At 67.0% G+C, this 112,890-nt stretch carries 107 protein-coding genes and 1 pseudogene (2 of these 108 only partly in view); 61 read left to right on the forward strand and 47 right to left on the reverse strand.

Annotation, left to right across the window (positions count from 1 at the left end):
* The 7 genes from F9K07_RS18210 to F9K07_RS18240 all read left to right on the forward strand — a co-directional run.
* On the forward strand, positions 1-586 hold the 3' portion of the coding sequence (locus F9K07_RS18210) for an N-acetylmuramoyl-L-alanine amidase (RefSeq protein WP_159594771.1). 362 nt of this gene lie to the left of the window's left edge; the window shows 586 of its 948 coding nt (coding positions 363-948); its start codon lies off the left edge, out of view; the stop codon is at positions 584-586.
* A gap of 36 nt (positions 587-622) precedes the next feature.
* On the forward strand, positions 623-6,235 hold the full coding sequence (locus F9K07_RS18215) for a CHAT domain-containing protein (RefSeq protein WP_159594772.1): 5,613 nt from the start codon (positions 623-625) through the stop codon (positions 6,233-6,235).
* A gap of 16 nt (positions 6,236-6,251) precedes the next feature.
* Positions 6,252-7,325, forward strand: coding sequence for a toll/interleukin-1 receptor domain-containing protein (locus F9K07_RS18220; protein WP_159594773.1), 1,074 nt, complete (start codon positions 6,252-6,254; stop codon positions 7,323-7,325).
* A gap of 20 nt (positions 7,326-7,345) precedes the next feature.
* Positions 7,346-8,371 carry a M12 family metallopeptidase gene (locus F9K07_RS18225; RefSeq protein WP_159594774.1) on the forward strand — a complete coding sequence of 342 codons (1,026 nt, stop codon included), beginning with the start codon at positions 7,346-7,348 and terminating at the stop codon, positions 8,369-8,371.
* Positions 8,372-8,511: 140 nt separating this feature from the next.
* Complete coding sequence (locus tag F9K07_RS18230) at positions 8,512-9,501, forward strand: Bug family tripartite tricarboxylate transporter substrate binding protein (protein WP_159594775.1); 990 nt, start codon at positions 8,512-8,514, stop codon at positions 9,499-9,501.
* Positions 9,502-9,514: 13 nt separating this feature from the next.
* Positions 9,515-10,480 (forward strand): aldo/keto reductase, encoded by a 966-nt coding sequence (locus tag F9K07_RS18235; protein WP_159596992.1) that lies wholly within the window; start codon positions 9,515-9,517, stop codon positions 10,478-10,480.
* Positions 10,481-10,512: 32 nt separating this feature from the next.
* Positions 10,513-11,955: an aldehyde dehydrogenase family protein gene (locus F9K07_RS18240; RefSeq protein ID WP_159594776.1), complete on the forward strand. Its 1,443-nt coding sequence runs from the start codon at positions 10,513-10,515 to the stop codon at positions 11,953-11,955.
* A 324-nt stretch (positions 11,956-12,279) separates the two neighbouring features.
* Here the strand turns inward: F9K07_RS18240 and ahpF are convergent, their stop codons facing one another.
* A complete protein-coding gene (gene ahpF, locus F9K07_RS18245) occupies positions 12,280-13,869 on the reverse strand; it encodes an alkyl hydroperoxide reductase subunit F (protein WP_159594777.1) in 1,590 nt (529 codons plus the stop codon).
* A 149-nt stretch (positions 13,870-14,018) separates the two neighbouring features.
* Positions 14,019-14,582 carry an alkyl hydroperoxide reductase subunit C gene (ahpC, locus tag F9K07_RS18250; RefSeq protein WP_159594778.1) on the reverse strand — a complete coding sequence of 188 codons (564 nt, stop codon included), beginning with the start codon at positions 14,580-14,582 and terminating at the stop codon, positions 14,019-14,021.
* A 439-nt stretch (positions 14,583-15,021) separates the two neighbouring features.
* Between ahpC and F9K07_RS18255 the strand changes: the two genes are divergently transcribed.
* The 3 genes from F9K07_RS18255 to F9K07_RS18265 all read left to right on the forward strand — a co-directional run bounded on the left by F9K07_RS18255 (position 15,022) and on the right by F9K07_RS18265 (position 20,909).
* Complete coding sequence (locus F9K07_RS18255) at positions 15,022-17,496, forward strand: TonB-dependent receptor domain-containing protein (RefSeq protein WP_159594779.1); 2,475 nt, start codon at positions 15,022-15,024, stop codon at positions 17,494-17,496.
* A 246-nt stretch (positions 17,497-17,742) separates the two neighbouring features.
* Positions 17,743-19,956, forward strand: coding sequence for a catecholate siderophore receptor Fiu (locus F9K07_RS18260; protein ID WP_159594780.1), 2,214 nt, complete (start codon positions 17,743-17,745; stop codon positions 19,954-19,956).
* Positions 19,957-20,228: 272 nt separating this feature from the next.
* A complete protein-coding gene (locus F9K07_RS18265) occupies positions 20,229-20,909 on the forward strand; it encodes a Fe2+-dependent dioxygenase (protein ID WP_159594781.1) in 681 nt (226 codons plus the stop codon).
* Here the strand turns inward: F9K07_RS18265 and F9K07_RS18270 are convergent, their stop codons facing one another.
* The 8 genes from F9K07_RS18270 to F9K07_RS18305 all read right to left on the reverse strand — a co-directional run bounded on the left by F9K07_RS18270 (position 20,910) and on the right by F9K07_RS18305 (position 30,942).
* Positions 20,910-22,286: a sulfite reductase subunit alpha gene (locus F9K07_RS18270; protein ID WP_159594782.1), complete on the reverse strand. Its 1,377-nt coding sequence runs from the start codon at positions 22,284-22,286 to the stop codon at positions 20,910-20,912.
* Positions 22,283-23,305, reverse strand: a complete 1,023-nt coding sequence (locus tag F9K07_RS18275) for an FAD:protein FMN transferase (protein WP_159594783.1) — start codon at positions 23,303-23,305, stop codon at positions 22,283-22,285. Before F9K07_RS18275 ends, F9K07_RS18270 begins: the two co-directional genes overlap by 4 nt.
* A 7-nt stretch (positions 23,306-23,312) precedes the next feature.
* Positions 23,313-24,215, reverse strand: a complete 903-nt coding sequence (locus F9K07_RS18280; RefSeq protein WP_159594784.1) for a DUF4198 domain-containing protein — start codon at positions 24,213-24,215, stop codon at positions 23,313-23,315.
* 58 nt (positions 24,216-24,273) lie between these two features.
* Positions 24,274-24,789, reverse strand: a complete 516-nt coding sequence (locus tag F9K07_RS18285; protein ID WP_159594785.1) for a DUF2271 domain-containing protein — start codon at positions 24,787-24,789, stop codon at positions 24,274-24,276.
* A gap of 22 nt (positions 24,790-24,811) precedes the next feature.
* Positions 24,812-25,456 carry a PepSY-associated TM helix domain-containing protein gene (locus F9K07_RS18290; protein WP_442907444.1) on the reverse strand — a complete coding sequence of 215 codons (645 nt, stop codon included), beginning with the start codon at positions 25,454-25,456 and terminating at the stop codon, positions 24,812-24,814.
* A gap of 292 nt (positions 25,457-25,748) precedes the next feature.
* Positions 25,749-27,155 carry an efflux transporter outer membrane subunit gene (locus F9K07_RS18295; protein ID WP_236581323.1) on the reverse strand — a complete coding sequence of 469 codons (1,407 nt, stop codon included), beginning with the start codon at positions 27,153-27,155 and terminating at the stop codon, positions 25,749-25,751.
* Positions 27,156-27,163: 8 nt separating this feature from the next.
* Positions 27,164-29,167, reverse strand: a complete 2,004-nt coding sequence (locus F9K07_RS18300; RefSeq protein ID WP_159594788.1) for a MacB family efflux pump subunit — start codon at positions 29,165-29,167, stop codon at positions 27,164-27,166.
* Entirely contained in the window at positions 29,164-30,942 is a 1,779-nt protein-coding gene (locus tag F9K07_RS18305) for an efflux RND transporter periplasmic adaptor subunit (protein WP_159594789.1), read from the reverse strand. Before F9K07_RS18305 ends, F9K07_RS18300 begins: the two co-directional genes overlap by 4 nt.
* Positions 30,943-31,095: 153 nt before the next feature.
* Here F9K07_RS18305 and F9K07_RS18310 point away from each other — a divergent pair, with 153 nt between their 5' ends.
* Together F9K07_RS18310 and F9K07_RS18315 are read left to right on the forward strand one after the other, a co-directional pair.
* A complete protein-coding gene (locus F9K07_RS18310) occupies positions 31,096-32,652 on the forward strand; it encodes an ATP-binding protein (RefSeq protein ID WP_159594790.1) in 1,557 nt (518 codons plus the stop codon).
* Positions 32,645-33,355 (forward strand): response regulator, encoded by a 711-nt coding sequence (locus F9K07_RS18315; RefSeq protein WP_159594791.1) that lies wholly within the window; start codon positions 32,645-32,647, stop codon positions 33,353-33,355. The genes F9K07_RS18310 and F9K07_RS18315 overlap by 8 nt, the downstream gene beginning before the upstream one ends.
* A 104-nt stretch (positions 33,356-33,459) precedes the next feature.
* Here the strand turns inward: F9K07_RS18315 and F9K07_RS18320 are convergent, their stop codons facing one another.
* Genes F9K07_RS18320 through F9K07_RS18345 form a run of 6 tightly spaced genes read right to left on the reverse strand, consistent with a single transcriptional unit; the run spans position 33,460 to position 37,968 of the window.
* Complete coding sequence (locus tag F9K07_RS18320) at positions 33,460-34,401, reverse strand: metal ABC transporter solute-binding protein, Zn/Mn family (protein WP_159594792.1); 942 nt, start codon at positions 34,399-34,401, stop codon at positions 33,460-33,462.
* Positions 34,398-35,300 carry a metal ABC transporter permease gene (locus F9K07_RS18325; protein WP_236581324.1) on the reverse strand — a complete coding sequence of 301 codons (903 nt, stop codon included), beginning with the start codon at positions 35,298-35,300 and terminating at the stop codon, positions 34,398-34,400. Before F9K07_RS18325 ends, F9K07_RS18320 begins: the two co-directional genes overlap by 4 nt.
* The gene (locus F9K07_RS18330) at positions 35,300-36,043 is read right to left on the reverse strand and encodes a metal ABC transporter ATP-binding protein (RefSeq protein WP_159594793.1); all 744 of its coding nucleotides are present in this window, start codon (positions 36,041-36,043) and stop codon (positions 35,300-35,302) included. The genes F9K07_RS18325 and F9K07_RS18330 overlap by 1 nt, the downstream gene beginning before the upstream one ends.
* Positions 36,040-36,978 (reverse strand): metal ABC transporter solute-binding protein, Zn/Mn family, encoded by a 939-nt coding sequence (locus tag F9K07_RS18335; protein ID WP_159594794.1) that lies wholly within the window; start codon positions 36,976-36,978, stop codon positions 36,040-36,042. The genes F9K07_RS18330 and F9K07_RS18335 overlap by 4 nt, the downstream gene beginning before the upstream one ends.
* Before the next feature lie 49 nt (positions 36,979-37,027).
* A complete protein-coding gene (locus F9K07_RS18340) occupies positions 37,028-37,642 on the reverse strand; it encodes a DUF6162 family protein (protein WP_159594795.1) in 615 nt (204 codons plus the stop codon).
* Positions 37,639-37,968, reverse strand: a complete 330-nt coding sequence (locus F9K07_RS18345; RefSeq protein WP_159594796.1) for a hypothetical protein — start codon at positions 37,966-37,968, stop codon at positions 37,639-37,641. The genes F9K07_RS18340 and F9K07_RS18345 overlap by 4 nt, the downstream gene beginning before the upstream one ends.
* A 153-nt stretch (positions 37,969-38,121) precedes the next feature.
* Between F9K07_RS18345 and F9K07_RS18350 the strand changes: the two genes are divergently transcribed.
* From F9K07_RS18350 to hemP, 5 genes are all read left to right on the forward strand, one after another.
* On the forward strand, positions 38,122-39,258 hold the full coding sequence (locus F9K07_RS18350) for an alpha-hydroxy acid oxidase (protein WP_159594797.1): 1,137 nt from the start codon (positions 38,122-38,124) through the stop codon (positions 39,256-39,258).
* Between the two features lie 290 nt (positions 39,259-39,548).
* Positions 39,549-40,244 carry an energy transducer TonB gene (locus F9K07_RS18355; RefSeq protein ID WP_159596994.1) on the forward strand — a complete coding sequence of 232 codons (696 nt, stop codon included), beginning with the start codon at positions 39,549-39,551 and terminating at the stop codon, positions 40,242-40,244.
* A 26-nt stretch (positions 40,245-40,270) separates the two neighbouring features.
* Positions 40,271-41,020 (forward strand): MotA/TolQ/ExbB proton channel family protein, encoded by a 750-nt coding sequence (locus F9K07_RS18360; protein ID WP_159594798.1) that lies wholly within the window; start codon positions 40,271-40,273, stop codon positions 41,018-41,020.
* Positions 41,021-41,040: 20 nt separating this feature from the next.
* On the forward strand, positions 41,041-41,454 hold the full coding sequence (locus F9K07_RS18365) for an ExbD/TolR family protein (RefSeq protein ID WP_159594799.1): 414 nt from the start codon (positions 41,041-41,043) through the stop codon (positions 41,452-41,454).
* A complete protein-coding gene (gene hemP, locus F9K07_RS18370; protein WP_159594800.1) occupies positions 41,451-41,651 on the forward strand; it encodes a hemin uptake protein HemP in 201 nt (66 codons plus the stop codon). Before F9K07_RS18365 ends, hemP begins: the two co-directional genes overlap by 4 nt.
* 266 nt (positions 41,652-41,917) lie before the next feature.
* Here hemP and F9K07_RS18375 read toward each other — a convergent pair whose 3' ends face one another.
* The gene (locus F9K07_RS18375; protein WP_159594801.1) at positions 41,918-42,325 is read right to left on the reverse strand and encodes a GlcG/HbpS family heme-binding protein; all 408 of its coding nucleotides are present in this window, start codon (positions 42,323-42,325) and stop codon (positions 41,918-41,920) included.
* Between the two features lie 249 nt (positions 42,326-42,574).
* On the opposite strand from F9K07_RS18375, the gene F9K07_RS18380 reads away from it, so the two are divergent.
* Together F9K07_RS18380 and F9K07_RS18385 are read left to right on the forward strand one after the other, a co-directional pair.
* Positions 42,575-43,270, forward strand: coding sequence for a Bax inhibitor-1 family protein (locus F9K07_RS18380; protein ID WP_201451589.1), 696 nt, complete (start codon positions 42,575-42,577; stop codon positions 43,268-43,270).
* 121 nt (positions 43,271-43,391) lie between these two features.
* A complete protein-coding gene (locus F9K07_RS18385; RefSeq protein ID WP_159594802.1) occupies positions 43,392-43,730 on the forward strand; it encodes a hypothetical protein in 339 nt (112 codons plus the stop codon).
* Positions 43,731-43,735: 5 nt separating this feature from the next.
* Here F9K07_RS18385 and rlmD read toward each other — a convergent pair whose 3' ends face one another.
* The 5 genes from rlmD to surE form a co-directional block, all read right to left on the reverse strand.
* Positions 43,736-45,220, reverse strand: coding sequence for a 23S rRNA (uracil(1939)-C(5))-methyltransferase RlmD (gene rlmD, locus F9K07_RS18390; protein WP_159594803.1), 1,485 nt, complete (start codon positions 45,218-45,220; stop codon positions 43,736-43,738).
* A gap of 116 nt (positions 45,221-45,336) precedes the next feature.
* On the reverse strand, positions 45,337-46,122 hold the full coding sequence (locus F9K07_RS18395) for a 3'-5' exonuclease (RefSeq protein ID WP_159594804.1): 786 nt from the start codon (positions 46,120-46,122) through the stop codon (positions 45,337-45,339).
* Between the two features lie 173 nt (positions 46,123-46,295).
* Positions 46,296-47,102 (reverse strand): peptidoglycan DD-metalloendopeptidase family protein, encoded by an 807-nt coding sequence (locus tag F9K07_RS18400; protein ID WP_159596996.1) that lies wholly within the window; start codon positions 47,100-47,102, stop codon positions 46,296-46,298.
* Between the two features lie 159 nt (positions 47,103-47,261).
* Entirely contained in the window at positions 47,262-48,080 is an 819-nt protein-coding gene (locus F9K07_RS18405; protein ID WP_442907336.1) for a protein-L-isoaspartate(D-aspartate) O-methyltransferase, read from the reverse strand.
* Entirely contained in the window at positions 48,077-48,856 is a 780-nt protein-coding gene (gene surE / locus F9K07_RS18410) for a 5'/3'-nucleotidase SurE (protein WP_159594805.1), read from the reverse strand. Before surE ends, F9K07_RS18405 begins: the two co-directional genes overlap by 4 nt.
* A 125-nt stretch (positions 48,857-48,981) precedes the next feature.
* Here surE and F9K07_RS18415 point away from each other — a divergent pair, with 125 nt between their 5' ends.
* From F9K07_RS18415 to F9K07_RS18450, 8 genes are all read left to right on the forward strand, one after another.
* Positions 48,982-49,977 (forward strand): NADPH:quinone oxidoreductase family protein, encoded by a 996-nt coding sequence (locus F9K07_RS18415; protein WP_159594806.1) that lies wholly within the window; start codon positions 48,982-48,984, stop codon positions 49,975-49,977.
* A gap of 251 nt (positions 49,978-50,228) precedes the next feature.
* Positions 50,229-51,848: a sensor histidine kinase gene (locus F9K07_RS18420; RefSeq protein ID WP_159594807.1), complete on the forward strand. Its 1,620-nt coding sequence runs from the start codon at positions 50,229-50,231 to the stop codon at positions 51,846-51,848.
* A 7-nt stretch (positions 51,849-51,855) separates the two neighbouring features.
* Positions 51,856-52,272, forward strand: coding sequence for a response regulator (locus F9K07_RS18425; RefSeq protein WP_159594808.1), 417 nt, complete (start codon positions 51,856-51,858; stop codon positions 52,270-52,272).
* Positions 52,273-52,467: 195 nt separating this feature from the next.
* On the forward strand, positions 52,468-53,406 hold the full coding sequence (locus tag F9K07_RS18430; protein WP_159594809.1) for a bifunctional helix-turn-helix transcriptional regulator/GNAT family N-acetyltransferase: 939 nt from the start codon (positions 52,468-52,470) through the stop codon (positions 53,404-53,406).
* A 79-nt stretch (positions 53,407-53,485) separates the two neighbouring features.
* Positions 53,486-53,947, forward strand: a complete 462-nt coding sequence (locus F9K07_RS18435; RefSeq protein WP_159594810.1) for a GyrI-like domain-containing protein — start codon at positions 53,486-53,488, stop codon at positions 53,945-53,947.
* Positions 53,944-54,813 carry an AraC family transcriptional regulator gene (locus F9K07_RS18440; RefSeq protein ID WP_159594811.1) on the forward strand — a complete coding sequence of 290 codons (870 nt, stop codon included), beginning with the start codon at positions 53,944-53,946 and terminating at the stop codon, positions 54,811-54,813. The genes F9K07_RS18435 and F9K07_RS18440 overlap by 4 nt, the downstream gene beginning before the upstream one ends.
* Before the next feature lie 35 nt (positions 54,814-54,848).
* Entirely contained in the window at positions 54,849-55,487 is a 639-nt protein-coding gene (locus F9K07_RS18445) for a chromate transporter (RefSeq protein WP_159594812.1), read from the forward strand.
* Complete coding sequence (locus F9K07_RS18450; RefSeq protein WP_159594813.1) at positions 55,484-56,077, forward strand: chromate transporter; 594 nt, start codon at positions 55,484-55,486, stop codon at positions 56,075-56,077. The genes F9K07_RS18445 and F9K07_RS18450 overlap by 4 nt, the downstream gene beginning before the upstream one ends.
* An 18-nt stretch (positions 56,078-56,095) precedes the next feature.
* Here F9K07_RS18450 and ligD read toward each other — a convergent pair whose 3' ends face one another.
* From ligD to F9K07_RS18480, 6 genes are all read right to left on the reverse strand, one after another.
* Positions 56,096-58,534: a DNA ligase D gene (gene ligD, locus F9K07_RS18455; protein WP_159594814.1), complete on the reverse strand. Its 2,439-nt coding sequence runs from the start codon at positions 58,532-58,534 to the stop codon at positions 56,096-56,098.
* A gap of 21 nt (positions 58,535-58,555) precedes the next feature.
* Positions 58,556-59,608, reverse strand: coding sequence for a non-homologous end joining protein Ku (gene ku, locus F9K07_RS18460; RefSeq protein WP_159594815.1), 1,053 nt, complete (start codon positions 59,606-59,608; stop codon positions 58,556-58,558).
* A 98-nt stretch (positions 59,609-59,706) separates the two neighbouring features.
* Positions 59,707-59,943: a hypothetical protein gene (locus F9K07_RS18465; protein WP_159594816.1), complete on the reverse strand. Its 237-nt coding sequence runs from the start codon at positions 59,941-59,943 to the stop codon at positions 59,707-59,709.
* 66 nt (positions 59,944-60,009) lie between these two features.
* On the reverse strand, positions 60,010-60,468 hold the full coding sequence (locus F9K07_RS18470; RefSeq protein ID WP_159594817.1) for a YybH family protein: 459 nt from the start codon (positions 60,466-60,468) through the stop codon (positions 60,010-60,012).
* A 41-nt stretch (positions 60,469-60,509) separates the two neighbouring features.
* Entirely contained in the window at positions 60,510-62,756 is a 2,247-nt protein-coding gene (locus F9K07_RS18475; RefSeq protein WP_159594818.1) for an arylsulfatase, read from the reverse strand.
* 10 nt (positions 62,757-62,766) lie between these two features.
* A complete protein-coding gene (locus F9K07_RS18480; protein ID WP_159594819.1) occupies positions 62,767-63,753 on the reverse strand; it encodes a Bug family tripartite tricarboxylate transporter substrate binding protein in 987 nt (328 codons plus the stop codon).
* 156 nt (positions 63,754-63,909) lie between these two features.
* On the opposite strand from F9K07_RS18480, the gene F9K07_RS18485 reads away from it, so the two are divergent.
* Positions 63,910-64,863: a LysR family transcriptional regulator gene (locus F9K07_RS18485; RefSeq protein ID WP_159594820.1), complete on the forward strand. Its 954-nt coding sequence runs from the start codon at positions 63,910-63,912 to the stop codon at positions 64,861-64,863.
* 1 nt (position 64,864) lies between these two features.
* Here the strand turns inward: F9K07_RS18485 and F9K07_RS18490 are convergent, their stop codons facing one another.
* Positions 64,865-65,782 (reverse strand): LysR substrate-binding domain-containing protein, encoded by a 918-nt coding sequence (locus F9K07_RS18490; protein ID WP_201451449.1) that lies wholly within the window; start codon positions 65,780-65,782, stop codon positions 64,865-64,867.
* A 93-nt stretch (positions 65,783-65,875) separates the two neighbouring features.
* Here F9K07_RS18490 and F9K07_RS18495 point away from each other — a divergent pair, with 93 nt between their 5' ends.
* Genes F9K07_RS18495 through F9K07_RS18505 form a run of 3 tightly spaced genes read left to right on the forward strand, consistent with a single transcriptional unit; the run spans position 65,876 to position 69,257 of the window.
* Positions 65,876-66,706 (forward strand): sugar phosphate isomerase/epimerase family protein, encoded by an 831-nt coding sequence (locus F9K07_RS18495; RefSeq protein ID WP_159594821.1) that lies wholly within the window; start codon positions 65,876-65,878, stop codon positions 66,704-66,706.
* Positions 66,703-68,418 (forward strand): FAD-dependent oxidoreductase, encoded by a 1,716-nt coding sequence (locus tag F9K07_RS18500; RefSeq protein WP_159594822.1) that lies wholly within the window; start codon positions 66,703-66,705, stop codon positions 68,416-68,418. Before F9K07_RS18495 ends, F9K07_RS18500 begins: the two co-directional genes overlap by 4 nt.
* On the forward strand, positions 68,415-69,257 hold the full coding sequence (locus F9K07_RS18505; RefSeq protein WP_159594823.1) for a shikimate dehydrogenase family protein: 843 nt from the start codon (positions 68,415-68,417) through the stop codon (positions 69,255-69,257). The genes F9K07_RS18500 and F9K07_RS18505 overlap by 4 nt, the downstream gene beginning before the upstream one ends.
* 4 nt (positions 69,258-69,261) lie before the next feature.
* On the opposite strand, the gene F9K07_RS18510 is transcribed toward F9K07_RS18505, so the two are convergent.
* Positions 69,262-70,185: a LysR family transcriptional regulator gene (locus F9K07_RS18510; RefSeq protein ID WP_159594824.1), complete on the reverse strand. Its 924-nt coding sequence runs from the start codon at positions 70,183-70,185 to the stop codon at positions 69,262-69,264.
* A 134-nt stretch (positions 70,186-70,319) separates the two neighbouring features.
* Between F9K07_RS18510 and F9K07_RS18515 the strand changes: the two genes are divergently transcribed.
* From F9K07_RS18515 to F9K07_RS18545, 7 genes and pseudogenes are all read left to right on the forward strand, one after another.
* A complete protein-coding gene (locus tag F9K07_RS18515) occupies positions 70,320-71,312 on the forward strand; it encodes a Bug family tripartite tricarboxylate transporter substrate binding protein (protein WP_159594825.1) in 993 nt (330 codons plus the stop codon).
* Positions 71,313-71,453 (forward strand): hypothetical protein, encoded by a 141-nt coding sequence (locus F9K07_RS18520; protein WP_159594826.1) that lies wholly within the window; start codon positions 71,313-71,315, stop codon positions 71,451-71,453.
* 1 nt (position 71,454) lies between these two features.
* Positions 71,455-73,125 carry an FAD-dependent oxidoreductase gene (locus F9K07_RS18525; protein WP_159594827.1) on the forward strand — a complete coding sequence of 557 codons (1,671 nt, stop codon included), beginning with the start codon at positions 71,455-71,457 and terminating at the stop codon, positions 73,123-73,125.
* A 91-nt stretch (positions 73,126-73,216) separates the two neighbouring features.
* The gene (locus F9K07_RS18530) at positions 73,217-74,230 is read left to right on the forward strand and encodes a sulfate ABC transporter substrate-binding protein (RefSeq protein WP_159594828.1); all 1,014 of its coding nucleotides are present in this window, start codon (positions 73,217-73,219) and stop codon (positions 74,228-74,230) included.
* Between the two features lie 281 nt (positions 74,231-74,511).
* On the forward strand, positions 74,512-75,807 hold the full coding sequence (locus F9K07_RS18535) for an O-acetylhomoserine aminocarboxypropyltransferase/cysteine synthase family protein (protein ID WP_159594829.1): 1,296 nt from the start codon (positions 74,512-74,514) through the stop codon (positions 75,805-75,807).
* A 28-nt stretch (positions 75,808-75,835) separates the two neighbouring features.
* Positions 75,836-76,545 (forward strand): annotated as a pseudogene (locus tag F9K07_RS18540) (LysR family transcriptional regulator).
* Between the two features lie 140 nt (positions 76,546-76,685).
* Positions 76,686-77,237 carry a hypothetical protein gene (locus tag F9K07_RS18545; RefSeq protein WP_159594830.1) on the forward strand — a complete coding sequence of 184 codons (552 nt, stop codon included), beginning with the start codon at positions 76,686-76,688 and terminating at the stop codon, positions 77,235-77,237.
* Between the two features lie 93 nt (positions 77,238-77,330).
* Here F9K07_RS18545 and F9K07_RS18550 read toward each other — a convergent pair whose 3' ends face one another.
* Positions 77,331-77,513 carry a hypothetical protein gene (locus F9K07_RS18550; protein WP_159594831.1) on the reverse strand — a complete coding sequence of 61 codons (183 nt, stop codon included), beginning with the start codon at positions 77,511-77,513 and terminating at the stop codon, positions 77,331-77,333.
* Positions 77,514-77,740: 227 nt separating this feature from the next.
* Between F9K07_RS18550 and F9K07_RS18555 the strand changes: the two genes are divergently transcribed.
* Genes F9K07_RS18555 through F9K07_RS18575 form a run of 5 tightly spaced genes read left to right on the forward strand, consistent with a single transcriptional unit; the run spans position 77,741 to position 82,711 of the window.
* Positions 77,741-78,244, forward strand: a complete 504-nt coding sequence (locus F9K07_RS18555) for a GFA family protein (RefSeq protein ID WP_159594832.1) — start codon at positions 77,741-77,743, stop codon at positions 78,242-78,244.
* Entirely contained in the window at positions 78,241-80,700 is a 2,460-nt protein-coding gene (locus tag F9K07_RS18560; RefSeq protein WP_159594833.1) for a ligase-associated DNA damage response DEXH box helicase, read from the forward strand. Before F9K07_RS18555 ends, F9K07_RS18560 begins: the two co-directional genes overlap by 4 nt.
* Complete coding sequence (pdeM, locus tag F9K07_RS18565) at positions 80,693-81,343, forward strand: ligase-associated DNA damage response endonuclease PdeM (RefSeq protein WP_159594834.1); 651 nt, start codon at positions 80,693-80,695, stop codon at positions 81,341-81,343. Before F9K07_RS18560 ends, pdeM begins: the two co-directional genes overlap by 8 nt.
* Before the next feature lie 57 nt (positions 81,344-81,400).
* A complete protein-coding gene (locus F9K07_RS18570; protein WP_159594835.1) occupies positions 81,401-81,694 on the forward strand; it encodes a DUF1330 domain-containing protein in 294 nt (97 codons plus the stop codon).
* A 36-nt stretch (positions 81,695-81,730) separates the two neighbouring features.
* Complete coding sequence (locus tag F9K07_RS18575; RefSeq protein ID WP_159594836.1) at positions 81,731-82,711, forward strand: formylglycine-generating enzyme family protein; 981 nt, start codon at positions 81,731-81,733, stop codon at positions 82,709-82,711.
* A gap of 68 nt (positions 82,712-82,779) precedes the next feature.
* On the opposite strand, the gene F9K07_RS18580 is transcribed toward F9K07_RS18575, so the two are convergent.
* Together F9K07_RS18580 and tam are read right to left on the reverse strand one after the other, a co-directional pair.
* Positions 82,780-83,646, reverse strand: a complete 867-nt coding sequence (locus F9K07_RS18580; protein WP_159594837.1) for a phytanoyl-CoA dioxygenase family protein — start codon at positions 83,644-83,646, stop codon at positions 82,780-82,782.
* A gap of 808 nt (positions 83,647-84,454) precedes the next feature.
* A complete protein-coding gene (tam, locus tag F9K07_RS18585) occupies positions 84,455-85,219 on the reverse strand; it encodes a trans-aconitate 2-methyltransferase (protein WP_159594838.1) in 765 nt (254 codons plus the stop codon).
* A gap of 216 nt (positions 85,220-85,435) precedes the next feature.
* Here tam and F9K07_RS18590 point away from each other — a divergent pair, with 216 nt between their 5' ends.
* The 6 genes from F9K07_RS18590 to F9K07_RS18615 all read left to right on the forward strand — a co-directional run bounded on the left by F9K07_RS18590 (position 85,436) and on the right by F9K07_RS18615 (position 90,793).
* Positions 85,436-86,077 carry a peroxiredoxin gene (locus F9K07_RS18590; protein WP_159594839.1) on the forward strand — a complete coding sequence of 214 codons (642 nt, stop codon included), beginning with the start codon at positions 85,436-85,438 and terminating at the stop codon, positions 86,075-86,077.
* Between the two features lie 11 nt (positions 86,078-86,088).
* A complete protein-coding gene (locus F9K07_RS18595) occupies positions 86,089-86,643 on the forward strand; it encodes an RBBP9/YdeN family alpha/beta hydrolase (RefSeq protein ID WP_159594840.1) in 555 nt (184 codons plus the stop codon).
* Between the two features lie 110 nt (positions 86,644-86,753).
* Positions 86,754-87,752: a sulfate ABC transporter substrate-binding protein gene (locus F9K07_RS18600; RefSeq protein ID WP_159594841.1), complete on the forward strand. Its 999-nt coding sequence runs from the start codon at positions 86,754-86,756 to the stop codon at positions 87,750-87,752.
* A gap of 128 nt (positions 87,753-87,880) precedes the next feature.
* On the forward strand, positions 87,881-88,762 hold the full coding sequence (gene cysT, locus F9K07_RS18605) for a sulfate ABC transporter permease subunit CysT (protein ID WP_159594842.1): 882 nt from the start codon (positions 87,881-87,883) through the stop codon (positions 88,760-88,762).
* On the forward strand, positions 88,759-89,643 hold the full coding sequence (gene cysW / locus F9K07_RS18610; protein ID WP_159594843.1) for a sulfate ABC transporter permease subunit CysW: 885 nt from the start codon (positions 88,759-88,761) through the stop codon (positions 89,641-89,643). Before cysT ends, cysW begins: the two co-directional genes overlap by 4 nt.
* A gap of 61 nt (positions 89,644-89,704) precedes the next feature.
* Positions 89,705-90,793, forward strand: coding sequence for a sulfate/molybdate ABC transporter ATP-binding protein (locus F9K07_RS18615; protein WP_159594844.1), 1,089 nt, complete (start codon positions 89,705-89,707; stop codon positions 90,791-90,793).
* A 58-nt stretch (positions 90,794-90,851) separates the two neighbouring features.
* Here F9K07_RS18615 and F9K07_RS18620 read toward each other — a convergent pair whose 3' ends face one another.
* Positions 90,852-91,067, reverse strand: a complete 216-nt coding sequence (locus F9K07_RS18620; RefSeq protein WP_159594845.1) for a hypothetical protein — start codon at positions 91,065-91,067, stop codon at positions 90,852-90,854.
* Between the two features lie 175 nt (positions 91,068-91,242).
* On the opposite strand from F9K07_RS18620, the gene F9K07_RS18625 reads away from it, so the two are divergent.
* Together F9K07_RS18625 and F9K07_RS18630 are read left to right on the forward strand one after the other, a co-directional pair.
* Positions 91,243-91,488 carry a hypothetical protein gene (locus F9K07_RS18625; protein ID WP_159594846.1) on the forward strand — a complete coding sequence of 82 codons (246 nt, stop codon included), beginning with the start codon at positions 91,243-91,245 and terminating at the stop codon, positions 91,486-91,488.
* Positions 91,489-91,552: 64 nt separating this feature from the next.
* Positions 91,553-92,326 carry a hypothetical protein gene (locus F9K07_RS18630; RefSeq protein ID WP_201451450.1) on the forward strand — a complete coding sequence of 258 codons (774 nt, stop codon included), beginning with the start codon at positions 91,553-91,555 and terminating at the stop codon, positions 92,324-92,326.
* Here the strand turns inward: F9K07_RS18630 and F9K07_RS18635 are convergent.
* From F9K07_RS18635 to F9K07_RS18645, 3 genes are all read right to left on the reverse strand, one after another.
* Positions 92,301-93,086: a Crp/Fnr family transcriptional regulator gene (locus F9K07_RS18635; RefSeq protein WP_159594847.1), complete on the reverse strand. Its 786-nt coding sequence runs from the start codon at positions 93,084-93,086 to the stop codon at positions 92,301-92,303. The genes F9K07_RS18630 and F9K07_RS18635 overlap by 26 nt on opposite strands.
* A 151-nt stretch (positions 93,087-93,237) precedes the next feature.
* Complete coding sequence (locus tag F9K07_RS18640; protein ID WP_159594848.1) at positions 93,238-93,567, reverse strand: YnfA family protein; 330 nt, start codon at positions 93,565-93,567, stop codon at positions 93,238-93,240.
* 23 nt (positions 93,568-93,590) lie between these two features.
* Positions 93,591-94,022, reverse strand: a complete 432-nt coding sequence (locus F9K07_RS18645; protein WP_159594849.1) for a Cd(II)/Pb(II)-responsive transcriptional regulator — start codon at positions 94,020-94,022, stop codon at positions 93,591-93,593.
* A gap of 169 nt (positions 94,023-94,191) precedes the next feature.
* Between F9K07_RS18645 and hpnD the strand changes: the two genes are divergently transcribed.
* The 3 genes from hpnD (at position 94,192) to F9K07_RS18660 (ending at position 96,992) form a co-directional block, all read left to right on the forward strand.
* On the forward strand, positions 94,192-95,058 hold the full coding sequence (gene hpnD / locus F9K07_RS18650) for a presqualene diphosphate synthase HpnD (RefSeq protein WP_159594850.1): 867 nt from the start codon (positions 94,192-94,194) through the stop codon (positions 95,056-95,058).
* 11 nt (positions 95,059-95,069) lie between these two features.
* Complete coding sequence (gene hpnE, locus F9K07_RS18655; protein WP_328793992.1) at positions 95,070-96,440, forward strand: hydroxysqualene dehydroxylase HpnE; 1,371 nt, start codon at positions 95,070-95,072, stop codon at positions 96,438-96,440.
* Positions 96,441-96,530: 90 nt separating this feature from the next.
* The gene (locus F9K07_RS18660) at positions 96,531-96,992 is read left to right on the forward strand and encodes an SH3 domain-containing protein (RefSeq protein ID WP_159594851.1); all 462 of its coding nucleotides are present in this window, start codon (positions 96,531-96,533) and stop codon (positions 96,990-96,992) included.
* 16 nt (positions 96,993-97,008) lie between these two features.
* On the opposite strand, the gene F9K07_RS18665 is transcribed toward F9K07_RS18660, so the two are convergent.
* A complete protein-coding gene (locus F9K07_RS18665; protein ID WP_159594852.1) occupies positions 97,009-97,725 on the reverse strand; it encodes an HAD family hydrolase in 717 nt (238 codons plus the stop codon).
* A 19-nt stretch (positions 97,726-97,744) separates the two neighbouring features.
* Here F9K07_RS18665 and hemH point away from each other — a divergent pair, with 19 nt between their 5' ends.
* Positions 97,745-98,782, forward strand: a complete 1,038-nt coding sequence (gene hemH, locus F9K07_RS18670) for a ferrochelatase (RefSeq protein WP_159594853.1) — start codon at positions 97,745-97,747, stop codon at positions 98,780-98,782.
* 176 nt (positions 98,783-98,958) lie between these two features.
* Positions 98,959-100,644, forward strand: a complete 1,686-nt coding sequence (locus F9K07_RS18675; protein ID WP_159594854.1) for a hypothetical protein — start codon at positions 98,959-98,961, stop codon at positions 100,642-100,644.
* Between the two features lie 31 nt (positions 100,645-100,675).
* Here F9K07_RS18675 and F9K07_RS18680 read toward each other — a convergent pair whose 3' ends face one another.
* Entirely contained in the window at positions 100,676-101,566 is an 891-nt protein-coding gene (locus tag F9K07_RS18680; RefSeq protein WP_159594855.1) for a YihY/virulence factor BrkB family protein, read from the reverse strand.
* Between the two features lie 85 nt (positions 101,567-101,651).
* Between F9K07_RS18680 and F9K07_RS18685 the strand changes: the two genes are divergently transcribed.
* The 5 genes from F9K07_RS18685 (at position 101,652) to F9K07_RS18705 (ending at position 106,228) form a co-directional block, all read left to right on the forward strand.
* Complete coding sequence (locus tag F9K07_RS18685; RefSeq protein WP_159594856.1) at positions 101,652-102,002, forward strand: DUF2200 domain-containing protein; 351 nt, start codon at positions 101,652-101,654, stop codon at positions 102,000-102,002.
* A gap of 129 nt (positions 102,003-102,131) precedes the next feature.
* Positions 102,132-102,578, forward strand: coding sequence for a tripartite tricarboxylate transporter TctB family protein (locus tag F9K07_RS18690; protein ID WP_159594857.1), 447 nt, complete (start codon positions 102,132-102,134; stop codon positions 102,576-102,578).
* Positions 102,579-102,596: 18 nt separating this feature from the next.
* Positions 102,597-104,123, forward strand: a complete 1,527-nt coding sequence (locus F9K07_RS18695) for a tripartite tricarboxylate transporter permease (protein ID WP_159594858.1) — start codon at positions 102,597-102,599, stop codon at positions 104,121-104,123.
* Positions 104,124-104,138: 15 nt separating this feature from the next.
* Positions 104,139-104,828, forward strand: a complete 690-nt coding sequence (locus F9K07_RS18700) for a response regulator transcription factor (protein WP_159594859.1) — start codon at positions 104,139-104,141, stop codon at positions 104,826-104,828.
* Positions 104,825-106,228, forward strand: coding sequence for a sensor histidine kinase (locus F9K07_RS18705; protein WP_236581325.1), 1,404 nt, complete (start codon positions 104,825-104,827; stop codon positions 106,226-106,228). The genes F9K07_RS18700 and F9K07_RS18705 overlap by 4 nt, the downstream gene beginning before the upstream one ends.
* A 65-nt stretch (positions 106,229-106,293) precedes the next feature.
* Here the strand turns inward: F9K07_RS18705 and F9K07_RS18710 are convergent, their stop codons facing one another.
* From F9K07_RS18710 to F9K07_RS18745, 8 genes are all read right to left on the reverse strand, one after another.
* Positions 106,294-106,614, reverse strand: coding sequence for a hypothetical protein (locus tag F9K07_RS18710; RefSeq protein WP_159594860.1), 321 nt, complete (start codon positions 106,612-106,614; stop codon positions 106,294-106,296).
* A 193-nt stretch (positions 106,615-106,807) separates the two neighbouring features.
* The gene (locus F9K07_RS18715) at positions 106,808-107,338 is read right to left on the reverse strand and encodes a hypothetical protein (RefSeq protein WP_159594861.1); all 531 of its coding nucleotides are present in this window, start codon (positions 107,336-107,338) and stop codon (positions 106,808-106,810) included.
* 100 nt (positions 107,339-107,438) lie between these two features.
* Entirely contained in the window at positions 107,439-108,314 is an 876-nt protein-coding gene (locus F9K07_RS18720; protein WP_159594862.1) for an alpha/beta fold hydrolase, read from the reverse strand.
* Positions 108,311-109,411, reverse strand: coding sequence for a branched-chain amino acid ABC transporter permease (locus tag F9K07_RS18725; RefSeq protein WP_159594863.1), 1,101 nt, complete (start codon positions 109,409-109,411; stop codon positions 108,311-108,313). Before F9K07_RS18725 ends, F9K07_RS18720 begins: the two co-directional genes overlap by 4 nt.
* A 12-nt stretch (positions 109,412-109,423) precedes the next feature.
* Positions 109,424-110,413, reverse strand: a complete 990-nt coding sequence (locus F9K07_RS18730) for a branched-chain amino acid ABC transporter permease (protein ID WP_159594864.1) — start codon at positions 110,411-110,413, stop codon at positions 109,424-109,426.
* The gene (locus F9K07_RS18735; protein WP_159594865.1) at positions 110,410-111,147 is read right to left on the reverse strand and encodes an ABC transporter ATP-binding protein; all 738 of its coding nucleotides are present in this window, start codon (positions 111,145-111,147) and stop codon (positions 110,410-110,412) included. The genes F9K07_RS18730 and F9K07_RS18735 overlap by 4 nt, the downstream gene beginning before the upstream one ends.
* Positions 111,144-111,905 carry an ABC transporter ATP-binding protein gene (locus F9K07_RS18740; protein WP_159594866.1) on the reverse strand — a complete coding sequence of 254 codons (762 nt, stop codon included), beginning with the start codon at positions 111,903-111,905 and terminating at the stop codon, positions 111,144-111,146. The genes F9K07_RS18735 and F9K07_RS18740 overlap by 4 nt, the downstream gene beginning before the upstream one ends.
* A 133-nt stretch (positions 111,906-112,038) precedes the next feature.
* A protein-coding gene (locus F9K07_RS18745) for a substrate-binding domain-containing protein (protein WP_159594867.1) crosses the window boundary here: on the reverse strand, positions 112,039-112,890 show its 3' portion. It continues 357 nt past the right edge of the window; 852 of the gene's 1,209 nt are visible here — the last part of the coding sequence; the start codon falls outside the window, past its right edge; its stop codon occupies positions 112,039-112,041.

A 112,890-nucleotide genomic window follows, 5' to 3' on the forward strand; every position in this document is an offset into this window, starting at 1 on the left:
ACCCTACCCCGACGACGAAGTGCGCCTGGCCGAACACCGCCATGGCGGCGGCGTGAAGCCCTGGCACCACTACACCGAGGTGCAGATCGCGCGCGCGCTTGAACTCTGCGAGCTGCTGGTGGCGCACTACGGCCTGGAAGACGTGCTGGGCCACGAAGACGTGGCGCGCGGCCGCAAGATCGACCCGGGCCCGGCGTTCCCGCTTGGCGCGGTGCGCGCGCGCGCCGTCGGCCGGGGTGCCGATGTGTCGCCGCGCCTGGTGGTCAATGCCTCCAGCCTGAACATCCGCAGCGGTCCGGGCGCCGAATTCCCCAAGGTCGCGCCCGCGCTCAAACGGGGCGCCGAGCTGGTGCTGCTCGAACCGCAAGACCGCTGGAGCCGCGTGGCGGTGGTCGGCGGCACCGACCTGGAAGGCTGGGTCTGCAACGACTTCGTGAGCCGCTTGCCCGCCACGCGCTCGGGGCCCGGCGCTGCCGTGCTCTCACGCGCGCAGCGGGCTTTGGCACCGACACGCGCCACGCCGCGCAAGGCGGCGGCGAAACCTCCCGCCCGAAAGGCTGCAACCAAGGCGCGCAGCAGAACCTGAGCCCGATCGCCGCCCGCCCATGAAGAAAGTGCCCGCATGAAAACCCCCTCCTCTGCCCCGGCCATCACCTTCATCGTGCGGGGCCAACCGCAGCCGATGGCAGGCGCCACGCGGGGCGGCGCCACGAGCGCCGCATCGCTGTCGTCGTTCGGCGGCCAAGGCACGCTCACGCAGCGCGTGGTGGTGGGCGCCATGCGCGGCAGCAGCGACACCGTGCGTGTGAGCGCGCGGCCCGGCCTGGACGCCGTGGTGCTGCACATCAGCAACGGCCCCTCGCTCATGCTGCACCCCGAGACCGCACGCGACCTGATGCTGGCGCAATCGGGCCTGACGCGCAGCACCGCCGCTGGCCGCTCGCGCGGTCAAGCGCTGCCCAACGACGTGAACGTGCCCACGCAGCTCAGCTGGCAGGGCCTGGAGCAGGCGGGCGCGGCCACGCGCGGCACTGCGCGCGGGCGCATGGGCGAGGTGCTGCTCTCGGCCATCGAAGTGGTCACCGGCCTGCTGAAGGAGCCTGCGGCCAAGCTCACCGCGGCGAAGATCGGCGCGCGCGTGGACGGGCAGGTCGATCCCGGCGTATACGCCCTGCGGGCCGACGCTTTCTCCGCGCCGCTCAAAGGCCGTCCGAAGCTCGACAAGATCCCGCTGCCCGACCAGCCCGACGCGCCGGTGCTGGTGCTGCTGCACGGCACCTTCTCCAACACCCAGGGCACCTTCGGCAAACTCTGGCAGGAACACCCACACAAGGTGCGCGAGCTGTTCGCGCGCTATGGCGACCGTGTCTACGGCTTGGACCACCCCACCCTGCTGGCCAGCCCGATCGAGAACGCGCTCCTGCTCGCGCGCGCCCTGCCCAAAGGAGCGCGGCTGCACCTGCTCACCCACTCGCGCGGCGGGCTGGTGGCCGAGGTGCTGGCGCGCGTGTGCGCACGCCCCGAGCTAGACGAACGCCCGCTGACCGCGTTCAAGGACCCGGCCCACCGCCAACAGCTCAAGGCCCTGCGCGAACTGGCCGCCGAGCTCAAGGGCCGCGACGTGCGCGTGGAACGCGTGGTGCGCGTGGCCTGCCCGGCGCGCGGCACCCTGCTCGCGTCCAAGCGGCTGGACGCTTATGTGTCGGTGCTCAAGTGGTCGCTGGAGCTGGCCAACATCCCGGTCGCGCCCTTGCTGATCGACTTCATCGGCGAGGTCGCCAGCCAGCGCACCGACCCGGCCTTGCTGCCCGGCCTGGAGGCCATGACGCCGCTGAGCCCGCTGGTGCAATGGCTGCACGAGAGCGACGGCGGCGCGCCCCTGCCGGGGCAGTTGCGTGTGGTGGCGGGGGACATCCAGGGCGACTCGATCATGTCCTGGGTCAAGACCTTGCTGGCCGATGCCTTCTACTGGACCGACAACGACCTGGTGGTGCAGACGCGTTCCATGTACGGCGGCACGCCGCGCGCGCCAGCGGGCGGCCACGCGGCGGCCACCTTCGTACTGGAACGCGGCGGCAAGGTGACGCACTTCGCCTACTTCAGCCACCCGCGCACGGCCGAAGCCATTTGCAGCGCGCTGATCGAAGACACGCCGGCCGGCTTTCGCCCGATCGGCCCGATGTCCTGGGCCGGCAGCACCAGCGACGGCTTGCGCGGCCGCGCCCGTGCGGGCACCGAGGCTGCAGCGGCCGAGCGCCCCGCCGTCATCCTGCTGCCCGGCATTCTGGGCAGCCACCTGGCGGTGGATGGCAAACGCGTCTGGCTGAGCATGCGCATCCTCGGCGGCCTCGACAAGCTGGGCTACCAGGAAGGCGCGAACAATGTGCAGGCGGACGGGCCGATCGGCATGGTCTACGACGCCCTGGCCGAGTTCCTCTCGGCCACACACCAGGTGATCGAGTTCTCGTTCGACTGGCGCCGCCCGATCGAAGAGGAGGCCGCCCGCCTGGCGGGCGTGATCGACCAGGCCTTGAGCGCACGCGCCACCACCGGCCAGCCGGTGCGGCTGATCGCGCATTCCATGGGCGGCGTGGTCGCGCGCACGGTGCAGCTGGAACGCCCCGACGTCTGGCAGCGCTGGCTCGAACGCCCGGGCTCGCGCCTGCTGATGCTGGGCACGCCCAACGGCGGCTCGTACGCGCCCATGCAGGTGCTCACCGGCGACGACACCATGGGCAATGCGCTGTCCTCCTTCGGCCTGCCCTTCCGGGACCAAAAGGCACGCCAGCTGATGGCCGCCATGCCCGGTCTGATCCAGCTGCAGGCCGGCCTGCTCGACACCGCGCAAGGCCTGGCGCAGAGCGCGCGTTGGCAGGCCCTGGCCGAGCAGGACATGCAGACGCTGGAGCAGGCCAACTTCTGGCATGGCGAGGACAGCCTGCGCACCATCTACCAATGGGGCGTTCCTCCGCAGGCCGTGCTCGACCGCGCGGTGGCCCTGCGCCAGCGGCTGGACCGCCAGCGCGACGAGGCCTTGGCCGGGTTCCGGGACCGTGTGGTCATGGTGGTGGGCCGGGCGTCGAGCACACCGGCCGGCTTCGAGATCGATGCGCGCGAAGGCTTGGTCTACCTCAACCAGCCCGAAGGCGGCGACGGGCGCGTCACGCTCTCCAGCGCGCTGCTGCCGGGCGTGCGGGCTTGGAAAGTCGATGCCCCGCACGGCGATCTGCCGGACGTGGCACACGCCTTCGAGGCCTACCTGGACCTGCTGCAACACGGTGACACCCAGCGCCTGCCGCTGGTCACCACGGTGCCTGCCACACGCGGCACCGGCGCGGACACGCCCGCCGCCCTGGCGCGCAGCCGGCCTTCACGGCAGCGCAACCTGCTTGTGGAGCCGCCTGCCGATGCCCGCGAAGTGCTCGGCTTCGCCGACGAGGCGCCCGCCGCCACCGCACCGGCCCACACCGCGCTGCGCATCACGGTCATCAACGCCAACCTCAAGTTCGTGAGCCACACGGTGATGGTCGGCCACTACGTGTCGTCCACACTCACGGGCACCGAAGGGGTGGTGGACCGCTTCATCGGCGGCGTGATGTCGGCCTCGCTGGCCGCGGGCCTGTACCCCGAGGCCACCGGCACGCACCAGATCTTCACCAACAACCGGCAGGACCCCGATAACCCGCTGGCCCTGCCGCGCCCACCGCACGTGGTGGTGGCGGGCCTGGGCGAAGAAGGCAAGCTGCGCAGCGCAGCGCTGAGCGCCACGGTGCGCCAGGCCACGCTGGCCTGGGCGCAGCGCGTGGCGGAAACACCGGGCCAGGGCACGGCCCAGTTCGAGATGGCCTGCACCTTGATCGGCAGTGGGGGCAGCGGCATCAGCGTGCCCACCGCAGCCCAGGCCGTGGCCCAGGGCGTGCGCGAGGCGAACGAAAAACTGGCCGCCGGCGGTTGGCCGCAGGTCAGCCACTTGCGCCTGGTCGAGCTCTACCTCGACCGCGCTACCGAAGCCTGGAGCGCGCTGCGCCTGCTGAGCCAGGCCGCGCCCGAACACTTCGTGCTCACGCCGACGGTGGAGTCCGGCATCGGCGCGCTGCGCCGCCCGCTCGACAGCGGCTACCGGGGCACAGCCTACGATTTCATCAGCGCCGTGACGCAGACCGACGACACCGGCGAACCCAGCATCGTCTACACGCTGGACACCCAGCGCGCCCGCGCCGAGGTGCGCGCGCAGGCGACCCAGGCCCAACTGGTGGGCGAGCTGGTGCGCCGCGCCTCGAACGATGCCAACCGCGACCCGCAGATCGGCCGCACGCTGTTCCAGCTGCTGGTGCCGGTGGAAATGGAGGCCAGCCTGGGCGGCACCAGCGAACTGCTGCTGGAGCTGGACGACGGCACCGCCGGCATTCCCTGGGAATTGCTGGATGCGCCGAACGATGGCCGCGGTGGCCCGCAGGCGCCCTGGGCCATCCGCAACAAGCTGCTGCGCCGCCTGCGCACCGTGGCCTTCCGCACCCAGGTGAGCGACGCCCGGCTGGAGGACGCGGTGCTGGTGATCGGCGAGCCGCTGTGCGACAGCGCCCTGTACCCACCGCTGCCCTCGGCGCGCGCCGAGGCCGAGGCGGTGCGCGACGCGCTCGGCGAGGTACTTGGCGGCGACCGGGTACACGCGCTGATCGCCCCCGACGACGGCTGCGGCCCCGACGCGGCAGCCGTCACCAACGCGCTGCTCGCGCGGCGCTACCGCATCGTGCACATTGCCGGCCATGGCGAACCCGAGCTCGAACGCCCAGGCAAGCCGCCCTTGCTGCGCGGCGTGGTGCTCAGCGACGGCACCTTCCTCGGACCGCGCGAAGTGCAGGCCATGCGGGTGGTGCCCGAACTGGTGTTCCTCAACTGCTGCCACCTTGCAGCCGACCCCAGCAAGCTCCTCCAGGAGGGCTACGACCGCGCGCGTTTCGCCGCGGGCGTGGCCAAGCAGCTGATCCGCATCGGTGTGCGCTGCGTGGTGGCCGCCGGCTGGGCGGTGGAGGACGACGCGGCCAACCAGTTCGCCGTGGCCTTCTACAAGGCCCTGCTGTCGGGCCGGCGCTTCATGGACGCGGTGCAGGCGGCGCGCACCGCCGCCTATGCCGCCAGCCCCGGCGGCAACACCTGGGCCGCCTACCAGTGCTACGGCGATCCGGAATGGGTCTGGCAGGCCGACGAGGCCGAGGCCCGGCGCACGCCCGCGCCACTGGCACAGGTCTACGCCGGCATCGCCACCCCCGTGGCACTGGCCCTCGCCCTGGAGACCCTGGCCATCCAGAGCGCCACGCAAGGCGCCGCGCCCGAGAGCCAGCGCGAGAAGATCCGCTACCTCCAGGCGCGCTTCGAGGCCGACTGGGGCGGCATGGGCGCGGTGGCCGAGGCTTTTGGCGTAGCCTTCAAGGCCGCGAACGACATCGAGCAGGCGCTGCACTGGTACCGCCGCGCGGTAGCGGCCAACGACGGCAGTGCCTCGGTCAAGGCCAGCGAGCAGCTAGCCAACCTGACCGCGCGGCAGGCCTGGGAACGCGTCGACCGTGCCCGTCGTCACCATGCCAGCGCCGCTCAACTGCAGCCACTGCTGGCGCAAAGCCGCGCCGACATCACCGCCGCGCTGGGCATGCTCGAAGCCCTGGTCACCGTGGCGCCCACCGTGGAACGCGAGAGCCTGCTGGGGTCCGCCTGCAAGCGGCTGGCCATGCTCGAAGGCGTGGCCAGTGCCCACGCGGCACGCGCACAGGCCGCTGCCCGCATGGCCGAGCACTACGGCCATGCCGAGGCCCTGGCCATTCAGGACGGCCGCAGCGACGCCTTCTACCCCGCCCTGAACCTGCTCGCCGCCGAACTGGTGGCACACGGCAACGACCCACATTGGCCGGGCCCGGACGCGCAGCGCCTGCGCCGCGTGCGCGAGAGCCTGGAGCACAAGCGGCGCGACGACCCGGACTTCTGGAGCGTGGCCGGCCTGCCCGAGCTCGGGGTGTACGAAGCCCTGGCCACCCGCAGCTTGCACCAGGCGGCGCCCACGCTGCTCGCGGCCTTCGAAGAATTGCACCAGCGCGCGGGCACGCCATGGATGTGGGCGTCGGTCGCCGACCAGCTCACCTTCGTGCTCGAACAGCACGAGGGCGGCAACGGCGCCCACGCACGCGCCGCGGCCGAGGTGTTGCAACGGCTGCGTGGGTACGGCGGCCTGGGTACGGCTTGAGCACCGCCGCGGCGCCATGAACCGTATCTTCATCAGCTACCGCGCGTCCGACGGCAAGAAGGACGCCGACCGCTTGTGCGCCGACCTCAGCCGCCTCTACGGCGAAGACCAGGTGTTCTTCGACAAGCAAGACCTGCGAGGAGGCACCTCGTGGCGCAGTGCGATCATGGCCGCGCTGGGCAACAAACCGGTGGTGCTGCTGCTCTTCACACCCGACCTGCTGGGCATGCAGCACCCCGAGGGCGGGCGGCGCATCGACCACGAGGACGACCCGATCCGCGGGGAGATCCTCACCGCGCATCAACATGGCGCGATCGTCATTCCGCTCTTCACCGAAGGCATGACGGTCCCCAGCAACGCCGAACTGCCCGAGCCGCTGCGGTTTCTGAAAGAGGCCCATGCCCTGAAGCTGCGCACCGAAGACTGGGCCACCGACCTGGCGCGCATCGTGGCCGACCTGCGCAGCCACGGCATCGCCCCGAAGCGCGACGCCGCCGACGAGCAGGACAAGCCCAAGCGCACCATGGGCCAGCGCATGCAACGCAGCCTCATGTGGGTGGGCGCCTTCTTCGTCGGACTGTTCGTGCTGGGCCTGCTGGTCTCGGCATTCGAAGGCGAGGACGAACCGGTGGCCAGCGGCGGCCCGGACCCGATCGTCGCCCTGGGGCAGCAGGCGCTGCAGGCCATCGTGCCGCCCGCGGCCAACGTGGCGGGCATCTGGTGGGCGATCGACGAATCCAACCGGCGCCTGCGCGTGCAGCTCACGGTGGTCGGCAACCTGGTGGAATTGCAGACCGACCCCTTTCCCGTAGGCTGGTACCCCGAATGGCAGACCTATGCCAACGGCATGCGCGGCCAGGGCCTGGTGGTCAACGAGGTGCGCTACCACGGCCGTGGCGTGCTTGGCAATGTGATGGGCGTGCCACGCATCGAGATGCCGTACCAGGCCCTCACGGGCGATGGCCGCGGTCCGCTGGACACCGGCAGCGTCGTGCTCAACGCCAGCGCCGACGGGCGCGAACTCACCGGCACGTTCTGGAGCAACGGGCAGCAGGCCGAATCGCCCCTGCGGTTGGTGCGCCAGCCCTGAATCCTCACCTGGAGAACGCCATGACCCACCCTGTTCACGTCTGCACCCAGCGCGTGCTGCCCGCCGAGCTCATGCGCTTCCAACCCACCACGCGCAGCGAAGGCCGAACGCGTGCCATTGCCCTGCTCGGCAAGCTCTGGATGAACGGCAGCACCCTGCGCGTGCGCTTCATGGGCGGCACGGCGGAGCAACAGGCCAAGGTGCGCGAACAGGCCGCCTGGTGGACCGCGCATGCCAACCTCACGTTCGATTTCAACAATGCGCCCGATGCAGAGATCCGCGTCGCCTTCGACACCACCAAAGGCGCCTGGTCCTACGTGGGCACCGACTGCCGCGGCATCCCGACGGACCAGCCCACCATGAACCTGGGTTTCATGGACGGCGGCACGGTGGCACACGAATTCGGCCACGCCATCGGCCTCATGCACGAGCACCAGAACCCGGCCGGTGGCATCGAGTGGAACGAGGCCACCGTGATCCGCGACCTCTCGGGTCCGCCGAACAACTGGAGCGAAGCCACCATCCGCCACAACGTGCTCAACAAATACCGCGCCGACCAGATCAACGGCACCGCCTTCGACCCCGATTCGGTGATGCTGTATTTCTTCCCGGACAGCTGGGTCCAGAGCGGCAAGGGCACGCGCGCCAACCCGGTGCTCTCGGCCAACGACAAGGCCTTCATCGGCGGCGCGCGCGCCTACCCCAAGCCGGCGCCAACCGTGATCGATGCGAAGGAACTCAAGGTCGGCGCGACCCGGCGCACCTCGGCCGCCATCGGCCAGTTCGGCGAGGAAGACCTGTTCCAGTTCACCGTGTCCGACGGCGGCAGCCACACCGTGGACACGCGCGGCTCCACCGACGTGGTGATGAAGCTCTTCGGCCCCGACAGCGCGACCGCCGTCATCGCCGAAGACGACGACAGCGGCGTGGACACCAACGCGCTCATCCGCGCCGACCTGATCCCCGGGCGTTATTACGTGCAGGTGCGGCACTACAACCGCGCCAACGGCATGGGCAAGTACACGGTGAAGGTGCGCAAAGCCTGAAGTCTCGAGCGCCGCCCAGGGCGGCCCATGGGCGCAAAGCGAATAGCAGCCTTGCCGGGCGCGTGGTAGTGCGCACCCGTTGCGGTCCCTAGACTGCGCGGGCCGGCCGTTGCTCGGCAATGCCATCTTCAGGAGACACCATGAATTCAAAAGCCCGCACCTTGTCGGGACTCACCTGCGCCGTCCTCTCGGGCGCCGCCCTGCTGGCCACCGTACCCGTCGCAGCCCAGGCGCAGAACTACCCCAACCGCCCGATCACCCTGCTCGTGGGCTACGTGCCCGGCGGCCCGGTGGACGCGGCCGCGCGCATCATCCAGGCACCGTTGCAAAAGCGCCTGGGCCAACCGGTGGTGATCGAGAACCGCGGCGGCGCCTCGGGCGCCTTGGCCGCGGCAGCCGTGGCCAAGGCACAGCCCGATGGCTACACCCTCTTCTTCGCCGCCAGCGCCACGCAGACCATCGCGCCGCACGTGCAGAAGTCCATGCCCTACGACCCGCTCAAGGACTACACGCCGGTGGGCCTGGTGCTCAATGCACCCAACGTCCTGATGGTGGGCACCAGCCTGCCGATCAAGTCGATGCAGGAGCTCACCGCCTACGCCAAGGCCCACCCCGACAAGACCACCTTCGGATCGGCCGGCCCCGGTGCTTCGAACCACCTGGCAGGCGAGCTGCTCAAGAAGACCACCGGTGCGCCCATGCTGCACGTGCCCTACAAGGGCAACGCAGCCGCGATGACCGACGTGATGGCCGGCACGCTCACCTTCATGTTCGATGCCATCAGCACCGGCGCAGCCGCTGCTGCGGGCAAACGCGTCGTGCCAGTGGCCGTGACCTCGGCCAAGCGCCACCCGCTGTTGCCCAACGTGCCCACCATGGCCGAAGCCGGCATTGCGAACTTCGTCGTCGGCAGCTTCTACGCACTCGAAGGCCCGCCCGGCCTGCCGGCGAACATCGTGCAGACCTTGAACACCGCGCTGCGCGACGTGCTGGCCGATCCGGACGTGCAAAAGCGCATGGTCGACGCGGGCTATGAGGTCACGCCCTCTTCCGCCGATGAACTTGCGGCGAAAGTAAAAGCCGAACATGCGCGCTGGGGTGAGGTGGCCAAAGGGCTCACGTTCGAATAAACGCTTGAACCTGATGAAATACAAGACCGTCGGCCGCACCGGCCTGAAGGTGTCCAGCCTGTGTTTGGGCACCATGTTGTTCCCGAACGATCCGCAGGCTTCGCGCGCCATCTTCGCCAAGAGCCTTGACGCCGGCATCAACTTCTTCGACTGCGCCAACTCCTATGGCGGCGGTGGCAAGTCCGAGGAGCTGCTGGGCGACTGCATCGCCGAGCACAGGTGCCGCGACGAGATCGTGCTGATCTCCAAGGTGTGCCGCCCGATGGGCGCACATGTGAACAACCAGGGCCTCTCGCGCTGGCACATCCTGCGCGAGGCCGAGGCCAGCTTGAAGCGCCTGAAGACCGACCGCATCGACTTCTATTTCGCGCACCACTACGACCCGCTCACGCCGATCGACGAAACGCTGCGCGCCTTCGACGACCTGCAGCGCCAGGGCAAGATCCTCTACCCGGCCGTGAGCAACTGGTCGGCGTGGCGCATTGCCAAGGCGCTGGGCATCTCGGCCAGGGAGTCGCTCGCGCGCTTCGAGCTGATCCAGCCCATGTACAACCTGGTCAAGCGGCAGGCCGAGCACGAGTTGTTTCCGCTGGCCGAGTCCGAGCAAATGGGTGCCGTGGTGTTCAGCCCACTGGCCAGCGGTCTGCTCACCGGCCTGTACGGCGTGAACCGCAGCCCCGACCAGGGCCGCCTGCTGCAGGCGCGCTATGCCGAACGTTATTCGGACAGCGCCAACTTCGAAATCGCCGACCGCTTCACCGCCTTCGCACAAGAGCGTGGCGTCGCGCCCGCCACGCTGGCCGTGGCCTGGGCCATGTCGCATCCGGCGGTGACAGCCCCCATCATCGGCCCCGACAACGTGGAGCAGTTGCAGGGCTATCTCGATGCCGCTGCGCTGGACATGAGCCCTTCGCTGCGCGACGAGATCACCGCGCTGGCCATTCCCTTTGAGTACGGTGTCGAACGCACCGTCGATTGATTCCCGAGTTTCGAGAAGAGAAGTTATTGACCATGACCGCTACACGCATCGAATTGCTGATCAACCAACGTGACGCGCCCGGCGCGTCCTACCTGGACGTGATCGATCCCGGCCGAACCGCAGACGTCGTCGGCCAGGTTGCCCAGGCCAATGCCGCGCAGGTGGACGAGGCCGTGCAGGCCGCGCACGCCGCTTTCCACGGCTGGAGCCGCACACCCTTGTCCGAACGCATCGCCCTGTTGAAGACAGCGGCCGATCTGCTCGACGCCGAAGGCCCTCAGGTGGCCGAGCTGATGGCGCTGGAGTCGGGCATGCTGATCGGCACCAACAAAGCCGAGGTCGGCATGGCGGCCAACATCGTGCGCGACAACGCCGATCTCGCCACCGATTTTCTGCAGCCTTACCAGGTCGAAGACGCCAACAGCTGGGTCAGCGTGGAGAAGCGGCCGATGGGCGTGATCGCGGGCATCGTCTCGTGGAACGCACCGGTCATCCTCACCATGCGCAAGCTCGCGCCCGCGCTGGTGTGCGGCAATACCATCGTCATCAAACCCTCGCCCACGGCGGCCATGGGCATCTCGCTGTTGCTCAAGAAGATGGCCGCGCTGTTCCCCCCGGGCGTGATCAACGTGGTGCACGGCGGTGCAGAAGTGGGCAACGCGCTCACGACGCACCCGCTGGTGCGCAAGGTTTCGTTCACCGGCGGCGGCAAGGTGGCCAGCAGCATCATGCGGGCTGCGGCCAAGTCCATGAAGGACGTGCAGTTCGAGCTCGGCGGCAACGACCCGGCCATCGTGCTGGACGACGCCGATCTCGACGATCTCATGCCCAAGCTGGTGGGTGGCATCTTCCGCCGCTCGGGCCAGTTCTGCTTCGCGGTCAAACGTGTCTATGTGCCCGAAGCGCTGTACGACACGTTCTTCGAGCGCCTGTGCGCCGAGGTGAACAAGTTCAAGGTGGGCCACCCCTTGAACCCACAGGCCACCTTCGGCCCGATGAACAACCCTGCGCAGTGGCAGTTCATCCAGGACCTGATCGCGCGCACGCGCGCCGCAGGTGCCGAGGTGATCGAACTGGGCGAAGTGCTCGACCCTGCCAGTTGGAACGATGGCTACTACCTGCGCCCGGCCGTGGTCAAGCATGCCGACCCCGACCTTGAAGTCGTGCTCACCGAACAGTTCGGGCCGGTGATTCCGGTGGTGGCTTACCGCAGCGAAGACGATGTGATCCGCATGGCCAATCAAACCGAGTTGGGCCTGGGCTCCAGCGTCTGGTCGCGCGACACCACGCGCGCGTTGGCCGTGGCGCGCCAGCTCGAAGCGGGCATGACCTTCATCAACCAGGCCGGCACCTCGCGCCTGGGCCAGAAGAACATTCCGTTCGGTGGCGTCAAGCAAAGCGGCATCGGCCGCGAAAGCTCCGTGGTGGGCTTGGCCGAGTACGTGGAGTACCACGGCATCAACGTCCACAAGTAAGCGGACAAGGTCAGGCCGTGGGGGCCCAGGAATACTTCGCGGGCCTGCCCACCCGCCTCTGGCCAAGGGCTTGGGGCGCTGGCCCGGGGGAGCCTTTGCGCAGGCGAGGAGCGCAGTGCGCACAGGTTGCCGCGCGCAGCGCGGTCAAGTTCGCGTGTTTGAGCGCAGCGAGTTTGCGAACTTGCCTGTGTGCGCGAGCACCGCAGCGAACCCCGAAGGGGCTGCGCATCGGCGCCCACGGGTCAGCGCCCCAAGCCCTTGGCGCGCACACCCACCACCCTCACCCCGACCCTCTCCCGCGCAGCGGAAGAGGGAGCAAGGCACTCAGGCGGCAACAGCTTCGGCCGGCGCCACCACCGGCTGGCGGATCAGGTAATCGAACGCGCTGAGCGCCGCCGTCGAACCCGCACCCGCGGCCACCACGATCTGCTTGTACGGAACCGTCGTGCAGTCACCCGCCGCAAACACGCCATCCACATTCGTGTGGCCCTTGGCATCGATCTCGATCTCGCCAAAGCGGCTCAACGCCACCGTGCCTTTGAGGAATTCGGTGTTGGGCACCAGGCCGATCTGCACGAACACACCTTCGAGTTCGACGTGGTGCTGCTCGCCGCTCACGCGGTCCTTGAAGCTCAGACCATTGACTTTGCCCTCGGCTCCGGTGATCTCGGTGGTCTGCGCGTTCACGTGGATGTCCACGTTGGGCAGGCTCTTGAGCTTGCTCACCAGCACCGCGTCGGCCTTGAGCGCATCGGCGAACTCGACCAGCGTCACGTGCTTCACGATGCCGGCCAAGTCGATGGCTGCTTCAACGCCCGAGTTGCCACCACCGATCACCGCCACGCGCTTGCCCTTGAACAACGGGCCATCGCAGTGCGGGCAGTAGGCCACGCCCTTGTTCTTGTACTCGGCCTCGCCGGGCACGTTCACGTTGCGCCAGCGCGCACCGGTGGACAGGATCACGCTGCGCGCACTCAGGGTGCCGCCGTGGGTCATCTGCACTTGCACCAGGCCGTTGGGTTCGCTCGCGGGAATGAGCTTGGCCGCGGTCTGGAGGTTCATGATCTCCACGTCGTAGTGGCGCACCTGTGCTTCGAGCGCCGCGGCGAACGCCGGGCCGTTGGTCTCGATGACGCTGGGGTAGTTTTCGATGCCCATGGTGTCGTTGACCTGGCCACCGAAGCGCTCGGCCGCCACGCCCACGCGAATGCCCTTGCGCGCCGCGTACACCGCCGCTGCCGCGCCGGCCGGGCCACCGCCGACGATGAGCACGTCGTACGGTTCCTTGGCATCGAGCTTGGCAGCCTCGCGGGCATCGGCGTTCACGTCGAGCTTGGCGACGATCTCCTCCACCGTCATGCGGCCCGAACCGAACTCCTTGCCGTTGAGGAAGACGATCGGCACAGCCATGATCTCCCGCTCGGTCACTTCGTTCTGGAACGCACCGCCTTCGATGACCGTGGTCTTGACCTTGGGGTTCAGGATCGCCATCAGGCTCAGCGCCTGCACCACGTCCGGGCAGTTGTGGCAAGTCAGGGACATGTAGACCTCGAAGTTGAAGTCACCGTCCAGCGCCTGGATCTGTTCGATCACATCCGGCTCGACCTTGGGCGGGTGACCACCGGTCCACAGCAGCGCCAGCACCAAGGAGGTGAACTCGTGGCCCAGCGGCAGACCGGCAAAGCGCAGCGATGTGTCGCTGCCCGCGCGCTGCAGGGTGAAGGACGGCTTGCGCCCGTCCTGCCCGTCGGTCTTGACGGTGATCTTGTCGCTGCGCAGGCCCTGGATGGTCTGCAGCAGATCGCGCATTTCCCGGGAGTTCTCAGAGTCGCTCAGGGAGGCGACGATCTCGAAGGGTTGTGTCACGCGCTCGAGATACGCGCCGAGTTGTGCCTTGAGGTTGTCGTCCAACATGGTGAATTTCCTTTCTAAGCGACTTTGGGAACCGGCCTCCTCATGGGTTGAAAGGCGGCCAGGGAGCGACCCCGCAGGCCTTCTGGGCCCACGGGTTCTGCAACTTCAAACCGGAGAGGCGTGGCCTCATCTCGGATCGGGGATGGGAATCAGATCTTGCCGACCAGGTCCAGCGAAGGCGCAATGGTCTTGGCGCCTTCGTTCCACTTGGCGGGGCAGACTTCACCAGGGTGAGCGGCGGTGTACTGGGCAGCCTTGAGCTTGCGCAGCGTTTCCTTCACGTCACGGGCGATTTCGTTGGAGTGGATTTCCAGCGTCTTGATCGTGCCCTTCGGATCGATGATGAAGGTGCCGCGCAGCGCCAGGCCTTCTTCGTCGATGTGCACGTCGAAGTTCTTGGTCAGTTGGTGCGTCGGGTCGCCCACCAGGAAGAACTGGGACTTGCCCACGGCGGGCGAGGTTTCGTGCCACACCTTGTGCGAGAAGTGCGTGTCGGTCGTGACGATGTAGACCTCGGCACCCAGCTTCTGGAACTCGGCGTAGTTGTCGGCCGCGTCTTCTACTTCGGTCGGGCAGTTGAAGGTGAAAGCCGCCGGCATGAAGATCAGAACCGACCACTTGCCTTGCAGGTCTTTCTCGGTGATGTCAACGAACTTGCCTTGCTTGAAGGCCGTGGTCTTGAAAGGCAAAACGGTGGTGTTGATCAGGGACATGGGTTTTCCTTGGGTTGGGTTAAGAAAAGAGGGAGCGATTCAGAAAGCTTTCCAAATCGCCATGCGGTGAATGATAGCAAACAACTAACGATCTCCAGGATTGATAGTCTTTATTCGGCCAATAGCTTTTTTGTTGCCATGAACCGCCCACCGCCGGGGCGACCGTGAGGTTTACCACATCCACAAGTCTGCGCCACCGCCAGGTTCTTAGCTGGCGGCAAGGGCCATCGACGTTCCTCGCACGCAACAGCGCGCAAAGTGGATTTCGCTTATCACGCAAAAATTATCAGAAACTTAACAAGAATCGTTTTCATTTGTAATAATGGCGGCAGTTGCCAGCCAGCCGCCCCTGAATCCGTCCTTTCGTGGATGTGTGCACCGAGTGGGAAGCACGCCAGCCCTTCCCTCCATCCACACATGCATACGCAAGGATTTTTCGATGTCGCAAGCACATCCCTCGCCGACCGTCCGGCGCGGCGTCACCTCGGCCACCCGTTTCCCGCTGCGCGCCACGGCCGTGGCCTGCGGGCTCTTCCTTTTGGGCGCTGCCGCTCAGGCGCAACAGGCCGAAACCACCTTGCCCGAAGTCGTCGTGTCGGCCTCGGGCTTCGAGCAGAAGATCACCGATGCGCCGGCTTCCATTTCGGTCATCACGCAGGAAGAACTGGCGAAGAAGCCCTATCTGACGCTGCTGGACGCGGTGCGCGACGTCGAAGGCGTGGACGTCGGCGAGACCCGCGACAAGACCGGCCAGGGCACGATCTCCATGCGCGGCATGGGCTCGGACTACACCCTCATCCTGGTCGACGGCAAACGCCAGAACAACCACGGCGACATCTACCCGAACAACTTCGGTGGCAACCAGTTCGGCCACGTACCACCGATGGACGCCATCGAGCGCATCGAAGTCATCCGCGGCCCGGCCTCCACGCTCTACGGCGCCGACGCCATGGGCGGGGTGATCAACATCATCACCAAGAAGGTCGCCCACAAATGGAGCGCCTCCGTCACGCACGGCCGCACCTTCGAGACCGATGACGCCTACGGCAACGACCGCACCACCGACTTTTATCTCTCCGGCCCGCTCGTGGAGGGGAAGATCGGCCTGACCCTGCGCGGCAGCGTGTACAACCGCGACGCCTCCAACCCGCGCTACGCCTCGGTGGCCGATCCGGCCGGGTTCGTGTGGGACCGCTCACTGGGCTTTGGCGGCGGCGGCAAGACCGTGGACAATGAAAACAAGGCCCTGGGTGCGCGGCTGTCCTGGGCACTCACGGACAGGCAGACGGTGTATTTCGACGTCGACACCTCGCGCCAGACCTACGACAACACGCCCCGCATCAACGACGCCGGCGTGGCCGAATACCCGGTCGGCACGGTGGACGACTACGCCGCCATGCTGCGGCTGGGCACGGGCGCCAACAACGGCCGCGTGGAGCCACGGGCTGGCTATGCCCCCCAGCAGGAATTCACGCGCGACACCTTCTCGGTCACGCACGAAGGCAAGTGGAGCATCGGCAAGAGCACGGTCTCGCTCTCGCACATCGCCACCAACAACAACGGCCGCACCCTGCCCTTCAACGTGGCCGAACGCCAGAGCCTGCAAACGCTGTGGAACACCGCCTGCGTGAGCGCGGGTGGCACCGTGGGCGGCTCGGGCTATTGCCCGACGACGGGCACCGGCTTCAACAACAACCAGTCCGAAGCCCAGAAGCTGGCCTTCATGCAGGCCAACCTGTCGCCGGCCGAGTACGCCGCGCTGCTGGCCTACCTGCCGCGCCCCAAGCGCACGATGGAGAGCCGCCAATGGACCCTCGACGGCAAGCTGGACATCCCGCTGGGCAACCACATGGTGGTCGTCGGCGCCCAGGCCATCCGCGGTGAGCTGGAAGACGGCGTGTTCGGCATGGAGGCCGGAACACCGGGCGGCGTGCAGAAGCACAACATGATCTCCGTCTTTGCGGAAGACAGCTGGAACATCGTGCCTCCCTTCGTGCTCACCAGCGGCCTGCGCTACGACCACCACAACGTGTTCGGCAACCACGTGAGCCCGCGCCTGTACGGCGTGTACACGATCAACCCGAGCTGGACCGTCAAGGGTGGCGCGGCCACCGGCTTCAAGACGCCCAAGACCACCCAGCTGTACGACGGCGTGACCGGCTTCGGCGGCCAGGGCGTGAGTCCCATGTTCGGCAACCCGAACCTCAAGCCCGAGACCAGCCTGAGCAATGAAATCGCGGTGTACTGGCAGCATCCCCGCGGCCACAGCTTCAACGCCACATACTTCCACAACGCCTTCGACGACAAGATCGCCAGCCAGCCCTGCGGCCCTGGCGAGGCTCAGGCCTGCAACACCACGGGCGACTTTGGCTCGATCGGATATGGCCCCAGCGCCAGCCGCTCGACCAACATCGACAAGGTGGTGATCCAGGGCGTGGAGCTCGCCGGCCGCTGGCAGATCGCCCGCCACTGGGGCCTGCGCGGCAACTACACCTACACGGACAGCCAGCAGAAGAGCGGCACGGAACGCGGCCTGCCCCTGGGCAACACCGCCAAGCACATGTTCAACGCCTCGGTGGACTGGCAAGCCAGCGACAAGCTGAGCTTCCTGCTGAGCATGCAGGCCTTCCAGGACCGGTTCGACAAGCTGCACCCCATCACGAACCAGCGCGTGAACTTCAAGGACTACCACGTCTTCAACCTGGGCGCCTCGTACCAGATCAGCAAGAACGTGACCTTGAACGGCCGCATCAACAACCTGTTCGACCGCAACTTCACCAGCTACCGCGCCGAATTCCGCGACCTCGACGGCAACGGCAATTTCCAGGGCACCAACGAAGCCCTGTTCTTCGACGACTACAACAACAAGGAAAAGGCCCGCAGTTTCTGGGTCAGCCTGAACGTGCGTTTCTGACGCCACCGCGAAGCGCTGAACAAACCGTTTCAGCGTCCCGCGCCACGGCCTGCCGGCCCTGGCGCTTTTCGGCGTTTCCACAACAATTGGGAAGAATTGTGAATAGGAATGATTTTTATTTGTAATAATTCACCGCGAAGCCAGCCTTAGCCCCCGACTGCCGACTTGCCTTGCCCTTGCGGGGTGATGTTGCGATGTGGACGCGCGCCAGCCAGATCACCATCGCATCCCGCAAGGACAACCTCCATGGCACACATTCGCAGTCGCAAACACAACAAACCCATCCAGCTCCTGGCGCTTCTCGCCGCGTCCGTTCCCGCCGCCGGCATGGCGCAGACCACCACCACCTTGCCCACGGTGACCGTGAAGGAAGCGGCGGAAGTGCCTTACAAGGCAGACAAGTCGGCCAACGACAAGATCGTGGCGCCGCTGGTCGACACGCCCAAGACGATCCAGATCATCAAGAAGGAAGTGCTGGAAGAGCAAGGCGCCGTCACGCTGATGGAAGCGCTGCGCAACACCCCCGGCATCACCATGCAGATGGGTGAGAACGGCAACACCTCGGCTGGCGACACCTTCCAGCTGCGCGGCTCTTCGCTGCAGCAGTCCACCTTCGTCGACGGCATCCGCGACCTGGGCGCGGTGACCCGCGACACCTTCAACCTGGAACAGATCGAAATCATCAAGGGCGCCGCAGGTGCTGAAACCGGTCGTGGTGCCGCCACCGGCCAACTCAACCTGGTCACCAAACAGGCGCACCTGGGCGACGAGAGCAGCGTCTCGGGCACGCTCGGCACCGGCAGCCGCAAGCGCGCCACCATCGATCTGAACAAGCAGTTGAGCGACACCTCGGCCTTGCGCGTCAACGGTTTGGTGCAGGACAGCGGCGTGGACGGCCGCGACCACGTGGAGAACACCGGCCAGGGCTTGGCGCTGTCCTACGCTACGGGTCTCAACAGCCCGACCCGCCTGTACCTGTACAGCCAGCACATCCGCCAGAAGAACGTGCCCGATGGCGGCATTCCGTCGATCGGCTTCGAAGGTTTCTACAACGCCAACGCCACGATCCGCGCCGGCGCCAAGGTCGACCGCGAGAACTACTACGGCAGCGTGAACGACCGCGAGAAGATCAATGCCGACATGTTCACCGCCAAGATCGAACACGATCTGGGTCAGGGCACGACGGTGCGCAACATCACCCGTGTCGGCAAGAACAGCATGGACCGCGTGCTCACCGGCATCAACGCCATCAACGGAACGACGGCACCCGCACTGATCGGCGATCCGTCCACCTGGACCATCAGCCGCTCGCGCCAGCGCGTCGACCAGGACAACACGATCATCGCCAACCAGACCAGCATGAACACCGAGTTCGCGGCTGGCGGCATGCAGCACAGCTTTGCGGCTGGCGTGGAGCTCATGCGCGAGTCACAGACCAGCCGTGCGTTCTCCACCACGGGCCTGACGACGCCAGCGGCCAACCTGTACAACCCCAATCCGCTCGATGCGATGCCGATGCCGTACGCCACGGGTGCAGAAGACCACGGCAGCACGAGCACGCTGGGTCTGTACGCGTTCGACAACGCGAAGATCAACGACCAGTGGTCGATCAACGGTGGCCTGCGTCTGGACCGCTACAAGACGCGAACCCGCGAATTCACGGCCGGCGGCGTCTTCAACGATCTGAAGGATTCCGACACGCTCGCCAGCTGGAGCATCGGCGGCGTGTACAAGCCGGCCGCCAATGGCAGCGTGTACGCCTCGTACGCCACCTCGCAGACGCCTCCAGGCAGCAACAACTTCGTCCTGGAAGCGGCGGCCAACAACCAGAACAACGCCGCCCTGGACCCGCAGGAAACCTCCACGGTCGAAGTCGGCACCAAGTGGGAGCTTCTGAACAAGCGGTTGAATGTCGCAGCGGCTGTCTTCCGCAGCGTGAACGACAAGCAGACCTCGATCGACCCGGTGACCAACACCTCGCAGCAGTTCGGCAAGACGCAGGTGCAAGGTATCGAGCTGTCGGCGGTGGGCCAGATCACCAACTTCTGGCAGATCAGCGCGGCCCTGGCCAAGACCAGCACCAAGCAGATCGACCAGTTCAGCGGTGCGGGCGGTGCCACGATCACCGACGGTGTGCGCTGGTCGCCCGACCTCACGCTGACGCTGTGGACGTCCTACCAGTTGGACAAGCTGACCCTTGGCTTCGGTACCCGTTATGTGTCGGAGCAGAAACGCGTGGTCAACGGCGCCAACCCCGCCGCCTCCAATGTGCCGAACATCCCGTCCTACTGGGTCGCGGACGCCATGGTCGGCTACCAGTTCAGCGACAAGGTGAGCGTGCGCCTGAACGTGTACAACCTGTTCGACAAAGAGTACCTCTCGGTGCTGAACAACGGCGGTTCGCGCCTGGCATTGGGCGCTCCCCGCTCGGCTGCGGTCACGGCCAATTTCAAGTTCTGAACTCGGACTCCCCCCTGCGCCGCTGCGCGGCTTCCCCCCTCCGTTGCGCGCCTTCGGCGCTTCGAGGGGGGACGGCAGCTTGGGCCGGCGGAGCCGTCCCTCGTTGCCTCTGGATTCAGGCACTGCTCTCCGGAGAGAGTGTCTTGCTCCCTCGCCCCTCTGGGGAGAGGGCTGGGGTGAGGGGCACGCGCGCCGGAGAACGCCTCGCAAAACGCTAATCTCTGAATGGCCCGCCCCCTGGCGGGCCATTTCCCGTTTCTGGAGCTCGCCCCATGCTGCTGCACATTCCCCAGGTACTCACGCAGGCCGACGTGGCGGATATCCGCAAGACGCTCGACACCCAGGGCTGGGTCGACGGACTTCGTTCCACCGGCCCGCAAGCGGCCAACGTCAAGCGCAATCTGCAACTCGACACGGCCTCGCCCGTCTTCGCATCGCTCTCGCAGCGCATCGCGCAGGCGCTGCAGATCCATCCGCTGTTCGTCTCGGCCGTCCTGCCCGGCAAGGTGCTGCCGCCCATGTTCAACCGCTACGAAGGCGGTGGTACCTACGGCAACCACATCGACAACGCGATCCAGACCGACCGCTTCAGCGGCCAGAAGGTGCGCACCGATGTCTCCACCACCGTGTTCCTGAGCGGCCCCGACGAATACGAAGGCGGTGAGCTGATCGTGGAGGACAGCTTCGGCACGCACGAGGTCAAGCTGGATGCGGGTGACGCGGTCATCTACCCGTCGACCAGCCTGCACCGCGTCGAGCCCGTGACCCGCGGCGTGCGCGTGGCCTCATTTCTCTGGACGCAGAGCCTGGTGCGCGACGCGTGGCGGCGCTCGATGCTGTTCGAGTTGGACATGACGATCGTCAAGCTGCGCGGGCAGTTGGGCGACAACGCCGAAGTCGTTGCGTTGACCGGTCACTACCACAAGCTCCTCCAGCAATGGGCTGAGACTTGATCAGTACACGTCGCGGCGGTAGCGGCCTTCGGCGGCCAGTTGCTGCAGCGCCTCTTCGCCCAGGATGCTTTGCAGCGTGTCGTTGACCTCCCCGGCCATGCCCTCCAGGCTGCCACACACATAGATCGCGGCACCCCGGGCAACCCAGTCTTTCACCTGCGCAGCCGACTCGGCCAGTGCATGCTGCACATAGCGCCGCTCGGCCTGGTCGCGCGAGAACACCCAGTCCACGCGCTCAAGCCGGCCTTCTCGTTGCCACGCATCGATCTCTTCGCGGTAGTGCGCGTCGCAGCGTGCATGGCGCTCGCCGAACAGCAGCCACAGAGGTGCCTGGCCCTGTCCCGCCGCGACGCGTGCGCGGATGTGCCCGCGCAGTCCCGCGAGCCCCGTGCCATTGCCGATGAGGATCAGCGCACGCTGCGCGTTGTCGGCGATGCGGAAACCGCCATGCGCGCGCACGCGCATCCGCACGGTGTCACCCACCCTCGCGTCCTGCGCCAACCAGCCCGATGCCACGCCCGCACTGCCGTCCGCGCGGCGCGCCTGGCGCACCAGCAGGTGCACCGCGCCGTCTTGCGGCACCGAGGCGATGGAGTAATCGCGCGGCTCGCCCGGTGCGCCAGGCACTTCGATCTGCACCAGATCGCCCGCCTGCCAGTCGGGCAACGCAGCGCCGGCTTCGGGCACGAGTTCGAGGTGGTGCACCGGCTCACCGGCGCTGCCCGGATTGAGGTGCAAGCGGGTGCGCAGCCGCCAGGGCTCCAAGGCCGGCGCTTCCCAGTCGGGCAGATCGCTCGTGCCCGCCAGATGCCCCAGGTGCTGGCGCCAGCGCAGCAGCGCTTGCGGGTCGCTTTTGTCCACCTCGATGCGCTCGAACAAGGCCTGCGCGCCCTGCGACAGCAGCCACTGGTCGAGCGCGCGGCCGAAGCCGCAGAAATTGGCGTAGGTCCTGTCGCCCAGGGCCAACAGCCCCACGTGCAGGTGCGACAGCGACGCGCCCGCCGTGGCCATGACCTGCCGCGCGAACGGCACCGCGCTGTCGGGCGGATCGCCTTCGCCGTAGGTGCTGGCGACGCACAGCAGGCGGTCGGCCTGCTGCAGGTCTTCGAGCCGGATCTGGCTCAGCGGCGCGAGCCGCACCGGCACGCCCGCCGTGTGCAAGGCCTGCGCGGTCTGCAGCGCCAGCTCTTCGGCCTGGCCGGTCTGGCTCGCATAGGCGACCCACCACGCGGGCACGCCGGGCGTGGCGGGCAACAGCGCCTGCACCCGCCGTTGCGCCGCGCGCTGGCGGTTGCGGTATTGCCATGCGATGGCACCGCACATCAGCGCATAACAGAGCACCGTGGCCAGGGCATAGAGGATTTTTTCGAGGGTCATTCGGCGAGCTCCTGCATCGCAGAGGTCAGGGTCTCGGTGAGTTGGCCGTCGCGCTCGCGCTGCACGAACAAGGCGGCAATGCCGTGCGCGGTGGCCAGGGTCATGCCCTCTTCCTGTCCCAGCACGCAGAGCGCGGTGGACCACGCATCGGCCCACAGGCATTCGGTGTGCAGCACGCTCACCGATGCGAGGCCGTTGGCCAGGGGTTGGCCCGTGCGGGGGTCGATGGTGTGGGGTCGGCGCACGCCACCGTGCTCGAACACGCGGCGGTAGTCGCCCGAGGTCGCCACGCTCAAGCCGTGCAAGGCCACGCGCGTGGCGGGCCCTGCAGGCTGCCCGGGCGCCAGCGGTGGCGCTTCGAGATCGACCCACCAAGGCTGCCCACCGGAGCGCACACCGTGGCCGCGCAACTCGCCACCCACCTCCACCAGCGTGTGCGGCAGGCCCATGGCGCTCAGGCGGCGCGACACGAGATCCACCGCGTAGCCTTTGGCGATGGCGGAGAAGTCCAGCAGCACGCCACCGGGCTGGCGCAGTTGGCGGTGCATTGCGTCCCATCGCAGTGCGCGCCAGTCGGTGTGCGCCCATGCGCGGCGCACCGCGGCATCGGAGGGTGGCTCAAAGCCGGCATCGGTGTAGCGCGGGCTCGGCCCGAAGCCCCACAAGTTCACCAGGGCGCCTGCGGCCGGGTTGAACGCTCCACCGGACCATTCGGCCAACGCGCACGCGGCCTGCAGCACCTCGGCCATGGCCTCGGGCACGGTGTGCACACTGCCTGCGGGCGCGCGGTTGAAACGGTCGAGATCGGAGCCCGGCAACCAGGTGCTCATCTGGCCGACGACGAGGTCCAGCGCGTCCTGCACGGCCGCGCGCACGCGCGCGGCCGTCACCGCCATGGTGTGGCCCGCCCAGCGCACCTGCCAGGTCGTGCCCATGGTCTGGCCTTCGAGGCTGTGCACCTGCGCCCCCAGCAGCGGCGCGGCGGCTTCCATCGCCAGGGGCACCAGCACGCGGTTCATCCCCAAGTCAGTTCGGCAGCACTTCCAGCGTCAGGCTGTAGCCCGAGCGGCGCACCGGCTCGGCCAAGGTGCCGGCAGGACCGCTGGGCGCGGGGCGCGCGGCGCCAGCCGCCATCGGCGCACCCGCGCCAGGTCCACCCGGGCCACCCGCACCCGGCGCGCGCGGGGGCGCGATGTTGAGCCAGTACATGCCCGCCGCAGGCCACTTCACCTGGATCTCGCCGTTCTTGTCGGTCTCCATGCGGATCTCGCCCAGTTGGCTGCGGTAGCGCAAACCCGCCAGGATCACGGTGGCGTTGTAGCCGGCGGCCGGCTTGCCGTTGTCCAGAAAACGGAACGTCGCCGACTCGCCGGCCACCAGGTCGTTCGGGTGCGTCACCGGCACCAGCTCGATGCCCCGGTTGGTGGGCTTGAGCGCATCGATGGTGGGCTTGCCCGAGGTCACGAAGGTCTCCACGCGGTTTTGCGACTGGCTCACGCGCAGGTCTTCGGCGTTGGCCGGGATGTCCTTGGCCAGCGATTCGGCCGTGCCGCGCAGGCGCTTGGTCTCGGTGCCGACACGGAAACTGGCGGTGATGCTGTCGTTCACCAGCGCCAGGCGGTAGGTGCCCTGCTTGTCCAGCTTCACGTCGAACATGCTGCGGTAGCGACCCTTGGCCTGGTTCTGCGCCTCCACCGCCTGGCCGTCGGGCCCGATCACGACCAGGTTGTCCAGGCCGGCGGCGTTGTGCTCGTAGTAGAAGATGTCGTTGGAAACGGCGGCGTCCACGCTCACCCAGGGTTGCTGGGCCGAGTAGATGGTGCCCGAGGGCAGCAGCCAGGAGCGGTGGGCATGCGCGGCCATGGGCAGCGCGAGCGCCACGGCAGTGGCCAGGGTGAATGCACGGGCACGCAGAAAAGCGGGTGTCATGGCGAAGGTCTCCAAAGAATGAAAGGTCAATGGAAGGTGTGAATGGGTTCGCACCTTCCTAGGGTTTGACGGTGACGCTGATGGCGCCGAGTTCGTGTTCGCCTTTGGCTTGCGCCGTCGCGGCGGCTTTCGGGGGCCACACGAACGGCACTTTCACCTGTTCGCGTCCGCCCACCTCGCGTGCGGCTTCGAGCACCAGCTGGTATTCGCCCGGTGCGAGCTTGCCCAGCGCGCTGCTGTCGTTGAACTGCAGCGCGTGCTCACCCGGCGCGCGCGTGGCACCGCTCAGGCCATCCACCGGCATGTTGAGTTCACGCCCGCTCTTGCGCCACCAGGCGCGCATGTCCTTGAGCCACTTGGTGCCCTCGTTGTTGCGCAGCTTGATGTCGTACCAGACCGCGAGGTTGCCGGCGAACGACTGGTCCGGCTTCTCGATCCAGATCGCCACGTAGGGCCGGTGGTACTCGGCCACGGCCAGGCGCGGAATCTCGACCTTGAGCGCCAGGTCGGCGGCCATGGCGGGCCAGGCCAGGCCGGCCGCTGAAAGGGCGGCGGCGTATCGAATCGTCGTCATGGGAACGCAGCTCCTTCTGCAATCAATGGATGAACAGGATCACGAGCAGCAGCGGTATCACCAACCCTGCGCCCACCATGGGCCACACCGTGGGACGGCTGGCCGCGTGGAACTTGAGGATGAACAGGCCGGTGATGCAGAACACCAGGCAAGCCACCGAGAAGACGTCGAGGAACCACTTCCAGGCCAGTCCGGTGTGGCGGCCCTTGTGCAAGTCGTTGAGGTAGGAAATCCAGCCGCGGTCGGTGCGCTCGTACTCCACGGCGCCCGACTCGCGGTCGATGCGCAACCACGCATCGCCACCCGGACGCGGCAGCGAGAGGTACACCTCTTCGGGCGACCACTCCGCCGCGTTCCCAGGCAGGCTCACGTCCAGCGAGGTCGCAAGCCAGCGGTGCAGCTCGGCCGGCAACACCGCGTCCTTCGGTTCGTTGTCCTGGGGCGCGAGCTCGGTGACCAGTTCCGGGGGCAGTTGCGCTTCCTTGTGCTGCACCTGCGGCTGCGCGGCAATGTCGGCCGCGTGGTTCAGCGTGATGCCGGTGATGGCGAACAACAGCATGCCGATCAGGCACAGCGCCGAGCTGATCCAGTGCCATTGGTGCAAGGTCTTGAGCCAGTAGGCGCGGCTGGACGCCGCGTGGGCGAAAGGAGGATTTTTCACGGGAATGTCGGGCGCAAAAACAGGTCGGCGCCCAAGGCATTCCGGGCGGCGCGGGCACACGAAGCGCGTACGCGCAACAGGCTGCAAATTATAACTATTCTCATTTAGAAAATGACGAAAAGCTTGCGCAAGTGCGCGGTGCGCGCCGTTTTCTTCTTAGCTCACCACTGCGCCGAAGCGCGACCCGCAGCGCATGAAACAACGCAGCCCAGGGACACCGAGGGTCCGGCTTGGCCGGCCCCAGGTGTCGCCCCCCTTCCAGGGGGGAGCGCCGAAGGCGCGCAGGGGGTGTTCCATTTCAGCTCAGGGGCGGTGGCGCGACCCAGTCGCCGCCCAGCGCCTTGTACAGGTCCAGGGCCGCGGTCAGGCGCGAAAGACTTTGCGTGGACAGCGCATCGAGCGCGGCGAACAGCGTGCGCTGCGCGTCGAGCACCGAGAGCAGATCCCCACTGCCCTCGCGGTAGCGCAGCTCGGCCAGTTGCAACGAGCGCCGTGCCTGCGCCACCACTTCCCGCTGCAGCGCTTCCTGCCGCTGGCTGCGCTCCACGCTGCCCAGGCCGTCGTCCACTTCCTTGAGCGCGGTGCGGATGGCCTTGCCGTAGTTCTCGATCAACACCACGCGCTGCGATTCGGTGCTGCGGATCTGCAGGCGCTGGCGACCGCCATCGAAGATCGACTGCGCCAGCGACAGGCCGACCGACAGGCTTTGGGTGGGATCGGCCAGGCTCAGCAAGGCCGAGGTGCCCAGGCTGCCCGAGGCCGACAGGGACAAGCTGGGCAACAGGGCCTTGCGCGCGGCCTCCACGTTGGCATCCGAGGCGGCCAATTGCGCCTCGGCCGAGGCCAAGTCCGGACGGCGCGTGAGCAGGGAAGACGGCAGGCCGGGCGACAGGGCGGGCACGCGCAGCTGCCCGAATTCACCCGCTTGCGGGGCATAGCCTTGCGGCACACGGCCCAGCAGCAAAGCCAGTGCCGACGCGGTCTGGCGTTGCTGCAACTCCAGCGGCAGCAAGGCCGTGCGTTGCGACAGCACCGTCGTGCGCTGTTGCGATACCTCGAGCGCGGTGGCCACCCCGTTGCGCTGGCGCGCTTCCACGATGCCCAACACGCGCTCGGCAATCGCCAGGTTCTCGCGCGCGATGCGCAGGCGCTCGGCGGTGTTGAGCCACAGGAAGTAGTTGTTCGCCACGCTGGTGAGCAGGGCCAGGCGCGCGGTTTTCCAGTCGTACTGGCTGGCCTGGAACGAGGCTTCGCCCGCGCGCACGCTGGCGGCGATGCGACCCCACAGATCCACCTCGTAGCTCACCGACAGGCCCACGCTGCTCGACTCGCGCGTGGTCGCCGCGCTGCCGGGCGCGTCGGTGCGGCCGGCGGACGCGCCGGCACTGCCGTTGACCGAGGGCAGCCGCGAGATGCCGGCCTGCTGCAAGGCAATGTCGGCCTGGCGCATGCGCTCGACGGCGATGCGCAGGTCCGGGCTGCCGGCCTGCGCCTCTTCGATCAAGCGCTCCAGCGGCTGCGAACCGAACGCCTGCCACCAGGCCGTGGTGGCTTGCTGCGTTTCCACCGCGGGCAGCGCCGGACCATAGCTCGCGGGCATGTCGACGATGGGCCCGCGCGCGGAATCGGTGGTGGCACAGGCGGTCAAGGCCAATGCCGCGGCCAGGACCACCGGCTTGGCCAAGGGAAACGAAAGCGGTTTCATGTGCGTGCTCATTCGGAAGACAGGGCGACGACGGGGTCCAGGCCCGCGGCCTTGCGCGCGGGCAGAAAGCCAAAGACCAGGCCGGTGGCGAAGGCACAGCCGAACGCCAGCACGACGGGCGCCACGGAGTACTGCACCGCCGTCCCGGTGGCGTCGATCACGAAGGCCACGCCCAGGCCAATGACCACGCCGACCAGGCCACCGATGGCCGAGACCACCAGCGCCTCGATCAGGAACTGCTGCAGGATGTTGCGCGTGCGGGCGCCGGTGGCCATGCGGATGCCGATCTCGCGGGTGCGCTCGGTCACGCTCACCAGCATGATGTTCATCACCCCGATGCCGCCCACCAGCAGCGAGATCGCCGCGATCGAGCCCAACAGGATGGTCATGGTGTTCTGCGTCTCGGTGGCCGTGTCGATGATCGAGGCCATGTTGCGGATCTGGAAGTCGATCACGCCATGGCGCTCGGCCAGCAGCGACTCCACCGCCGATTGCGTCTCGTCGATGCGGCTCACGTCGGACACCGCCACCGTCACGTTGCGCAGGAAGCGCTGGCCCGACAGCCGCAACTGGCTCGTGGCGTACGGCACCAGCACCACGTCGTCCTGGTCCTGTCCATTGGGCGAGGCGCCGCGCGCGGTCATCACACCGGTCACCTGGAAGATCAGGTTGTTGACCAGGATGTACTTGCCCAGGGGATCTTCGCCGCCCGGGAACAGCGCGTTGGCCACGGTCTGCCCGAGCACCGCCACGGTGGCGTATTCGGCCTCGTCCTCGTCGGTGAAGAAGGTGCCTGTCTTCACCTTCCATTGCCGCGCCAGCGGGAACTTCGACGAGGTGCCGAGGATGCTGCTCGAATAATCCGCCTCGCCGTAGCGCAGCGTCGCGTTGCTGCTTTGCTCGGGCACGGCCGCCAGCACGTTGGGCACCTCCTTGTCGATCGCTTGCACGTCCGGCAGCACCAGCGTGGCGGTGTTCTGGAAACCGCGCTGGTTGGGCGCGCCGGGGCGCACCAGCAGCAGGTTGGAGCCCATGGCGCTGATGCGGTCGATCACCACCTGCTTGGCGCCGTCGCCAATGGCGAGCATGGCGATCACCGAGGCCACGCCGATGACGATACCGAGCAAGGTGAGGATGGCGCGGAACACATTGGCCTTGAGCGCGCGCCACGCGGTTTTCGCGGCCTCGAGAATGTCGCTCACATGCGAGATGCGGCCTGCGCGCGCGGTCCAGTTCTGCGCGGCCAGCGCCGCCTCGCCTTCGGGCGGCCGAGGCCCGGCGTCGGAGACGATGTTGCCGTCCTTGATCTCGATCACGCGGTGTGCGTGTTCGGCCACTTCCCGCGCGTGGGTGATGAGGATCACCGTGTGGCCCTGCGCGGCCAGTTGCTTGAGCAAGACCATCACGTCCGCACCGCTCTTGCTGTCCAGCGCGCCGGTGGGCTCGTCGGCCAGGATCACGCGGCCGCCGTTCATGAGGGCGCGCGCGATCGACACGCGCTGCTGCTGCCCGCCCGAGAGCTGGTTGGGCCGGTGGTGCATGCGGTCGCCCAGACCCAGCGAGGTGAGCAGTTCGGCGGCCCGCGCGTGCCGCTCCTCGGGCGGAATGCCGGCGTACACGGCGGGCACTTCCACGTTGTCCGCCGCCGTGCCGGTGGCGATCAGGTTGTAGCTCTGGAACACGAAGCCAAAGGCGTCGCGGCGCAACTCGGCGAGTTCGTCGCGCTCCAGTTCCGACACGTCGCGGCCCATGAAGCGGTAGCGGCCGGTCGTGGGCTTGTCCAGGCAGCCGAGAATGTTCATCAAGGTGGACTTGCCCGAACCGGACGCCCCCATGATGGCCACCAGTTCGCCCGGATAGATCTGCAGGTCGATGCCGTGCAGCACTTCGACCGACAGATCGCCGTTCTGGTAGGTCTTGGTGATGCCGCTCAGGTCGATCAGCGGCACGCCCAGCCCCTGCGGCGCGGCGCGCAGCGCTTGCACTTCGGGCGACTGCGGCAACTGGCTCATCGACGCGCTCCGGCCGGCGCACCGCCGGGACCACCGAAGTTCTGCTGGCCCACGCCCGTGCCCTGGCGCTGCGTGTTGGTGGTGGCGCGCTCGGGTTCGCGCACACCGGCGATCACCCGATCGCCTTCGCTCAAGCCCGAGAGCACCTCGGCGTGCACGCGGTTGGAGACGCCGATGGTGACCTCGCGCTCCTCGATGCTGCCGTCGGCCAGCATGACTTTCACCTTGGCCTGGCGCGGGCCCCGCGGTGCGCGCAGCCCGCCCTCGCCTCGCGGCATGCCGCTGAGGTTGGCGTTGGCGTTGGCCGGCTTGCCGTCGGCCGCGGCGGACGGCGTGCGCGCCGCACCGTTGGCGCCCTGCGCTGGCGCGCTCGGCTTCTTGCCCGCTTCGGCCGTTGCGCCACTGGTGCCACTGGCAGCTCCACCGCCCTTCTGTGCCTGCGATCCGTTCTGCTCGCGCTCCTTGCGGCGCTGCTCGCGCAACTTGGCGCGTTCTTCTTCCGACATGTTCTGGAACGCTTCGCGGTCCATGCGCGGGCGCTCGCCCGACGCACCGCCGGCCTGCGCCAAGAGCACCGTGTCCGCCACGGTCTTGAAGGCGTCGCCGGGAATGGACGAGGTGCTGGTGCCGCGCGGCGCCGGTGTAGCGGGAGCGGGGGTGCCCGAGGGCGACGAAGGTGGCGTCGCGGCGGGCGCTGAAGGACCGGAACCCGCACCGGGCCCGCGACCACCGGCACCGCCCTGCTGAGCGCCCCGGTTGCCCTGGGCACCCCGCTGCATCGTCAGCGCCGACATCGGCACCACCAGCACATCCTTGGCCTCGGCCACCACGAAGAACACCTGCGCAGTCATGCTCGTCATGAGGCTGCGGTTGTTGTTGGGCACCTCGAAGAGCGCGTTGTACAGCACCACGTTGTTCGTCACCGTGGGCGTGGGTTCGATCTTCTTGAGCTCGCCATACCAGCGGCGTCCCTGGCCGCCCAGCGTGGTGAAGTACACCGGCATGCCGCCGCGCAGCTTGCTCACGTCGGCTTCGGACACCTGTGTCTGCACCGTCATCACCGACAGGTCGGCGATGCGCAGGATGGTCGGCGCCGACTGGTTGGTGTTGAGCGTCTGGCCCTGGCGCGCGGTGATGCTTACCACGGTGCCGGCCATGGGCGCATAGATCTTGGTGAACTTGAGGTTGGCTTCTTCGACCCGCATGCTGGCCTGCAACTGCTCCATCGACGCCTTGAGCGAATTGATCTGCGCGCGCGCGGTCTTCACCGCCGTCTCGGCGTTTTGCAAGGTCTCGGTGGTGGTGGCCTCTTCAGCCATCAGGTTCTTCTGGCGCTGCAAGTCGCGCTCGGTTTTGGCCAGCGTGAGTTCGCGCTCGGCCATCTGCGCCGTCTGCGAGCGCAACTGGGCGCGGCTCGCGTCCACCCGCGCCTGCGAGGTCTCGGCATCGATCTCGGCCAGCAGGTCGCCTTCCTTCACCTCGGAGCCCACTTCCACATGGATCTTGCGCAACTGGCCCGATACCTGAGCCCCCACGTCCACGTAGTCGCGTGGCTGCAGGGAGCCGGTGGCACTCACCTGGTCTTCGATGTCGCCGCGCTGCACCGTGGCGGTGATGTAGGCGTTCTCGGTCTTGGCGCCCGGGCCCCAGCGGTAGTACGAGAAACCGCCGACCCCGCCGATCACGGCCAGGCCCACCAGCGCGATCAGCGCCCGTTTCCAGGTCTTGCGGCGGGCGGTGGGCGCCTTGCCCCCTTCACGTTTGACTTCGTTCATATCGGTGGTGGTTGGAATGGAGCGGCACCAGGACGGCGGTGCGTGCTCGGAAATGTAGGGGGATATTGCCGCGCAAATATGGAAAGAATGAGCACGCAGATCGACACGGCTTGCACAAAGTTTGAAAGATTTGCGTTTAGTCTCTGTAGCGCCATGCCTTTCCCGACCACCACGCCCTCCCCTCGCCCGCGCGGCTGGCTCTCGCGGTTCGACACCCTGCGCACCAAGCTCTTCCTGGCCATCGCCGGCGCCAACGTCGTGCTGGTCATGACGGCCTACCTCATCTACAGCTGGAGTTTCGACAAGGGCCTGGTCGAGTACCTGAACCGGGTCGACGAGACGCGCCTGCAGCCCCTGGTCGTGCGCCTGGCCGACGGCTACCGCCAGAACGGCCACAACTGGGACTGGATCGTGGGCGACCGCCAGCGCTGGTTCGAGCTCTCGCGCGAGACGCTCGGTGGCGGCAACCGCCAGCAGCGCCGGCCCGGCGAGCAAGGACAACTGCAGGGCACCTCCGGCAGCGCAGCCCCGGCGGACGCGCCCGGTGCGCAAGCCACGGCCACTCCGCCTGCGCCGCCACCACCACCCGAACCCAGCAGCAACGCCCAGCCCGCGCTCACCATCGACCCCCGCCTCATGCTGTTCGATGCCCAGCGCGAATTGATCATGGGACCCGAGGGCCGGGCCGAGCAGGCGGTGTTCAAGCCCATCGACGTGAACGGCCAGCGCGTGGGCTACCTGGGCTATGTGCCGCGCCTGCAGATGGTGACGTCGCTCGAACGCGTGTTCCAGGCGCAGCAGACGCGCACCTACGCGGCCATCGCGCTCGGCCTGCTGGCAGCGGTGCTGCTGAACGCGGCCCTGATCGCGCGCTGGCTGTCGGGACGCCTGCGCGAACTCGGTGCCGGCACCAGCGCGGTCGCGCGGGGCGACTACGGGGTGCGCCTGCAGGCCCAGGGCCACGACGAGCTGGCCCAGCTCGCGCAGGCCTTCAACCACATGGCCACCTCCTTGCAGGCCGCGCAAACCGCACGCCAGCAATGGATCGCCGACATCGCGCACGAACTGCGCACGCCGCTGGCGACCTTGCGCGCCGAGATCGAGGCGCTGCAGGACGGCATCCGCCAGCCCGACCACGCCAACCTGAACTCGCTGGCACAAGAGGTGAGCCGGCTCACGCGGCTGGTGGAAGACCTGCGCCTGCTTTCGCTGTCCGACTTGGGCGCGCTGGACTACCGTTTCACCGCCGTCGACCTCGGCCGCTTCGTCGACCACCACCTCAGCGACGCGAACAGCCCGCCGGGCAAGGCCTTGCAGGTACAGACCGATCTGGCCGACGGCCTGGAGATCCGCGCCGATGGCGACCGGCTCGACCAGGTGCTCTCCAACCTGTTGCAGAACACCCAGCGCTACAGCGACGCGCCCGCCACGCTGCGCGTGCAGGTGCAACGCGACGGCGCCGAGGCCCGCCTGACCTGGGAAGACAGCGGCCCCGGCGTTCCGCCCGAGGCCCTGCCCCATCTGACCGAGCGCCTCTACCGCGTGGATGCCTCGCGCGCCAGCGCCAGCGGCGGCTCGGGCCTGGGCCTGGCGATCGCCAACGCCATCGTCGAAGGCCATGGCGGGCGCATGCAGGCCTCGGCCAGCGCGCTCGGCGGCTTGCGCTGGGACATCTGGTGGCCGCTGCAAACCGAGACCGCGAATGGCTGAACGCATCCTGATCGTCGAAGACGAAAACAAGATCGCTGGCGTGCTGCTGGACTACCTGCGGCAGTCGGGCTACGACACGCACCACCTCACACGTGGCGACGAGGTCGAGCCCTGGCTGGAACACCATCTGGTGGATCTCGTGCTGCTCGACCTGATGCTGCCGGGCAAGAGCGGCCTGGACATCTGCAAGGCCCTGCGCGCCGGCGCACCCGGGCGGCCCGCGCCGGCCATCATCATGGTGACGGCGCGCGTGGAGGAAATCGACCGGTTGCTCGGCCTGGAGCTGGGCGCGGACGACTACATCTGCAAGCCCTTCAGCCCGCGCGAAGTGGTGGCGCGCGTGAAGGCGGTGCTGCGCCGCGGCACGCATGCGGTGCCCGCCACCGAGGAGTCGCTCCAAGGCCTGGTGCTGGATGACGCCGCCTGGCGCGCCACCATCGCCGGCCACGACCTGGGCCTGACCGCCGTGGAATACCAGTTGCTCAAGGTGCTGAGCGCGCGGCCCGGGCGCATCTTCTCGCGCGAACAGCTGATGGATGCGATGTACCAGGACGAGCGCATCGTCTCGGACCGCACCGTGGACAGCCACATCAAGAAGCTGCGGCGCAAGATCCAGGAACGCTTACCCGAGTACGAACTCATCCACTCCGTGTACGGCCTGGGCTACAAGTACGAGCCCCCCCCGCAGCCGCTCACGGTGTGAGCGGCTTCCCCCCAGGGGGCGCTCCCTGGGACCGGCAAAGCCGGATCCTCGGGAGCCCTGGTCGTGTGGTCACGTCGCGCCGGACACATTGCCGGCTGTTGGCTTCAGCGCTGTGCGATCGCACTCAGCCGTTCGCTGTTCTCGCGCAGTTCCGCGATCGGGTCGCGGCCTTCGGTTTGCAGCACGATGGTTTTCACGCCGGCTTGTTGCACGGCCTGCGCCACGGGGGCCGGCAGCTCGCGGTGGTGCAGCACGGCGGCCACCGACGCACTGCGCAACTGCTTGGTCAGGTCGGCCAGGGCTTGCGGGGTCCAAGCTTCGTCGGCGCGCGCGTCGGTGCCCGCGAGATCGAGGTTGAAGCCGTTGACGAGGTAGTGCAGCCGGTCCGACAGGCTGAACACGGCCACGTTGCTGGCCGTGGCCAAACGGGCTTCGCTCTGCGCGGTGATGTCCAGCACCTGCCGGCGCAGCGCGGCGGCATTGGCCTGCAAGCGCGCCTTCGCCACCGGCACCAGGCGCGCGACGTCGCCCACGATCACGTCGGCCATGCGGCCGAGGTTCACCGGGTCCAACCAGGGCAGATCGTTCGCAGAAGCGGCCTGCTCCTGCAAGGCCATGCCCGGCAAGGAGGCGTCGAGCGGCCGCGCCGCATCGATCTCGATCAGGCGAATGTTCTCGCGGCGTGCCAGCGGAAACAACGGGTCGTCCGGCCAGATGGAGCGCAACGCGACCACGGCATCGGCCTGCCGCGCGGCTTCGCCCAGCGCGTTCGCGCCGCGGCCGGAAAAGAACGCGAGCTGGCGGTTCGGCGGCAGCGTTTCGGGAGCCGGCCGCAGCACGCCGATGCCAGTGTCGTGCACCAGCACAGTGGTGAGCGCGGCCACCACCGGGTGCGAAACGAGCAGGCGCGCCGGCATGGCCGCTGACGCAGCGGGCTTTGCCGCTGGCTGCGCGAAGGCCACCGACGTGGCGCCCAACGACAAGGCCAGGAGCCCGGTGCGAAACCACGGGCCCAACCACGGACCCAAAGAGCGACGCGAGGTCATCCGGCATGTCCTTTCAACGACGGGGTGAACCCCCGCACGATGGCCGCGAGCGCGAACAACGCGCCGGCCGTGAGAATGATGGCCGCGCCCGAAGGCACCGGCAGTTCGAGTTCGATCGGCACCAGAATGCCGACCAGGGTGCTGACGGTAGCGATCAGCACACTCAGCCAGAAGAAGCCGCGCAAGGACAGGCTCAGCAGCCGGGCGGCGGCGGCGGGAATGATGAGCAAGGCGCCCACCAGGATCGCGCCGATCACCTTCACCGAAGCCACCGTGACGATCGTCACCAGCACCACGAACAGGTAGTCCAGCAGCTTCACGCGCACCCCGCGCACGCTGGCCAGCTGCGGGTTGAAGCTGGCCAGCATGAAGCGGTTGTAGAGCGGCACGGTGAGGGCCAGCACGAGCGCACCGACCACCGCGAGCACCAGCAGGTCGTTGGCATCCACCGTGAGCACCGAGCCGAACAGCACGTTCTCCAGAATGTGGATGTTCACGCGCCCCGAGAGCATGAGCAGCAGGCTCGCCCCCATCGCCAGCGAGACGGCGAGGAAGACGCCGATCAAGGTGTCGGGCGAGAGGCCGGTGCGGTTGCGCAGGTAGTTCAGCATCATGCCGAACAGCAGGCAGTACGCGAACAGGCTACCGTAGGGCCCGGTGTAGGGTTCGCCCAGCAGAATGCCGATGGCCACACCGGTGAGCGCCGCATGGCCCACCGCCTCCGAGAAGAAGGCCAGGCGCTTGACCACCACCAGCGTGCCCAGGCCACCGAGCACCGGGCCGATGCACAGGCCGGCCAGCACCGCGTTGACCACAAAGCCGTAGGCCAGCGAGGCCGGCAAGCTGCCCTGTTCGGCCATGTGCTGGATCGACTGGCGCAGGGATTCCAGAGCGCCCATCACGCCACCTCTTTCTCGTCGCGCCGCGCGCGGCTGGAGAACAGCGCCAGCACGCGTTCCGGGGTCAATGTGGTGGCGGCGTGACCATCGAACAGCACCTGGCGGCTCAGGCCGCTCACGTGGTCGGCCATGCGCGTGACGGCATCGAGATCGTGCTCGATCCACAGCACGGTGACGCGGGTCGCGCGCCAATGCGCGAGCAGGCGCTCGAAGGTGTCGACACCGGCCTCGTCCAGCGCGGACATGGGCTCGTCGAGCAGGATCAGATCGGGCGAGGGAATCAGCGCCTGCGCCAGCAGCACGCGCTGGCGTTCGCCGCCCGAGAGCGCACCCATGCGGCGAGCGGCTTTCTCCCACATGCCCACCTGCTGCAAGGCCTGCTCCACCCGTGGCCTCCAGCGGGGCGACAAGCCCAGGAACACCGGTCGGCGCTGGCACATCGCGCCCATGAAATCCAGCACCGTCATCGGCAGGCCGGCGTCGAAGGCCAGCGCCTGCGGCACGTAGCCCACGGTGCCGGGCCGATCGCCGGGCCAGGTCATGCGGATCTGCCCTCGGTGGGGCATCTGGCCCAGCAGGGCCTTGAACAAGGAACTCTTCCCGCCGCCGTTGGGGCCGACCAGCGCGTGCACGCTGCCTGCCGCCACGCGCAGGCTCACCTGCCGCAGGATCTCGGTGTGGCCGAGCGAGAGATCCACCCGGTCGAACACGATCTCCGGGCCTCCCGCCTGAGCAACGGTCATGCGGACTCCTGGATCGCGCGCACCACGGTCGCCAGGTTGCGGGCAATCTCTTTCTCGAACTTGTCGGCGGTGTACGCACCGTGCGAGATGTGGGTCAGCGCGTAGAGGCGCACGCCGGTTTCGCGGCGGATGGTGTCGACGTAGGCGGAAGGAAAGTCCATCTCCGAGAAGATCACCTTCACGTCGAGCGAGCGGATCTGGTCGATCGTGCCCTTGAGCTGCGACGGGCTGGGTTCGATGCCGTGCGCCGGCTCCACCACCGCGGCCACTTCGAGCCCGAACTCGCGCAGCAGGTAGTCGTAGGCGCCGTGGATGGTGGCGATGCGAAAGTCTGCGCCGGGCGCCTTGGCCAGCTGGCCCAGCGCGTCGGCGCGCAGCTTGCGCAACTTCTGCGCGTAGGCGCGCGCGTTGTTCGTATAGGCCGGGGCGTTCGACGGGTCGAGCTTGCCCAGTTCGCGCGCAATGGTGTTGACCTGCGAGATCGACGCCGTCACCGACAGGAAAGTGTGCGGATTCACTACCTTGCCCGAGGTGCCGCGGCCCGTGCCCACCGCCGCCAGCAGCGGCACTTGTGCATTGGCCTCGATCACCTTCAGGTCGGGCTTCTCGCTGGCCTTGACCATACGGCCGGCGAAGTCGTCGTGCCCGACGCCGTTGAGCACGATCACATCGAGCGAGCCGATGCGTTTGATGTCTTCGGTGCGCGGTTCGTAGGCGTGGGGGTTGAACCCGGCGGGAATCACCGGCACCACCTCGGCCAGCTCGCCCACCACGTTGGCCACGTAGCTGTAGTACGGGTGCAAGGTCACACCCACGCGCAGCTTGCGCGCCTGCGCCCAGGCGGGCGCGCTGGCCGCGCACAGCGCCAGGGGCGACCAGGCCAGGGCGGACAGCAGGGTGCGGCGGCGCGCGGAAGGCTTGTGGCGGTCTTGCATGAAAGGAATTCCGAGAGAAGAAGAGAAACGAAAACGGACGCTGCGCCGATCAGTGCGCGACGTCCTTGCGCGTGACGCCCGCGTCGTAACGCACCACGACCTGGCGCCAGCCCTGGCGCGTGAGCGCAGCGTCATCGAGCGGCTCGGGCCACGGGTGTGCGTCCTGGCCCTGGCGCTGCACCCAGACCTGGGGCTCGCCGCCATGGCCATGCGCGTCATGCGCGCCCTCGGGGTCCGCGGCAGGCAGGCGCAGCAGCATGGAAGCCGCCACATCGGGCGCTGCGCTGCGCCCCGCATACGCCCTGTTCTGGCCCTGCGCGATGGCGCGCCATTCGTGCCCGCCGCGCGTGCCCGCACCAGCGCCCACGGCGAACGGCGGCAGCTCCATCTCACGCAGTTGCTCGATGCGCGGCAGCGCCTGCTCGCCTTCCATCAGCGCGGCGATCTCCTCGGCCGCCACCAGCAGATCGGCGTGCACGCCCTGCTCCACCGCGTTGAGCTGTGTGCGCGCGTCGATCTGGTTCGCCGCCAGCGAGGCGTCTGCTGCGGGCTGCGCGCGCGCGCCGATCAGGATCGCCGCGACCAGCACGGTGCAGGCCGCCGCCAGCAACACCCACAAGGTTTCGTGGCCGGCGCCCGCCGGTTTCACGACTTGCACGTTCATGGTTTCACGTCGGCATGGTCGACCTCGGCGGAGTGCTCGCCGCCGTCCTCCAGACGCACGAAGAACTCGCCCGCGGGGCGCTTGAACGTCCAGGACGAATCGCTGCCCAAGGTGCTCTTGAGCAGCACGCGTTCGTCGTAGGCCTGCACCTGCACCGACATGCCCGCCGCGTCACTGCCGTCCGAGAACTCGCCCACACAGCGCACCATGCCTTCGGCCGCCGGCCGGCACGTGAGCAGCAGGCTGTGGGCCGACGCCAGCCCGGGCAGCAAGGCCGCCGCGAACAAGCTCACGGCCAGGAAAAACGGACGGATTCGGAAGTGCATGACCAGCGTTCGACAAACATCCACGCCAAGCCGGTGCCCGGCCGAGGGTGGACGATAATGGATATGAATGAGAATGGTTCCCAATTATAGTCGGCAAAGCACCCCACAGCAGCCCGCTGGCGCTCCTGTTTTTGCTGCAGCATGCCCAGGCCCATGACCGCACACCCCGCTCCCGCCGCGCCGCGCCGCCACCTGCCCGACACGCTTGTCACCCTGGCCGACCACGAGCGGCACGCGCGCGGCGTGCTGGACGAAGCCACCTGGGCCTACCTGTTCGGCGCCGCAGGCGATGAACTCACTTTGGACCGCAACCAGGAGGCCTGGCGCGCACTGGAGCTGCTGCCCCGCGTGCTGCGCCCGTTGGCGGGCGGGCACACGCGGGTGGACCTGCTCGGGCGCACGCTGGCCCACCCCATCCTCGTCGCCCCCATGGCCTACCAATGCCTGGCCCATGCCGACGGCGAGCACGCCACGGCACTGGCCACCGCCGCCCTTGGCGCGGGCCTGGTGTTCAGCACGCAGGCGTCGGCGCGCCTGGAAGACGTCGCCGCGGCCTTCCTGCCCGAGGCCGGACGCGGACCGCTCTGGTTCCAGCTGTACCTGCAACCCGACCGTGGCTTCACCGAGGAGCTCGTGCGCCGTGCGGAGGGCGCGGGCTACGAAGCCCTGGTGCTCACCGTGGACGCGCCCGTGCAAGGCGCGCGCGACCGCGAGCGCAGCGCCCGCTTTCGCCTGCCCGAGGGCCTGCGCGCGGTCAATCTCGACGGCCTGCGCCACGCGCCCGCACGCACCCTGGAAGCGGGGCAAAGCGCCTTGTTCGACGACCTGCTGCACCACGCCCCCACCTGGGACGACGTGGCCTGGCTGCGCTCGGTCACCCGCCTGCCCGTGCTGCTCAAGGGCGTCCTGCACCCCGACGACGCCCGGCAAGCGCTGGCCTGCGGTGCAGCCGGCCTGATCGTCTCCAACCATGGAGGCCGCACGCTGGACACCGCGACCGCTACCTGCGCCGCCCTGCCGCGCGTCGCGCAGGCGGTGCAAGGCGCGGTGCCCGTGCTGGTAGACGGCGGCATCCGCCGGGGCACCGACGTGCTCAAGGCCATCGGCCTGGGCGCCAGCGCCGTGCTGGTGGGCCGCCCCGTGCTGCAAGGCCTGGCCAACGCCGGCGCCAGCGGCGTGGCGCACGTGCTGCGCCTGCTGCGCGACGAGCTGGAAATCGCCATGGCCCTCACCGGTTGCCGCACGCTGGATCAAGCCCCGTCGGCACTGACCTGCAACTGGCCCCCTTAAAAACTTTCCTTTTTTTTCGATGGAATATGCGAATGCGAAACATTCTCGTTTAGAATGACCACAGTTTCCCGATACACGCCGGCCCAGGCCGCCCACCCGAAAGGTTCTCCATGACCACTGGTCTCGCCGTTCTCGGTACCAGCTTCATGCTCATGTTGGCCGCTGCGGGGTGGATTTTTCGGCACAGATAGTTCATAACAAGGCCTCTTCAGCGGCCCCCACGCCACCGAATTGCAGAGTTTCTCGCGTTACCCACCATGTCCACCGCCAGCGCCAGTGCCGCGCCTCCCATGCCTTCCCTGCTCCACACCCCAGCGCGCCGCGTGAACCGCCGCGTTCTCGTGGTGGGTGCCGTGGTCGGCCTGCATGTGCTGGTGGTCTGGGCCTTGCAAACCGGCCTGCTGCACCGCGCCGTGGAAATGGTGATTCCTGTGCAGGTCCTGGCCGAGCTGATCGAGCCGGCCCAGCCGCTGGTCACGCCCGAACCGCCGCCCCCCGCACCGCCCAAGCCCGTGGTGCAGAAACCGCGCCCTCAGCCCAAGCCCCTGCCCCGCCCCGAACCCACACCGCTGCCGGTGCAGCAACAGGCGCCATCCCCCGTCGCGCCGGTGGTGGCCCCGCCCGAACCCGCTCCGCCGGCCCCTCCTGCGCCGCCAGCCCCTCCGGCTCCGCCTGCTCCGCCGGCCCCGCCCGCGCCGCCCCGCATCGAACTGCCCTCCAGCAGCGCCGACTACCTCAACAACCCGCGCCCACCCTACCCCTCGCTCTCCAAGCGCATGGGCGAACAGGGCAAGGTCGTGATCCGCGCGTTCATCGAGGTCAATGGCACGGCCAGCCGCGCCGAGATCCAAACCTCCAGCGGTTACGACCGGCTGGACCAGACCGCGCTACAAACCGTGCAACGCTGGCGCTACGTGCCCGGCAAACGCGCCGGGGTGCCTGCAGCCATGTGGTTCAACATCCCCGTCAATTTCGTCTTGGAATAAACCTCTTCCCCTGGAGTCAGAGCATCATGGATCCGCAGTTCGCCACATCGGGCATCGCCCACGTCTGGACACAAGGTGACTGGGTCACCCGCTCGGTGGCCCTCGTGTTGCTCGTCATGTCCCTCGCCACCTGGATCATCATCCTTTGGAAGGCGCTGGATCAGCGTGCGCAACGCGCGCAGGCCAAGGGTGTCGAAGGCTTCTGGCACAGCGCCGATTTCGCCGAAGGGCTGGACAAGCTGGGTGCGCCGGAAGGCAACCCCTTCCGCGCCGCCGCCATCGAAGGCCGCGAGGCCACCCGCCACATCCTGCACAAGGACGGCTTGAACGGCGCACCCGCACAGCGCCAATTGCACGACAGCCTGGATGTGAGCGACTGGGTCGAGCGTTCGCTGCGCAAGAGCGTGGACGACTACACGGCGCGCGCGCAAAGCGGTTTGTCGGTCCTGGCTTCCGTCGCCTCGACCGCCCCGTTCGTGGGCCTGTTCGGCACGGTCTGGGGCATCTACCACGCGCTGCTGAGCATCGGTGCGGCGGGCCAGGTCAGCATCGACCGCGTGGCCGGCCCGATCGGTGAGGCGCTGATCATGACCGCGCTGGGCCTGCTGGTTGCCATTCCCGCCGTGCTGGGCTTCAACGCCCTGGTGCGTGGCAACAAGACCATCAGCCACCAGCTCAACCGCTTCGCACACGACCTGCACGCCTACTTCGTCACCGGCGCCCGCGTGACCAGCGCTGCCGATAGCAAAGTACTGCCGATGAAGAAGGCTTCGTAAGAAGGAAGAGGAATCGCGCCATGGCCATCGGAACCCAAGAAGACAGCGACGCCATGATGAGCGAGATCAACATGATCCCGTTCATCGACGTGATGCTGGTCTTGCTGATCATCTTCATCATCACGGTGCCGGTCATCAAGCACGCGGTCAACATCGAGTTGCCGCAAGCCAGCATGGAGAAGGTGCTGGACAAGCCCGAGAACATCCGCCTCTCCGTGGATGCGGACGGCCACTATTTCTGGAACGACCAACGCGTGGACGACGCCGACTTCGCCAGCCGACTCACCGCGGCGGCCGCGCAGGAACCCCAGCCCGAATTGCACATCCGCGGCGACAAGGCAGTGCGCTATGAGCGCGTGGCGCAAGCCATGGCGGCGGCGCAACGCAGCGGGGTGAAAAAGATTGGATTCATCACGGAGCCCGCAACGCCATGAACCTGAACCCGAACACCGCTTCTGCGTCTGCACCCTTGTCCGCATCGCCTGCCGCAGCAGCCTCGGAAACCCAGCACGTCTCCGTGCTGCCCAGTGCCGAACTGTTGCGCGGCCAGAAGGTCGTGGCGATCGATCACAACGGCTCGTTGTACCGTTTGCAGACGACGCGCCAGGGCAAGCTGATCCTCACCAAGTGAGCAAGGACAGCCGCCGCATTGAAGCGTTGAGAAATCGTGGGGCGACCCGGGGATCACCCTCCCCGGCGTCGTTTTTGGCCAGCCAGGGGGCTCGTCCCCAGTAGCCAGGCATTTTTTGAGTTTTTCGTGGGGCGACCGGGAGAGCCACTCTTCCGTGTCGTTTTTGGCCCAGCCAAGGAGCGCATGTCTCCGTTAGCCAAGCATTTTTTCGACCGCGAGAATAACAGATTCGAAACAGGCCCCGGTCGCAGGGACCTGTCATCCCATCAAAGGCCGATGGCGGCGATGCCAGCGCGCGCGATCTGCGCGTCTTCGTTGGATTTCACACCGCTTACGCCCACCGCGCCGATGCACTGGCCGTCCTTGAGGATCGGCACACCACCTTCGAGCATGCCCTCCAGCGCGGGCGCGCTCAGGAAAGACATGCGGCCCTGGTTGATCACGTCTTCGTAGATCTTGCTTTCGCGGCGCCCCAGCGCAGCCGTGCGCGCCTTGGAGGGTGCAATGTGGGCGGAAATCGCGGCCACCCCGTCCAGGCGTTGCAGCCACAGCAGATGGCCACCATCGTCCACGATGGCGATCGTGACCGGCCAGTTGTTTTTCAGAGCTTCGGCTTCGGCCGCTGCCGCGATGGATTTGACGTCAGCGATTTCGAGAACGGCCTTGGTTTTCATGAACTTGGTCCTAAATGGGGAATCAGAGAAGCATTGCAGGTCGGGCGTATGACGTCCGGGTGCGCTATGCGAACGATAACGCGTGCATTGGTGACCCTCAGGTCACAAGTAACCTTACCAAAACAAGCGTGTGTTCGCTCGGCCGGCCCGGCAAATCGGAGTCCTACAATGCAATTTCGCCGGTTGCGCGTCATCCCGACGCGCAGCGACCGGCGCACCAGTCGTCAGATGATGAAGGAGATCACCACCATGACCGACCATGTTCAAACCAGCGGCCGCTTCGGCACCGCCGTTTCCTCCGATGCACAGCGCAACAAAGTCATGCGCAACACCTACTGGCTGCTGGCGCTGTCCATGCTGCCCACGGTGTTGGGCGCCTGGATCGGCGTGCAGACCGGCATCACCGCCAGCCTCACGGGCGGCATTGGCCTGATCGTTTTCCTGGGCGGCGCATTCGCCTTCATGTTCGCGATCGAGAAGACCAAGAACTCGGCCGCCGGCGTGCCCGTGCTGCTGGCGTTCACCTTCTTCATGGGGCTGATGCTCTCGCGCCTGCTGGCCTCGGTGCTGGGGTTCAGCAATGGCTCCAGCCTGATCATGACGGCCTTTGGCGGTACGGCCGGTGTATTCTTCATCATGGCCAACCTCTCCAGCGTGATCAAGCGCGACCTCTCCGGCCTGGGCAAGTGGCTCTTCGTGGGTGCCCTGGCCATCATGATCGGCGCGATCATCAATGTGTTCGTGGGCAGCCCGATGGGCATGGCCGTGATCGCCACCCTGGCGATCGTGGTGTTCAGCCTGTACCTGCTGTACGACCTCAAGCGCATCGTCGATGGCGGCGAAACCAACTACATCACCGCCACGCTGGGCCTGTACCTGAGCCTGTTCAACATCTTCCAGAGCCTGCTGATGCTGCTGGGCATCTTTGGCGGCGATCGCGAATAAGCACGGCACGCCACCGCGCTCCTCGAGAAAGGACCTTCGGGTCCTTTTTCTTTTTTCCACGCCACCATCAAGTTCCAGGCCCGTGCGTCGAAACAAGTGGGACCCCATCCACACCACCGCCATGCGACGCACCGCCCTCACCCTTTCGCTCGTTGCCGCCGCCAGCCTGCTGAGCGGCTGCGAGGCGCTGGGCATCGAAACGGCCACGCAGATCAACGCCAAGAAGGAAGCCGAAGGCAAGGCCATTGGCAGTGCCTGCCGGCACGCGGTGAAAAGCATCGAGGCCTGCTTCGGCGCTTACCCCCGCGCGGGCAAGGCTGCGGTGTTCGCGGGCTGGCGCGAGATGGACCAGTACATGCGAGAGAACGCGGTGGTGGGCATGCCCACCGAATCCGAATCGAGCGCGACGAGCGCACCCGAAGCCCAGAAGGCCGCCTCGGGCAACGCGCAGAGGTCCTGAGCCGCTCAGGTTTGGGCGGACGTGTCCGAGCCGCCCGGCACGCGCGCCGGGTCCAGTTCGAACACCGCCATGCTCTCCACGTGCGCCGTGTGCGCAAACATGTTGACCACGCCCGCCGCCACGCAGCGGTAGCCCGCCTGGTGCACCAGCAGACCCGCGTCGCGCGCCAGCGTGGCCGGGTTGCAACTCACGTAGACGATGCGCTGCGGGGGCGTCCAGCCGCCGCGCAGCGAAGGATTCTGGTGCAGATCGGCCATGGTCTTGGCCAGCGCGAACGCGCCTTCGCGCGGCGGGTCCACCAGCCACTTCTGCGCCACGCCATCGGCCACCAGTTGCTCGGGCGTCATCTCGAACAGGTTGCGCGCGGCGAAGGTGGTGGGCGCCAGCGGCTTGCCACGGGCCATCTGATTGCCCGCGAGGTTTTCGCGCGATCGTGCCACCAGGGTTTCGCTGCCCTCGATGCCGAGCACCTCGCCCGCCGTGGTGGCGATGGGCAGCGTGAAGTTGCCCAGGCCGCAGAACCAGTCGATCACGCGTTCGTGCGCCTGCGCATCGAGCAGGCGCAAGGCGCGCGAGACCAGCACCCGGTTGATGAAGGGGTTGACCTGGGTGAAGTCGGTCGGCTTGAACGGCATGGTGATGCCGAAGTCCGGCAGCGCATACGACAGCGTCGGCCCCACCTCGTCCAGCAGCTTCACCGTGTCCGGCCCCTTGGCCTGCAACCACCATTGCACGCCGTGCTGCGCGGCGAAGGCGCGCAGGCGCGCCATGTCGTCGGCGCTCAGCGGCTCCAGGTGGCGCAGCACCAGCGCGGTCACGTCGTCGCCGCAGGCCAGTTCGATCTGCGGGCAGGTTTCGCGCGCGTCCATCTCGAAGATCATCTGGCGCAGCGGCATGAGCATGGCGCTCACGTGCGGCGGCAGCACGCGGCAGACCTGCATGTCGGCCACATAACGGCTCTTGCGTTCGTGAAAGCCGATCAGCACTTCGCCCTTCTTGTGCACGTAGCGCACCGACAGGCGCGCGCGGTAGCGGTAGCCCCAAGCCGGCCCCTCGATGGGACGCATCATGGTCTCGGCCTTGACCTTGCCCAGATGCCAGAGGTTGTCTTCGAGCACGCGCTGCTTGATGGCCACTTGCGCGGCCTCGTGCAGGTGCTGCATCTTGCAACCGCCGCAGGCGCCGGCATGCAGGCCGAAGTGGGGGCAACCGGGGCGCACGCGCTGCGACGATTCGCGGTGCACGGCCGTCACCGTGCCGGCTTCCCAGTTGTTTTTCTTGCGGTGCACGTTCACGCTGACGTGCTCGAACGGCAAGGCGCCTTCGACAAAGACGACCTTGCCATCGGGTCGGTGGGCGATGCCCTGGGCATCGATGTCAAGGGATTCGATCGCCAGCCAGCCTTCGGGCAAGGCGGTAGATGCAGTGCCCGGTGCGGGGGCGCTGGCGGTGGTGAGAAGGCTGTTTTCGTGGGCTGTGGACGCTGTCATGCCCCGATTGTCTCAGGCGTTGGGGCAACGATCCGGCGCAGGGCCGCCCCAAGCCGGATCAGCCCCCTCGGGGGGCAGCGACCCGCGCAGCGGCGCAGCGTGGGGGCCACACCGATTCAGGACCAGGCCTTGAGATATTCGTCCCAATGCGGCTCGGCAGGCGCCAGGTTGTCCAGCGTCTCCTTCACCATCGCGATCTCCTGCTCGTACTCGGCCTCGGTGAAGCCACCGCGCATCTTCTGGAAGCGGCAGTACACCAGGTAGGTGTTCATCACGTCGGTCTCGCAGTAGCGGCGGATGTCCTCGGTCTGCCCGGCCAGGTATTGCGCATAGACCTGCGAGCCGTCCATGCCGAGCTTGCCGGGAAAGCCGCAGAGCTTGGCCATGGCGTCCAGCGGTGCGTTGTTCTTGGGCGAGTACATGGCCAGCAGATCCATCAGGTCCAGGTGGCGCATGTGGTAGCGACCGATGTAGTTGTTCCACTTGAACTCGCGGTCGTCCTCGCCCATGTCCCAGTACTTGCTGGCCTCCACGCCATGGCGCAAGCCGCGGTAGTGCAGCACGGGCAGATCGAAGCCGCCACCGTTCCAGCTCACCAGTTGCGGCGTGTGTTTCTCGACCGTGTGGAAAAAGGTCTGCACCACCTTGCCTTCGCTGCGGCCATCGCGGTCGACGAAGGAATGGACGCGCAGACCCTCTGCATTGCGGAAGACGCAGCTGATGACGAGCACGCGCTGCAGGTGCAAGGGCATGAAGTCGCTCTGGCCTTTGTCGGCGCGTTCCGCCAGCCAGGCCGCGTAGACCTGCTCGTCACTGTGATCGGCGGGTGCACCACGCAGCAGACGCAGGCCCTCCACGTCTGGAATGGACTCGATGTCGAAAACGAGAACCGGCCAGCTCATGGTGGATCAGGTTCCGACTACACCCAGCGCCTCAGAGGGCGACACCCGGCGCGCGATGTCTTCGTCCAGGGGTAGCAAGGGTCCGGCTCCGCCGGCCCGAGCTGCCGTGCCCCCTCGAAGCACCGAAGGTGCGCCACGGAGGGGGGAAGCCGCGCAGCGGCGCAGGGGGGTGTTCACCTCTTCGGCAGATGCGCGATCGGGTCGACCGGCTTGCCCATGCGGCGCACCTCGAAGTGCAGCTTCACGCGGTCGGTGTCGCTGCTGCCCATTTCGGCAATCTTCTGCCCCTGGCGCACGGACTGGTCTTCGCGCACCAGCAGCGCCTGGTTGTGGGCGTAAGCCGTGAGGTAGGTGTTGTTGTGCTTGAGGATGATCAGGTTGCCGTAGCCCCGCAGGCCGGCACCAGCATAGACCACACGGCCGTCGGCCGCGGCCACCACCGGGTCACCGATCTTGCCGGCGATCGACACGCCCTTGTTGTTGGCGTCGTCGAATGGCGTGATCACCGTGCCTTGCGCGGGCCAGATGAAGGTGATTTCATCGGCACCCGCGGACGGCGCCGGCGCAGCAGGCGGCGTGGCGGGCGGCGCTGCAGCCGACGGTGGCGTGGACTCCAGGGGGCGGGACACGACGCCGGAGCTCGCGACCGGGCTGGTGGTGGGACCATTGGGAGTCGCGGGTGCGCTGCTGGTGGCCGAGACGGGAGGCTGCACGCGCAACACCTGCCCCACTTCCAACGCATTCGGGTTGCTCAGGTTGTTCCAGGCCTGCACGTCGCGCCAGTTCTGGCCACTGTCCAGCGCGATGCGGAACAGCGTATCGCCGGGCTTGACGGTGTAGTAACCGGGCTTGCCGGCGTTTTCGGCGCCGGGCATGGCGACGACAGCGGGCGGGCGCGCCGCGCCTCCCCGGTCTTCCACGGGGGCCGGACCGGACACCCGGGTCGTGGAGCAGCCGGCTGCGATCAGCATGACGGCCATGGCCACAACGCCTTGCCACACAGGCCGCGCCGATGCCCGACGGTCACTTTGGAAAACAGGTTTGCTCATGAAAACTCCCACAAATGGCAAGGGTCCTGGCCGCAGCCGCAGCCAGGACCCTGAAAGATTCACGTTGTGCGGCATGCAACAAGCACAACGTCATGCGACACCCGATTTTAGGGGCACAAAGAGAACGGCCTCCAGCTCGGTACGAACGATGCCGGTGACCGTTTTGTCGACCACCACCAGGTTCTGCCGCCCCGCGGCGGTCACCGCCGGTGCCACCAGGCGCCCGCCCACGGCCAACTGGTCGATCCACGCCGCCGGGATCTGCTCGCCCCCCGCCGCCGCAATGATGCCGGCATACGGCGCCCCTTTGGCGTAGCCGAGCATGCCGTCCCCGAACAACAGGTGGACGTTGGACAGGCGGAACCAGCGCAAGTTCTCGCGCGCTTTCTCGTGCAGCCCCTTGAGCCGCTCGATGCTGTACACCTCGCGCGCCAGGTGGCTCATTAACGCGGCCTGGTAACCGCAGCCGGTGCCGATCTCCAGCACGCGGCCCAGCTTCTCACTGCGGCCCTGGCTCAACAGTTCGAGCATGCGCGCGACCACGCCGGGCTTGGAGATCGTCTGCCCCAGGCCGATGGGCAGGCTCGTGTCTTCATACGCCTGGTTGACCAGCGCCGTGTCGACGAAGCGGTGCCGCTCCACCGCCTGCAGCGCGGCGAGCACACCCACATGCGTGACGCCTTGCGCCTGGATCTTGCGCACCATCGACGCGCGCACCGCCTGCGACTCCATGCCCAGGCCCACGGGCGTCACCGGCCGGTCGGGCACGTGCACGGCGGCTTTGGGCCTGAGCACGGGGGCCTTGTTTTCGCGCGGTGCCGCTTGTGCGGCCACCGAGGGTTTGTGGCGCGGCGTGGCCGCGGGTGCGGACGATGGCAGGCGCGCGGGAAAACCAGGTCTGGGTTTCACGGTGCCTTGCCTTCGTTGGACAGCTGCGCCGCGGTGGGCGCCCAGTACGCCAGCCGGTCGTGGTCGGTGAGATCGACCTTGAGCGGTGTGAGGGTGGCGTAACCCTGCAACGACGCGTGGAAATCGGTGCCCTCGGCATCGTCCTTGGCCTTGCCGGCGCTGCCGATCCAGTACATGGTGTCGCCGCGCGGGTTGGTCTGCGAGATCACCTGCTCGGCCGCATGCCGCCGCCCCAGGCGCGCGACCTTGAAGCCGCGCATCGCCTCCAGCGGCTGGTTCGGGATGTTTACATTGAGCAGCCAGGGCTCCACCGGCGGTCCGTTCTCGAGCGAAGGCAACAGTTGCTTCACCAGCCTGGTGGCCATCGCACCCGCGGCTTCCAGGTGCGCCCAGCCCTTTTCGGTTTGCGAGAACGCGATCGCCGGAATGCCGAACAGATAACCCTCCATGGCCGCGCCCACGGTGCCGGAATAGATTGTGTCGTCGCCCATGTTGGCGCCGTTGTTGATGCCCGAGACCACCAGGTCGGGCCGGTAGCCCAGCAGGCCGGTAAGCGCGATGTGCACGCAGTCAGCGGGCGTGCCGTTGACGTAGCGAAAGCCGTTGTGCGCGCTGTGCACGTACAGCGGCGAATGCAGCGACAGCGCGTTGGACTTGGCGCTGTTGTTGTGCTCGGGCGCTACCACCTCCACCTCGGCCAGGCCCTTGAGGGCTTCGTACAAGGCCACGATGCCGGGCGCCTGGTAACCGTCGTCGTTGGAGATGAGAATTTTCATTGCGGCGATTCTAGGTTGAACGTGGGGTCACGCCCGTGACAAGCACGGGGCGTGCCTGTTGCGGGCAGGGTGCGCCGCTGCCTATCATCGGACGCTTTCAAGACCAACCAAACGAGGACTTCACCATGCATGCCTGGCTGTGCGAGAACCCTGTGGGCGTCGAGGCGCTGACCTGGAAAGAACTGCCCACACCCGAGCCCAAGGCGGGCGAGGTGCTGATCGAGATCGAGGCCGCGAGCCTGAACTTTCCCGATCTGCTCATCGTGCAGAACAAGTACCAGATGAAGCCCCCGCTGCCCTTCGTGCCCGGTTCGGAATATGCGGGGGTGGTGCGCGCCGTGGGCGAAGGCGTGAAGCATTTGCAAGTGGGCCAGTCGGTGGCGTGCCTGAGCGGCACGGGCGGCTTCGGCACCCACACCATCGCGCCAGCCGCGCTGTGCATGCCGCTGCCTGCGGGCTTCCCGGCGGTCGATGCGGCCGCCTTCATCATGATCTACGCCACCTCGTGGCACGCGCTCATGGACCGCGCCGCGCTCAAGGCCGGCGAGACGGTGCTCATCCTCGGCGCAGCCGGGGGCGTGGGCACCTCGGCGATTCAGATCGCCAAGGCCGCCGGCGCGCGCGTGATCGCCGCCGCCTCGAGCGACGAAAAGTGCGAACTGTGCAAACAACTCGGCGCGGACGCCACGATCAACTACAACGTGCACACGCCAAAGGAAGGCCTGCGCGAGGCGATCAAGCAACTCACCGACGGCAAGGGCCCGGACGTGGTCTACGACCCCGTGGGCGGCGACTTCGCCGAGCCCGCGTTCCGCTCCATCGCCTGGCGCGGACGCTACCTGGTGGTCGGCTTCGCCAGCGGGCCCATTCCCGCGCTGCCGCTGAACCTCGCCCTGCTCAAGGGCGCGAGTATCGTGGGCGTGTTCTGGGGCGACTTCGCGCGCCGCGAACCCAAGGCCAATGCCGAGATGATGCAGGCGCTGGCGGCGATGTATGCCAAGGGCCAGGTCAAGCCGGTGATCGACCAGACGCTGCCCATGAGCGAGCTGCGCAAGGCCTACGCGATCATGGGATCTCGCTCGGTCAAGGGCAAGCTGGTGATGGTGAATCCGGCGAAATGACACACCCCCTGCGCGCCTTCGGCGCTCCCCCCTGGAAGGGGGGCGACACCTGGGGCCGGCCAAGCCGGACCCTCGGTGTCCCTGGACTGCGTTGCTTCATGCGCTGCGGGTCGCGCTTCGGTCGGGTAGAAAACTGAAACGCAGCGCGCCGAGTAAGTGAATCCCCCGGGTTCACTTACCTCAACCGGTATGCAATCATGGCGGGTACTGATTTCGTTCCCGTTCCCGTTCCCGTTGCTGTTCCCGAGCTCATGCAGACCGCCCCCATCCCTCACAACGAGGAACAACGCTTAGACCGGCTGCGCGGCCTCTGCATTCTCGACACCCTGCCCCAGAAGGCGTTCGACGACCTCACCGCGCTGGCCCAGGTGATCTGCGGCATGCCGGTGGCGTTGATCTCGTTCATCGACCGCGATCGCCAATGGTTCAAGTCCCGCGTGGGCACGGAGGTGACCGACATCCCGCGCGAACTGGCCTTCTGCTCGCACGCCATCCTGGAGCCCGACAAGGTCATGGTGGTGGAAGACCTGCGGCTGGATCCCCGCTTCCTGGACAACCCCTTGGTCACGGGGCCGACCAGTGTTCGCTTCTACGCCGGCGCGCCCATCATCACCCACGACGGTTTTGCCCTGGGCACGGTCTGTGTCGGCGACCAGATGCCGCGCACGCTGCACTCGGTGCAGATCTGCGCCCTGGGCCGCCTCGCAAGCCTGGTGGCCACGCTGGTCGAGCACCAGCGGATGCAACGGCTCGAAGCCGTGCGCAACGCGCGCGCTGCACACGAGGAGCACGAAGAACTCATTGCCATGGCCGCCTCCGGGCTGGACCTGCATGCCTACATCGACGCCGATGGCGTGTACCGCCACGTCAACCAGACCTTTCTGAATTACGTGGGCGCCACGCGCGACGAAGTCATCGGCGCGACGATGAAGGAACGCCTGGGCGAGGTCACCTACAGCCTGGTCGGCGCGCGGATGGAGCGTGTGCTCGCCGGTGAAACCGTCATCTACCAGCGCATCTCCCAGTTCAAGGCCGCGGGCAGGCGGCACATGGAAATCACCTTGCTGCCCGTGCGCGATCCGAACGGCCTGGTCACGGGCGTCGTCATGCGCGGCCGGGACATCCAGGAGCTCAAGAACAAGGAAATCCAGCTCGGCGAAACCATTGCCCGGCTGGAGAAGAAAACGCTGGAGCAGGAGCGCTTCATCCACATCCTGTCGCACGATCTGCGCGAACCCGTCAACGCCATCAACAACTTCGCGTCCCTGCTGCAGGACGATCATGCGCATGCCCTGCCCACCGAGGCGCAACGCTACCTGGGCTTCGTGCGCGCGGGCGGACAACGCCTGGCACGCTCGCTCGACGACCTGCTGCGGTATGTGCGGCTGGACCGCCACCGCCTCGCCCGCGCGCCGGTGGACATGGCCGAGCTCGCGCGCCAACTTCGCGACGACCTGGGCGCCACGCTCGAACAATCGCAGGGCAGCCTGGAATGGGAAGCGCTGCCCACCGTGCAGGCCGATGCGCCGCTGCTGCACCTGGTCTTGAAACACCTGGTGTCGAATGGACTGGCGTTCGCGCGTCCCGGCGTGGCGCCGGTGGTTCGGGTGCGCGCCACGCGTGAAAATGGTTTCGATCTGATCCACGTGGAAGACAACGGCCTGGGCATCGCGGACGAACACCAGGCCTGCGTGTTCGACATGTTCAAGCGCCTGCACCCGCGCAAGACGCATCCCGGCACCGGCCTGGGGCTGTCCACCTGCCGGCGCATCGCGGCACTGCACGGCGGGCATGTCTCCATGACATCGACGCCGGGCGTGGGCAGCAGGTTCACGCTGCACCTGCCGCTGCCGCACGGCACGCCCTCCTGATCGCGCCATGCCTGTGCCCGAGCGCTTCCTCCTCGTCGACGACAACGAGGCCGACAACGTCTACCACGAGATCGTGATCCGGCGCGCCGGCTTCACCGGCGAAGTGCGGGTGTTCGAGAGTGGCGAGGCGGCACTGAAATTCCTGCTCGACGACCCACTCTCACGGCCCAGTTGCCTGCTGCTCGACATCAACATGCCGCATATGAACGGCTTCGAGTTCGCACGACTGGCCACAGCGCTGCTGAAGCACAAGGCCACGGTGCAGGTCCAGATACTGACCTCGTCCGACGCCCCGCAAGATCTGCGGCGCGCCAGCGACGTTCCGTTGATCCAGGGCTTCATCACCAAACCCCTGACGCGCGAACGGGTACAGGCGCTGCTGGGGCACCCCCCTGCGCCGCTGCGCGGCTTCCCCCCTCCGTAGCGCGCCTTCGGCGCTTCGAGGGGGACGGCAGCTTGGGCCGGCACAACCGTCCCTCGATGCCTCTGGGGTCGGGCACGCGCGCCGGAGAGAAGACGGTGTCTCGGGCCGACTTGGGCGTGTTGGAGCCACCGACATTGGTTGTCTTTGGCAAATTTTTACCTGATTGAGTCAAGTAAATGCAGCAGAATCGGGCGCATGAATGCCCCACTGCCCCCCGTCGACCCCGCCCAGGTGCGTGCCCTGCGCGCCTTCAACCGCTTCTACACCCAGCGCAGCGGCCTGCTCGACCCGTACCTGGGCAGTCCCTTCTCGCTCACCGAGGCGCGGGTGCTCTACGAGCTTGCGCACCACGGGCCCTGCGCCGCCAGCGAACTCGGGCGCCGCCTGGTGCTCGACGCGGGTTACCTTAGCCGCATCGTGCGCCGTTTCACCACCTCGAAATGGATCACGCGCGCCCCGTCGCCCACCGATGCGCGCCAGCATGTGCTGACCCTCACCCCCGAAGGCCGTGCGGCCTTCGAGCCGCTGCAGCAACGCTCGCGCGACGAAGCCGCGCGCCTGCTGGCCCCCTTGAGCAGCGAACATCGCAGCGCCCTCATGGGCGCTCTCTCGCAAGCCCAGGCCCTGCTCGGCGCCGACGCTCCGGCGCACGCGCGCACCGCCGTGCTGCGCGATGTCCGGCCCGGTGACATGGGTTGGGTCGTGCAGCAGCACGGCGAGCTCTACGCCCGCGAACACGGCTGGAACAGCGAGTTCGAAGGCTTCGTCGCCGAGATCGTGGCGGGCATGATCCGCCAGCACGACCCCGCCTGGGAACGGGGCTGGATCGCCGAACTCGATGGCGAGCGCGTGGGCTCGGTGTTCGTGGTGCGCAAGAGCGAGACCGAAGCCCAGCTGCGCCTGCTCATCCTCACCCCCGCCGCGCGTGGCCTGGGCCTGGGCGCCCGGCTCACGGACGCCTGCCTGGACTTCGTGCGGGCCAAGGGCTACCGCAAGGTGGCGCTCTGGACCACCAGCGGGCTGGAGGCCTCGCGCGCCATCTACAGCAAGCGGGGTTTCGTGAAGGTGCACAGCGAGCCCTACCACGGCTACGGCAAAGACCTCGAAGGCCAGACCTGGGAACTCCAGCTGTAGGCGCCGCCGGGCAACTCCGCAAGAAACGTCAGGCCGGGGCCGTTAGATTGCAGGTTCTTCATCCACCAAGGGAACCGCCATGCACATCGTCCCAGCAGAAAACGCCCTGCGCATCATCGGCATCGAGCTGCGCACCTCCAACGCCGAAGCCATGCAGACCATCCCGCCGCACTGGCAGCGGTTCCATGAAGAAGGCGTGCTCGCGCGTATCGCGGGCAAACTCTCCGACGAGGTCTACGCGGTCTACACCCACTTCGAGAACGCGGGCCTGAACAACGACGGCATCTACTCGCTCATCATCGGCGCACCCGTCTCCAGCGCCGAGCCCGTGCCGCCGGGAATGACCCACGCCGTGCTGCCCGCCTGCGCGCGTGCGGTGTTCCCCGTGCCCCAGGGCCGCTTCGATCAGGTGGGTCCCGTGTGGCAGACCGTGTGGGAGCGCCACGACCTGCCCAAGACCTTCATCGCCGAAGTCGAGCGCTACCGCGCCGATGGCCAGATCGACATCTGCATTGGCCTGCGCCACGGCGCGAGCGCATGAACCCGCCCCACGGCTGGACCGACTACCAGCAACGCATGGGCCGCGTCGTCGGCTATTTGCACGACCACCTGGACGAGCCGCTGGACCTGCACCGACTGGCCGAGGTCGCGCACCTCTCGCCCTACCACTGGCACCGCGTGTACCACGCGCTGCATGGCGAGACCATCGCGGCCACCGTTCGGCGGCTGCGGCTGCACCGCGCCTCGGGCTACCTGGCCAACACCGCGCTGCCGGTGGAACAGGTGGCGCGGCGCTGTGGCTATCCCAATGCGCAGTCCTTCGCGCGCTCCTTTCGCGCCGCCTACGGCATGGGCCCGCTGCAGTACCGGCAACAAGGGGGGCACGCGGCTTTCCTGGACGCCTGCGCCGCGCACACCACGCCCCAGGGCTACCCGGTCGAACTGCGCGAAGTGCCCCGCGTGCGGCTGGCGGGGCTGGACCACAAAGGTTCGTACATGGCCATCGGCAAAGCTTTCGAACGCTGCTTCGTGCAACTCGCCGCGCGCGCTCAGGTGCAGCCCGATGCGCGCTGGATCGCCGAGTACCTGGACGACCCCTTCGCCGTGCCGGAGAAACAGCTGTGCTCCCGCGCCGGCCTCAGCGTGGCGGCACACACCGAAGTGGCGCCACCGCTGATGGCCTTCGAGGTCGGCGGTGGCCTGTGCGCCGTGCTGCGCCACCGCGGCCCCTACGCCACCATGCGCGCGGCCTACCAGTGGCTCTACGGCCACTGGCTGGTCCACAGCGGCCACGCGCTGCGCGACGCGCCCGTGTTCGAGGAATACCTCAACAACCCGCGCGACACCACGCCGAGCGACTTGCTCACAGACATCTGTTTGCCGCTGGTGGGCCATCACAACGCTTGATGCGCGGCCTGGTCTTCCCGCCAGATAATCGCCGGATGCCTGCCCCCCACCCCCTTGTTGCCGACGCGGCCACGCCACCGCCCCTGAACCATCCCCAATCCAAGACCGACCTGTTCATCTCCTTCACCTGGCTGGCGCTCCAAGGCTTTGGCGGCGTGCTGGCGGTGGTGCAGCGCGAATTGGTGGAAAAGAAGCGCTGGCTCTCGCGCGACCAGTTCATCGAAGACTGGGCCGTCGCGCAGATCATGCCCGGCCCCAACGTGGTCAACCTCTCGATGATGATCGGTGGCCGCTACTTCGGCCTGCCAGGCGCGCTCGCGGCGCTGGCGGGCATGCTGACCGCACCGCTGGTGGTCGTGCTGCTGCTCGCCGTGCTCTATGGCAGCGTGGCCGACAACCCCACGGCGCAGAACGCGCTGCGCGGCATGGGCGCGGTGGCCGCGGGCCTCATCACCGCCACCGGCATCAAGCTCATCGGCGCGCTCGACCGGAACGCCATGGGCAAGGGCGCGTGCATCGCACTGGCCGCGCTCACCTTCGTGGCGATCGGGTTGCTGCGCTGGCCGCTGTTGTGGGTGCTGCTCGGCGTGGGCGGCGGCGCCTGCCTGTGGGCTTACCGCGTGCTGTCCGACTCCGACGCCGATCGCCAGAAGGCCCAGGAGCCACGGCCATGATGCAGCCCACCGCCGCTCACTGGCTCGACCTCTTCACCCACTTCGCCTCGCTCTCGCTCCTGGGCGTGGGCGGCGCCATCACCACCGCTCCCGACATGCACCGCTACCTGGTGCACGAAAACGGCTGGCTCAGCAACGCGCAATTCAACGCCTCCATCGCGCTCTCGCAAGCCGCGCCCGGCCCCAACGTGCTGTTCGTCGCCCTGCTGGGCTGGAACCTCGGCCTCAACGCCGGTGGTGGCCCCGCGGGTGGCTGGGTCTCCTGGGCGCTCGCACTTTTCGGCGTGCTGGTCACGATGCTCGGCATCATGCTGCCCTCCTCCGTGCTCACCTACAGCGCCACGCGCTGGGCGCACAAGAACCGAGAACTGCGCGCCGTGCGCGCCTTCAAGACCGGCATGGCGCCGATCGTGATCGCGCTGCTGATCGCCACCGGCTGGGTGCTCACCGGTTCGCACGACCACCCGGCGCGCGACTGGCCTTTGTGGGCCTTGACGGCGGGCGCCACCTTGCTGGTGTGGCGCACCCGTATTCACCTGCTGTGGCTGATCGGGGCGGGCGGGCTGCTGGGGGCGCTCGGCTGGGTTTGAGGCCCATTGGTGTGCGGTTCAAGCCAACAAGCGCATGGCCTTGCCCAGCGACACCGCCGCCTTGTCGTATCCCTCCCATGGCGCATTGCCCTTGCGCAAGCGCTCGTCCACGCTGCGCACCGTCCAATGCGCGCCGCCAGTGAGTTTGCCCAGCTCCGACCACGCCACCGGCACCGAAATGCCCATGCCCGGACGCGCGCGCGCCGACCACGCGGCCACCGTGGTCGCGCCCCTCCCATTGCGCAGGTAGTCCACGAAGATCTTGCCCACGCGGTTGCGCGGCCCGCTCTTGGCCACGAAACGCGCGGGTATGTGCGCCGCCAGGTGCTGCACCACCCGCTGCGAAAAACCCTTCACCTCGTCCCAGCCGTGCAGGCGCTTGATGGGCACCACCACATGCAGGCCCTTGCCGCCGCTGGTCTTGAGGAAGCTGGGCAATGCCAGTTCGTCGAGCAGCGCACGCACCAGTTGCGCCGCTTCCTGCACCTGCTCCCAGGCCACGCCCTCGCCCGGGTCGAGGTCGAAGGTGATGCGGTCCGGGCGTTCGATTCGGTCCTTGCGCGCGTTCCAGGTGTGGTACTCCACCACGTTCATCTGCGAGGCCGAACGCAGGCCCTGCGCGCTGGCCACTTCGATCAGCGGCGCGTGGCCTTCGTCGAGCGACGGGTCCAGCAGCCGCACCCCTTCGAGCTCCGTCTTGTCCAGGTGCTTCTGGAAGAATTTCTCCCCTTGCACGCCATCGGGCGCGCGCACCAGTGCCACCGGGCGCGCCTTGAGATGCGCCATCATCAGCGGCGCGACCTTGTCGTAGTAGCGCGCGAGGTCCAGCTTGGTGAGCCCGCTGTCGGCATCGATCACGCGCTCGGGGTTGGAGAGTTTCATGGTGTTCACCGGTAGGGGCCTTTCCTGAACGATGTCGGTGGCGGGCTTGTCGGTGCGCAGGCCGTGAAAGACCGCGTGGCGCAAACGGCCTTCGCGCGTCCAACCGGCAAACGACACTTCCGCCAGCAGACGCGGCCTTACCCAATGCGCCCGGCGTTCGATGCGGTCGGACTCGGCAAACGGTGCGCGCTCGGCCTGGAGCTTGAGCAGCTTCGCATGCAGGGTGTTGAGCGTGCGTTCGCTGAAGCCCGAGCCCACGTTGCCCACGTAGCGCAATGCACCACCTCCGTCGTCGTCGTGCACGCCGAGCAACAAGGATCCAATGCCGCTGCGCGAGCCTTGCGGGTCGGTGAAGCCGCCGATCACGAACTCCTGGCGCAGCTGGCACTTGAGCTTGATCCAGTCCGCGTTGCGGCGCGACACGTAGGGTGCGTCCTTGCGTTTGCCGATCAGTCCTTCGAAGCCGATCTGGCAGGCCGACACCATCAGATCGGCGGGCGGCGCATCGAAGTCGGCGCTGAAGCGCACCTGCGCATCGTTGGATGGACCGAGCACGCGCTGCAAGCGCGCACGCCGTTCCACCAGCGGCAGGCCGCGCAGATCTTCGCCATCGGCAAAGGGCAGATCGAACGCGTAGAACACCAGGCCTTGCGCCGTGGACGCGCTCTCAAAGGCGTTTTGCAGCGCCTGAAAACTCGGGACGCCCTCGCCGTCCAGCGCCAGCACTTCGCCGTCGATCCAAGCCGACTTCAAGGGGAAGCGGCGCAAGGTGGCGGCCAGGTCGGGCATGCGCGATGTCCAGTCGTGGCCATTGCGGGTGAACAAACGAACCTGGCCACGCTGTACGCGCGCGAGCAGGCGGTAACCATCGAACTTGAGCTCCCACAGCCAATGCGCCGCGTCGGCCGGCGGCGCATCGACCAAAGTGGCCAACTGCGGCGACAAGGCTTCGGGCAATGCCGCCTTGCGCGCAGTCGGCTTCTCGGCGGCGGGTTTTCGGGTCCGTGCCGGGGCCTCGGAAACCCCGGGCAGATGGCCCACGCTGTCGGGCATCGCCTCGACCACGTTGAAGCGGCTGGCCGGCCGTTCGTGCGCATCGTGCTCCTTGATCAGCAGCCACGGTGGCGACTTCTCGTCCGCCTTGCCGTTCATGCGCACCAAGGTCCAGCGCCCCTGCAGCTTGTGGCCGTGCAACTCGAACTTGAGCCGGCCCTCGCGGTAGCCTTTGGCCGCGTCGCCCAGCGGTGACCAGTGCCCCTTGTCCCACACGATCACTTTGCCCGCGCCGTACTGGCCCGCCGGGATCTGCCCCTCGAAGGTGTTGTAGGCGATGGGATGGTCCTCCACCTGCACGGCCATGCGCTTGTCCGCCGGGTCCAGGCTCGGCCCCTTGGGCACCGCCCAGCTCTTCATGGTCCCGTCGAGTTCAAGGCGCAGGTCGTAGTGCAGATGGCTGGCCCAGTGTTTCTGGATCACATAGCGCAACGCCCCGGGCGATGCCTCACCGCCCGACGCCGGTTCCGGCGTGAGCGCGAAGTTGCGCTTCTTGCGGTAGCGCTCGAGTGTGTCGGCCATGCCCGTTCGCCCCGCGCTGCATCACGCCGCGCGCCGCGCGGGTTTTCGAGTCGCCGCTTTCGCGGCAGCCTTCTTCGCGGGCGTCTTGCTGGCGGGTGTCTTGCGAGTGGCCGGCGCCGCCTTTTTCGAAGCCGGCGCTTTCGCGCTCGGCAGTTGCGTCACCGTGGCGGCCTCGCCTTTTGCCGCACCGCGCTTGCCTCCCAGGCTGCGCTTGAGCAAGGCGGTGAGATCCAGCACGTTGGACGTGCCGCCACGCGCGCCCTCTTCTTCTTCGACCTTCTCCACCCGCGTCACCTTGCCGGCCGTGGCCTTGGTTTCGACCAGCTTGTGGATCTCCTGCGCGAACGAATTGCGAAAGCTGTCCGCGTTCCAGGGCTCGGTCATGTCGTCGATCAGTTGGCGGGCCATCTTGAGTTCGGCCTCCTTGATGCCCGCCGCTTTCGCGCCCAGCGGGGGCAAGTCCAACTGCTCGAACGAGCGGATCTCGCCGCCCCAGCGCAGCAAGTTGAGCACCATCGCGCGGCCGCAGGGAATGAGCACCGCCAGGTGCTGCTTGGACTGGATCACCACCTTGGCCACACCCACCTTGTGGCTTTGCTGCAGCGACTCGCGCAACAGCGCGTACACCTTCTCGCCGCGCTTGAGCGGCGCGGTGTAGTAAGGCCGTTCCAGGTAGACGAAGGGAATCTCGTCGGCGTCGACGAAGGACTCGATCTCGATCGTCTGCGTGGTCTTCGGATAGGCCGAGGCGATCTCTTCGGGCGTGAGCACCACGTAGTGCCCTTCTTCGACTTCCACTCCCTTGACGATGTCCGACATGGCCACTTCCTTGCCGGTCACCTTGTTCACGCGCTTGTAGCCCACCGGTTCCATGGAGCGGCGGTCCAGCCAGTCGAAGTCCACACCCGAAGGGGCCGTGGCCGAGTACAGGCCCACGGGAATGTGCACCAGGCCGAAGCTGATGGCACCCTTCCACATGGTGCGGGTGGAGGTGGGTGCCTGCGCGTCTTCCGCTGCAGAAGGGCTCGCGCGCTTGGACGGGGTTTTGTGGGTGGTGCGGGTGCGGGTGGCCATGGGCGGCTCCTGGGGCGGGCAACACGGCCAAGGTAGCACCGGCCTTGACGCCCCGCTGTAGGACGGTGCCGCGATGGGCGTCGTCCGGCGCGCCACCGCTACCCGGAGGGCCCCTCTTCTTCCTGCGTGTACCGGGACCGTGGCGCGGGCCACCCACCACGGTCGCCTGTGCCTGGTGCCGTGGGCGTGGTGGTGGTCACGACAACCAATTCGTCCACCTCAATCTGCGTGAAAGCTGCCTGCAGGGCGAGAGGATTGCTGGGGCGCCAGTCGCGCGGCAAATCCAGGATCAACTTGGCACGGAAGGGCTCGCCGTTGGCGGCAAGCGATTTCAAGTTCGTGTTGTAGGCCGAGAACACCTTCACGAGGCGAGCCCACCGGCTCTCTCTTCGTGCGCAGCTTTATTCGCGCCGCACCGGGTAAGCCACGTAGCGCACGATCTTCCAGCTGCCGTCGGGCTGGCGGGCGAAGACATCGAGGCCTTGCTCGTCTTCGGCCTGGGCCTTGCCGTTCGGCGCGGTCTCGGTGGAAGTCCAGGTCAACCGCACCACGGCCTGCGCTCCCGACACCATCACGTCCTGGATGCGCAGCGCCAGCTGCAGGGACCCGGCGGGTTCGGCCATGGCCTTGCGCAAGCGCGCGCACACCGCCGCGTGGCCGAGCTCGGGCATGCCCTGGAAATCCGCGCGCAGCTCGGGCGCAAAGAGCTCGCAGATGCGCGCGCCGCGGCGCGCGTTGAAATCCTGCCGCCACTGTTCGAGCGTGGCGCGGATGGCCGTGGCGTCGGCGTCGGCCCGCGTGGGCGCTGCGGCACAACCGGTCAGCGCCACGAGCATGAAAGACCACCACCAGACGCGCATTCGGCACTCCTCGAAGTTCGGAGTGCCGACTATAGACGCGCTCACTCCTCCTGCAGGATGGCCCGGAAGTCCGGCGCGGCGGGCGCAACAGGCGCGCCCTGGCGCTCCATCAGTTCGATCACCACGCGCTCGATCACCCCACCTTCGAACCGCCCCGGGGGCAGGCACTGCTCGCTCACCGGCGCGTTGCCATAGCCACAGGTGAAGCCGGCGGTGATGCCGTAGGTGGTCCAGGTGTTGGGCACGGTCACGTCGTGCACGGCCTGGCCGTCGAGCTGCAGCGAGAAGCGCGCGGCCTTGCCTTCGAGCCGTTCGCACCGCACTTTCACGTCGAAGGCGCCCGACGGAAAGGGTGCGCGCAGCGTGTAGGTTTTCGAGTCCGAGTACACGTACTCGAACACCACTTCGCCCTGGTCGCAATACAGCAGATAGCCACCGAAGCGGTTGCCGCAGGACACGACGATGCCGCTGGCACCCGTGCCCTCGGAGCGCAAGCGCGCATCGATGTGGAAATGGCGGTCGTTGATGGAAGGCACCAGCAGGCGGTCGAAGCGGGCCATGCCGGCTTGCAGTTCGTAGCGCAGCGGCAGGTCGTCGCGGAAGAAGGCGAAGGCGCGTTCGGACTCGCGGTCGTCCAGCGGCAGCACGCTGTAGCGGCGTGCCTCGTTCCACCACACAGCCACCATCTGCTGCACACGCTCGGGGTGTTGCGCGGCGAGGTCGTTCGTCTCGGAGAAATCGCTCTCCAGGTGGTAGAGCTCCCAGCGGTCCTGGTTGAAGTCATCGCCCTTCTGGTGGCGCGCCACGATCTTCCAGCCGTCTTGCCAGAGTGCGCGGTCGCCCACGATTTCGAAGTGCTGCACCGCCTTGCGTGTGGGGGCGTTCGCGTCGCGGAACGTGTACGCCATGCTGATGCCGTGCAGCGGCAGCTGCGGCACGCCTTTGTAGACCTTGGGCGCCTCGGCCTGGATGAGGTCGAGCACGGTGGGCACGATGTCGGACACGTGGTGGTACTGCGGGCGCACCGCGCCATCGGCCTGGATGCCTTGCGGCCAGTGCACGATCAGCGGCGCGCGGATGCCGCCGCCATGCGTGTTTTTCTTGTACCACTTGAGCGGCGCGTTCGACACCTGCGCCCAGCCCATCGGGTAGTGCGGGAACGAGAACTCGCTGCCCACGATGTCCAGCCGCTCCAGGATGTACTGCACGCTCTCGCGCTCGGTCTGCAGGTGCTTGCGGATGTTGATGGCGCCGGTCGGGCCACCCTCGCCGCTGGCGCCGTTGTCGGAGAGCAGCACGATCAGCGTGTGGTCGAGTTGGCCGGTGGAGCGCAGGTAGGCCACGAGGCGGCCGATCTGTTCGTCCGCGTGGTCCATGAAACCGGCATAGGCCTCCTGCAGGCGCGCGCAGACGCTGCGCGCGTCGTCTTCCATGTCTTCCCAGTGCGGCACGCCGGGGTTGCGCGGTGCCAGGGCCGTTCCTTTCGGGATGATGCCGAGTTCGAGCTGCCGCTGGTGGCGCTGCGCGCGGATCGCATCCCAGCCCGCGTCGTAGCGGCCCCGGTACCTGGCCATGTTCGCCTTGGGCACGTGCAGCGGCCAGTGGCCCGCGCCGAGGGCCAGGTAGGTCATCCAGGGCCGCTCGGCCGCGGAGGTCACGTGGTCGCGGATCTGTTCGATGGCGTGGTCGATCAGGTCTTCGGTGAGGTGGTAGCCCGGGCGCGGCGTGTGGCGGATCGGGTGGTTGTCTTCGTGCAGGTCCGGGTTCCAGTGGTCGACGTAGCCGCCCAGAAAACCGTACCAGCGGCTGAAGCCACGCCCCAGCGGCCAGTGCTCGTGCGGGCCGGCCGTGCCGTAGTTGGCCAGGTTGGAGAGGTGCCATTTGCCGACCGCGTAGGCGCCGTAGCCGTTCTCGCCCAGCATCTCGGCCACCGTGGCGGCGTTCGGCGAAATGCGGCCCTGGTAACCCGGGAAGCCGTTGGACCATTCGGCGATCGCGCCCACACCCACCGCGTGCGCGTTGCGCCCGGTGAGCAGGCTCGCCCGCGTCGGCGAGCACATGGCGGTGACGTGGAAGTTGTTGTAGCGCAGGCCCTTGGCCGCGAGCGCATCGATGTGCGGCGTGTGGATCTCCGAGCCATAGCAACCCAGGTCGGCGAAGCCCACGTCGTCGAGCACGACGAAGAGCACATTGGGCGCGCCCTTCGGGGCCTTCAGCGGTTGCGGCCACCACGGCGTGGATTCGCGGTAGGTGTCGCCGATGTGGCCTTGGAAATCGGTCGGGTTCATGGGCGCGTGTTCACTCTGCCTTGAGGCCCAGCTTGCGGATCAGTGCGCTCCAGCGCTCGGTTTCGGCGGCCATGAACTTGCCGAAGTCAGCGGCCGACAAACCGGTGGACTCCGCACCCAGGCCGGCCAGGCGTTCTTTCACCGCTGGGTCGTTCAGTGCCTCGCCGAAGGCGCGGTTGAGCTGGTCCACCACCGGCTGCGGCGTGCCCTTGGGCGCCAGGATGCCGTACCAGGCCGCCGCGTCGAATTTGGGCAGCACGGTCTCGGCCACGGTGGGCACGTCGGGCAGGAAGGTCGAGCGCTTGGCCGTGGTCACCGCCAGCGCGCGGAAGTTGCCGGCCTTGATCTGCGGCAGGAAGGACGCGACGGCATCGGAATTGCAATCGATCTCGCCCGAGAGCAGCGCGGTCGTGGCCGGGGCCGAGCCGCGGTAGGGCACGCTGGCGATGTTGAGCTTGAGCTCCGACTTGAACTGCTCGAAGGCCAGGTTGGTCACGGTGGCGCCACCGCCGCCGCCGGCACAGTTCAGCACGCCCGGACGTGCCTTGGCATCGGCCACCAGGTCCTGCAGGGTCTTGTACTTCGACTTGGCGTTCGTGGCGATCACCACCGGCGAGACCGCCAGACCGATCACGGGCGCGAAGCCGTTCACCGGGTGGTACGGCAGGCTCTTGTAGAGCTCTCCGGTGCCGGCGTGGCCTGCCGTCACCAGCAGCAGGGTGTGGCCATCGGCCTCGGCACGCGCGACCACGGCCGCGCCGATGGTGCCGCCCGCGCCCGATTTGGGGTCGACCACGATGGGTTGGCCCAGCTTCGTGCCGATGCTTTGCGACAGCACGCGCGCGAGCTGGTCGGCAGCACCGCCAGCGGCGAACGGCACCACGAGCGTGATGGGCTTGGTGGCGTAGGGTTTGTCTTGCGCGTGCGCGGCGGTGGCGCCGCTCAGGGCGATGGCGGTCGCGCTCAGCGCGCCGATGAGAGGGCGAAGGTTTTTCATGCGTTGTCTCCAGCGGTTCGGGGAAAAAATGCGAACGGGCTTTGCACCCGAGGTGTGCCGAATCTACCGATGCACGGTCATGCAAGGAAGTGCGAATATCGAAACAGGCGATGCAAGAATCGCAACACCCTTCCTCTTCTCGCAAAGGCACTCTCCATGAACGAATCGGTTCCGCCCTTTCCGGCCCAGGTGCCCAGCCGTCTGATGCGGCGTGCGCACTTGCTCGGCGACTTCCTGGTGGTGGCCAACAGCGGCGGCATCCGGCAAGCGGCCGACAAGCTGCACCTGAGCCAGAGCGCGCTCACGCGGCGCATCCAGGACCTGGAGACCACGCTGGAGGCCGAGCTGTTCGAGCGCACGGCGCGCGGCATGACGCTCACTCCCTTTGGCGAGGCCCTGCTGCACCATGCCAGCATCATCGCGCTCACCTGCAAGTACGCGCTGGCCGAGCTGGGCGATCTGCGCGAAGGCGAGGCCGGCGAGCTGCACATCGCGGCCGGGCCAGCATGGGCCTATGCCCTGCTGCCCGACGCCATTGCCCACCTGCAGGCCGTGCACCCGAAAGTGCGCGTGACGCTGATCAACCAGTTGAACGACTCCACCCTGCCCCTGCTCTCCAGCGGCCGGCTCGACGTGGTGCTGGGCGGCCTGCCGCCGCCCAAGCTGCGCGATCCGCAGATCGCCTACGAGCCCCTGCTCACGGTGGAGCATCTGGTGTACGCGCACGAATCGCACCCGCTGCACCAGCGCGAGCAGGTGCGCGCGGCCGACCTCGTGGCCTTCCCGTGGATCTGGTTCATCGAAGCCGTGGCGGCGCGCGATCTGGTGAAGAAGTATTTCCAGCGTGCCCGCCTGCCCATGCCCGCGGCCGCCGTGGAGACCTCGGCCGTGCAACTGGGTTTTCGCCTCATGCAGCACGGCCGGCACGTGATGGTGCTGCCCTCGACCCTGCGCGAGATCGGCGCGGGCCATGGGCTGCGGCCGCTGAAGCTGCAGGGTACGCTGGGCCGCTTCACCTCAGGAATGATGTACCGGCCTTCGGTGCGCCGCCTCAAAGCCTTCGAGGTGTTTCGCGGCGCGATCCTGGAGGCCTTGTGCGCCGAACACTAAGTCAAGTGGGGAGTGCCTTCGGCCCGCCCTCGCCCAGGTGCGCCTGCAGAAACGCCACGCACGCCCGCACCTTGGCCGACTGGCTCAGGCGCACCGTGCTCGCCGCCCAGATGTCGGCCGGCTGCGCATGCGTGCCCAGCACGCGCACCAGTTGCCCGCAGCGCAGCGCCTCGTGCACATCCCAAGAGGTCTGGAACAGGATGCCGTGGCCGTCTTCGGCCCAGCCGCGCACGAATTCGGCGTTGTTGGACGTGAGTCGGCCGCTGACCTTCACTTTCTCGAGGCCGTTGGGTCCGTCGAGCTGCCACACGCCAAAGGCCAACCGGCCTTCGCGCAGCACCAGGCATTCGTGCCGGGCCAGCTCCGCCAAGGTCTGCGGCATGCCCCGGCGCGCCAGGTACGAGGGCGCGGCGCACAGGATCTTGGTGCTGGGCGCGATGCGGTGCGCCACGAGGTGCGACTCGTCCACCGGGCCCACGCGGATGTCCAGGTCCACGTTTTCGCGCAGCAGGTCCACGCGCCGGTCCACCGCGTCGAGCGAAATGTCCAGCCGTGGATAGCGCTGCGCCAGCAGCGAGAGCGCGGGCGCGATGTGCAGCCGGCCCAGCCGCACGCTGGTGGTGATGCGCAGCACGCCGCGCGGCTCCTGCCGCCCACCGGCCACCGTCTCGCCCATCTGGTCTACCCCGTCGAAGATGCGCTGCGCCGACTCGTAGACCTGCTCGCCTTCGAGCGTGACCGTGACGCGCCGGGTGGCGCGGTGGAACAGCTGCACGCCCAGCGCGCGCTCCAGCAGGGCGATGCGCTTGCTCACGTAAGCCGGCGACACGCCGAGCTCGCTGGCGGTGGCCGCGAAGCTCGATTTGCGCGCCGCCACACAGAACAGGCGCAGGTCACCGAGTTGGAAGTCAAGATTCACGATCCGTAAATCATAAAGCCACGAATTGCCTCTTCAATTTCCATTTCAAACTCTATAAATTTCACCGCTCCTGCCCTTTCGCCCCGACCTCGTATGACCCGTCCCCTTTCGCTCGCCGCGCTGACCGTGCTGGAGCTGGCCCCCGAAGACAGGGTGAGCTGCGCCGCAGAAGCCGGCTTCAGCCACATCGGCATTCGCCTGATCCCGGCCACCGACACCGAGCCTCGATACGACCTGATCGGCGACACGCCGCGCCTGCGCGAAGTCGAGCACCGGCTGCGCGACACCGGCGTGAAAGTGCTGGACGCGGAAATCTTCCGCATGCAGCCGCAAACCCGCGTGGCCGATCTCGAAGCGGCCGTGGCCACCGCCGCGCGCCTGGGCGCGAGCGAATTGCTGGTGGCCGGCAACGACGCCGACGAGGCGCGGCTGATCGACACCTTCGCCGCCTTCTGCGAGCTCGCGCAACGCTACCAGTTGCATGCCGCGCTGGAATTCATGCCCTGGACCGACACCCGCCACCTGCGGCAGGCGGCGGAGCAGGTGCGGCGCAGCGCCCAGCCCAATGCGGGCGTGCTCGTCGACGCCTTCCACTTCAGCCGCTCGCGCAGCGAGCTCGCAGACCTGGCACGGGTGCCACCCTCGCAGTTGCGCTACCTGCAGCTCTGCGACGTGCCCGCGCCGATCCCGCCGACCCCGGAAGGCATCCTGCACGAAGCGCGCGCCGAACGGCTGTTCCCAGGTGAAGGCGGGCTGGACCTGGTGGGCCTGCTGCAGGCCATGCCCGCGGGCATTCCGATCAGCCTGGAAGTGCCGACCCACACGCTGGCCCGCAGCATGAACGCGGTCGAGCGCGCGCGCCGCGCACTGGTGGCCACCCGGCGCTTGCTGGCGCAAGTCGACGCCACGCCGAGCGCCGCATGAGCGATCGCATCGACTGCGACCTGCTCGTCGTGGGCTCCGGCGCGTCGGGCCTCTCGGCCGCGGTCACCGCCGCCTGGCATGGCCTGAAGGTGGTCGTGGTGGAGAAGGCCCCGGTGTTCGGCGGCGCCAGCGCCTGGTCCGGCGGCTGGATGTGGTTGCCCGGCAACCCGCTGGCGCAGCGCGCCGGCTACCGGCAAGACCCGGCGCAGGCGCGCGTCTTCCTGAAGAACCTGCTGCAGGAGCGCCACGACCCCGAACGCGTGAACGCCTTTCTCGACAACGCCGGTCCGATGGCGGCGTTCTTCGAGCAACACACGGCGCTGCAATTCGCCGAAGGCAACGGCATCCCCGACATCCACACCCACCTCGCCGGTTCGAGCGATGCCGGCCGCCAGGTGATCGCCGCGCCGTACGACGCGCGCGAACTCGGCGCGCTCCACCGCCGCCTGCGCCCGACGATGCGCGAGACCTCGTTCATGGGCATGCCCATCATGGCCGGCGCGGACCTCGCGGCCTTTCTCTCGATGACGCGCTCGGCGAAATCCTTCTGGCACGTTGCGCGCCGCTTTCTGCGCCACCTGCGCGACCTCGCATTGCATGGCCGCGCCATGCATCTGGTCAATGGCGTGGCCTTGATCGGACGGCTCGCGAAATCGGCCGACGACCTGGGCGTGCGGCTGATCGAGTCCGCGCCCGCGCAGCGCCTGCTGTTCGCAGAGGGCGCGGTGCGCGGTGCGGCCGTGCGAACGTCCCAAGGCGACATCGAGATCCACGCAAGGCGCGGTGTGGTGCTGGCCGCCGGCGGTTTCCCGAACGACGTGGCGCGGCGCAAGGCCCTCTTCCCACGCACGCCCAGCGGTCAGGAACACTGGGCCTTGCCACCCACCGAATGCGCGGGCGATGGCATCGCCCTGGGCGAGTCGGCCGGCGGTGCCCAGGCCACGCACCTGGCCTCGCCCGTGGCCTGGGCGCCGGTCTCACGGGTGCCGCACCCCGACGGCAGCGTGGGTCATTTCCCCCACATCATCGACCGCGCCAAGCCCGGCGCCATCGCCGTGCTGGCCAACGGCCAGCGCTTCGTCAACGAGGCCACCGGCTACCACGACTTCGTCGCGGCCATGGTCGCCCAATCGCCCGGCACCGAGGTGTGCGCCTGGCTGGTCTGCGACCACCGTTTCCTGCGCCGCTACGGCCTGGGCTTCGTGCGGCCCTTCCCCGTGCCCTACCGCCGCTTTCTGCGCAACGGTTATCTCCAGCGCGGCAAGACGATCGAATCGCTGGCCCAGGCCTGCGGTGTGCCACCCGAGGCCTTGCGTGCCACCGTGGACCGCTTCAACGCGCACGCGCGCCAGGGGCAGGACCCCGACTTCGGGCGCGGCAGCACGCCCTACAACCGCAAGATGGGCGATGCGCTGCACGACGGCCCCAACCCTTGCACCGCGCCGATCGAACGCGGCCCGTTCTACGCCGTGAAGCTGCTGCCCGGCTGCTTCGGCACCTTCGCCGGTCTGCACACCAATGGCCATGCGCAGGTGCTCAACGGCCAGGGCCGTCCCATCGAAGGCCTCTACGCGGTGGGCACCGACATGGCCAGCGTGCTCGGCGGCCACTACCCCTCGGGCGGCATCAACCTCGGCCCGGCCATGACCTTCGGCTTCATCGCCGCACGGCACGCGGCGGGCGCGTCCCCCTCTTCACCCTCCTCAAGATGATCAACGGCAAAACCCTTCTGCTTCCCCTGCTCGGCTACCCCACCGACAACTTCAAATCGCCCCTGATCTACAACCCGTGGTTCGCGCACAAAGGCATCGATGCGGTGCTGATCCCCATGGGCGTGAGCGTGGAGGACTACCCAGCCACCCTGCGGCAGATCTTCACCTTGACCAACCTGCGTGGCGCGCTGGTGACGATGCCGCACAAAGTGGCCACGGTGGCGCTGGTCGATGAACTCACACCCACGGCCCACATCGCGGGCGCATGCAACGCCGTGCGCCGCCTGCCCGATGGCCACCTGCTGGGCGACCAGTTCGACGGCGCGGGTTTCGTGCGCGGCCTGCAGCGCAAGGGCGTTCGGGTGCAAGGTGCGCGCGCGCTGGTGGTGGGCAACGGCGGCGTAGGCTGCGCCATCGCCGCCTCGCTCGCCCAAGCGGGCGCTGCCGAGCTCGGCCTGTACGACGCCCGCGAGGCCTCGTCGCTCGCACTGGGCGCGCGGCTGCACCAGCACTACCCGCAGCTGATCATCGGCACCGGCGCCAACGACCCAAAGGGCTACGACATCGTGGTCAATGCCACACCCATGGGCGTGCACGCCGACGACCCCTTCCCTTTCGATGTCGAGCGCCTCACACCAGGCAGCTTCGTCGGCGAGGCGGTGATGAAGCCGCAGCTCACCGCGTTGCTGACAGCGGCGCAAGCGCACGGCTGCGGTGTGCAGGTGGGCTCGGACATGTTGTACGAGCAGATCCCGGCCTACCTCGAATTCTTCGAACTGGGCAGCGCGACGCCGCAAGAACTGCGCGCCATCGCGGCGCAGGCCGGCGTGCAGGTGTAGAGCTTCAACGCAGCGCCTTGCCGTGCAGCGGCAGGCGCACCACCTGCAACGCCTGCAACTGCGCGCGCGCAATCGCCAGGAACGATGTACCCAGGCGAGAGAGCGGGCGGTGCCGGTTGCGCACCGCGAAGATGGCGAAGGTGGGCCGCCCGGGCAAGGCGGTGAACACCAGGCCCTCGGGGCGGTGGGCCCGCGCGGAGAGATCGTCCACGAACGCCACGGCCGCCCCGGTGGCCGCCACCGAGCAGGCCGCCAGGCCCGAGCGCACCTCGGCCGCGACATTGCGCGCCACGCCGCGCGCCTCGATCCAGTGGTCGATCACCGCGCTCTGCGGTGCCTCCGGGCTGTACACCACCAGCCGGCCCGCGAGCACCTCGGCCATGGTCGGACGCGCGCGCTGCAGGATCGCATGGCCGGCGGGCAAGGCGCACAGCAACTCCCAACGGCCGATTTCCTCGATGTCCAGCGCCGGGTGGTCCAGCGGTGCGCTGGAGATCGCGACGTCGGCCTCCTCGGTCACCAGGAGCTTGACAATCTCGCGCGTGGGCAGCGACTCGAACAGCACGCGCGCGCTGGTGTGTTCGCCCACCAGCGCCGCCATGCTGCGCGGCACCAGTTGCAGCGCGGTGTTGGCGCTGGAGAGCACGCGCAACGTGGTCCTGGTGCCGAAGCGCAGGTGCGCCGCCACGTCGCGCACGTGCAGCACGCCCCGGTAGACCTTCTCGATTTCCTCGTGCAGTTCGCGCGCTTCGGCCGTGGGCACGAGCCGGCCGCTGCGCCGCTCGAACAAGGCCACGCCCAGTTGCAACTCCAGGTGCCGCACGAGGCGGCTCACACCCGGCTGCGACACGTGCAGCAGCCGCGCGGCCTCGGTGGTCGAGCCGGTGGTCATCACCGCGCGGAACACTTCGATCTGTCTGAGGTTCATGGGCGCATTTTCGCCCGTAATAACACTGTGTTATTCGCACGTGGCGTAAAGGTATTGGATGGCATCCGCTCTCCTGCCTAGCATGGGCATGGATATCGGTCCCCGGCGACACGCCGGCAACTCAGGAGACAGACATGTTCAAGCCTTCGCGGCGCCAATTCGGGCGCACCTTCCTCGCCACCCTCGCCTTGAGCGCCTGCGCATTCGCGGCCCACGCCCAGGGCCCCGTATGGCCGAGCAAACCCATTACCCTGTCCGTGGGCTTCGCGCCCGGTGGCTCGGCCGACATCGTGGCCCGCGAGCTCGGCCGCAAGCTCACCGAGGTGCTGGGCCAGCCGGTCGTGGTCGACAACAAACCCGGCGCGGGCGGCACCATCGCCGCGGCCGGCGTGGCCTCGGCACAGGCCGATGGCCATACCTTGCTGCTGGTCACCAGCGGGCACGCCGGCAGCGGCGCGCTCTACTCCACGCTGCGCTACGACCCGATCAAGGCCTTCGCGCCGATCGCCAAGTTGGCGGCCACGCCGGTGGTGATCGTGGTGCCGAGCCAGCAGCCCTGGAAGACCCTGCCCGAGTTGCTGGACGCGGCGCGCAAGGCCCCCGGCAAGCTGAACTACGCGGCCGGCGGCGGTGGTGCCACGACCACCGCGCTGGCGGCCGAGTTCCTCAAGAGCGACACCAAAACCAACATGGTGCAGGTGCCCTACCGCGGCTCCGGCCCCGCACTCACCGCGCTGCTGGCGGGTGAGGTCGAGGTCGGCTTCGAAATCCCGTCCAGCGCCCTGCCCCACATCCAGTCGGGCAAGCTGCGCCCGTTGGCGGTGACCACACGGGCCAAGAGCGGCGCGTTGCCCGAGGTGCCCACCGTGATCGAGCAAGGCGTGCCCAACTTCGAGGTCATGGGCTGGTTCGGCCTGCTGGCGCCGGCCGGCACTCCGCAACCGGTGCTCGAGCGCCTCAACCGCGAGGTCAACACCATCCTGCAGCAGGCCGACATGCGCAAGCGCCTGGCCGACCTGGGCATGGACGCGGGCGGCGGTACGCCGCAGGAATTCCAGAAGCTGATCGAGTCCGACGCCAAGCGCTACGGCGAGGCCATCCGCCGCCTCGGCATCCAGGCGAACTGAATGACACACCCCCTGCGCGCCTTCGGCGCTCCCCCCTGGAAGGGGGGCGACACCTGGGGCCGGCGAAGCCGGAACCTCGGTGTCCCTGGACTGGACCGTTTCATGCGCTGCGGGTCGCGCTTCGGCGCGGTGGAGAACTGAGATGCAGCGAACAGGAGGTTGGGAAGCCGACGTGGCGATCGTCGGCGGTGGCCTGGGTGGCGTGTCGGCCGCGCTCGCGGCTTTGCGCCTGGGCCAGCGCGTGGTGCTCGTGGAAGCCTTGCAGTGGCTGGGCGGCCAGCTCACGGCCCAGGCCGTGCCGCCCGACGAGTACCCCTGGATCGAATCGGTGCACGCTTCGCAGAGCTACGCGCAGCTGCGCGCGGCCGTCCGTGCCTACTACCGCGAGCACCTGCCGCTCACGCACGAGGCCTTCCACACGCTCTGCCTCAACCCCGGCCAGGGCAATGTGAGCACGCTGTGCCACGAGCCCTGGGTGGCTGCGCGCGTGATCGATGCACTGCTGGCGCCGTGGGAACAGCACGGCCAGTTGCGCATCCTGCGCGGCCACCGCGTGCGGCGCGCCGACACCGCGGGCGACCGGGTGCTGGCGCTGCAGTTGTGCGAGACAGCCAGCGGACACGAAGGCGTGTTGCAGGCGCCGATCTTCATCGATGCCACCGAGACCGGCGAGTTGCTCGATCTCGCCGGCGTGGAGCACGTCTTCGGCGCCGAGGCGCAGGCCGACACGCAGGAGCCGCACGCACTGGCGCAGGCCGACCCGTTCGACCAGCAGGCCGTGACCTGGTGCTTTGCCATGGAGCACCGCCCCGGCGAGCACCATGTGATCGACAAGCCCGAAGGCTACGACCGTTTTCGCACGCTGCAGCTCGACTGCTGGCCCAACGCGCAGTACAGCTGGACGCTGTCGGACTTCGTCACCCACCAGCCGCGCACCCGCGCGCTGTTCGCGGGCGACACCGACGCGCGCGGCGTGTACGACCTCTGGCATGCGCGGCGCATCGCCTGGCGCGGCCACTTCGTGCCGGGCACGTACGAGAGCGACATCACGCTGGCCAACTGGCCGCAGATGGACTACTGGGAGCGCCCGCTCATCGGCGTGTCCGAGGCGGACGAACAGATGGCGTTGAAGGACGCCAAACAGTTCAGCCTGGGCTTTTTCTACTGGATGCAGACCGAAGCCCCGCGGCACGATGGCGGCCTCGGCTACCCGGGCCTGCGCCTGCGCGGCGACGTGCTCGGCAGCGAGGACGGCATGGCGCAACAGGTGTACTGGCGTGAAGGCCGGCGCATCCGCGCCGAGTTCACCGTGCTGGAACAACACATCGGCGTGAGCGCGCGCGTGGGCCTGGAGGGCGCCGAGCGCTTCCACGACAGTGTGGGCATCGGCGCCTACCGCATCGACCTGCACCCCAGCACACGCGGGCGCAACACGGTGGACATCGACTCGCACCCGTTCCAGATTCCGCTGGGCGCGCTGCTGCCGCAGCGCGTGCAGAACCTGCTGCCGGCCTGCAAGAACATCGGCACCACGCGCATCACCAACGGCGCCTACCGCGAGCACACCACCGAGTGGAGCATTGGCGAAGCCGCGGGGTCGCTGGCGGCCTTCGCGCTGCGAAAGGCGCTGCCGCCGCGCGCGGTGCGGGCACAGCCCGCATTGCTGCAGGACTTTCAGCGCCTCCTGCGCGCGCAGGGCGTGCTGCTGGAGTGGCCGCGCTTTGGCGCGCTCACGCCGCTGCTGCGCACGGGGTACCAGCACGCACAGCGCGGATCCGTTCTGCACAAGGTGGCAGACACCTCAGATGTTTAGGTAATAAACAACCAAAAAACCATTCGTTCCTGGTCCGAGCGCTTGAAAGGATCATCCGGCATCCCCTCAACGCATCCCGATAAGGAACGACATGACCACCCGCCGCCAACTCCTCCAGGCCCTGGCCGCCACCGCCCTCACCGCCAGTGCAGGCGCAACCTGGGCGCAGCCCGCACCGGTCACCCTGCTCAACGTGTCGTACGACCCGACGCGCGAGCTCTACGTGGAATACAACGCGGCCTTCGCCAAACACTGGAAGGCCAAGACCGGCCAGGACGTGACCATCAAGCAAAGCCACGGCGGCTCGGGCAAGCAGGCGCGCTCCATCATCGACGGGCTGGACGCCGACGTGGCCACCCTGGCCCTGGCGGGCGACACCGATGCCCTGCACAACAACGGCAACTGGATCCCCAAGGACTGGCAGAAGCGCCTGCCGCTCAACAGCTCGCCCTACACCTCCACCATCGTGCTGGTGACGCGCGCGGGCAACCCCAAGAACATCAAGGACTGGGACGACCTGATCCGCCCCGACGTGAAGGTCATCACCCCCAACCCCAAGACCTCGGGCGGCGCGCGCTGGAACTACCTGGCGGCCTGGGAGTTCGCCAAGCGCAAGTACGGCAGCGAGGCCAAGGCCAAGGATTTCGTGGGCAAGCTCTACGCCAACGTGCCCGTGCTCGACACCGGCGCGCGCGGCTCGTCCATCACCTTCGCGCAGCGCAACCAGGGCGACGTGTTCATCTCCTGGGAAAACGAGGCTTATCTGCTGGAGAAGGAGTTCGGCAACAAGGTCGACTTCGTCTATCCCTCGCTCTCCATCCTGGCCGAGCCGGCGGTGACCGTGGTCGACAAGAACGTCGACAAGAAGGGCACGCGCGCTGTGGCCACTGCCTACCTGGAATTCCTCTACACCGAAGAAGCGCAGGACATCATCGGCAAGCACTTCTACCGCCCGACTTCTGCCAAGGCCCAGGCCCAGTACGCCAAGCAGTTGCCCAAGCTCCATCTGTTCAAGATCGAGGACGCGTTCGGTGGCTGGGACAAGGCCGCCAAGGTCCACTTCGTGGATGGTGGCAGCTTCGACCAGATCTACTCGAAGAAGTAAACCGCGCTGCCAACCGCCACAAGAACGAACGTCTCAGGGAAACACACCGTGTCCATTCTTCTGATCGCTGGCAGCCCGTCCGAGCACTCGCGCTCGGCCGCGCTGCTGGCGAAGTGGTCGCGTTGGTCAAGTCGACGGAAGTGTCCATCGCGAAGCTATGAGGTCTCTGCGCGCGAGCGCCGGTGCGGCGGGCAAAATGCTCGGGGCACTCCGAGCAAGACCCCCTCGGTCGGCGAGTGCCCTCAGCCCTCTGAATCCCACATACAGGAGAACCGTCCCCCATGTCCGCGAACTGGAAATTCGAAACCCGCTCGGTACACGCTGGCTACAGCCCCGATCCCACCACCAAGGCAGTCGCCGTCCCGATCTACCAGACCGCCGCCTACGCCTTCGACAACGCGCAGCACGGTGCAGACCTGTTCGACCTGAAGGTGCCGGGCAACATCTACACGCGCATCATGAACCCGACGCAGGATGTGCTGGAGCAGCGCGTCGCCTCGCTCGAAGGTGGCATCGCCGCCCTCGCGCTGGCCTCGGGCCAGGCTGCCGTCACCTACGCGATCCAGACCATCACCGAGGCGGGGGACAACATCGTCTCCAGCACCGCGCTCTACGGCGGCACCTACAACCTGCTGGCGCACACGCTGCCTCAATTCGGCATCACCACGCGCTTCGCGGACCACCGCGATCCCTCGAGTTTCGAGCCGCTGATCGACGCGCGCACCAAAGCCATCTTCGTCGAATCCATCGGCAACCCGGCAGGCAACATCACCGACATTGCCGCCGTCGCCGAGATCGCGCACCGCCACGGCGTGCCGCTGATCGTGGACAACACCGTGGCCTCGCCCTGGCTGCTGCGCCCGATCGAACACGGTGCCGACATCGTGGTGCACTCGCTCACCAAGTACCTCGGCGGCCACGGCACCAGCATCGGTGGTGCCATCGTCGACAGCGGAAAATTCCCCTGGAGCGAGCACAAGGCACGCTTCAAACGCCTGAACGAGCCCGACCCGAGCTACCACGGCGTGGTCTATACCGAAGCCCTCGGCCCGGCGGCCTACATCGGGCGCGCGCGCGTCGTGCCGTTGCGCAACACCGGCGCGGCGATCTCGCCCTTCAACGCCTTCCTGATCCTGCAAGGCATCGAAACGCTGGCCCTGCGCATGGACCGCATCAATGCGAACACCCTGCGCATCGCCCAGCACCTCGAACAGCATGCCAAGGTGGGCTGGATCAACTACGCCGGCCTGCCGGGCAACGCCGACCACGCGCTGGCCCGGAAGTACCTGGGTGGCCACGCCTCGGGCCTGCTCACCTTCGGCGTGAAAGCCGCCGCGGGCGAAGGCCGCGCCGCCGGTGCGCGCTTCCTCGACGCGCTGCAGCTCTTCACCCGCCTGGTGAACATCGGCGATGCGAAGTCGCTCGCCACGCACCCGGCCTCCACCACCCACCGCCAGCTCTCGCCCGAGGAGCTCGCCAAGGCGGGTGTTTCGGAAGACGCGGTGCGCCTGTCCATCGGCATCGAACACATCGACGACCTGCTGGCCGACCTGGAACAGGCACTGGCCGCGGTCTGAGAAGGTTTGAACGGTCCGCCGTCGCGCCATGAACTTCCAGCAGCTTCGATCGGTGCGTGAAACGGCGCGCAGCGGCTTCAACCTGACCGAGGTCGCTGCCATGCTCTACACCTCGCAACCCGGCGTGAGCCGGCAGATCCGCGAGCTGGAGGAAGAACTGGGCGTGACCATCTTGGCGCGCGCCGGCAAGCGCCTCACCGGCCTCACCGGGCCCGGTGAGGCGCTGCTGCCCATCGTCGAGCGTCTGTTGCAGGAAGCCGAGAACCTGCGGCAGGCGGGCAAGGACTTCATGTCGCGCGCCGAAGGCGGTCTGTCCATCGCCACCACGCATTCACAAGCGCGCTACGCCATGCCCCACGCGGTGCGCGACTTCCGCGCGCTGTTCCCGCAGGTCACCCTCAACCTGCGCCAGGCTCGCACATCGACGATGCCTTCGTGAAGCAGGGCCTCAAGCCCCACGTGGTGATCACCGCGATGGACGCCGACGTGATCAAGACCTACGCAGAGCTCGGCATGGGCGTGGGCATCGTCGCCTCGATCGCGGTGGACCCGGAAAGGGACCACCACCTGCACGCCATCGAGGCGCGGCACCTGTTCGAGATCAACGTGACGCGCCTGGCACTGCGGCGTGGCACCTTGCTGCGCGGCTATGCCTACAGCTCCATCGAAAACTTCGCGCCCAGCCTCACCAGGCAGGTGGTGGAAGAAGCGCTGAACGTCGAGATCGTGACGGTGTGAGGGATACCCGCAGCCTTGCCGGCCAGGCGCCGGCCATGGGCCAGGGACGCGAACCACTTTTCAGTCTCCGTTACGCAAACGGTACACGGGGCCAGCAGGACGGCCGTCATATGCGCCTCGTGTTCAACCAGGATGCTCCCATGACCACCATTCAGAACCACGTAGCCCATCAACAGACCGCAGCGCAGAACGCCGCTCCCACGAAGGACGTATCGAGCGTTCCAACGGCCAATGCGGCTGTGGTGATCGCCAAACAGATTGAAGCGGAAAAGGCGGTCATTGCCGACAACCTCGCGAGAATCGATACCTTGACGAGCAAGCTCACAGCGGTGGAGAAATCTGCGGCCCGCCAAGCCGAAATTACAGACCTCAAGAAAAGGCTCGCCGTGCAGGAGTCTGAACTGCAAATCCCCAACCGCCACCCCAAGGAAACAGCACTCCTCCAATTTGCCATTTGCGAGACCGAAGCGCGCCTGGCTTGGCTCGAGAAGGGGCAAAGCCGCACGGATTTCTGGAAAGGCAAGCTTCAGGAGTGGAAGCTGGAGGCCGGAACATTGCGCAGCCGCTTGAGCGATGGTGGCGTGACATTGGACAGACGGGGTATCGAAATGCGCCTCGAATGGCTCGATGAGGCGATCAACGAGGTGAGCGAAGACCTCGAGAAAGTCCTATGGGAGCGCGTCATCAACTGACGCAGCGCGGGTGGCCCACAGGAACCGCCGTCGACCGACTGCCATGGGGTGCACACAGCGTGCAAGACGTCCGCCTCGAGCCGCGCGAGAACCTCATTCGTCGACGCGGACCCATCCTTCCCGCACCGCCATCAGGATCACTTCCCTCTCGTGTCCCGACAGGGACTGCACCGCCTCCGATTCGGACTTCGCAATGAAGCCTTCAACCGCCAGCGAGGCAGCCCGCTGGCGGAGAAACCGGCGTCCGTCGGCAACCGCCTCCACGACGTTGAGCAATTCGACCGAGGCCGAGTCTTTCAGCAGGTAGCCAAAGGCTCCTTGCCGCAGGGCCTGCGCGACGTGTCGGGGGTTCTCGGACGTCGATAGATGTCAGCCATGGCGGCAACCCTTTCACGGATGGATCCGTGTTGACCTCCCGATCACGATCATCCGTGGGGTGTCGAACACACGCGCGCAAGACCCTGTCCTATATTGGCTTTTTCCGTCTACTCCCGGAGGCCTCCATGTACCTAAAAGGCTCTTGCCACTGTGGCCGTGTCCAGTTTTCGCTGGAGTCCACCGAGCCCATACCCTTCATGCGTTGTTATTGCTCCATCTGCCGCAAGACGGCGGGCACGGGCGGCTACGCCATCAACCTCGGCGCCGATTTCCGTACCTTGAAGGTCAAAGGCAAGCGCTACCTGCGTGTCTACAAGGCCCGAATCGAGGAGGATGGACATGTGCGGCAGAGCAGCGGCCAACGCCATTTCTGCGGCACGTGCGGCACAGCGCTGTGGCTCTGGGATCCGAGCTGGCCCGACTTGGTGCACCCGCACGCCAGTGCCATTGACACGCCCTTGCCCGAGCCACCCTCCAACGTTCATATCCTGTTGGACTCGAAGGCGCCCTGGGTGCAGGTGGAGGGGCGTAAGGGCGATCTGCGTTTTGGCGCCTATCCGGACTTTTCGCTCAAGGAATGGCATGAGGCCCAGGCGAAGAAGAAACCGAAGAGAAAGCCCGTGCCGTGACACGGCGCGCCTCGGCGGCCGCGCTCGTGGCCTGGTTCGCCGCCCAGGGTTGGAAACCCGCGCCCTTCCAGCAAGAGGTCTGGCGCCACTGGCAACGCGGCACCTCGGGCCTGCTGGTCACGCCCACGGGCAGCGGCAAGACACTGGCCGTGCTCGGCGGCGCCCTGCTTGATGGCTTGGGCGAAGCCGCCGCGCCAGCGCCGGTCCGGGGCCGCGATACACCACCGCGCCTGCGCCTGCTCTGGGTCACGCCCTTGCGCGCGCTCGCCACCGACACCGCGCAGGCGTTGCAGGCCGCCATCACCGGCGTGGGCCTGACGTGGACCGTCGCCAAACGCACTGGCGATGCGAGTTCGCGCGACCGCCGCCTGGCGCGCCGGGGTCAGGCCGAGGTGCTGGTGATCACGCCCGAATCGCTCGCGCTGCTGCTGTCCTATCCCGACAGCGCTGCGCCGTTCGCGGGCCTGCGCGGCATGGTGGTCGACGAATGGCACGAGCTGCTGGGCAACAAGCGCGGCGTGCTGCTGCAATTGGGCCTGGCGCGCCTGCGTGCGCTCGCGCCTTCGGCGCCCGTCTGGGGCCTGTCGGCCACGCTGGGCAACCTGGAGGAAGCGCGCGACGTGTTGCTGCCCCACCAGCCCGATGCGCCCATCGTGCGCAACGCGCCGCGGCGCACGGTGACCCTGCGCACACTGCTGCCCGAAGCGGGCGAGCGCTTTCCCTGGTCGGGCCATCTGGGTTTGTCGCAGCTGGAGCGCGTGCTGCAGCTGATCGCAGGGGCACGCAGTGCGATCCTCTTCACCAACACGCGTGCGCAGGCCGAGCTGTGGCACCGCGCCCTGTCCTCGGTCTGGCTCGAAGACCCGGGCACCCTGGCCCTGCACCACGGCTCGCTCGATGTGGGCTTGCGCCAGGCGGCCGAACAAGGTCTGCGCGACGGCAGCGTGCGCTGCGTGGTGGCCACCTCCAGCCTGGACCTGGGCGTGGACTTTCCCGCCGTGGACCTGGTGTTGCAGGTCGGCAGCCCCAAAGGCATCGCGCGCCTGCTACAGCGCGCCGGGCGCGCCCACCACCGCCCGGGTGCCCCGGGCCTCATCCACTGCGTGCCCACGCATGCGCTGGAGCTGGCCGAGATCGCCGCGGCACGCCGCGCCATCGCGGCCGGCCAGATCGAAACCCGGCCACCGCCACGCCTCTCGTTGGACGTGCTGGCGCAACACTGCGTCACGCTCGCCTTGGGTGCTGGCTTCGAGGCCGGCCCCCTGCTGGCCGAAGTGCGCGGCACGCATGCCTTCGCCGCGCTGAGCGACGCGCAATGGCAGGCCGTGCTGCAATACATCGAGCGCGGCGGCCAGGCCCTGGAAAATTACCCCGACTTCCACCGCGTGGTGCGGGACGCCGACGGCATCTACCGCGTGACCGCACGCCGCATCGCCCTGCACCATCGGCTCTCCATCGGCACCATCACCGCCGACGGGTCGGTGCAGGTGCGCTTTCTGAGGGGCGCGTCGCTGGGCTCGGTGGAAGAGAGCTTCATCAGCCGGCTGCGCCCGCGCGACCGCTTCCAGTTCGCCGGCCGCACGCTGGAACTGGTGGCGGTGGAAGACATGACCGCCTATGTGCGCAAGGCCCGCCTTGCCAGCGTGGCCGTGCCGCGCTGGCAAGGCGGGCGCATGCCGCTGTCGACCGAACTGGGCGCTGCGGTGGAAGCTGCGCTCGATGGTCCGCGCGACAGCCCCGAAATGCGGCGGCTCGCACCCTTGCTCGACCTTCAGGCGCGCACCTCGGCGCTGCCCACGCCAGCCACCTTGCTGGTGGAGGCCGTGCACTTGCGGCGGGGCGGCGCACTCTTCGTGTACCCCTTCGCGGGCCGCACGGTGCACGAAGGCATGGCCGCCTTGTTCGCACTGCGCTGGGGCCGCCGCACGCCCAACACCTTCGTCTATGCCGTCAACGACTACGGCTTCGCGTTGACCCACCAGCAGCCCGCGCGCGTGGACGCCGCCCTGCTGGCCGATCTGCTCTCCTCGCACGAACTCATGGACGATCTGCGCGAAGGCATGAACCTCACCGAGATGGCGCGCCGCCAGTTCCGCGAGATCGCGCGCGTGGCCGGCATGCTCACGCCCACCGTGCCGGGGCGCGCCCAGCGCAGCCTGCGCCAGGTGCAGGCATCCAGTGGCCTGCTGTTCGACGTGTTGCGGCGCTACGACCCCACGCACGTGTTGCTGGCGCAGGCAGAGCGCGAGGTGTTCGAGGCGCAGCTCGACATATCGGCCTTGTCCGAGACCTTCGCGCGCTGCGCCGCCCGCCGCATCGATCTGCGCCAACCGGACACGCTCACACCGCTGTCGTTCCCGCTCTGGGCCGAGATGGTGCGCGGCGAACTCAGCACGGAAGACTGGGCCGCCCGGGTGCGGCGTGCCGCCGAGGAATTGCAGGCACGGCATGGCTGAAGCGACACAGGACATCCCACTGGCCGGCGAGACCCTGCGCTTGTACGCCGATCGCGCGCTGTACTGGCCAGCGAAGCGCCGCCTGTTGGTGGCCGACGTCCACCTCGGCAAGGACGACGCCTTCCGCGCCCGCGGCATCGCCCTGCCCCGAGGCAGCGCGCACGACGACCTGCAACGCCTGAGCACCCTCCTGGAGCGCAGCGGCGCCACGTCCCTCTGGGTGCTGGGCGATCTGTTGCACGGCCCAGGGGCGAATGCGCGCTGGCCGCACGACTGGGCGCGCTTTCGCGAGCGCCATGGCGGCGTGGACATGCTGCTCATCGAAGGCAACCACGACCGCGCGGCGGCGGGCGCCGGCCTGGGCATCGCCCGATGCGCGGACGGTCTGACCGACGGTCCCTTCCTGTTCGCCCATGCGCCGCATCCGTTCACCCCGGACGATAGCGAACGCATCGCGGTTTGCGGCCACCTGCATCCGGTCGTGCGCGTCGCAGGATTTCGCGCCCGCTTCCCCGCCTTTGCCCTGATCGAGCGCCAGTTCGTGCTGCCGGCGTTCTCGGCATTCACGGGCGGCTGGACGGTGCGCGGCGCGCAGGCACGTTATGCCTGCATGGGCCCGCACCTGCTGGCCATCGACCGATGACGCACGCCTTACCGGTACATTCAGCGCTTCACCCCAATTCAAAAAGGAACCGACGCCATGCCCAAGGCCTACTGGATCGCCACCTACCGATCGATCCGCAACCCCGATGCCCTGGCCGAATACGCCAAGCTGGCCGGCCCCGCCATCCAGGCCGCGGGTGGGCGCTTCCTGGCCCGTGGCATGCCGGTCCATGTCTACGAGAAGGCCGAACACCAGCGGGCGGTGCTGATCGAATTCGACAGCGTGGCCAAGGCCACCGAAGCCCACGACAGTCCGGCCTACCAAGCCGCGCTCAAGGCGCTCGGTGACGGCGCAGAGCGCGACATCCGCATCATCGAATCGGTGGAATAGGCCCCACCCCAGCGACGGCCCGTGGGTGCCCTGCTCATGTCATTGCGGTGGCCACTACTCGCCTGCGCGGCGCTCGTCGCGGGCTGTGCCACGCCACGGCCCACCGACACCCTGGGCATCGCCTTCGTGCAGGTACCTGCAGGCACATTCCAGATGGGCAGCGAAGAACCCGCGCAAGCCTTGTCCCGGGCCTACCCGACGCTGGAACGCCAACGCTTCGAGAGCCTGTCGGACGAGGCGCCGGTGCACCGCGTTCGAATCACGCGGGCCTTCGAAATGAGCCAGCACGAGGTGACGGTGGGACAGTTCCGCACGTTCCTGCAACGCTCGGGCCACGTGCCGGAATCGATCGCCGACGGCACCGGTGGTTATGGCTACAACCCGGCCTACGACCCCGCCACCAGCGCGCGCGGCGACGCGTTCGAAGGTCGATCTCCGCACTACTCGTGGCAAGACCCCGGCTTCGCGCAAGGCGACGACCATCCCGTGGTCAACGTCACCTGGAACGACGCGGTGGCGCTCACCCGATGGCTGTCGACCCAGGAAGGCCGCGTCTACCGCCTGCCCACGGAAGCGGAGTGGGAGTACGCCTGCCGCGCAGGTGGCTCGGGCCGATATCAGCACGGCGATGACCCACAGGGGCTGGCAGCCGTGGGCAATACGTTCGACCAGGATGCCGCGGCCCATTGGCCGCGATGGCGCGACCAGGCACTCTCCGGCCACGATGGCCACGCGTTCACCGCGCCGGTCGGGTCGTACTCCCCCAACGCATTTGGGCTGTTTGACCTGCACGGCAACGTGTGGGAATGGGTGTCGGACTGGCATGGTGACGGCTACTACGCGCAGTCGCCCGTGGACGACCCACAAGGACCCAGCGAGGGCCACGTCAAGGTGCGGCGGGGCGGCTCATGGCACACCTGGCCGCTGTATGCGCGCTGCGCCTTTCGCAACTGGAACACGCCGCAGACGCGTTACACGCTCGTGGGCATCCGCCTGGTGCGCGAGCTGTCGCCGTGAGCGAACCCAGGCGCCTCGCGTTTCAGAAGCTGAGCTTGCGGGCGCAGGTAGCACCTTCAGATGTCAACTCAGCGGATCAGGAGCCGGTTCGTGTACGCGTCGTAGAGATGGCTGTCTGCCACCGTCACAGGTTCGTATCGATAGATCGGTGACGCGGTCATGGTGTAGGTGCAATTGAAGAGCAATCGAGGGCGCACCGATGGCGGCACGCCCCGATGCACCCCCCACATATTGCCCAGGAAGGCCGTTCCCTTTGGGCCGATGATCGTCTTTACCCTCTCGCGACCGAACTGCCGATCGATCTGTTCGTCGGTATATGGCTTCAAACGAAGGCGCCCCATCCTCTTGTGCGATTCGGCGACGAATTGGTGCGGCCCACTGTCGTCGGAAACATCGGTCAAATAGATGAACATGCGCAAGATTTTCCAGTCCTCCGTGTCCCGGTGGAACTTCTGTACCTCGATATCTGCCTTGCCACCATCGGCAAACGACCAACGCAGGCCGACCCCGGAGATCGTGGGGTTGCAGCCCAGGAAGCCCGCGGCGATCTGCAGGATGGCGGGATCGTTCATCGCCTTGAGCAAATGTGGACAGGCGAGGATGGTCGGCGCGTCGTACACCGCAGACGACACCCCTTTGCTGCTGACGGTGACAGGTTGTCCGTGTGAGCCCAGTGCAACGGGCGCGGTCTTCAAATAAGCAAGCACGTCGTCCACCTGCTCCGGATTCAGCGGGCTGGTGATCAGCGCGACGCCGGCGTCGCGCAGGGTCCTCAGGACGGACTGCGCCTCGCCCCCTTCAGCGGCAGCAGCCGCGCCGTGCATGACGGTAACGCACGTGCGAATGGCCGCGATGAAGCCGCTGCGCAGCAACGGATGGGGAAGAAGACGCGAGAAGTAGTACGCGCCATAGCGCAAGGCACTCTCACGCTTCAAAGGCCTTATTGGAATCATGATGTCTCTCTTCCCCATCATGGCCATGCCACGGTTCGCCCCAATGTAAGCCCATGGCCCTCATCGGGGGGGAGCTTTCTTGCCAGATTCTCGGTGTCGGCGGACCGCTGACCATCGCCTGCGCAGCAGTTCCTCGGTTTGCTCGATGTCGAGTCCATCCGAGCCGGCTGCGCCTTTGTTGGCCTTGACCCGCTTCCACGCTCGGCCCTTCGTGCTCGCCTTCTGGCCTCATCGGCCCCGGCTCGCGCTACTACGGCCTCTGCTGACTTCTCACTCCGGCATAGCCGTCGGCCTTTCAGCCGCGAGGCGAGATCTCCCCAGGTGAGAACGCACTCCTTCGTCGCACAACCGCCGCATCTACGCCACTTCGCCTTGGTCACGAGACCTTCGTGGCTTTTTGCCCACTCGCCCTGCTCGGCAGCGCCTTCTATACGGTTCTTGTTCATCGGCCCGCAACTTACGCTCCACGCTTCCTTCCCACACTCGGTCACCCTCATGCAGCTGCGCTTCGCTTCACTCGCTGTGACCAGCTCGGGGCGGGCCTTGCACCCGCAGAAGTGCGCCCATGCTGGGCGCACAAAAAAAGAAACCCGCCGAAGCGGGTGGAACCTCCAGGTTGGAGGAGAAGCTCGGGAGGAGAGCTTCGGAGACCTTGGTGTCTGGCCTTGATCGTGTATGACAGTGAAGTCAGTATCGCCAACCACAAGATCTGCCGGTGTCGGACGCGCGCCGCTTGCCCTGTAGGACAAGGCGAACTCGACGTGCGTCACGCGTGCACGCTCGGACCCGTTCAGCGCACCGCCACGATGAACAGTCTGGGAAACGGCAACAAGACAGTGCCATCGGCCAACGCGGGATACGCCTGCGAGATCGCGGCAAGGTAGCGCTGCAGGTACTCCGCGCGCTCCTCCTCGTTCAAAGGCGCGAGGTAGGGCCGCAAGGCGGAGGTCTTGAACCACTCCACCACCGCCGGCGCACCACCGCTCAAGGGATGAAAGTAAGTCGTGCGCCACACGTCCAGCGCCTCGCAATGCGGTTTGAGCAGTTGGACATAGAACGCGGGGTCGTGCCGCGTGGGATGGCGGATCGCGCCAATTTTCGCGGACCAGGGCCCATCCGCGGCAACCTCGCGCGCGAGGACGTGCGCAGGCTCCTCCAGGTTGTCCGGCGTCTGCACGGCCAGGCTGCCGCCCGGTGTCAGTTGGTGCACCAGGCGCGGGTACAGCGTGGCGTGATCGGGCAGCCATTGCAGCGACGCGTTGGCCAGGATCACGTCGAACAAGCCTGCTGTCTGCCAGGTCTCGATGTCGCCCAGTTCGAACGGCACGTGGGGCAGACGCTTTCGGGCGGCGGCCAGCATGTCCTCCGAGCTGTCCAGTCCGCTCACCCGTGCCTGTGCAAACCGCGCCGCCAGCACCTCGGTGGAGTTGCCCGGTCCGCAGCCGAGATCGATCGCGTTGCGCACGTCTTGCGTTGGGATCGCGGCGACGAGGTCGCGCACCGGGCGTGTGCGCTCGCGTTCGAACACCGAGTATTTGTGGGCAGACCAGTTCATGGAAATCTCTTTCAGAAGTCGGGCCGAGCGTGTGGAAGAAGGCTGAGCGCCATTGTGCGCACAAAGCGTTTGTCGATCTGAGCGAAGCACGGGGCCGCGTACGCGCTGCCCACCCGTTGCAGGCCGTCTTATGCAAAGAGCCCATAAACAAACTACTTCATAGTTGTTGATTTATGCAGAGACCGTCCAGACAATGGCAGATTTGAAGGAGACCCCATGAGCACGCTTCGCCTGGGCGACACCGCGCCCGACTTCACCCAAGACTCCACCGACGGCCCGATCCACTTCCACGCATGGGCGGGCGACCACTGGGTGGTGCTGTTCTCGCACCCGGCCGACTTCACGCCGGTTTGCACCACCGAACTCGGCAAGACCGCCGCGCTGGCCACCGAATTCGCCAAGCGCAATGTCAAACCCATCGCGGTCAGCGTCGACCCGCTGGACTCGCACGGCAAATGGGTGCTCGACATCAACGAAACCCAGAACGCCACGGTGAACTTCCCCATCCTGGCGGACGCGGACCGCAAGGTGGCCACGCTCTACGACATGATCCACCCCAACGCCTCGGCCACCGCCACGGTGCGCAGCGTGTTCATCATCGATCCGAAGAAGGTGATCCGCACCACCCTCACCTACCCGGCGAGCACCGGGCGCAACTTCGACGAGATCCTGCGCGTGATCGACTCGCTGCAACTCACCGACAGCCACAAGGTCGCCACACCGGCCAACTGGAAGGACGGCGACGACGTGGTGATCGTGCCCGCGCTGCAAGACCCGGCCGAGCTCGCGCAGCGTTTCCCCAAGGGCTACAAGGCTGTGCGGCCGTATCTGCGCATCACGCCGCAGCCCAACCGCTGACGCCGCACGGCATGGCTTCGCCCACGGTCATCGTCCTTCCCGGCTGGCGCAACTCCGGCCCTGGCCACTGGCAGACCTTGTGGGCCGACAGCCTGCCCTCGGTGCTGCGGGTCGAGCAGGACGACTGGGTCGCACCGGTGCGCCAGGCCTGGGTGTCGCGCTTGAGCGAGACCATCGAGCAGGTGTCCGGCCCGGTGATCGTGGTCGCCCACAGCCTGGGTTGCATCACCACCACGCACCTGCCCACCGAGCTTGCGCAACGCATCCAGGGGGCCTTGCTGGTGGCGCCGGCCGACCCCGAGCGCCGTGGCGTGCTGGCCGATTTCGCGCCTGTGCCTTACCAGCGCCTGCCCTACCGCAGCATCCTGGTGGCCAGCGCCAACGACCCGTACTGCCCGGTGCGCACCGCCGGTGCCTATGCGCGCGCCTGGGGCAGCGAGTTCGTGCGGCTCAACGATGCCGGGCACATCAATGTCGACTCGGGGCACGGCCACTGGCCGTTGGGGCTGGCGCTGCTGCAGTCGCTCGGCGCGCAGGTGCCCGCTCCCATCACGGAGCCAGCGTAGTGCGTCGGCTTTATGCCTGAGTCTCATAAGGAAACAAGAACAAAGTCGTTTGGAATCAGAGGCCCCAAGCCCAGAATTCGATACATCCTGTTTCTGCTTGGAGCTCTCCGATGAAAAACACCTTGCGCGCGGCACTGGCCGCCGTCGCCCTGTCCACCTCCGCCCTCGCGGGTGCGCAAACCACCACGCTGCTCAACGTCTCGTACGACGTGGCGCGCGAGTTCTACAAGGACATCAACGTCGCCTTCGCCGCCAGCTACAAGAAGAGCACCGGCAAGGACATCAAGATCGACCAGTCGCACGCCGGCTCCAGCGCACAGGCGCGTGCCGTGGCCGACGGGCTGGACGCCGACGTGGTGACCATGAACACCACGACCGACGTGGACTTCCTCGCCGACAAGGGCGTGGTCGCCAAGGACTGGCGCCAGAAGTTTCCCAACAATGCCGCACCCACCGTCTCGACCATGCTGTTCCTGGTGCGCAATGGCAACCCCAAGAACATCAAGGACTGGGACGACCTGATCAAGCCCGGCGTGCAAGTCGTGGTGGTCAACCCCAAGACCGGCGGCAATGGCCGCTACGCGTATCTGGCGGCCTGGGGCTATGTGCGCAGCAAGGGCGGCACCGACGCGCAAGCCGCCGAATTCGTGGGCAAGCTCTACAAGAACGTGCCAGTGCTGGCGCGCGGCGGGCGTGACGCCACCGGCGTGTTCCTGCAACGCAACATCGGCGACGTGCTGGTCACTTTCGAATCCGAGGTCGAGTCGGTCAACAAGGAGTTCGGTGCCGGCAAGGTCGACGCCATCCATCCGAGCGCATCCATCATCGCGGAGAACCCGGTGGCCATCGTCGAGCGCACGGTGAACAAGAAGGGCACGGCCGCTCAGGCCAAGGCCTACCTCGACTTCCTCTACAGCCCCGAAGGCCAGGAGATCGCCGCCAAGCACAACATCCGCCCGCGCAACGAAGCGGTGCTGAAGAAGTACGCCAGCGCGTTCAAGCCCATCAAGCTCTTCGCCGTCAGCGACTATTTCACCTCGCTCGGCGAAGCGCAGAAGATCCACTTCAACGACGGTGGGCAGTTCGACAAGTTGTATACGGTGAAGTAACCCCCCGCCGCGCTTCGCGCGTCCCCCCTTGAAGGGGGGCGGCGCCTGAGGCCCGGCAACGCCGGTTCCTCGGCACCTCTGGATTGGCGCCACCTCATTCTTCCTGGCGCTTTTGGATCTCTAGCTCTATGACTTCCGCCACGCTGCCCTCGGGTGCGGCTCCTCTTTCCGGCCCACGGCGCGCCAGGCGCCGGGTGCTGCCGGGCTTCAACATCACGCTGGGCTTCACGGTGTTCTACCTGAGCCTGATCGTGTTGATCCCGCTCTCCGCGCTGATCTTCAAGACCTTCACCATGACCTGGCCGCAGTTCTGGGACGCGGTCACCGCGCCGCGCGTGCTGGCCTCTTACCGGCTCACCTTTGGCGCCTCGTTCATCGCGGCGGTGGTCAATGCCTTCTTCGGCCTGCTGGTGGCCTGGGTATTGGTGCGCTACAGCTTTCCGGGCAAGAAAATCATCGATGCGTTGGTGGACCTGCCCTTCGCCTTGCCGACCGCCGTGGCCGGCATTTCGCTCACCGCGCTGCTGGCGGGCAACGGCTGGATCGGGCAGTACCTGGAGCCCCTGGGCATCCAGCTGGCCTTCAATCCCAACGGCGTCGTGATCGCCTTGATCTTCATCGGCCTGCCCTTCGTGGTGCGCACGGTACAGCCGGTGCTCGAAGACACCGAGAAGGAACTCGAAGAGGCCGCGACCTGCCTGGGCGCCACGCGCTGGCAGACCTTTTCCCGCGTGATCTTCCCCAGCATCGCACCCGCGCTGCTCACAGGCTTTGCGATGGCCTTCGCACGCGCCGTGGGTGAATACGGTTCGGTGATCTTCATCGCCGGCAACATGCCCATGGTGTCCGAGATCACGCCGCTGATCATCATCAGCAAGCTGGAGCAATACGACTACGCTGGCGCAACCGCCGTGGCCACGGTCATGCTGTTCTTCGCGTTCGTTCTGTTGCTGCTCATCAACGCACTGCAGACCTGGCAACGCAAGCGTTCCGGAGGAAACCTGCAATGAGCGCGGCCCGTACCGAAGCACCCTGGGTGCGCCGCACGCTCATCGGCGTTGCGCTGGGGTTCATGTTTCTCTTCCTGGTGCTGCCGCTGGCCGCGGTGTTCACCGAGGCATTGCGCAAGGGCTTCGGCGCCTACGCCGAAGCGCTGAAAGATCCGGACGCCTGGTCCGCGATCCGCCTCACGCTGATCACCGCCGCCATCGCCGTGCCGCTCAACCTGGTGTTCGGCGTGGCCGCGGCGTGGGCCGTGGCCAAGTACGAGTTCCGTGGCAAATCCTTCCTCACCACGCTGATCGACCTGCCGTTCTCGGTGTCGCCGGTGGTCGCCGGCCTGATCTATGTGCTGGTGTTCGGCGCGCAAGGCTGGTTCGGACCGTGGCTGGCCGAGCACGACATCAAGATCGTGTTCGCCGTGCCCGGCATCATCCTGGCCACGATCTTCGTCACCTTCCCCTTCATCGCGCGCGAATTGATTCCGCTGATGCAGGCCCAGGGCAACGACGAAGAGCAGGCCGCGATCGTGCTCGGCGCATCGGGCTGGCAGACCTTCTGGCACGTCACGCTGCCCAACATCAAGTGGGGGCTGATCTATGGCGTGATCCTGTGCAACGCGCGCGCCATGGGTGAGTTCGGCGCGGTCTCGGTGGTCTCGGGCCACATCCGCGGGCAGACCAACACCATGCCGCTGCACGTGGAGATTCTCTACAACGAGTACCAATCGGTGGCCGCCTTCGCCATCGCTTCGCTGTTGGCCTTGCTGGCCCTGGTCACGCTGGTGATCAAGTCCATCTCCGAATGGAAGATGGAGCGCGAGATGAAGGCGCTGGCGGAATTGCCGCCAGAGCGTCCCACGGCTTTGGCTCTCCAGGAAAGAACATCATGAGCGCCGCGCCGGGCCGCCCCAAGCTAGCTCGCGCCGCAGTGCGCAGCACGAAGGACACTCTATGAGCATTGAAATCCGCGACATCAACAAGCACTTCGGCACGTTCCAGGCGCTGAAGAACGTCAACCTCGACATCCACTCCGGCGAACTGCTCGCATTGCTAGGTCCGTCGGGCTGCGGCAAGACCACGCTGCTGCGCATCATCGCCGGCCTGGAAACGCCGGACACCGGCAACATCCTGTTCAGCGGCGAAGACACCACCGACGTGCACGTGCGCGAGCGCAACGTGGGCTTCGTGTTCCAGCACTACGCGCTGTTTCGCCACATGACGGTGCTGGAGAACGTGGCCTTCGGCTTGCGTGTGAAGCCGCGCAGCGAGCGCCCGAGCGACGCGCAGATCAAGAAGAAGGTGATGGACCTGCTCAAGCTGGTGCAGCTCGACTGGCTGGCCGACCGCTACCCTTCGCAACTCTCGGGCGGCCAGCGCCAGCGCATCGCCCTGGCACGCGCGCTGGCGGTGGAGCCCAAAGTGCTGCTGCTCGACGAGCCGTTTGGCGCGCTCGACGCCAAGGTGCGCAAGGAACTGCGCCGCTGGCTGCGCCGCCTGCACGACGAGCTGCACGTCACCAGCGTCTTCGTCACGCACGACCAGGAAGAGGCGCTGGAAGTGGCCGACCGCGTGGTGCTGATGAACCAGGGCCAGGTGGAGCAGATCGGTGCGCCGCAAGACGTGTGGGACCACCCCGCCAGCCCCTTCGTCTACGGGTTCCTGGGTGACGTGAACCTGTTCCAGGGCCGCGCGCACGAAGGGCTGTTGCATCTCGACGGTGTGTCCATCGACACGCCCGAACATGCCGACGCGCAGGATGCCAAGGCCTTCGCCTACGTGCGCCCGCACGATCTGGATGTGCAGCGTTACGCGGCGGGCCTGCCCGGCATCGTGGCCAAGCTCGATCGCGCGGTGGTGGTCGGCCCGATCGCGCGGCTCGAACTGCTGCCGGTGGACCCACAAGCCCCGGGTGGGCACGATCCGCTGATCGAGGCCCGCATGCCGGCGGAACGGTTCCGCGAACTGGGCTTCCAGGAAGGTGACACCTTGATCGTCTCGCCCAAGAAGGCGCGCGTCTTCCTGCAGCCGCAGGCCCACTGACCTCGCCCGGATTTACACCGCTTGCATCGGGTATCGCGACCCGGTGAAGCGGTGTTTTTCATGAGTCGAGCTGGATCTTGCCTTCGCTCACATAGCGCTTGAAATCGGCCAGTGGCATCGCAGCAGAGCCGCGCGTCTCCTCATCCACCCAGCTCAAGGTGACGTCGTTCATGCCGGTCTGGACTTTCACCGGCCCGGGCCGGATCGTGATGTTCGGCCCATCGCCCTCGCGATACTCGACCTTGCCGACGATGTGTGCGGTATGTGCCGCCATAGGCATGCTCCTCGGTGTTGAAAGATGGCTTGCAGAATCGCGTCATGGCCTACACAGGTCTGTGCGTTGACGTACAGAAATGGGGGTGCGTGGGGCGTAGTCTGAAGACCAGCCGAAGTAGCGGCTGCTGTCATCAACCCCCTGCCTCAGCGCAGTTTTTCAAAGGACCCCGACCATGAACGCTAGCAAACTTCTCACCACTGCCGTGGCGGCTTTGACCGTCGTCGGCGCCGGCCTCGTCTATGCCCAGACCACGACCCCCGGCGCGCCTACCGGAACACCTGAGCCCGCCAATCAGTCGCAGATGGGGACGCCGCCAGCAACCAACATGCAATCGCCAGCGCCCACGACACCTGCCCAGGACACCACGCAGCGCAGCACGGCGCCCATGACCACGGACGCCCAAGCGGACCGCAATTGACGTCCAACCCGGCGCCCTGATCCTCTCGGATGCGGGGCGCCCATCTCCCCCTTGGGGCTTCAGCGTGAGCACTTCTTCCACCTTTCGCGATATCCGCAATGGCCTGCTGATCGGTGCGGTTGCCACCGCCATTTTGATTCCGGCCGTTCGTTGGACGCAGGGATCAACCGCCGCAGTTGAAACCGCACACGCCTCTGCGCTACCCGTCGCGAAGCGCACCGCGCCCGTGCCGGACTTCGGAACGATCGAACCCACGCCCGATGCCAGAGCATTGGTGCGCTGGATCGCGCAGACCAACGACAACCTCGACATGCCGTTTGTGCTGGTCGACAAACGCGCCGCCCGCGTGCACGTATTCAATGCCGCCGCCCGGCTGGAGGACAGCACGCCGGTGTTGCTGGGCTCAGCCCCAGGGGACGACTCGGTACCCGGTGTTGGAGAAAAGCCGGTACACGAGGTGCAACCCCATGAGCGCACAACGCCCGCAGGCCGGTTCGTCGCCCACCTTGGACACAACCTCACGGGTGAAGATGTGGTGTGGGTCGACTACGGAGCCGCTGTGTCGATGCACCGCGTGCGCCCCCATTTGGTCCCGCAGGAACGGCGTGCTCAACGCCTGGCCTCGGAAACCGTGGAAGACAACCGGATCTCTTACGGCTGCATCAACGTGCCTGCCACCTTCTTTGAACATCGCCTGCTGCCCGTGTTCTCCTCCATGCAGGCCGTGGTGTATGTACTGCCTGAAGAGAAATCACTGCAGCAGGTATTCGGTGCCTCCCTGGCGCAAGAACCCCCTCGGGAGCCACTGCGTGTCACGCGCTCTGCAGGCTTCGTTTGACCACCACCGTGGCCGCCAAGCTCTGCTGGCTCCCGGAAGAGTGGGTGTGCGAGCAGGACAGTTGGTCGTAGGCACGCCGTACCACGCCATAACACTCGCAGCTGCGCGCTTCCAGACCTGGGCGGTCGAGTATGGAAATACGTCCGCGGTGGTACTCGATGAGCCCGGCCTTCTGCAGCTTCAGGGCGGCACTCGTCACCCCCTCCCGCCGCACGCCGAGAAGGCCAGCGATGCGCTCCTGTGTGGCGGTCAAATCGGAACCTCCGCCTTGGCGATCCAGGTGTTGGAGCAACCAACGGCAGAGCTGCTGGTCCAGGCTGTGGTGGCGATTGCAGGTGGAGGACTGTGCCATGTGAATGAACAAGGCATGGGTGTAGCCCAACAACAGCTGCATGAACGCTGGCGAGCGTTGCGAATGCCGGATCAGGGCCTGCGTGCTCATGCGGCAGGCGATTCCGGAACGCTGCACCACCGCATCGCACAGCGCAGCTGGCGCGCCCATGAACCCGCATATGCCTACCATGCCCTCCCCACCGATCACGGCGAGTTCCGAGGACGCTCCATCTTCCAGTGAGGACACCAACGAAACCGTCGCAGAGTTCGGAAAGTAGACGTGGCGAACGGCATCACCGGTGGCGTGAAGGATGTCGCCACTGTGTACCTCGGTCCAGTCAAGGTCGGGCTCTATGTGCTCAAGATCGGCGCTGGACAGCGCAAAGAGCAATTGATTGCGTTCATAAAGCGTCGGATTGGAGGTCATGGCAGTGTGTCCCTTTCTTTGCCGCAGCTCGTGCGACCGGTCTGAAAACCCGCCTGCGTGAGCAGAAGCAGGCCGTGCCCAAATTAGGCGGGGGGCTGCATAACTGCTCTGTCAGACAACACGCCGTTTCTTCTTAGGAGGTTGCGAAGTCTCAGGTGCCGGGCTGCAGAGCAATTACCGCCATTCCCGTCAGGGCAATTGCCGCTCCTGCCACGTCCCAGCGGGTGAGCATCACGCCGTCCACCACCCTCAACCACACCAATGCGACCGCGATGTACATGCCCCCATAGGCCGCGTAGATGCGGCCGGTGGCGCTGGGGTGCAAGGTCAACAGCCAGGCGAACAGCCCCAGCGCCAGCGCGGCCGGCAGCAGCCACCACCAGGCCTTGCCCTGCTTGAACACCCACCAGGTCAGGTAGCAGCCGACGATCTCGGCCACGGCGGTCACGGCAAACAGGCCGGCAATGCGAAGTGCATCCATCGGAATTCCCAGAGAAGACAGGGTCAGTGATCCGGGTGGCACGCGCAGGCCTCGCCGTGCGCGGCCGACACCAGCTCATCGAGAATGCCGCACGGCGCACCGGCCTCGTGCTCGCCATCGCAGCGCGAACGCAATTGCAGCAATTGTTTCTCCAGCGCCCGCATGCTCTTGAGGCGGGCGCGCACGCGGCTGAGCTGCTCGTCCACCAGTTGGTCCACATTGACCCGATGGCCACTGGGATCGTCCACGAAGCCGAGCAGGCGCTTCACATCCAACAATGGCATGTCCAGCGCGCGGCAATGGCGGATGAACGAGAGCCGCTCCAGGTGCGGCTGGGCGTAGTTGCGGTAGCCGTTGTCCAGGCGCGCAGGCTCGGGCAGCAGCCCTTCTTTCTCATAGAAGCGGATGGTCTCCACGTCCACACCGGTGGCGCGCGCCAATTCCTTGATCTGCATGGTTTTTTCCCTTCAGGCACCTGACACGGCAGGCGATGGCCACACTGTAGCCGCTCCAGGGTTTTCACCCGAGGACGAGCGAGGAAACCCATGGATGGCGTGCACCCGGGCGCGCGCTTCGGATGCGCCAGGTCAGGTGCGTACACTTGGGACCCGGAAACGCCCACGCATGAGCCCACAAGACTACGTCCAGCAAAAAGCCGCCGCCTCCGGCAGCAGTTTTTATTACGCCTTTCTCTTCCTGCCGGCCGAGCGCCGTGCGGCGATCACCGCCTTCTATGCGTTCTGCCGCGAGGTCGACGACGTGGTCGATGAAGTCAGCGACCCGGCCGTGGCACAGACCAAGCTGGCGTGGTGGCGCAAGGAAGTGGCGCAATCGTTTGCGGGCTCGCCCACCCACCCGGTGATGCGCGCCCTGATGCCCCTGGCGCGGACCTACGAGATCGAATCGCGCCACCTCACCGCCGTGATCGATGGCTGCCAGATGGACCTGGAACAGAACCGCTACCTGGATTTCGCCAACCTGCAGCGCTACTGCCACCTGGTGGCGGGTGTGGTGGGCGAGGTGGCGGCGCGCATCTTCGGCCAGACCCAGTTGGCCACCACCGAGTACGCGCACCGCCTCGGGCTGGCGTTCCAGCTCACCAACATCGTGCGCGACGTGGGCGAAGACGCCATGCGCGGGCGCATCTACCTGCCGGTGAACGAATTGCAGAGCTTCAACGTCAAGGCCCACGAGCTGCTGCAGCGCGGCGCGGCTCCTGGCACCGACACTGCGGACTTCCACCGCCGGTTCACCGCGCTCATGCAGTTCCAATGCGCGCGCGCGCTCCAGACCTACCAGGAGGCCCTGGGCCTGCTGCCCGAAGCCGACCGCCGTGCGCAAAAGCCGGGCCTGATGATGGCCAGCATCTACCGCACCCTGCTCCAGGAGATCGCCGCCGATCCGCTGGCCGTTCTGACGCAACGCGTGGGCCTCACGCCCTTGCGCAAGTTCTGGCTGGCCTGGCGCGTGCAGGCGCTGGGCCGCTTGTGACGGAGTCGGGCTTGCTGAAAATCGCCATCGTCGGCGGCGGCTGGGCGGGCATGGCGGCCGCGGTGGAAGCCGCCACGCGGGGTTCGGACGTGACGGTCTTCGAAGCCGCGCGCACCCTGGGCGGACGCGCCCGCGCGCTCACGGCAGCGCTGCCCGACGGCAGCGCGCTCACGCTGGACAACGGCCAGCACATCCTGATCGGCGCCTACACCGATACGCTGGCGCTGATGCAGCGCGTCGGCCTGGACCTGTCACAGGTTCTCCTGAGCCTGCCGCTCGCCTTGCCCCATGCCGACGGATCGGGCTTGCGCACGCCACCCTGGGCCGCCCGCTGGCCCGCGCCGCTGGACGCGCTGGCCGCCATTGCCACGGCGCCGGGCTGGCGCTGGCGCGACCGGTGGTCGCTGGTGCGCACCTCGCTGCGGTGGCAGCGCGCGGGCTTCGCGTGCGACCCCGAATGCACGGTGGCCGAGTTGTGCGCAGGCTTGCCGCTGCGCGTGAACCAGGAACTGATCGAGCCGCTGTGCGTGTCCGCGCTCAACACCCCCGTGCACGACGCCAGCGCGGCGGTGTTTCTGCGGGTCTTGCGCGACGCGCTGTTTGGCAAGGGCTTCGCGCCCTTCAACGCGGCCAGCCTGCTGCTGCCGCGCACCGACCTCTCGCGCCTGTTTCCCGATGCCGCCGCAGCATGGCTGCGCGAACACCACGCCGACAGCTCCCGCGTGCGCATCGGCACGCGCGTGGGCACGCTGCGGCCGCTGGACACGCAATGGATGCTGGGCCATGAAAACGGCGAAGAGGCCTTTGACGCCGTGATCTGGGCCACCTCCGCCAGCCCGGCCGAAAAAGCCATCGGGCAGGCGGCCGACGACTGCGACGAGGCCACTTCGCAAACGCTGCGCGCCTGGGCCCACGGCACGCGAGACCTGCCCTTCACCGCCATCACCACGGTGTACGCCTGGGCGCCCGATGCCCGGCTGCCCGCGCCCATGCTGGCGTTGCGGCACGAGCCCAATGCCCAGGCCGCACCTGCGCAGTTCGTGTTCGATCGTGGCCTGCTCCACCCCGGCGATCCGGCGGCACAGGGCGTGCTGGCCTTCGTGGTCAGCGCCAGCGACGACGACCGGGAAAGCCTGCAAAACCGCGTCCTGCAGCAGGCGCAGCACCAACTCGGGATCGGCACGCTACAAGCGCTGCAGACCGTGGTGGAGAAACGCGCCACCTTTGCCTGCACGCCCGGCGCGCGCCGCCCCGCTCAGCGCATCGCGCCGGGGCTCTGGGCGGCGGGCGACTACGTTCAAGGCCCTTACCCTGCCACGCTGGAAGGCGCGGTGCGCAGCGGGCTGCAAGCAGCCCGGGAAGCGCTGCGCCCGGCCGGTTGAGCGCTTTGTCGGCATATCGGCGGAACCTCTGCCGCTCAACACGTTCACACTTCTGGACTTGTTGCAACCAAACGAAAGGAAGCTCTGCAGATGAACGGCACCCGCCTCGTCAAAACCTGGATCACCGCCGCCAGCCTGTGCGCGCTGGCGCTCACCACCAGCGTGGCCACCGCGCAGAACATGGTCAGCGTCAAAGGCAGCACGCTCAACATGCGCGAAGGCCCGGGCACCCACACGGCGGTGCTGTGGGAACTCAAGCGCGGCTACCCCTTGCGGGTGACCAAGCGCCAGGGCAGTTGGCTACAGGTGCGCGACTTCGAAGGCGATCGCGGGTGGGTGGCGCGCTCGCTCACCGGCAACGCGCCGCACCACGTCGTGAAGTCCAAGGTGGCCAACGTGCGCAGCAGCCCCAGCACCCAGGCCCGCATCGTGGGCAAGGCCGAGTACGGCGAATTGCTGCGCACCCGCGAGAAACGCGCTGGCTGGGTGCGCGTGGAACGCACAGAAGGCCCGGGAGGCTGGATCGCGAAGCAGTTGCTCTGGGGCTGGTGAATCCCCGCAAGCACCTTCAATCCAGTTGTCTGCACAGCGCCAACAGATCGCTCACGGTGGTGTGCGGCTGCAGCGGCGCGTGTTCCCAGGCGTGGCCCTCCCGGTTGAGCCACGCCACCTGCATGCCCGCTCCGAGCGCGCCGACCACGTCGAGTTGCGCGTCGTCGCCAATGTGCAGCACCTCGTTTGCCTGCGCGCCAGCCGCCTGCGCGGCGGCCAGGAAGATGCGCGCATCCGGCTTGCCCACGCCAAAGGCCTGGGCGCTCAGCGCGGCGCGGAAATGCACGCCCAGGCCCATGCGCTGCACATCCGCATTGCCGTTGGAGAGTGCCACCACGGGGTAGCGCGCCGCGAGCCATTCGAGCGCGGGCAACGCGTCTTCGAACAGCTCCACGCGTTGGCGTTCGGCAAAGAAGATGTCGAAAGCGGCCTCGGCCAGCGCCGGATCGTCACCGCTTTGCGTGAGCACCAGGCGGATCGATTCGCGGCGCATCGCGCCCAGGTCGTGCGCCAAGTCGGGACGCGTGAGGTGCATCTGGTTGCGCACCTCGCGCAGCTTGGTCGGGTCGCCCCATTGCGCGGCGGTGGCCGGCGCGTGTTCGGCGAGCCAGGCCGCGAGCACGGTCTCGGCGCGCGCGATGATGGGCCAGATCGGCCACAGGGTGTCGTCCAGGTCGATGGTGATGGCGCGCACGCGACCCGCGTCCAGCGCCGTGGCAAGGGAGGTGTTCATGTCTGCGGGAGAATAGCGCATGCCCTATCGCCCTGAACCACCGTTGCCCCTTGACCAGCCGTCCCGCACGGCCATCGTCTATTGCAATCTCGGCACCCCCGACGAACCCACCGCTCCCGCCGTGCGCCGCTACCTCGCCGAGTTTCTGGGCGACCCGCGCGTGGTGGAAATCCCGAAGGCCGTGTGGTGGCCGATCCTGCACGGCATCATCCTGCGCACGCGCCCGGCGAAGTCGGCGGCGAAGTACGCCAGCGTGTGGCAGGCCGAAGGCTCGCCACTGAAAGTCTGGACCGAACGGCAGGCCAAGCTGCTGCGGGGCTACCTGGGCGAACGCGGCCATGACCTCAGCGTGCGCTACGCGATGCGCTACGGCAACCCATCGATCGCCTCGGTGCTTGACGAACTCAAGGCCGAGGGGGTGGCGCGCGTGCTCATCCTGCCGGCCTATCCGCAGTACAGCGGCACCACAACGGCCAGCGTGATCGACGCGGTGATGCAATGGGCCGCACCCGTGCGGCATGTGCCAGACCTGCGCTTCGTCAACCGTTACCACGACGACCCGGGCTACATCCAGGCGTTGGCCCAGCGCATCCGCGCGCACTGGGTGGCCAATGGCCAGGGCGATCACCTGGTGATGAGCTTTCACGGCGTGCCCGAGCGCACCGTGCGCCTGGGCGACCCGTACCAGCGCGAATGCGAAAGCACGGCTCGCCTGCTGGCCTCGCACCTCGGCCTCTCGAACGACCGCTTCACCCTCACCTTCCAGTCTCGCTTTGGCAAGGCGAAGTGGTTGGAGCCCTACACCGAGCCCACGCTCGTGGCTCTGGCGCGCATGGGCGTGAAAAACGTGGACGTGGTCTGCCCCGGCTTCACCAGCGACTGCCTGGAGACGCTGGAAGAAATCAACATGGAAGTGCGCGAGGCGTTCGTGCACGCGGGCGGCCAGCGCTTCGAGTACATCCCCTGCGTGAACGATTCGCCCGAGTGGATTCGCGCGCTGAGCGACCTGGCGGAGCGGCACTTGCAGGGTTGGCCCACAAAACCCGTCAGCGCTTGACCGCGCTTGACGGCACTCAAGGCGTACGCCGAAAGTTGACGGTCCGATCCAAGCCCCGACTTGTGGTTGGGAAAAATCGGCACAACGGCCGGTCGTGTTCACCCCCGCTTCTCCGATAAGTTCACCCGTGGCGCCGCGTGCGCCATATCGGTGTTTCAACTTACAGGGAGGCTCATATGGCCAAGCAATTTCTTCAGCGTGTCGATTCAAGGCTCACGCCTCGGTCGCTGATGGCGAACAGTTCCAGTCTTGCCGTGTCCGAGGGCTCCGGCACAGGGGGTCATGAGCGTAGCAAGGAGGGGCACTCCCCACGGTCCGAGACCACTCACTTCGACAAGTTGGTCCATGGAGATTCCACCAAACCGACGTGGACAAAGGGTGAGTTGTGGAACGACAAGGTGTTGACTTACCAGAAGATGCTCAAAGCCGTACTGGAAGCCAGCGATGCGCCCGATGTCGCGCTGGTCGAGAAGATCCTGAAGGCCCTGGTCGATGAGAAGTACTCCATCTACCCGGGGTTCGATGGCAGCCAGCAGAAGATCAACCAGGCCACATCGGCGGTGGCACGGCGCATGAGCGACAGGGCCGACCTGCTCATCCCCCAGGTGAAGGATCCGGCCAGCCGGCTGCTGTTGGAGAACACCGCCAAATTCTGGAAAAGCTATGTCCGCCCCGAGCCCGAGACGAAGCCGGAAAAGCCCCGCGCTGCGGGCATTTGGCGATCATCCAGCAAACGGGGCACGACGAAACCTGTCGTCGTCGATGAACCACCGCCACCACGAGCGAAGGCGGCAACCTTTGCGGGCCGCATACCCCAGATGGACCTGAAGCTGTTCACGAACATCACCAGCACCACGGTGAATTCCCCTCGGCACAATCCGACGACGTCGACGACAAGCCCCTGCCCGCTGACCGTGACCACCGCACTGAGCAGCGAAAGCATGAGCGCCACAGGAAATACACCAGCAAGCGCCGCCCAAACGCCTCGCTTGCTCGCAGCCTCCGAGCTGACAGACCCGGAGGAGATCAAAAAACGGGCAAAGCAGCGCGAGGGCTTGTATGCCGCGTTGGCCACAAGGGGTCCCCAGGCCATCACATTTGCCCTTGCAGACGTGCCTCAAGAGACCAACCTCGCCAGCTACTTTCCGCTAGGAGATCCCGGACAGTTTCGCGAAGAGGTCCTGGAATCGGCTCAACAATTCGTCAAAACTTTTTTCTCGGACGATGAGCTGATCGCCTATCTTGATTGGTGCCAGACCCATGCCCATCTGACGACTTACATGGGCCGGATACTGGATGACGAAACAGGCGTGAAGAAGGTCATCAAGCCCGAGGTGATCGAGCTGTGCATGGCATTGCGGGCCGTGGATGATACGGCCGAAACGGCGGCCCTGGAGAAGAACGCCAGCGCCATCCAGAAGGCCATGTCGCACAAGAACATCACGGCCCTGGCGCTGGCGCAGCAACCTTTCGCCAGCACAAAAATGATGATGCAAAAATGCATGCTGCTAAAAAATTACAGCGGGCGTGAGGGCAAGGATTTTGACCACTTTCTGCAGACGCTGGAGAACGCACACACGATCCGCAAGGCGGCGCACGCGGGTCTTCAGCACGCCGTTCTCATGAAGCCCTTGAAGCAAAAGGATGTGCTCAACCTGGCCGTGAGCGCCTATGCGCGGGTCATGACGACGCCTACATTGGGCTATCTGCCACCGGACACCCCGCAAACCCAGCTCAAGGTCATTGACGGTGTGCTGGAAGCCATGATCAAACGCCCTGCCAAGCCCTTGAATCCCTTGCAGCTTGCTGCACTCACCCATGTGCGCGAAAGCCTTCAGGCACACGCCAGCAAGCCGCATTGACCCGAGCGCACAAGGCCGGCGGCATGCCGACCTATTCGAGCGGCACCCGCCTCTGCGCTGCCGCTGCTCGCAACACCCCATTGATCTCCGCGCCAAAGATCAACGTGGTGGCGCTGATGTACAGAAACACGAGCGTGGCGACCACGCCCGCGAAGCTGCCATAGATCAGGGCCAGGTTACCGGCCGTGCGCAAGGTGTAGGACAGCGTGGCCGCCGCCCCCACCCACAACGCCGCGCCCACCACCGCTCCAGGCAACACGGTGAGCAGGCGCGCGCGCACGTCGGGCAGCCAGGCGTACATCAGCGCGTACAACAGCACGAGCACCAGAAATGCCGAGCCATAGCGCACGCTGTGGCGCAACCACAGCGTCTCCTTTCCGGCGCCGAGGTTTTCCGCCAGCACCAGCCACACGTACGGCATGACCACCACCGAGCTGAACGCCAGCAAAATGCCGGCGCCCACCACCACCGTGAACAGCGTGACCTTGATGCGCGCCTTCCAGAACGGCATGCCGCGCTCAATGCCGTAGGCGCGGTTGAGCGCCGAGCGTATCGCCTGCATGCCCGAGGAGGCGGTCCACAGCGTGACCAGGAAGCCCACCGCCAGCAGCGCCTGGTTGCGCTGGGCAATCACCTGCTGGATCACCGGTTGCATCACGTCGCGCACCATCTGAGGGGCATACCCGACCACGCGGCTCACCAGATCAGCGGCGTCGCCGGGCTTGCCCAGATAACCCGCCGAGGCCGACAGCAGAATCAGCAGTGGAAACATCGCCAGCACCGACGAGAAGGCCAGGCTGCCCGCCTGGTTGGCGCTCTGGTGCAGGATGTAGTTGCGCATGGCCCGCAGGACCACCCCCAGGCCGGGCGCGTGCAGCGCGGCATGCCAGAGGCTCTGGATGAAATGGCGAACCTGGTTCATGGATCTGGAGGTCAAAGGCGACAGTGTCTTACATTGCATGCGTCCGCACAGCGTTAGAGTCGGGTTCCCGACCAGGACGCTCCCCATGGCTGCACATCCCATCTTCAAGACCGCGTTCGCCAAGGTATACCCGCTCTACGTGCAGAAGGCCGAGCGCAAGGGACGCACGAAAGCCGAGGTGGACGAGATCATCCGCTGGCTCACCGGCTACGACGCCGCGAGCCTGCAACGGCAGATCGACGAAGGCCACGACTTTCACACCTTCTTCGGCCAAGCCCCGGCCATGCACCCCAACACCGCGCTCATCAAGGGTGTGGTGTGCGGTGTGCGGGTCGAAGAAGTGGAAGACCCCTTGATGCAGCGCATCCGGTACCTCGACAAGCTCATCGACGAGCTGGCCAAGGGCAGAACGATGCAGAAGATCCTGCGCGCCTGAGGATCCGCGGCCGAGATCAGGTTCTGGTCAGGCCCCCTCCCCTAAGCTGACGGCACGCCCTGCAACGCCCGCGTGCAGGAACCGCGATGGCGCCGACGCGCGCATCGCATCCGTCACCTCTCCTTCTTCATGAAAACGACCCGAGACATCCACGACTTGGTGGGCGGCCTGCTGATGGCGACCACTGGCCTCTTCTTCGCCTTGTATGGGCTGAACTACACCTTCGGCACGTCCGACCGCATGGGGCCGGGGTACTTCCCCGTCGTGCTGGGCTGGACCCTGTTCATACTGGGCTTGCTGGTGGCGATACCGGCATGGTGGCGGCGCGGCTCGGCGATCCAGCTGCAATGGAGCAACCTGTTCTGGTGCGTGCTCAGCCTGCTGGTGTTCGCCCTCGTGCTCCAGCCCGCAGGTGTGGTGTTGGCATCCTTCGTCACCGCACTGATCTCGCTGGTCCCATCGACCATGGGCCTGCGCAAGCGCCTGACGGTGTGCGCGGTGATCACGCTGCTCACCACGCTGATCTTTCCGATCGGGCTGCAGATGCAGTTGCAGATCTGGCCTGCTTTCCTCTGAAACCAAGGACGCATTCCCATGGACCTGCTCGGCAACCTGGCGCTCGGACTGCAAGTCGCGGTCGAGCCCATGAATCTGTTGTACTGCTTTTTTGGCGTTCTTCTCGGCACAGTGGTCGGGGTGTTGCCCGGCATCGGCGCGCTGGCGGCCATCTCGATGCTGCTGCCCCTCACCTACCACATCCCCCCCACCACGGCCATCATCATGCTGGCCGGCGTGTACTACGGCGCGCAATATGGCGGCTCGACCGCCTCGATCCTGTTGAACCTGCCAGGCACGCCGTCATCCGCCGTGACCTGTCTGGATGGCTATCCGATGGCACGCAAAGGCAAGGCCGGCGTGGCGCTGTTCGTGACCACCATCGCCTCACTGCTCGGTGCGATGTCGGGCGTGGTGCTGCTCACGCTGTTCTCTCCCTTGATCGCCGAACTGGGTCTGAAGTTCGGGCCAGCCGAGTTCTGTTCAATGATGCTGCTGGGTCTGGTGGCCGCGTCGTCGATGGGCATGGGATCGGCCTCCAAAGGACTGTGCGCCATGGTCCTGGGTCTGCTGATGGGCCTGGTCGGTACCGACGTCAACAGCGGCGTGGCACGCTTTGCCTTCGACGTTCCCGAGTTGACGGACGGCATCAACCTTGTGGCGCTGGCCATGGGCTTGTTCGGTGTGGCCGAGGTCGTGCGCTGCATCAATTCCGAAGACACGAACCGCCAGCCGGAGAAAGTCACCCTGAGCTCCATGGTGCCCACGCGCGACGAATTCGGCGCCACCGTCAAGCCCATGGTGCGCGGTTCGGCGCTCGGCTCTGCCTTGGGCGCCCTGCCCGGCGTGGGGCCGTCGATCGCCGCGTTCATGTCCTACGCCATCGAAAAGCGCGTGGCCAAAGACCCGGGCCGCTTCGGCCAGGGCGCCGTCGAGGGCATCGCGGCACCGGAGGCGGCGAACAACGCCGCCGCGCAGACCGCCTTCGTGCCATCGCTCTCCTTGGGCATTCCGGGCGACGCGGTGATGGCCGTGATGCTGGGCGCCTTGATCATCCACGGCATCCAGCCCGGTCCCATGCTGATCTCCGAGCAGCCCAACCTGTTCTGGGGGCTGGTGGTCAGCTTCGCCATCGGCAACATCATGCTGGTGATCCTGAACCTGCCCACCATCGGCTTGTGGGTGGCACTGCTGCGCATTCCGTTTGCCTGGATGTACCCGGCCATCCTGGTGTTCGTCGCGCTCGGGGTCTACAGCATCAACAACAACACCTTCGACGTCTATTCGGTGGCGGCCCTGGGCATCATGGGCTACGTGCTGATGGTGCTGCGCTTCGAAGCCGCGCCCCTGCTGCTGGGCTACATCCTGGGGCCAATGCTGGAGGAGTACCTGCGCCGGGCCATGCTGATATCGCGAGGCGATCCCATGATCTTCCTGCAACGCCCGATCAGCGCCACCCTGCTGGCGCTCACGCTGGCCCTGCTGCTGTGGGCCATCGGCTCCACGCTGCGCAAGAGCCTGCGCGCCAAACAGGAGCTGGACCGCCTCAACGCTCAGACAGCATGAGGTAGTCTGCGACCTATGCGAATTTTGCTGATTGAAGACGATGCGGTGCTGCGCGAGGTGATGGCGCGCAACCTGGAGCGCGCTGGCCACCGGGTAGATCCTGCGGGCAGCGTGCTGGAGGCGGACCACCTGTGGCGTGTGCAACCCTTTGACGCCGTTCTGCTGGACCTGCAGTTGCCACTGCACGAACGCCCCGGCAGTGCCATGGGCAACGGCTTGAGTGTCCTGCGCGAGGCCCGAGCGCGCGGCGATCGAACCCCAGTGCTCGTGCTCACCGCCCACAACCGCACCGAGGAGCGCATTGCCGGCCTCGACGCCGGTGCCGACGACTACCTGGGCAAGCCTTTTGACCTCGCCGAAGTGGAGGCACGCCTGCGGGCCTTGGTGCGCCGCGCCCAGGGCACGGACGACGTGGCGCAGCTCGGTGAACTGCGGCTGGACCGGCGCGCACGGCGCTTCGCCCTTGGAGACGTGCCGCTGGACCTGCCGGCACGGGAGTTCGAGGTGCTGTGCGAACTCATGAGCCCCCCGGGCCATGCCGTGAGCAAGCGGCAACTCTCGGACAAGCTCTCCAGCTACGACGAAGCCCTTGGCGATAACGCGCTGGAGGCCTTCATCTCCCGATTGCGCAAGAAGCTGATGGGCAGCGGCGTGTCGATCCGCACGTTACGTGGCATCGGCTACCTATTGGAGCTTGAGCCGTGACACTGTCAGCCCCGTCCATTCGACCCACGTCGTCGCTGCGCATCCGCATGCTGCGGCACGTGATGCTGCCCCTGGTGCTGACCTGGCTTGCCGGCACCGTCGCCACCCTGGGTGTGGCGAGTTACTTCACCGAAAAGGCCTTCGACCGCGCGCTGGTGGACGACGCCTATTCCATCGCGTCCTACCTGCACCGCCAGAGCGACGGACGCGTGGCCCTTCAGCTCACACCCAGCGAACTCTCTGCCGCCCTGTTCGATCAGTCCGAGACCGTGCGCTTCTCGGTGCTGCGGGCCGACGGTTCCTTGTTGGCCGGAACGCCATTGCCCAGCACACCCACGCCGTCCAGCGATCTGGGCATGCACTACTCGGACATGGTGGTCCGGGGCGAACTCATGCGCGCCGTGACCTTGCGCCACACCGTCGACGGCGAGCTGCTGTACGTGGTGATGGCCCACACCACTTCGGTGCGATCCGACCTGGCGCAGCACCTGCTCGTGTTCGGCGCGCTGCCGCTGTTGTTGCTGCTCACGCTGCTGGCGCTCTGGCTGTGGCGCGGCATCGAACGCGACCTGGCACCGCTGGCGCGCTTGCAAGCCACCCTCGCCGAGCGCGACGCGAACGACCTCAAACCGATCCAGATTGCGCCGTCCACGCGCGAAATCGAGCAGGTGGCATTCGCCGTCAACGCATTGTTCGACCGGCTCGGCCACAGCGTGCGGTCGCAGCGCGAGTTCATTGGCAACGTAGCGCACGAATTGCGCACGCCGCTGGCGCGCATCCGGGCCCTGGCCGATGACGGTCGCTCGCACCCGGACGCGGCCATGTCCCGACAACAACTGCAGCAGATCGCCACCAGCGCCGAACGCGCAGGGCGTCTGGTCAACCAGCTGCTGGACCTGGCCATTGCAGACGAAGCCCAGGTGGTGCTGCAAAAGGAGCCGGTCGACCTGGCACCCCTGGTGCAACAAGCGGTGCTGCGCCACCTGGACAAGGCCGATGCGCGCGGCGTCGACCTGGGTGCTCGCGGCCTGGACGAGCTGGCCGAACCGGTGCGCGTGTCGGGCCACATCGCCTTGTTCGAAGGCATTCTCGACAACCTGATCGACAACGCCCTTCGCTATGGCGGCCAGACCCTCACCGCGGAACTGAGCGTGGACAGTGCCACGCGCACCTGCGAGCTGGTGGTGGTAGACGACGGCCCAGGCATCGACGCCTCGGCGCGCCAGGATCTGATGCGGCGATGGACACAAGGAGGCCATGGCGATCAATGGCGCCTGGGCAGTGGTCTTGGCCTGTCGATCGTGGCGCGCTACGCGCAGTTGCTAGGTTCAGAACTGCGGTTGGACGATGCCGACAACGGCCTGGGTTTGCGCGCGGCGCTGGTGCTGCCGCTGCTGTGAAAAGGAATGCCCCGCACGGCAGCGCGCCTGCCGGCGCGGGTTCATCCGAGTGGGTGGACGATTGGCTAGAGGATATTCCAACGCTGACCCGCCGCATCGAGCGCGCCCGAGACATTGCCCATACTCAAATTCGCACGAATGATCGCATCGAGATCCTCCGCCGACATCTTGGACGAGCCCAAGGCTTTCTCCATGCCGCGCAGTTGCTCGATCTGCCCTTGGACCTGTCCCATCTTCAGCTCGACATCCCCCGCCTCGAGACGGTTCTGATGCAGTTCCACAACCGAGCTGGCCACCTCCGGGTTCACGGCGGCCGGGCGCTCGGGAGGCGTATTGACCGTCGGCATGGTCATGGTGTTCGGAAGTGAGGGGTTGATACCCGCCATGGCGTTTCTCCTGTTCGGCGCAACACCTGGAGGCGTAGGCCCCTCAAGCTGCGTACAAGGGGTGGGTCACGACGGGTCCAGTTCGGTTCCTGGCCTGCAAGGCCGCAGGGGTCTCCTGAGCCGTATTTCAAGTGGACGGTCTGGTCGATGTGATGTCCCGGCCACCACCTTGCTGATGCGCGCGCGCATTTCTTCAAGGCGTTTTTTGGGCGTCAGGGTTCGAACCGCCACCCAACTTGACTCTCAGGGCCTGAAGATCAGGATTCTCTATCCCGATCTCCTTATATCGCTCAATGAGGGCGTCGAGCCTGCGCAGATCAGGGTTGATGGACGCCTCTTGCTTCAGCAGGGCCCCGGGCTCTTCCTCGTTTCTTTTCCGAAGTAGTTCGAGGACCTCTGGGGCGGGGCGGCGCGAAAACCCATCCAGCGGGAGCACCTGCGCCTGCAGGTGTCGCAGACGGTCAGAGATCTCCGCCAGACGCTCAGAGGACAGCGGATGGCCCGCGGACGAACTGCCCAGCTCGGTCTCGATGGACAACAACTCCTTTTGCAGCGACGCGACCAGAGCACGGTCGTGGACCATCAAGCTCGTCAGTGCACGAATGTCCGCCAGCTTGCCGACCAAACGTTTCGATTCGAGATTGCTCTGTTCGATGTCGGCAGGCGTCTTGCTTTCATTGACGGGGGTGTAGGTGGGCGGCGTGGAACCGTGGATGGTGGTCATGAGTGGTACCCGTTCTGATCACAGCGCAAGTGAACGGATGCACGGCATGCTGCGACCTCAGTGCGTAACCCGCCCCAACCCAAGGTTCCGATCGATTCGATCAGTTCCCCGCCAGGAACCGCTGCACCAGCTCGAACTGCTCTGGCACGTTCAGCGCCGGTGCGTGGCCGTAGCCCGCGATTGTCACCACCAGCGCGCGCGGCCCGCGGTCGCGCATGGCTTCGGCAGTCTCGGCCAGCAACAGGTCGGACTCGGCACCCCGCAGGCACAGCACCGGCACGTCGATGCGGTCGTAGGTGGGCCAGAGTTCGTAGTCCTGCGGGTGGTGCGTGAATTGCCCCACCATGGCCGGGTCGTAGTGCGGCGTCACGCGGCCATCGAGCAGGCGGCGCGTGGAGCTTTCGGTGAGCAGGCGCCATTGCGCGTCGCTCAGGAAGCCATACGGTTTGTAGATGGTGCGGAAGTACTGCTCCAGCTCGCTCACGGTGGCGAAAGCGTCCGGCTTGCCCGCGTAGCTGCGGATGCGCTGCACCGCCGGTTCGGCCAACTGCGGGCCGATGTCGTTGAGCACCAACCGTTCGATGCGCCCGTGCAGTGGGCCGGCCGCGCACACCATGCCGATCGCACCGCCCATGGAGGTGCCCACCCAATGGAAACGCTTGAGCGCAAGCTGGTCCACCAGCGCGGTGGCGGTGCGCGCATAGAAGTCCAGGCAGTACTCGGCTTCGGGTTGGGGACTCCACTGCGACAGACCGCGCCCGATGGTGTCGGGGCAGATCACGCGCCAACCCTGAGCGCAGAGGTGGGCGGCCAGCGGATCCATGTCGCGCCCGGTGCGCGCCAGGCCGTGCCAGGCGACCACCACCGGGCCGGTGGGTGCCTCGGGTTCCCAGTCCATGAAGTGGATCTCTCGGCCCTCGCAGGTGATGTAACGCGAGCGCGGTGTGACGGCCAACGGGAGTTGCAACGCGTTCATGGCTGGCCCCTCCTGCGCGCGAGCACGGCGCGCTCTCGCAGTTTGCCGACGATGCCGGTCGGGAAGTAGTAGACCGACAGCACGAACAACACGCCCAGCCAGAGCAGCCAACGGTCGGGCGTGAGCAGCGCGGGTAACAGCGGCAAGCCTTCGGTGGCACTGCCGGCCAGGCGCAGCAGGTCTTGCAGGTAGCTCTGCGCGATCACGAACAGCACGCTGCCGATGAACGCGCCGTACAAGGTGCCCATGCCGCCGATCACGACGATGAGCAGGATGTCCAGCATGATCTCGAACGACAGCGAGGTGTCCGGCCCGTTGTAGCGCAGCCAGAGCGCGAGCAGGCAACCGGCGAGCGTGGCGAACGCGGCCGAGAGCACGTTGGAGAGTGTGCGGTAGACCACCGTGCGGTAGCCCAGCGCTTCGGCCCGGAAGTCGTTTTCGCGGATGGCCTGCAGCACGCGGCCGAAGGGCGAGTTCACGATGCGCAGAATGGTCAGGAAGATCGCTGTGACGGCGAGAAAGATCAGGTAGTAGGTGATCAGCCGGCCGTTCAGGTCGACCTCGCCCAGCGGCGTCACCAGCGGCTCTTCGGTGAGCGTGAAACCGGGCGAGAGCAGTTCGGGCACGCGGAAGGTCAGGCCGTCTTCGCCGCCGGTGAAGTCCGAGAGCTGCGAGGCCAGTGTGAGAAAGGCCGAGGCCACCGCGAGCGTGATCATGGCGAAGAAGATTGCCTTCACGCGCAGCGAGAACAGGCCGATCACCAGCGAGAGCAGCAGGGAAATCACCAGCGCGCCGAGCACCCCCAGCACGATCGCCCCCCACGACGGCGTTTCGGCCGCGTTGAGCGCGATTGCCACGCCGTAGGCACCGATGCCGAAGAACATGGTGTGCGCAAAGCTCACGATGCCGGTGTAGCCCAGCAGCAGGTCGAAGCTGGCCACCAGCGCCACGAAGATCAGCACCTTGGCCGCCACGTTGAGCGCCTTCACGCCCGGGAACAGGAAGGGCGCGAATGCCAGGCCGAGGAACAGCACGAGCAGCAACGCGACGAGCCAGCGGCTGCGGGGGAGGTCGTTGGAGAGGAGTCGGGACAACATGCTTCGGCTCCTTCAGCGGTTGGTGACGGGATACACGCCTTGCGGGCGCCAGAGCAGGATGGCGACCATCAACGCGATGTTGGAGAACAGCGCGACCTTGGGCATCAGGAAGCCGGTGTAGTTCGCCATCAGGCCCACCAGCAGCGCCCCGATGAGCGCGCCCAGCGTGGAGCCCAGGCCGCCGATGATGATGACGATGAAGATCAGCACGTTGACCTGCGCGCCCATCTGCGGCAGCACGGTCTGCTGGTACAGGCCCCACATCACGCCGCCCAGGCCGGCGAGCGCGCTGCCGACCACGAACACGCCGATGAAGAGTTGGCGGATGCGGTAGCCGAGCGACTCGACCATCTCGCGGTCCTGCACGCCGGCGCGCACCAGCAGGCCGACCTTGGTGCGGTTCAGCGTCCACACCATCGCCGCAAAAACCGCCGCCCCCACGAGCACGGCCAGCAGACGGTACTTCTCCACCGAGGCGTCGCCGAAGATGAAGGAACCGCGCAAGGTCTCGGGCAAGGGCAAGGCGATCTGCCCCGGCCCCCAGATGACCTTGATCATCTCCTCGCCGATGATCATGCCGCCCATCGTGATCAGGATCTGCTTGAGGTGCATGCCGTAGACCGGGCGGATGATCAGGCGCTCGAACACCCAGCCGAGCGCGCCGGCCACGGCCATGGCCACCAACATCGCGGGCAGCAGCGCCACCAGGTTGAGCCACAGGCTGTCGGCCGTGGTGTAGCTGCCCATGCTGGCCAGCACGGTCGTGGCGACGAAGGCACCGAGCGCGATGAACACGCCATGGCCGAAGTTCAGCACGTCCATGAGGCCGAACACCAGCGTGAGGCCGGAGGCGATGATGAAGACGATCATGCCCATGGCCAGGCCCGCGACGGTGAGCGTGAGCCAGGTGGAACCACTGCCCACGGCGGGCAGCGCGAGCAAGGCCAGCGCGGGCACGAGGGCCAGCGGCTTCCAGTCGAAGTCGGTGTTCAGCAGTCTCATTGGTGTGCTCCGAGAGAAAGACCCAGCAGCCTGGATTGCAACGCTTCATCCGCCGCGAGTTCGGCCATGGAGCCGCTGTGCACGACGCGGCCGTCGTCCATCACGGCCACGCTGTCGCCGAGCTGGCGCGCGAAGTTGAAGTTCTGTTCGACCAGCAGGATGGTGGTCTTGGCGGCCTTGAGTTCGCGGAAGGCCGCGATCATGTTCTGGATGATCGCGGGCGCGAGGCCCTTGCTGGGCTCATCGATCAACAACAGCTGGCGCGGCTCGACGATGGCGCGCGAGACCGCGAGCATCTGCTTCTGGCCGCCGCTGAGCTTGCCGGCCGGGTGCGACCAGAACTTCTTCATGGCCGGGAACAGGCCGAAGATCCATTCGAGGCGCGTGGTGTCGATGTCGTCCAGGCTGCGCGCGCCGCGCGCGGCCAGCAACATGTTTTCTTTCACGCTCAGGTCCGAGAAGATGCCCATGCTCTCGGGCACGTAGGCCACGCCGCTGCGCGCGATGTCGGGCGTGCTGTGCGCGGTGATGTCGGTGCCATCGAGCGTCACCGTGCCCTGGCTCGCATGCCACAGGCCCATGATGGTGCGCAGCGTGGTGGTCTTGCCTGCGCCGTTGCGCCCGAGCAGCATGGTGAGCTGATTGACAGGCACCACAAGGTCCACGCCGTGGAGGATGTGGTACGCGCCGATGTGGGTGTGAACGCTGTTGAGCGTGAGCAGGGGTTTTGTCATGCGCTCACCTCTTCTTCGGGATTGATGCCCAGATACGCCTGCTGCACAACCGGCGAGGCGATCACCGCGGCGGGCTCGCCATCGGCCACCAGTTCGCCGTTGTGCAGCACGATGATGCGGTCCGAGAGTTCGCGCACCACGTCCATCTTGTGTTCCACCAAGAGGATGGTCTTGCGCTTGTCTTCCTTGAGCTGGCGAATCAGGTTGAGGATGACCGGCACCTCGTCCACGCTCATGCCGGCGGTGGGCTCGTCGAACATGAACACGTCGGGTTCCAGCGCCATCAGGATGCCCACCTCCAGCTTGCGCTGGTCGCCGTGGGGCAGGCTTGAGGCGAGCGCGTCGCGCTTGTCTGCCAAGGCCACCGTTTCCAGCACCTCGTCGGCGCGCTGCAGCAGGTCGCGCCGGTCGCTCCAGATGCGCCAGAGGTTCAGGCCCGCGCCCGCCTTGGCCTGCACCGCCAGGCGCACGTTCTCTTGCACAGTGAGGTTGGGGAACAGGTTGGTGAGCTGGAACGCGCGGCCCAGGCCGGCCTTGGCGCGTGCCGGCGCGCCCAGAGACGAGATGTCTTGCCCATTCAAACGCACGCGGCCCGCGCTGGCCTTGATCTGTCCGGAGATCAGGTTGAAGTAGGTCGTCTTGCCCGCGCCGTTGGGGCCGACGATGGCTGTGAGCGTGCCCGGCGCGAACGCGCAGGAGACGGCACTCACCGCCACGTGCCCACCGAAGCGGACCGTGAGGTCTTGGGTTTCAAGCATGGAGGATCCGAAGAGCGAGGTCCACAGGCAGCGCCAGTGCGCTGCCCTTCCAGACATGCCGAGGAACCGGCTTCTCCGGGCCTCAGGCATGGTCCCCCTTTCAAGGGGGAAGCCGCGTCAGCGGCGCAGGGGGTTATCTCTTGTTCCGGATCGGAATGTCGAGGTCCGAGGGTTTGATCTCCCGCACCAGCTCCGGCACACCCCACGCAAACGCCGGATCGGCCTTGATCTTGAAGTGGTACATGCTCTGCATGGCCTGGTGGTCTTCCTTGCGGAAGGTCATCAAACCCTTGGGCGTGTCGAAGCTCATGCCTTCCATGGTCTTGATGAGCGTGTCGGCCTTGGTGTCGCCATTGGTCTTCTTCAGCGCCGTCACCACCGCCATCGCAGCGGTGAAGCCACCAGCGGTGAAGAAGTCGGGTGGCGACTTGAACTGCTTGTAGTGCTCGGACACCATCGCGTCGTTCACCGGGTTCTTCGGGATGCCGAAGTAGTAGTACAACGCGCCCTCCATGCCGGGGAACTGCTTGTAAGCGACCATCGCCGGCAGGATGTTGCCGCCGGTGGCGAGCTTGATGCCGTAGCGCTTCTCCAGCTCCATTTCCGCGATCTTGGGGAACGGCGTGGGCGCGCCCGACCAACCCACCGAGATGTACTTGGTGCCCGGCTGGTCCTTGAGCTTGTCGACGATGCGCAGCAGGCCGGCGGTGAAGTCGGTCGTGCCCACGGGCAGGTATTCCTCGTGCACGATCTTGGCCTTCTTGGTGAAGTCCTTGGCGGCCTTCACACCGTCGCGGCCGAAGGCGTTGTCGTTGGCCAGCATGGCGATCACGTTGCCCGGCTGGTCCAGCGCCACGGCATTGGCGGCCGCGTCCTGGCTGCTGTTGCGGCCGGTGCGGAAGATGTACTTGTTCCACTTGTCACCGGTGATCGAGTCGGCCACGGCGGGCTCGACCAGCAGGATCTTTTTGTATTCCTCGGCCAC

Origin of the sequence: Hydrogenophaga sp. BPS33 (assembly GCF_009859475.1) — a bacterium.
Lineage (GTDB): Bacteria > Pseudomonadota > Gammaproteobacteria > Burkholderiales > Burkholderiaceae_C > Hydrogenophaga.

Coding starts and splice junctions, on each gene's coding strand:
- F9K07_RS18225 (WP_159594774.1), top strand. CDS start 7,346: ATGACCCACCCTGTTCACGTCTGCACCCAGCGCGTGCTGCCCGCCGAG.
- F9K07_RS18635 (WP_159594847.1), bottom strand. CDS start 93,086: ATGACCTCCAATCCGACGCTTTATGAACGCAATCAATTGCTCTTTGCG.
- F9K07_RS18310 (WP_159594790.1), top strand. CDS start 31,096: ATGCCTTTCCCGACCACCACGCCCTCCCCTCGCCCGCGCGGCTGGCTC.
- F9K07_RS18235 (WP_159596992.1), top strand. CDS start 9,515: ATGAAATACAAGACCGTCGGCCGCACCGGCCTGAAGGTGTCCAGCCTG.
- F9K07_RS18625 (WP_159594846.1), top strand. CDS start 91,243: ATGAACGCTAGCAAACTTCTCACCACTGCCGTGGCGGCTTTGACCGTC.
- F9K07_RS18425 (WP_159594808.1), top strand. CDS start 51,856: ATGCCTGTGCCCGAGCGCTTCCTCCTCGTCGACGACAACGAGGCCGAC.
- F9K07_RS18315 (WP_159594791.1), top strand. CDS start 32,645: ATGGCTGAACGCATCCTGATCGTCGAAGACGAAAACAAGATCGCTGGC.
- F9K07_RS18430 (WP_159594809.1), top strand. CDS start 52,468: ATGAATGCCCCACTGCCCCCCGTCGACCCCGCCCAGGTGCGTGCCCTG.
- F9K07_RS18700 (WP_159594859.1), top strand. CDS start 104,139: ATGCGAATTTTGCTGATTGAAGACGATGCGGTGCTGCGCGAGGTGATG.
- F9K07_RS18530 (WP_159594828.1), top strand. CDS start 73,217: ATGACCACCCGCCGCCAACTCCTCCAGGCCCTGGCCGCCACCGCCCTC.
- F9K07_RS18330 (WP_159594793.1), bottom strand. CDS start 36,043: ATGACCGTTGCTCAGGCGGGAGGCCCGGAGATCGTGTTCGACCGGGTG.
- F9K07_RS18325 (WP_236581324.1), bottom strand. CDS start 35,300: ATGGGCGCTCTGGAATCCCTGCGCCAGTCGATCCAGCACATGGCCGAA.
- F9K07_RS18505 (WP_159594823.1), top strand. CDS start 68,415: ATGATCAACGGCAAAACCCTTCTGCTTCCCCTGCTCGGCTACCCCACC.
- F9K07_RS18645 (WP_159594849.1), bottom strand. CDS start 94,022: ATGCAGATCAAGGAATTGGCGCGCGCCACCGGTGTGGACGTGGAGACC.
- F9K07_RS18265 (WP_159594781.1), top strand. CDS start 20,229: ATGCTGCTGCACATTCCCCAGGTACTCACGCAGGCCGACGTGGCGGAT.
- F9K07_RS18715 (WP_159594861.1), bottom strand. CDS start 107,338: ATGACCACCATCCACGGTTCCACGCCGCCCACCTACACCCCCGTCAAT.
- F9K07_RS18710 (WP_159594860.1), bottom strand. CDS start 106,614: ATGGCGGGTATCAACCCCTCACTTCCGAACACCATGACCATGCCGACG.
- F9K07_RS18570 (WP_159594835.1), top strand. CDS start 81,401: ATGCCCAAGGCCTACTGGATCGCCACCTACCGATCGATCCGCAACCCC.
- F9K07_RS18360 (WP_159594798.1), top strand. CDS start 40,271: ATGGATCCGCAGTTCGCCACATCGGGCATCGCCCACGTCTGGACACAA.
- F9K07_RS18555 (WP_159594832.1), top strand. CDS start 77,741: ATGTACCTAAAAGGCTCTTGCCACTGTGGCCGTGTCCAGTTTTCGCTG.
- F9K07_RS18600 (WP_159594841.1), top strand. CDS start 86,754: ATGAAAAACACCTTGCGCGCGGCACTGGCCGCCGTCGCCCTGTCCACC.
- F9K07_RS18470 (WP_159594817.1), bottom strand. CDS start 60,468: ATGCGCGTCTGGTGGTGGTCTTTCATGCTCGTGGCGCTGACCGGTTGT.
- F9K07_RS18535 (WP_159594829.1), top strand. CDS start 74,512: ATGTCCGCGAACTGGAAATTCGAAACCCGCTCGGTACACGCTGGCTAC.
- F9K07_RS18215 (WP_159594772.1), top strand. CDS start 623: ATGAAAACCCCCTCCTCTGCCCCGGCCATCACCTTCATCGTGCGGGGC.
- F9K07_RS18740 (WP_159594866.1), bottom strand. CDS start 111,905: ATGCTTGAAACCCAAGACCTCACGGTCCGCTTCGGTGGGCACGTGGCG.
- F9K07_RS18440 (WP_159594811.1), top strand. CDS start 53,944: ATGAACCCGCCCCACGGCTGGACCGACTACCAGCAACGCATGGGCCGC.
- F9K07_RS18525 (WP_159594827.1), top strand. CDS start 71,455: ATGCAGCGAACAGGAGGTTGGGAAGCCGACGTGGCGATCGTCGGCGGT.
- F9K07_RS18500 (WP_159594822.1), top strand. CDS start 66,703: ATGAGCGATCGCATCGACTGCGACCTGCTCGTCGTGGGCTCCGGCGCG.
- F9K07_RS18510 (WP_159594824.1), bottom strand. CDS start 70,185: ATGAACCTCAGACAGATCGAAGTGTTCCGCGCGGTGATGACCACCGGC.
- ligD (WP_159594814.1), bottom strand. CDS start 58,534: ATGGCCGACACACTCGAGCGCTACCGCAAGAAGCGCAACTTCGCGCTC.
- ku (WP_159594815.1), bottom strand. CDS start 59,608: ATGGCCACCCGCACCCGCACCACCCACAAAACCCCGTCCAAGCGCGCG.
- F9K07_RS18220 (WP_159594773.1), top strand. CDS start 6,252: ATGAACCGTATCTTCATCAGCTACCGCGCGTCCGACGGCAAGAAGGAC.
- F9K07_RS18260 (WP_159594780.1), top strand. CDS start 17,743: ATGGCACACATTCGCAGTCGCAAACACAACAAACCCATCCAGCTCCTG.
- F9K07_RS18660 (WP_159594851.1), top strand. CDS start 96,531: ATGAACGGCACCCGCCTCGTCAAAACCTGGATCACCGCCGCCAGCCTG.
- F9K07_RS18695 (WP_159594858.1), top strand. CDS start 102,597: ATGGACCTGCTCGGCAACCTGGCGCTCGGACTGCAAGTCGCGGTCGAG.
- hemH (WP_159594853.1), top strand. CDS start 97,745: ATGCCCTATCGCCCTGAACCACCGTTGCCCCTTGACCAGCCGTCCCGC.
- F9K07_RS18545 (WP_159594830.1), top strand. CDS start 76,686: ATGACCACCATTCAGAACCACGTAGCCCATCAACAGACCGCAGCGCAG.
- F9K07_RS18730 (WP_159594864.1), bottom strand. CDS start 110,413: ATGAGACTGCTGAACACCGACTTCGACTGGAAGCCGCTGGCCCTCGTG.
- F9K07_RS18735 (WP_159594865.1), bottom strand. CDS start 111,147: ATGACAAAACCCCTGCTCACGCTCAACAGCGTTCACACCCACATCGGC.
- F9K07_RS18475 (WP_159594818.1), bottom strand. CDS start 62,756: ATGAACCCGACCGATTTCCAAGGCCACATCGGCGACACCTACCGCGAA.
- F9K07_RS18520 (WP_159594826.1), top strand. CDS start 71,313: ATGACACACCCCCTGCGCGCCTTCGGCGCTCCCCCCTGGAAGGGGGGC.
- surE (WP_159594805.1), bottom strand. CDS start 48,856: ATGAAAATTCTCATCTCCAACGACGACGGTTACCAGGCGCCCGGCATC.
- F9K07_RS18725 (WP_159594863.1), bottom strand. CDS start 109,411: ATGTTGTCCCGACTCCTCTCCAACGACCTCCCCCGCAGCCGCTGGCTC.
- F9K07_RS18300 (WP_159594788.1), bottom strand. CDS start 29,167: ATGAGCCAGTTGCCGCAGTCGCCCGAAGTGCAAGCGCTGCGCGCCGCG.
- F9K07_RS18680 (WP_159594855.1), bottom strand. CDS start 101,566: ATGAACCAGGTTCGCCATTTCATCCAGAGCCTCTGGCATGCCGCGCTG.
- F9K07_RS18240 (WP_159594776.1), top strand. CDS start 10,513: ATGACCGCTACACGCATCGAATTGCTGATCAACCAACGTGACGCGCCC.
- ahpC (WP_159594778.1), bottom strand. CDS start 14,582: ATGTCCCTGATCAACACCACCGTTTTGCCTTTCAAGACCACGGCCTTC.
- F9K07_RS18375 (WP_159594801.1), bottom strand. CDS start 42,325: ATGAAAACCAAGGCCGTTCTCGAAATCGCTGACGTCAAATCCATCGCG.
- F9K07_RS18275 (WP_159594783.1), bottom strand. CDS start 23,305: ATGAACCGCGTGCTGGTGCCCCTGGCGATGGAAGCCGCCGCGCCGCTG.
- F9K07_RS18320 (WP_159594792.1), bottom strand. CDS start 34,401: ATGACCTCGCGTCGCTCTTTGGGTCCGTGGTTGGGCCCGTGGTTTCGC.
- F9K07_RS18480 (WP_159594819.1), bottom strand. CDS start 63,753: ATGAAAAACCTTCGCCCTCTCATCGGCGCGCTGAGCGCGACCGCCATC.
- tam (WP_159594838.1), bottom strand. CDS start 85,219: ATGAACTGGTCTGCCCACAAATACTCGGTGTTCGAACGCGAGCGCACA.
- F9K07_RS18395 (WP_159594804.1), bottom strand. CDS start 46,122: ATGAGCTGGCCGGTTCTCGTTTTCGACATCGAGTCCATTCCAGACGTG.
- F9K07_RS18415 (WP_159594806.1), top strand. CDS start 48,982: ATGCATGCCTGGCTGTGCGAGAACCCTGTGGGCGTCGAGGCGCTGACC.
- pdeM (WP_159594834.1), top strand. CDS start 80,693: ATGGCTGAAGCGACACAGGACATCCCACTGGCCGGCGAGACCCTGCGC.
- F9K07_RS18400 (WP_159596996.1), bottom strand. CDS start 47,102: ATGGCCGTCATGCTGATCGCAGCCGGCTGCTCCACGACCCGGGTGTCC.
- F9K07_RS18380 (WP_201451589.1), top strand. CDS start 42,575: ATGACCGACCATGTTCAAACCAGCGGCCGCTTCGGCACCGCCGTTTCC.
- F9K07_RS18355 (WP_159596994.1), top strand. CDS start 39,549: ATGCCTTCCCTGCTCCACACCCCAGCGCGCCGCGTGAACCGCCGCGTT.
- F9K07_RS18295 (WP_236581323.1), bottom strand. CDS start 27,155: ATGAAACCGCTTTCGTTTCCCTTGGCCAAGCCGGTGGTCCTGGCCGCG.
- F9K07_RS18335 (WP_159594794.1), bottom strand. CDS start 36,978: ATGCAAGACCGCCACAAGCCTTCCGCGCGCCGCCGCACCCTGCTGTCC.
- F9K07_RS18675 (WP_159594854.1), top strand. CDS start 98,959: ATGGCCAAGCAATTTCTTCAGCGTGTCGATTCAAGGCTCACGCCTCGG.
- F9K07_RS18365 (WP_159594799.1), top strand. CDS start 41,041: ATGGCCATCGGAACCCAAGAAGACAGCGACGCCATGATGAGCGAGATC.
- F9K07_RS18420 (WP_159594807.1), top strand. CDS start 50,229: ATGCAGACCGCCCCCATCCCTCACAACGAGGAACAACGCTTAGACCGG.
- F9K07_RS18305 (WP_159594789.1), bottom strand. CDS start 30,942: ATGAACGAAGTCAAACGTGAAGGGGGCAAGGCGCCCACCGCCCGCCGC.
- rlmD (WP_159594803.1), bottom strand. CDS start 45,220: ATGACAGCGTCCACAGCCCACGAAAACAGCCTTCTCACCACCGCCAGC.
- F9K07_RS18345 (WP_159594796.1), bottom strand. CDS start 37,968: ATGCACTTCCGAATCCGTCCGTTTTTCCTGGCCGTGAGCTTGTTCGCG.
- F9K07_RS18620 (WP_159594845.1), bottom strand. CDS start 91,067: ATGGCGGCACATACCGCACACATCGTCGGCAAGGTCGAGTATCGCGAG.
- F9K07_RS18485 (WP_159594820.1), top strand. CDS start 63,910: ATGAACGAATCGGTTCCGCCCTTTCCGGCCCAGGTGCCCAGCCGTCTG.
- F9K07_RS18285 (WP_159594785.1), bottom strand. CDS start 24,789: ATGACGACGATTCGATACGCCGCCGCCCTTTCAGCGGCCGGCCTGGCC.
- F9K07_RS18515 (WP_159594825.1), top strand. CDS start 70,320: ATGTTCAAGCCTTCGCGGCGCCAATTCGGGCGCACCTTCCTCGCCACC.
- ahpF (WP_159594777.1), bottom strand. CDS start 13,869: ATGTTGGACGACAACCTCAAGGCACAACTCGGCGCGTATCTCGAGCGC.
- hemP (WP_159594800.1), top strand. CDS start 41,451: ATGAACCTGAACCCGAACACCGCTTCTGCGTCTGCACCCTTGTCCGCA.
- hpnD (WP_159594850.1), top strand. CDS start 94,192: ATGAGCCCACAAGACTACGTCCAGCAAAAAGCCGCCGCCTCCGGCAGC.
- F9K07_RS18720 (WP_159594862.1), bottom strand. CDS start 108,314: ATGAACGCGTTGCAACTCCCGTTGGCCGTCACACCGCGCTCGCGTTAC.
- F9K07_RS18450 (WP_159594813.1), top strand. CDS start 55,484: ATGATGCAGCCCACCGCCGCTCACTGGCTCGACCTCTTCACCCACTTC.
- F9K07_RS18640 (WP_159594848.1), bottom strand. CDS start 93,567: ATGGATGCACTTCGCATTGCCGGCCTGTTTGCCGTGACCGCCGTGGCC.
- F9K07_RS18495 (WP_159594821.1), top strand. CDS start 65,876: ATGACCCGTCCCCTTTCGCTCGCCGCGCTGACCGTGCTGGAGCTGGCC.
- F9K07_RS18230 (WP_159594775.1), top strand. CDS start 8,512: ATGAATTCAAAAGCCCGCACCTTGTCGGGACTCACCTGCGCCGTCCTC.
- F9K07_RS18340 (WP_159594795.1), bottom strand. CDS start 37,642: ATGAACGTGCAAGTCGTGAAACCGGCGGGCGCCGGCCACGAAACCTTG.
- cysW (WP_159594843.1), top strand. CDS start 88,759: ATGAGCGCGGCCCGTACCGAAGCACCCTGGGTGCGCCGCACGCTCATC.
- F9K07_RS18445 (WP_159594812.1), top strand. CDS start 54,849: ATGCCTGCCCCCCACCCCCTTGTTGCCGACGCGGCCACGCCACCGCCC.
- F9K07_RS18255 (WP_159594779.1), top strand. CDS start 15,022: ATGTCGCAAGCACATCCCTCGCCGACCGTCCGGCGCGGCGTCACCTCG.
- F9K07_RS18595 (WP_159594840.1), top strand. CDS start 86,089: ATGGCTTCGCCCACGGTCATCGTCCTTCCCGGCTGGCGCAACTCCGGC.
- F9K07_RS18575 (WP_159594836.1), top strand. CDS start 81,731: ATGTCATTGCGGTGGCCACTACTCGCCTGCGCGGCGCTCGTCGCGGGC.
- cysT (WP_159594842.1), top strand. CDS start 87,881: ATGACTTCCGCCACGCTGCCCTCGGGTGCGGCTCCTCTTTCCGGCCCA.
- F9K07_RS18270 (WP_159594782.1), bottom strand. CDS start 22,286: ATGACCCTCGAAAAAATCCTCTATGCCCTGGCCACGGTGCTCTGTTAT.
- F9K07_RS18685 (WP_159594856.1), top strand. CDS start 101,652: ATGGCTGCACATCCCATCTTCAAGACCGCGTTCGCCAAGGTATACCCG.
- F9K07_RS18690 (WP_159594857.1), top strand. CDS start 102,132: ATGAAAACGACCCGAGACATCCACGACTTGGTGGGCGGCCTGCTGATG.
- F9K07_RS18350 (WP_159594797.1), top strand. CDS start 38,122: ATGACCGCACACCCCGCTCCCGCCGCGCCGCGCCGCCACCTGCCCGAC.
- F9K07_RS18665 (WP_159594852.1), bottom strand. CDS start 97,725: ATGAACACCTCCCTTGCCACGGCGCTGGACGCGGGTCGCGTGCGCGCC.
- F9K07_RS18280 (WP_159594784.1), bottom strand. CDS start 24,215: ATGACACCCGCTTTTCTGCGTGCCCGTGCATTCACCCTGGCCACTGCC.
- F9K07_RS18435 (WP_159594810.1), top strand. CDS start 53,486: ATGCACATCGTCCCAGCAGAAAACGCCCTGCGCATCATCGGCATCGAG.
- F9K07_RS18385 (WP_159594802.1), top strand. CDS start 43,392: ATGCGACGCACCGCCCTCACCCTTTCGCTCGTTGCCGCCGCCAGCCTG.
- F9K07_RS18590 (WP_159594839.1), top strand. CDS start 85,436: ATGAGCACGCTTCGCCTGGGCGACACCGCGCCCGACTTCACCCAAGAC.
- F9K07_RS18615 (WP_159594844.1), top strand. CDS start 89,705: ATGAGCATTGAAATCCGCGACATCAACAAGCACTTCGGCACGTTCCAG.